This window comes from Mastigocladopsis repens PCC 10914, from assembly GCF_000315565.1.
Taxonomy (GTDB): Bacteria; Cyanobacteriota; Cyanobacteriia; order Cyanobacteriales; family Nostocaceae; genus Mastigocladopsis; species Mastigocladopsis repens.
The window spans coordinates 3,981,265-4,096,607 of the sequence record NZ_JH992901.1 but is presented as its reverse complement, the minus strand read 5'-3'; the positions used below and the strand labels follow the sequence as shown (position 1 = coordinate 4,096,607).

Annotated in this window: 97 protein-coding genes, 1 tRNA gene, 3 pseudogenes and 2 riboswitches (2 of these 103 only partly in view); of the genes and pseudogenes, 47 read left to right on the top strand and 54 right to left on the bottom strand. The window is 44.0% G+C overall.

Annotated elements, in window-relative coordinates; all coding sequences use genetic code 11:
* The 19 genes from MAS10914_RS30645 to MAS10914_RS0120195 form a co-directional block, all read right to left on the bottom strand.
* Window positions 1–1,452 carry the 5' portion of an nSTAND1 domain-containing NTPase gene (locus MAS10914_RS30645; protein WP_156818202.1) on the bottom strand. 1,068 nt of this gene lie to the left of the window's left edge, so only the first 1,452 of its 2,520 coding nucleotides appear in the window; its start codon is at window positions 1,450–1,452; its stop codon lies beyond the left edge, outside the window.
* 1,064 nt (window positions 1,453–2,516) lie between these two features.
* Complete coding sequence (locus MAS10914_RS0120280) at window positions 2,517–3,776, bottom strand: glycosyltransferase family 4 protein (RefSeq protein ID WP_017317779.1); 1,260 nt, start codon at window positions 3,774–3,776, stop codon at window positions 2,517–2,519.
* 18 nt (window positions 3,777–3,794) lie between these two features.
* Window positions 3,795–4,979: a bifunctional chorismate mutase/prephenate dehydrogenase gene (tyrA, locus tag MAS10914_RS0120275; protein WP_017317778.1), complete on the bottom strand. Its 1,185-nt coding sequence runs from the start codon at window positions 4,977–4,979 to the stop codon at window positions 3,795–3,797.
* Between the two features lie 36 nt (window positions 4,980–5,015).
* On the bottom strand, window positions 5,016–5,453 hold the full coding sequence (gene aroH / locus MAS10914_RS0120270) for a chorismate mutase (protein WP_017317777.1): 438 nt from the start codon (window positions 5,451–5,453) through the stop codon (window positions 5,016–5,018).
* A gap of 204 nt (window positions 5,454–5,657) precedes the next feature.
* The gene (locus MAS10914_RS0120265; protein ID WP_017317776.1) at window positions 5,658–7,175 is read right to left on the bottom strand and encodes a DHA2 family efflux MFS transporter permease subunit; all 1,518 of its coding nucleotides are present in this window, start codon (window positions 7,173–7,175) and stop codon (window positions 5,658–5,660) included.
* 514 nt (window positions 7,176–7,689) lie between these two features.
* On the bottom strand, window positions 7,690–8,319 hold the full coding sequence (locus MAS10914_RS0120260) for a PEP-CTERM sorting domain-containing protein (RefSeq protein ID WP_017317775.1): 630 nt from the start codon (window positions 8,317–8,319) through the stop codon (window positions 7,690–7,692).
* 15 nt (window positions 8,320–8,334) lie between these two features.
* On the bottom strand, window positions 8,335–9,015 hold the full coding sequence (locus MAS10914_RS0120255) for a PEP-CTERM sorting domain-containing protein (RefSeq protein ID WP_017317774.1): 681 nt from the start codon (window positions 9,013–9,015) through the stop codon (window positions 8,335–8,337).
* 101 nt (window positions 9,016–9,116) lie between these two features.
* Window positions 9,117–9,806 carry a hypothetical protein gene (locus tag MAS10914_RS0120250; protein ID WP_017317773.1) on the bottom strand — a complete coding sequence of 230 codons (690 nt, stop codon included), beginning with the start codon at window positions 9,804–9,806 and terminating at the stop codon, window positions 9,117–9,119.
* A gap of 482 nt (window positions 9,807–10,288) precedes the next feature.
* Complete coding sequence (locus MAS10914_RS30640) at window positions 10,289–11,800, bottom strand: NAD(P)/FAD-dependent oxidoreductase (RefSeq protein ID WP_017317771.1); 1,512 nt, start codon at window positions 11,798–11,800, stop codon at window positions 10,289–10,291.
* A 59-nt stretch (window positions 11,801–11,859) separates the two neighbouring features.
* Window positions 11,860–11,991 (bottom strand): hypothetical protein, encoded by a 132-nt coding sequence (locus MAS10914_RS36280; protein ID WP_269635069.1) that lies wholly within the window; start codon window positions 11,989–11,991, stop codon window positions 11,860–11,862.
* Between the two features lie 144 nt (window positions 11,992–12,135).
* Window positions 12,136–13,278, bottom strand: coding sequence for a 3-oxoacyl-ACP synthase III family protein (locus tag MAS10914_RS0120235; RefSeq protein ID WP_017317770.1), 1,143 nt, complete (start codon window positions 13,276–13,278; stop codon window positions 12,136–12,138).
* Window positions 13,275–15,119 carry a ScyA-related TPP-binding enzyme gene (locus tag MAS10914_RS0120230; RefSeq protein WP_017317769.1) on the bottom strand — a complete coding sequence of 615 codons (1,845 nt, stop codon included), beginning with the start codon at window positions 15,117–15,119 and terminating at the stop codon, window positions 13,275–13,277. The genes MAS10914_RS0120235 and MAS10914_RS0120230 overlap by 4 nt, the downstream gene beginning before the upstream one ends.
* Before the next feature lie 440 nt (window positions 15,120–15,559).
* Entirely contained in the window at window positions 15,560–17,080 is a 1,521-nt protein-coding gene (locus MAS10914_RS0120225; RefSeq protein WP_017317768.1) for a class I adenylate-forming enzyme family protein, read from the bottom strand.
* A gap of 51 nt (window positions 17,081–17,131) precedes the next feature.
* The gene (locus MAS10914_RS30635; protein WP_017317767.1) at window positions 17,132–18,556 is read right to left on the bottom strand and encodes a cytochrome P450; all 1,425 of its coding nucleotides are present in this window, start codon (window positions 18,554–18,556) and stop codon (window positions 17,132–17,134) included.
* Between the two features lie 10 nt (window positions 18,557–18,566).
* Window positions 18,567–19,976 (bottom strand): cytochrome P450, encoded by a 1,410-nt coding sequence (locus MAS10914_RS30630; RefSeq protein WP_017317766.1) that lies wholly within the window; start codon window positions 19,974–19,976, stop codon window positions 18,567–18,569.
* 381 nt (window positions 19,977–20,357) lie between these two features.
* Window positions 20,358–21,776 (bottom strand): cytochrome P450, encoded by a 1,419-nt coding sequence (locus MAS10914_RS30625; RefSeq protein ID WP_017317765.1) that lies wholly within the window; start codon window positions 21,774–21,776, stop codon window positions 20,358–20,360.
* A gap of 477 nt (window positions 21,777–22,253) precedes the next feature.
* Window positions 22,254–23,960, bottom strand: coding sequence for an HAL/PAL/TAL family ammonia-lyase (locus MAS10914_RS0120205; protein ID WP_017317764.1), 1,707 nt, complete (start codon window positions 23,958–23,960; stop codon window positions 22,254–22,256).
* Between the two features lie 52 nt (window positions 23,961–24,012).
* Window positions 24,013–25,107 (bottom strand): 3-deoxy-7-phosphoheptulonate synthase, encoded by a 1,095-nt coding sequence (gene aroF / locus MAS10914_RS0120200; protein WP_026082692.1) that lies wholly within the window; start codon window positions 25,105–25,107, stop codon window positions 24,013–24,015.
* A 797-nt stretch (window positions 25,108–25,904) separates the two neighbouring features.
* A complete protein-coding gene (locus tag MAS10914_RS0120195; protein WP_017317762.1) occupies window positions 25,905–26,735 on the bottom strand; it encodes a response regulator transcription factor in 831 nt (276 codons plus the stop codon).
* A 401-nt stretch (window positions 26,736–27,136) separates the two neighbouring features.
* Between MAS10914_RS0120195 and MAS10914_RS34450 the strand changes: the two genes are divergently transcribed.
* The 4 genes from MAS10914_RS34450 to MAS10914_RS30615 are packed head-to-tail and all read left to right on the top strand — an operon-like array spanning window position 27,137 to window position 28,219.
* Window positions 27,137–27,286 (top strand): hypothetical protein, encoded by a 150-nt coding sequence (locus MAS10914_RS34450; RefSeq protein WP_156818201.1) that lies wholly within the window; start codon window positions 27,137–27,139, stop codon window positions 27,284–27,286.
* Window positions 27,283–27,618: an ArsR/SmtB family transcription factor gene (locus MAS10914_RS0120190; protein WP_017317760.1), complete on the top strand. Its 336-nt coding sequence runs from the start codon at window positions 27,283–27,285 to the stop codon at window positions 27,616–27,618. The genes MAS10914_RS34450 and MAS10914_RS0120190 overlap by 4 nt, the downstream gene beginning before the upstream one ends.
* A gap of 3 nt (window positions 27,619–27,621) precedes the next feature.
* The gene (locus MAS10914_RS35755; protein WP_017317759.1) at window positions 27,622–27,960 is read left to right on the top strand and encodes an SRPBCC family protein; all 339 of its coding nucleotides are present in this window, start codon (window positions 27,622–27,624) and stop codon (window positions 27,958–27,960) included.
* Window positions 27,961–28,000: 40 nt separating this feature from the next.
* Window positions 28,001–28,219 carry a cupin domain-containing protein gene (locus MAS10914_RS30615; protein ID WP_017317758.1) on the top strand — a complete coding sequence of 73 codons (219 nt, stop codon included), beginning with the start codon at window positions 28,001–28,003 and terminating at the stop codon, window positions 28,217–28,219.
* 336 nt (window positions 28,220–28,555) lie between these two features.
* On the opposite strand, the gene MAS10914_RS30610 is transcribed toward MAS10914_RS30615, so the two are convergent.
* The 5 genes from MAS10914_RS30610 to MAS10914_RS0120155 all read right to left on the bottom strand — a co-directional run bounded on the left by MAS10914_RS30610 (window position 28,556) and on the right by MAS10914_RS0120155 (window position 36,189).
* Window positions 28,556–30,814 (bottom strand): glycoside hydrolase family 65 protein, encoded by a 2,259-nt coding sequence (locus tag MAS10914_RS30610; RefSeq protein ID WP_017317757.1) that lies wholly within the window; start codon window positions 30,812–30,814, stop codon window positions 28,556–28,558.
* A gap of 1,044 nt (window positions 30,815–31,858) precedes the next feature.
* On the bottom strand, window positions 31,859–32,011 hold the full coding sequence (locus tag MAS10914_RS34445) for a hypothetical protein (RefSeq protein WP_017317756.1): 153 nt from the start codon (window positions 32,009–32,011) through the stop codon (window positions 31,859–31,861).
* A 121-nt stretch (window positions 32,012–32,132) separates the two neighbouring features.
* A complete protein-coding gene (ilvB, locus tag MAS10914_RS0120165) occupies window positions 32,133–34,034 on the bottom strand; it encodes a biosynthetic-type acetolactate synthase large subunit (protein WP_026082690.1) in 1,902 nt (633 codons plus the stop codon).
* A 121-nt stretch (window positions 34,035–34,155) separates the two neighbouring features.
* Entirely contained in the window at window positions 34,156–35,427 is a 1,272-nt protein-coding gene (locus tag MAS10914_RS0120160) for an MFS transporter (protein ID WP_017317754.1), read from the bottom strand.
* Between the two features lie 189 nt (window positions 35,428–35,616).
* Window positions 35,617–36,189, bottom strand: a complete 573-nt coding sequence (locus MAS10914_RS0120155; RefSeq protein ID WP_017317753.1) for a hypothetical protein — start codon at window positions 36,187–36,189, stop codon at window positions 35,617–35,619.
* A 543-nt stretch (window positions 36,190–36,732) separates the two neighbouring features.
* On the opposite strand from MAS10914_RS0120155, the gene MAS10914_RS0120150 reads away from it, so the two are divergent.
* Window positions 36,733–37,854, top strand: a complete 1,122-nt coding sequence (locus MAS10914_RS0120150) for a ferrochelatase (RefSeq protein WP_017317752.1) — start codon at window positions 36,733–36,735, stop codon at window positions 37,852–37,854.
* A gap of 80 nt (window positions 37,855–37,934) precedes the next feature.
* Here MAS10914_RS0120150 and MAS10914_RS0120145 read toward each other — a convergent pair whose 3' ends face one another.
* Complete coding sequence (locus tag MAS10914_RS0120145) at window positions 37,935–38,477, bottom strand: NADPH-dependent FMN reductase (RefSeq protein WP_017317751.1); 543 nt, start codon at window positions 38,475–38,477, stop codon at window positions 37,935–37,937.
* A gap of 444 nt (window positions 38,478–38,921) precedes the next feature.
* On the opposite strand from MAS10914_RS0120145, the gene ftsH reads away from it, so the two are divergent.
* Window positions 38,922–40,820, top strand: a complete 1,899-nt coding sequence (gene ftsH, locus MAS10914_RS0120140; RefSeq protein ID WP_017317750.1) for an ATP-dependent zinc metalloprotease FtsH — start codon at window positions 38,922–38,924, stop codon at window positions 40,818–40,820.
* 86 nt (window positions 40,821–40,906) lie between these two features.
* Here the strand turns inward: ftsH and MAS10914_RS0120135 are convergent, their stop codons facing one another.
* Window positions 40,907–41,704, bottom strand: a complete 798-nt coding sequence (locus MAS10914_RS0120135) for a M23 family metallopeptidase (RefSeq protein WP_017317749.1) — start codon at window positions 41,702–41,704, stop codon at window positions 40,907–40,909.
* A 573-nt stretch (window positions 41,705–42,277) separates the two neighbouring features.
* Here MAS10914_RS0120135 and MAS10914_RS0120130 point away from each other — a divergent pair.
* Window positions 42,278–42,664 carry a hypothetical protein gene (locus tag MAS10914_RS0120130; protein ID WP_017317748.1) on the top strand — a complete coding sequence of 129 codons (387 nt, stop codon included), beginning with the start codon at window positions 42,278–42,280 and terminating at the stop codon, window positions 42,662–42,664.
* Between the two features lie 63 nt (window positions 42,665–42,727).
* Here the strand turns inward: MAS10914_RS0120130 and MAS10914_RS0120125 are convergent, their stop codons facing one another.
* Both MAS10914_RS0120125 and MAS10914_RS36275 read right to left on the bottom strand, forming a co-directional pair.
* Complete coding sequence (locus tag MAS10914_RS0120125) at window positions 42,728–44,044, bottom strand: glycosyltransferase family protein (protein ID WP_017317747.1); 1,317 nt, start codon at window positions 44,042–44,044, stop codon at window positions 42,728–42,730.
* 55 nt (window positions 44,045–44,099) lie between these two features.
* Window positions 44,100–44,222, bottom strand: coding sequence for a hypothetical protein (locus tag MAS10914_RS36275; protein WP_269635067.1), 123 nt, complete (start codon window positions 44,220–44,222; stop codon window positions 44,100–44,102).
* 294 nt (window positions 44,223–44,516) lie between these two features.
* On the opposite strand from MAS10914_RS36275, the gene MAS10914_RS0120120 reads away from it, so the two are divergent.
* From MAS10914_RS0120120 to MAS10914_RS34440, 4 genes are all read left to right on the top strand, one after another.
* Entirely contained in the window at window positions 44,517–48,503 is a 3,987-nt protein-coding gene (locus MAS10914_RS0120120) for a magnesium chelatase subunit H (protein ID WP_017317746.1), read from the top strand.
* 187 nt (window positions 48,504–48,690) lie between these two features.
* Window positions 48,691–49,266, top strand: a complete 576-nt coding sequence (locus MAS10914_RS0120115) for a Uma2 family endonuclease (protein ID WP_017317745.1) — start codon at window positions 48,691–48,693, stop codon at window positions 49,264–49,266.
* Between the two features lie 80 nt (window positions 49,267–49,346).
* On the top strand, window positions 49,347–49,565 hold the full coding sequence (locus MAS10914_RS0120110; protein ID WP_017317744.1) for a type II toxin-antitoxin system HicB family antitoxin: 219 nt from the start codon (window positions 49,347–49,349) through the stop codon (window positions 49,563–49,565).
* Window positions 49,566–49,567: 2 nt separating this feature from the next.
* Window positions 49,568–49,708, top strand: a complete 141-nt coding sequence (locus MAS10914_RS34440) for a hypothetical protein (RefSeq protein ID WP_156818200.1) — start codon at window positions 49,568–49,570, stop codon at window positions 49,706–49,708.
* A gap of 35 nt (window positions 49,709–49,743) precedes the next feature.
* Here the strand turns inward: MAS10914_RS34440 and MAS10914_RS0120105 are convergent, their stop codons facing one another.
* A complete protein-coding gene (locus tag MAS10914_RS0120105; protein WP_026082689.1) occupies window positions 49,744–49,926 on the bottom strand; it encodes a hypothetical protein in 183 nt (60 codons plus the stop codon).
* Between the two features lie 273 nt (window positions 49,927–50,199).
* Between MAS10914_RS0120105 and MAS10914_RS0120100 the strand changes: the two genes are divergently transcribed.
* The 3 genes from MAS10914_RS0120100 (at window position 50,200) to MAS10914_RS0120090 (ending at window position 52,509) form a co-directional block, all read left to right on the top strand.
* The gene (locus MAS10914_RS0120100; RefSeq protein ID WP_017317742.1) at window positions 50,200–51,090 is read left to right on the top strand and encodes an ABC transporter permease; all 891 of its coding nucleotides are present in this window, start codon (window positions 50,200–50,202) and stop codon (window positions 51,088–51,090) included.
* Window positions 51,091–51,267: 177 nt separating this feature from the next.
* Window positions 51,268–51,471 carry a hypothetical protein gene (locus MAS10914_RS0120095; protein WP_017317741.1) on the top strand — a complete coding sequence of 68 codons (204 nt, stop codon included), beginning with the start codon at window positions 51,268–51,270 and terminating at the stop codon, window positions 51,469–51,471.
* A gap of 144 nt (window positions 51,472–51,615) precedes the next feature.
* The gene (locus MAS10914_RS0120090; RefSeq protein ID WP_026082688.1) at window positions 51,616–52,509 is read left to right on the top strand and encodes an ROK family protein; all 894 of its coding nucleotides are present in this window, start codon (window positions 51,616–51,618) and stop codon (window positions 52,507–52,509) included.
* Between the two features lie 87 nt (window positions 52,510–52,596).
* Here the strand turns inward: MAS10914_RS0120090 and MAS10914_RS0120085 are convergent, their stop codons facing one another.
* Entirely contained in the window at window positions 52,597–53,031 is a 435-nt protein-coding gene (locus MAS10914_RS0120085; protein WP_017317739.1) for a hypothetical protein, read from the bottom strand.
* A gap of 159 nt (window positions 53,032–53,190) precedes the next feature.
* Window positions 53,191–54,858: a CTP synthase gene (locus tag MAS10914_RS0120080; RefSeq protein WP_017317738.1), complete on the bottom strand. Its 1,668-nt coding sequence runs from the start codon at window positions 54,856–54,858 to the stop codon at window positions 53,191–53,193.
* A gap of 189 nt (window positions 54,859–55,047) precedes the next feature.
* Between MAS10914_RS0120080 and MAS10914_RS0120075 the strand changes: the two genes are divergently transcribed.
* The 7 genes from MAS10914_RS0120075 (at window position 55,048) to MAS10914_RS0120050 (ending at window position 62,748) form a co-directional block, all read left to right on the top strand.
* Window positions 55,048–56,853: an N-acetylmuramoyl-L-alanine amidase gene (locus tag MAS10914_RS0120075; RefSeq protein WP_017317737.1), complete on the top strand. Its 1,806-nt coding sequence runs from the start codon at window positions 55,048–55,050 to the stop codon at window positions 56,851–56,853.
* Window positions 56,828–57,028: a hypothetical protein gene (locus tag MAS10914_RS34435; protein WP_156818199.1), complete on the top strand. Its 201-nt coding sequence runs from the start codon at window positions 56,828–56,830 to the stop codon at window positions 57,026–57,028. The genes MAS10914_RS0120075 and MAS10914_RS34435 overlap by 26 nt, the downstream gene beginning before the upstream one ends.
* A gap of 610 nt (window positions 57,029–57,638) precedes the next feature.
* Window positions 57,639–58,451 (top strand): WecB/TagA/CpsF family glycosyltransferase, encoded by an 813-nt coding sequence (locus MAS10914_RS0120070; RefSeq protein ID WP_017317736.1) that lies wholly within the window; start codon window positions 57,639–57,641, stop codon window positions 58,449–58,451.
* Window positions 58,452–58,562: 111 nt separating this feature from the next.
* Complete coding sequence (locus MAS10914_RS0120065; RefSeq protein ID WP_017317735.1) at window positions 58,563–58,880, top strand: Wzz/FepE/Etk N-terminal domain-containing protein; 318 nt, start codon at window positions 58,563–58,565, stop codon at window positions 58,878–58,880.
* The gene (locus MAS10914_RS0120060; RefSeq protein WP_026082687.1) at window positions 58,847–59,866 is read left to right on the top strand and encodes a glycosyltransferase family 2 protein; all 1,020 of its coding nucleotides are present in this window, start codon (window positions 58,847–58,849) and stop codon (window positions 59,864–59,866) included. Before MAS10914_RS0120065 ends, MAS10914_RS0120060 begins: the two co-directional genes overlap by 34 nt.
* 107 nt (window positions 59,867–59,973) lie before the next feature.
* The gene (locus tag MAS10914_RS0120055) at window positions 59,974–61,218 is read left to right on the top strand and encodes a glycosyltransferase family 4 protein (protein WP_017317733.1); all 1,245 of its coding nucleotides are present in this window, start codon (window positions 59,974–59,976) and stop codon (window positions 61,216–61,218) included.
* A 291-nt stretch (window positions 61,219–61,509) separates the two neighbouring features.
* Window positions 61,510–62,748: an O-antigen ligase family protein gene (locus tag MAS10914_RS0120050; protein ID WP_017317732.1), complete on the top strand. Its 1,239-nt coding sequence runs from the start codon at window positions 61,510–61,512 to the stop codon at window positions 62,746–62,748.
* Window positions 62,749–62,777: 29 nt separating this feature from the next.
* On the opposite strand, the gene MAS10914_RS0120045 is transcribed toward MAS10914_RS0120050, so the two are convergent.
* On the bottom strand, window positions 62,778–63,770 hold the full coding sequence (locus MAS10914_RS0120045; RefSeq protein ID WP_026082686.1) for a hypothetical protein: 993 nt from the start codon (window positions 63,768–63,770) through the stop codon (window positions 62,778–62,780).
* 552 nt (window positions 63,771–64,322) lie between these two features.
* On the opposite strand from MAS10914_RS0120045, the gene MAS10914_RS0120035 reads away from it, so the two are divergent.
* The 7 genes and pseudogenes from MAS10914_RS0120035 to MAS10914_RS33610 all read left to right on the top strand — a co-directional run bounded on the left by MAS10914_RS0120035 (window position 64,323) and on the right by MAS10914_RS33610 (window position 72,527).
* A complete protein-coding gene (locus MAS10914_RS0120035) occupies window positions 64,323–65,375 on the top strand; it encodes a glycosyltransferase family protein (protein WP_017317729.1) in 1,053 nt (350 codons plus the stop codon).
* Window positions 65,376–65,631: 256 nt separating this feature from the next.
* On the top strand, window positions 65,632–66,558 hold the full coding sequence (locus MAS10914_RS0120030) for a glycosyltransferase (RefSeq protein WP_017317728.1): 927 nt from the start codon (window positions 65,632–65,634) through the stop codon (window positions 66,556–66,558).
* A gap of 758 nt (window positions 66,559–67,316) precedes the next feature.
* Window positions 67,317–68,576, top strand: a complete 1,260-nt coding sequence (locus tag MAS10914_RS0120025) for a glycosyltransferase (RefSeq protein WP_017317727.1) — start codon at window positions 67,317–67,319, stop codon at window positions 68,574–68,576.
* 43 nt (window positions 68,577–68,619) lie between these two features.
* Window positions 68,620–68,943 (top strand): annotated as a pseudogene (locus tag MAS10914_RS0120020) (oligosaccharide flippase family protein); the annotation flags it as partial.
* A 48-nt stretch (window positions 68,944–68,991) separates the two neighbouring features.
* Window positions 68,992–69,912 carry an IS5/IS1182 family transposase gene (locus tag MAS10914_RS0120015; protein WP_017314084.1) on the top strand — a complete coding sequence of 307 codons (921 nt, stop codon included), beginning with the start codon at window positions 68,992–68,994 and terminating at the stop codon, window positions 69,910–69,912.
* Between the two features lie 200 nt (window positions 69,913–70,112).
* Window positions 70,113–71,135, top strand: coding sequence for an oligosaccharide flippase family protein (locus MAS10914_RS30600; protein WP_051151130.1), 1,023 nt, complete (start codon window positions 70,113–70,115; stop codon window positions 71,133–71,135).
* 489 nt (window positions 71,136–71,624) lie between these two features.
* Window positions 71,625–72,527, top strand: a complete 903-nt coding sequence (locus MAS10914_RS33610; RefSeq protein ID WP_017317726.1) for a pentapeptide repeat-containing protein — start codon at window positions 71,625–71,627, stop codon at window positions 72,525–72,527.
* 349 nt (window positions 72,528–72,876) lie between these two features.
* On the opposite strand, the gene MAS10914_RS0120000 is transcribed toward MAS10914_RS33610, so the two are convergent.
* The 4 genes from MAS10914_RS0120000 to MAS10914_RS0119985 all read right to left on the bottom strand — a co-directional run bounded on the left by MAS10914_RS0120000 (window position 72,877) and on the right by MAS10914_RS0119985 (window position 77,497).
* Window positions 72,877–73,386 (bottom strand): DUF2085 domain-containing protein, encoded by a 510-nt coding sequence (locus tag MAS10914_RS0120000; protein ID WP_017317725.1) that lies wholly within the window; start codon window positions 73,384–73,386, stop codon window positions 72,877–72,879.
* A 144-nt stretch (window positions 73,387–73,530) separates the two neighbouring features.
* On the bottom strand, window positions 73,531–75,642 hold the full coding sequence (argZ, locus tag MAS10914_RS0119995; RefSeq protein WP_017317724.1) for a bifunctional arginine dihydrolase/ornithine cyclodeaminase: 2,112 nt from the start codon (window positions 75,640–75,642) through the stop codon (window positions 73,531–73,533).
* 247 nt (window positions 75,643–75,889) lie between these two features.
* Window positions 75,890–76,276, bottom strand: a complete 387-nt coding sequence (locus MAS10914_RS0119990; RefSeq protein WP_017317723.1) for a DUF1636 domain-containing protein — start codon at window positions 76,274–76,276, stop codon at window positions 75,890–75,892.
* Window positions 76,277–76,318: 42 nt separating this feature from the next.
* A riboswitch (cobalamin riboswitch) is annotated at window positions 76,319–76,461 on the bottom strand.
* Between the two features lie 181 nt (window positions 76,462–76,642).
* Window positions 76,643–77,497: a TetR/AcrR family transcriptional regulator gene (locus MAS10914_RS0119985; RefSeq protein ID WP_017317722.1), complete on the bottom strand. Its 855-nt coding sequence runs from the start codon at window positions 77,495–77,497 to the stop codon at window positions 76,643–76,645.
* 266 nt (window positions 77,498–77,763) lie between these two features.
* Here MAS10914_RS0119985 and MAS10914_RS0119980 point away from each other — a divergent pair, with 266 nt between their 5' ends.
* The 3 genes from MAS10914_RS0119980 (at window position 77,764) to MAS10914_RS0119970 (ending at window position 81,023) form a co-directional block, all read left to right on the top strand.
* Window positions 77,764–79,068, top strand: a complete 1,305-nt coding sequence (locus MAS10914_RS0119980) for an ABC exporter membrane fusion protein (protein WP_017317721.1) — start codon at window positions 77,764–77,766, stop codon at window positions 79,066–79,068.
* Window positions 79,065–80,240: an ABC transporter permease DevC gene (devC, locus tag MAS10914_RS0119975; RefSeq protein WP_017317720.1), complete on the top strand. Its 1,176-nt coding sequence runs from the start codon at window positions 79,065–79,067 to the stop codon at window positions 80,238–80,240. The genes MAS10914_RS0119980 and devC overlap by 4 nt, the downstream gene beginning before the upstream one ends.
* 81 nt (window positions 80,241–80,321) lie before the next feature.
* Entirely contained in the window at window positions 80,322–81,023 is a 702-nt protein-coding gene (locus MAS10914_RS0119970; protein ID WP_017317719.1) for a DevA family ABC transporter ATP-binding protein, read from the top strand.
* Window positions 81,024–81,045: 22 nt separating this feature from the next.
* On the opposite strand, the gene MAS10914_RS0119965 is transcribed toward MAS10914_RS0119970, so the two are convergent.
* Both MAS10914_RS0119965 and MAS10914_RS0119960 read right to left on the bottom strand, forming a co-directional pair.
* Window positions 81,046–81,459 carry a PIN domain-containing protein gene (locus MAS10914_RS0119965; RefSeq protein ID WP_017317718.1) on the bottom strand — a complete coding sequence of 138 codons (414 nt, stop codon included), beginning with the start codon at window positions 81,457–81,459 and terminating at the stop codon, window positions 81,046–81,048.
* On the bottom strand, window positions 81,456–81,707 hold the full coding sequence (locus MAS10914_RS0119960) for a DUF6364 family protein (RefSeq protein WP_017317717.1): 252 nt from the start codon (window positions 81,705–81,707) through the stop codon (window positions 81,456–81,458). Before MAS10914_RS0119960 ends, MAS10914_RS0119965 begins: the two co-directional genes overlap by 4 nt.
* Before the next feature lie 632 nt (window positions 81,708–82,339).
* Between MAS10914_RS0119960 and MAS10914_RS0119955 the strand changes: the two genes are divergently transcribed.
* Window positions 82,340–83,263 (top strand): ribonuclease D, encoded by a 924-nt coding sequence (locus tag MAS10914_RS0119955; protein ID WP_017317716.1) that lies wholly within the window; start codon window positions 82,340–82,342, stop codon window positions 83,261–83,263.
* Entirely contained in the window at window positions 83,263–84,078 is an 816-nt protein-coding gene (locus MAS10914_RS0119950) for a tetratricopeptide repeat protein (RefSeq protein WP_017317715.1), read from the top strand. The genes MAS10914_RS0119955 and MAS10914_RS0119950 overlap by 1 nt, the downstream gene beginning before the upstream one ends.
* A gap of 128 nt (window positions 84,079–84,206) precedes the next feature.
* Here MAS10914_RS0119950 and trxB read toward each other — a convergent pair whose 3' ends face one another.
* Window positions 84,207–85,583: a thioredoxin-disulfide reductase gene (gene trxB, locus MAS10914_RS0119945; RefSeq protein ID WP_017317714.1), complete on the bottom strand. Its 1,377-nt coding sequence runs from the start codon at window positions 85,581–85,583 to the stop codon at window positions 84,207–84,209.
* Between the two features lie 257 nt (window positions 85,584–85,840).
* Here trxB and MAS10914_RS0119940 point away from each other — a divergent pair, with 257 nt between their 5' ends.
* Both MAS10914_RS0119940 and MAS10914_RS0119935 read left to right on the top strand, forming a co-directional pair.
* Complete coding sequence (locus MAS10914_RS0119940; protein ID WP_017317713.1) at window positions 85,841–86,386, top strand: type IV pilin-like G/H family protein; 546 nt, start codon at window positions 85,841–85,843, stop codon at window positions 86,384–86,386.
* Between the two features lie 110 nt (window positions 86,387–86,496).
* Entirely contained in the window at window positions 86,497–88,704 is a 2,208-nt protein-coding gene (locus MAS10914_RS0119935) for an O-linked N-acetylglucosamine transferase, SPINDLY family protein (protein WP_017317712.1), read from the top strand.
* 87 nt (window positions 88,705–88,791) lie between these two features.
* Here the strand turns inward: MAS10914_RS0119935 and MAS10914_RS0119930 are convergent, their stop codons facing one another.
* The 4 genes from MAS10914_RS0119930 to MAS10914_RS0119915 all read right to left on the bottom strand — a co-directional run bounded on the left by MAS10914_RS0119930 (window position 88,792) and on the right by MAS10914_RS0119915 (window position 93,300).
* Window positions 88,792–89,196: a type II toxin-antitoxin system VapC family toxin gene (locus MAS10914_RS0119930; protein WP_017317711.1), complete on the bottom strand. Its 405-nt coding sequence runs from the start codon at window positions 89,194–89,196 to the stop codon at window positions 88,792–88,794.
* A complete protein-coding gene (locus MAS10914_RS0119925; protein ID WP_017317710.1) occupies window positions 89,196–89,420 on the bottom strand; it encodes a DUF2281 domain-containing protein in 225 nt (74 codons plus the stop codon). Before MAS10914_RS0119925 ends, MAS10914_RS0119930 begins: the two co-directional genes overlap by 1 nt.
* A 238-nt stretch (window positions 89,421–89,658) precedes the next feature.
* Window positions 89,659–92,802: an O-linked N-acetylglucosamine transferase family protein gene (locus MAS10914_RS0119920; RefSeq protein WP_017317709.1), complete on the bottom strand. Its 3,144-nt coding sequence runs from the start codon at window positions 92,800–92,802 to the stop codon at window positions 89,659–89,661.
* 108 nt (window positions 92,803–92,910) lie between these two features.
* Window positions 92,911–93,300 (bottom strand): tetratricopeptide repeat protein, encoded by a 390-nt coding sequence (locus MAS10914_RS0119915; protein ID WP_017317708.1) that lies wholly within the window; start codon window positions 93,298–93,300, stop codon window positions 92,911–92,913.
* A 1,121-nt stretch (window positions 93,301–94,421) separates the two neighbouring features.
* On the opposite strand from MAS10914_RS0119915, the gene MAS10914_RS0119905 reads away from it, so the two are divergent.
* Entirely contained in the window at window positions 94,422–94,643 is a 222-nt protein-coding gene (locus tag MAS10914_RS0119905) for a DUF4327 family protein (RefSeq protein ID WP_033365368.1), read from the top strand.
* A gap of 63 nt (window positions 94,644–94,706) precedes the next feature.
* Here MAS10914_RS0119905 and MAS10914_RS0119900 read toward each other — a convergent pair whose 3' ends face one another.
* From MAS10914_RS0119900 to MAS10914_RS33020, 5 genes and pseudogenes are all read right to left on the bottom strand, one after another.
* Window positions 94,707–95,927, bottom strand: coding sequence for an FHA domain-containing serine/threonine-protein kinase (locus MAS10914_RS0119900; RefSeq protein WP_017317705.1), 1,221 nt, complete (start codon window positions 95,925–95,927; stop codon window positions 94,707–94,709).
* Between the two features lie 132 nt (window positions 95,928–96,059).
* Complete coding sequence (locus MAS10914_RS0119895; RefSeq protein ID WP_017317704.1) at window positions 96,060–98,102, bottom strand: serine/threonine phosphatase; 2,043 nt, start codon at window positions 98,100–98,102, stop codon at window positions 96,060–96,062.
* A 354-nt stretch (window positions 98,103–98,456) separates the two neighbouring features.
* Window positions 98,457–98,665: pseudogene (locus MAS10914_RS35750) on the bottom strand (ATP-binding protein); the annotation flags it as partial.
* Complete coding sequence (locus MAS10914_RS0119890; protein ID WP_017317703.1) at window positions 98,643–99,257, bottom strand: rRNA large subunit pseudouridine synthase E; 615 nt, start codon at window positions 99,255–99,257, stop codon at window positions 98,643–98,645. The gene MAS10914_RS0119890 and the pseudogene MAS10914_RS35750, both read right to left, overlap by 23 nt.
* 8 nt (window positions 99,258–99,265) lie before the next feature.
* Window positions 99,266–99,406: pseudogene (locus MAS10914_RS33020) on the bottom strand (ribbon-helix-helix domain-containing protein); the annotation flags it as partial.
* Window positions 99,407–99,545: 139 nt separating this feature from the next.
* Window positions 99,546–99,642, top strand: a riboswitch (TPP riboswitch).
* Window positions 99,643–99,649: 7 nt separating this feature from the next.
* Here MAS10914_RS33020 and thiC point away from each other — a divergent pair.
* On the top strand, window positions 99,650–101,029 hold the full coding sequence (gene thiC / locus MAS10914_RS0119880; RefSeq protein ID WP_017317701.1) for a phosphomethylpyrimidine synthase: 1,380 nt from the start codon (window positions 99,650–99,652) through the stop codon (window positions 101,027–101,029).
* 61 nt (window positions 101,030–101,090) lie between these two features.
* Here the strand turns inward: thiC and pyrE are convergent, their stop codons facing one another.
* Window positions 101,091–101,717 carry an orotate phosphoribosyltransferase gene (pyrE, locus tag MAS10914_RS0119875; RefSeq protein ID WP_017317700.1) on the bottom strand — a complete coding sequence of 209 codons (627 nt, stop codon included), beginning with the start codon at window positions 101,715–101,717 and terminating at the stop codon, window positions 101,091–101,093.
* Window positions 101,718–101,818: 101 nt separating this feature from the next.
* Between pyrE and MAS10914_RS0119870 the strand changes: the two genes are divergently transcribed.
* Entirely contained in the window at window positions 101,819–102,250 is a 432-nt protein-coding gene (locus MAS10914_RS0119870; protein WP_017317699.1) for a hypothetical protein, read from the top strand.
* A gap of 78 nt (window positions 102,251–102,328) precedes the next feature.
* Here the strand turns inward: MAS10914_RS0119870 and MAS10914_RS0119865 are convergent.
* Window positions 102,329–102,401 (bottom strand) — tRNA-Ile (locus MAS10914_RS0119865).
* Window positions 102,402–102,589: 188 nt separating this feature from the next.
* On the opposite strand from MAS10914_RS0119865, the gene MAS10914_RS0119860 reads away from it, so the two are divergent.
* Together MAS10914_RS0119860 and MAS10914_RS0119855 are read left to right on the top strand one after the other, a co-directional pair.
* Window positions 102,590–103,291, top strand: coding sequence for a hypothetical protein (locus tag MAS10914_RS0119860; protein WP_017317698.1), 702 nt, complete (start codon window positions 102,590–102,592; stop codon window positions 103,289–103,291).
* 196 nt (window positions 103,292–103,487) lie between these two features.
* Window positions 103,488–104,834 (top strand): hemolysin family protein, encoded by a 1,347-nt coding sequence (locus MAS10914_RS0119855; RefSeq protein ID WP_017317697.1) that lies wholly within the window; start codon window positions 103,488–103,490, stop codon window positions 104,832–104,834.
* A gap of 64 nt (window positions 104,835–104,898) precedes the next feature.
* On the opposite strand, the gene queC is transcribed toward MAS10914_RS0119855, so the two are convergent.
* On the bottom strand, window positions 104,899–105,576 hold the full coding sequence (gene queC, locus MAS10914_RS0119850) for a 7-cyano-7-deazaguanine synthase QueC (RefSeq protein WP_017317696.1): 678 nt from the start codon (window positions 105,574–105,576) through the stop codon (window positions 104,899–104,901).
* Window positions 105,577–106,031: 455 nt separating this feature from the next.
* Here queC and MAS10914_RS0119845 point away from each other — a divergent pair, with 455 nt between their 5' ends.
* From MAS10914_RS0119845 to rdgB, 7 genes are all read left to right on the top strand, one after another.
* Window positions 106,032–107,111: a Gfo/Idh/MocA family protein gene (locus MAS10914_RS0119845; protein ID WP_026082683.1), complete on the top strand. Its 1,080-nt coding sequence runs from the start codon at window positions 106,032–106,034 to the stop codon at window positions 107,109–107,111.
* Between the two features lie 223 nt (window positions 107,112–107,334).
* The gene (locus MAS10914_RS0119840; RefSeq protein ID WP_017317694.1) at window positions 107,335–107,949 is read left to right on the top strand and encodes a DedA family protein; all 615 of its coding nucleotides are present in this window, start codon (window positions 107,335–107,337) and stop codon (window positions 107,947–107,949) included.
* Window positions 107,950–108,214: 265 nt separating this feature from the next.
* Window positions 108,215–109,363, top strand: a complete 1,149-nt coding sequence (locus MAS10914_RS0119835; protein WP_017317693.1) for a ParM/StbA family protein — start codon at window positions 108,215–108,217, stop codon at window positions 109,361–109,363.
* Window positions 109,364–109,368: 5 nt separating this feature from the next.
* Window positions 109,369–109,881 (top strand): hypothetical protein, encoded by a 513-nt coding sequence (locus tag MAS10914_RS0119830; protein WP_017317692.1) that lies wholly within the window; start codon window positions 109,369–109,371, stop codon window positions 109,879–109,881.
* A gap of 378 nt (window positions 109,882–110,259) precedes the next feature.
* A complete protein-coding gene (gene pip, locus MAS10914_RS0119825) occupies window positions 110,260–111,210 on the top strand; it encodes a prolyl aminopeptidase (RefSeq protein WP_017317691.1) in 951 nt (316 codons plus the stop codon).
* 136 nt (window positions 111,211–111,346) lie between these two features.
* A complete protein-coding gene (locus MAS10914_RS0119820; RefSeq protein ID WP_017317690.1) occupies window positions 111,347–112,786 on the top strand; it encodes a phosphoglucomutase/phosphomannomutase family protein in 1,440 nt (479 codons plus the stop codon).
* A 97-nt stretch (window positions 112,787–112,883) separates the two neighbouring features.
* The gene (gene rdgB, locus MAS10914_RS0119815; protein ID WP_026082682.1) at window positions 112,884–113,462 is read left to right on the top strand and encodes an RdgB/HAM1 family non-canonical purine NTP pyrophosphatase; all 579 of its coding nucleotides are present in this window, start codon (window positions 112,884–112,886) and stop codon (window positions 113,460–113,462) included.
* Window positions 113,463–113,573: 111 nt separating this feature from the next.
* On the opposite strand, the gene MAS10914_RS0119810 is transcribed toward rdgB, so the two are convergent.
* The 3 genes from MAS10914_RS0119810 to thiD all read right to left on the bottom strand — a co-directional run.
* On the bottom strand, window positions 113,574–113,912 hold the full coding sequence (locus MAS10914_RS0119810) for a P-II family nitrogen regulator (protein ID WP_017317688.1): 339 nt from the start codon (window positions 113,910–113,912) through the stop codon (window positions 113,574–113,576).
* 421 nt (window positions 113,913–114,333) lie between these two features.
* Complete coding sequence (locus MAS10914_RS0119805; RefSeq protein WP_026082681.1) at window positions 114,334–114,978, bottom strand: hypothetical protein; 645 nt, start codon at window positions 114,976–114,978, stop codon at window positions 114,334–114,336.
* Window positions 114,979–115,250: 272 nt separating this feature from the next.
* Window positions 115,251–115,343: the final stretch of a bifunctional hydroxymethylpyrimidine kinase/phosphomethylpyrimidine kinase gene (gene thiD, locus MAS10914_RS0119800; protein ID WP_017317686.1), read on the bottom strand. Its footprint extends 738 nt past the window's final position; 93 of the gene's 831 nt are visible here — the last part of the coding sequence; its start codon lies beyond the right edge, outside the window — the gene reads right to left on this strand; it ends in the stop codon at window positions 115,251–115,253.

The window sequence follows — 115,343 nt, the reverse complement described above, 5'->3', positions numbered from 1 at the left end:
TTTCACACCCCCTATCTCTTGGTATGCTTGATGAGTGAGTGTGCGGTTTTGCTGTAATGACCAAAGTCGAGTTAGGGCAAATTCTAGCAATGGGAGATTCCCTGGTTCATTGCCAACATCATCTAAAATTCGTTGCGCCAATTGTGCTTCTAATTGGACTTCTATCTTCTGCGCTGGTTGTTCAATTGCTCGAAGTAGTTCCTCTCGATTCATTGCACTCAACAGTTGCGGTGTAAACTGCTGCAATGCATCTCGTAAAGGACGATAAGCAAGGACAAAGCCGTAGAAGTCAGCCCGTAAAGTGAAAATTAATGTTAAATTTTCCTGATGGATAGCTTGGAGCATCAAATCAGCAAAGCGTTCTTGTTCTTCCTTCTGACAAAGGGTGTAGAGTTCTTCAAATTGATCTACAAACAGCAGAAGACGTTTACCCGGGTTACGTTCCAAAATGCGAGACGTTATCTGCTCCAAAGTAACCAAACCCTGCTGTATATTTTTATCTAGTCCAGCTGCTGATCGCAATTGTTGAATTTCATCAACTCCCGGTACTAATTGACGAACTAACGCAGATGCGAGGTGATAAAATGGTTTGTCTCCAGGACGAAATGATTCAATCACCCAGTTTTCTGTCATACGCAGTTGGGGAATCAGCCCAGCATAGACTATAGAAGATTTTCCACTACCAGAAGGACCAATTACTCCTACTAAGGGCTGTTCGTTAACTGCTTCTACCAAACCGTTGACAAATGTTTCTCTTCCAAAAAAGAATGCTGCATCTTCTTCTCCAAATGCAGCTAATCCTTGATAGGGATTGGGTGGAATAATGTCTACTTCTGGTTGGCTGGGGATGAGACTAATTTGCTCTTTTTTAAAGAGAACTGGATTTTGCTGCTCTAAATATTTTATTAAGATGGAGCAACCTAATTCATAAGCAAACTCTACCTGTTCTCCTGCTGCTAGAGCATCATAAAATGCCACAGAAAATGCTATTGCTGCTTTATCCCCAACCGCTTGATTCATGCCAATCACATAATTGACGTGTTGGCTAATAGCTTTTGCTTGCACCTCACTATAGCAAGCATTGAGCAGTACACACTCCACTCCCTTTGTGGCAAATAACTTGAACATACTTGCCAATGCATGAGCGTTAACTTCGACTGGCTGCTCAGTTTCATCTTCTAAGACAATACCATTACTACCTGTACCATGCCCACTAAAGTGAACAATTTGGGGTTGGTAATCTAAGATAGCGCGGTAGAAATCACGCTGACTCACTGCCCACTTCTGTTCTAACCTAAACTGCTCTCGCTGAAATGCTCTTCGCAATCCTTCATCAATTTCCTTGACTTCTTTATCAAGCCGTAGCCGAGATGTATTTGTAGGATTGGCTGCCAAAATTAAAATAGTTTTGACGTCAGGGTTGTTACTATAAGACAGTTGCTGAGAAACCATAAAATCATAGTATTCATTTCTAGAAAAAACTAAAAAAGATGCTCAAAGATGGTACAGGAGAAACACTTCTTTATAGGTAAAACCGAAATTAACTTATGCAATAATGGGATAGAAACAGAACAAATTCTTGCAAATTGCTCATGAACTAAACCGAGTCTAAACAATCTGCAAAGCGTGCTAGGTGTACTTGAGTCAATATACTTAAACTTATTAGAGCTACTTGCGCGATTACCCAAAAGGTAATGTGCCCAGGTAATCATAACCGCAGTAAGTGCCTGCATGTACTACCTCGTCTAACAGTTTTCTATTTACTTGTTACCACACAGTCTCTGTTCTAAATTCCGCAATTAAAGTAAAAAACTTATAGCTTAAAATTATTGAGTCACGTTGTGTTACACCAAAGAGCCAAAACGTTCACTTGGTGGTTCAAAGTCTTAATTTCTGATGGTTGTGAGTCATGCCGCCAACCTTGAGTGTTTTACCAACTTAGGGTCATAAATTGGCATTTAAGTTATAACTGCTTTAATTAGTAAACATCTATTAAAAAGTCTGTTTGTAGCCTTCTTGTGTTTGGTTAAAACAGAGAAGTGAAACCTATATTAAGATCAGCTTTTTCAGCCTAAATTTCCCTTTTATGCAGAGTTCTCGGCTTAATGCCTCAAGCGATATCAATGAGTCACGAAACACTAATGTGCCATTAATGACCGAGAATTAGTCACTGTACAGATGATGTCAAATTTCTCTATGATGTAGCGACAGCTATTTTGTCATTTACTTAATAAATGACATTTAATTTGTCATTAGTAAGAATATCACCTTAAGTTTCTTAAGTTCTCAAAAGCCTTGCCATATAGAAATTTTCTCAACGAGAACAATTTGTCAGGACGACAGATATTTAGCCACTGTACACTTGACAAGGATTACAGGGCGCTTGTCACCCCCTCAGCCACTTTCGTATAAGGATGTCTGTAGAATTAGCAGACTGCCCTTTATAAACTTTTATTTAATTACAGGAAAAACGATGCAGAAATTGAGTCGAGGGTATCGGTAAGGCTACCCTCAACTCAATTGAGCAACACCTCTACCTGATTGGCTGGACAAGCACTAACCAAGTGGAACAACGCTTCATAATGATTTAAGGCTTGCTCCAAGGCATACTGCTCAACGGCATACTGCCGACCTCTGCGACTTAATGTTTCTACTTTATCCGGATGTTTATATAAATCTAAAATCGTCTTAGCTAATGCATCAGGGTCTTCTGGAGGAACTATAATTCCGCCGCCACTTTTTTGCACCGCTAAAGCTGCTGTACCGCCAACGGGTACGGATGCTACAATCACGCGACCGCTGGCAAGTAGCACTTGAATTTTTGAAGGCATATTAAAGGAAATCACATTCCGCTTTTGCACCACCAACCCCACATCTGCGGCTGCCAGCATTTCTGGCAAATGCTCGCGCTTTGCAAACGGCTGTAGCAGAACGTTAGATACCCCACACCGCAATGCATATTGCTGCAATCGCTGCAATCCAAGTGGATCTCCCAGTATGACTATGGCAATATCTGGTATGTGCTGCAACCTCTTGGCAGCTTCGATAACCGTTTCTAAACCTTGGGTCAGAGCAATGTTACCGGAATAGAGCACCACGAATTTGCCATCAAGTTGATAGGCTCTGCGGAAGATGTTGTTTTCTTTCGCCAAGGGGCGGATGAAGTTGATATCAGCCCAGTTAGGAAGAAGCTCGATTTTTCTCTTGGGAACGCCCTTACTCACCAGATTATCAACGAAACCATCGGCAATGACAGTAATTTTGGTTGCTGTGTGGTAAGCAAATTTTTCCAAGGCTGTAAAGATGCGGATGAGCCATTTGTTCTTGAGCAAACCAGTGTGAACAGCGGCTTCCGGCAAAATATCTTGGATATTCAAGACCACAGGACAGGCATACAACCATTTTAGGAGGGCTGCTGGGACGCAAACTGGCAACGACGGTACGGTTAAAAGAATGACGTCTGGTCTCGGACCGTTGAGGGCTTGCAGAAAACTAGTGATCACAAAACTCAGCTCTAACAATATCCGATCCAGTAAACTCGGTTTTGGGCGAATCCAAACATAACTGCGCTGGATCTTGACGCCGTTTTTGTATTCAGTATGGTAAAGTTTACCCTTGTATTCAGGGTAAATACAGCGCTGGGGGTAGTTGGGCATACCAGTAACGACCCGCACAGAATGACCGCGCTTGACCAGACCCTCTGCCAATTCGGTCATGAGGGGGGCAATACCAATGGGTTCTGGATGATAATTGTAAGAGTAAATGAGAATCTGCATTTGCTTTATTCAGTTGTGCTAAAGTTTGGACGGCAGTCCCTTGGGGGTGTAGGAATGTCGGTGAAGTAGGGGAGTAGGTTCAGATGAGGCTGGAGCAGACATTCGTGTCCTTGCAACACCGTGATGTTTCTGTTCGACCTCCTTGGCTGCCAAGAGTGTACTGAGGGCATCAATGACATGAGTGCTTTCTTCTATAGCCCAGTTGATTTCTCCTCCCATAGAACTGTGTGCTACTTTGAACTCATGGATTAGACTATCGCGATCGCCTTCCATGACGAGTTGCGCTAACCGACTGTAAGTGTTTGCCAGTCTGCAAATGGCTTCACGACGTTCTTGTGTCGCAAGCATAATGTCTATGACCAAGGGTGCAGATTGAGTCAACAAGCGGTTAACTAAGGCTACTTCTAAACGGAAAATTGGGCTGGAAAAATCTAAGCTACGGCGAATGTCAATCTCTTCTTCTGCCAAGAAAACACCAAGGCTAAACGTTGCAAAGTTGCGAAGTGCTTGAATGGCAACCATCATCTGGTCGTGTTCTTTCGCTCCACACTCAATCAGTTTGCCGCCCTCGTTCTCAATCAGATCCAGGAGCCATTGGAATGCCTCATCTTGACGCCCCGAACAAACCACAACGTTTTGAGACAAGAACGATTTGATGCCTGGACCAAACATCGGATGCAAACCCATGACAGGACCACTATGATGGTCAAGCATCGCTTGTAATATTGGAGCCTTAATGCTTGCGACATCAGCCAAAGCAGTTGTTGGCGCAAGGTACTTAGCAAGTTTGGCAATGACTTCTATTGTAAATTCAATAGGAACGCATATGAGAACCAAATCTGCTCCATCTAGTAGCCGCTCTGGTTGATCCCAGTCATTCCGGTCAAAAATACTCACATGATGACCTGCTGCGGATAACCGGGAATTGAAAAAGCGTCCCATCATACCACTACCGCCAATGATAGTGACTCGTCTTGGCTCGACCTGCGCCTGAGGTGAAGATGCAGTGCCAACAGCAGCAGCACAACCTGTGATCACGTTTTTCCAAATCGATTCAGGAACACCTGCTTGGGGTAGGGACAATCTAAAATTGGCAAATTGTTCCTCTAGGGTAATAGGTTCTGATTCAGCCAAAAGAGCTATTCTTTTGCCTAGCAAATCAATCAATTGTTGATCGATTTCTTGAAGTTTGTGTTGGAACATAAGACAAATTTTTGAGTGCGTCAAAAGGCTATGAGTTTACTTAACTAAGGCCAAATCAGGACGTAACTGAGCGGCGCGGCGCAAATAGGTATGGCGTAATGCATTCTGAGGCAAAGGGGTGTTGAGGTGGATGAGCACTCGAATGCAGTGATCAAGACTACCCTTAACCTGCATCTGCTGCACGTCTAGCAGAGGAACTTGCTCCCAGCCTGGACGACGACGCGCCACCGCTGCTGGAAATATCGCATCCAAGTCGGGCGTTGCGGAAAAGGTGACACTGACGATTTCAGCTGGGTCTAACAGATTGTTTGTTTCCAAGGCGTCCAATAACTCATCTACAGCAGCAGCGATTGCTTCTTTTGTATTTTGTCCGACTGTCGTTGCACCTCGCAATCCGCGCACTCGCCATTGAATTGGTGTCGCTAATATGCCAGTCTGTTGGTATGTATGTGCTGGAAAAGTGAGGTTATCCATAATTGATTTGATTTTTTCTGAAGCTAATCTTTTACTTTGGAGGCATTATCCTCAAGTCAGAAAATGACTTACAGCGCTTCTGATCTGAATGAAGTACTAATTTATCTGTGTGCATCTGTGTGCATCTGTGGTTCATTATTTCTTTGTGTACCTCACCCAATTGCAAACCGCTGTATTTCACTTTCAAAGAATTGGCGGTGTTGTTCAAGATACTCGTCTTCTAACTCTGAGAAACAGCAGAGGAAGATAACTGACAAGAAAAATCAAGGCGCTGTAGCTAAACAAATTACTGTAGGTTAGAGCGGTTGCTTGCTGCTGCAATATGTCTGATGAGGCTACAGCAGCTTTCTGTTGGGCACTCACAGTCAGATTGGACAAATGGAATGCTTGCAGGCGTTGGAGCATGATTGTCAGCCCAGCAATGCCAATACTACCTCCTAACTGATGGATGAGGTTGTACAGACCAGAAGCAGAGGCTTTTTTCTCGTTGCTAATACTGCCTAGAGTCGCTGAAGATACGGGCACAAACACTAATCCCAAACCAAGCCCTCGCCATATCTGCGGCCAAACGAGATCCCAGTAGCCCGATTGTGCAGTTAAATGGCTGAATTGCCAAGTTGCGCTACTACAAAGAGCAATTCCTATCCCCATTGGAATACGGGGATCTAGGCGATCAGCCAGCAGACCTGCTAGCGGCATCATCGCAGCCATTGCCACTGTTCCTGGCACCAGAGTCATACCCATTTGAAACGAGTCGTAACGCAGGATTTGACTCATAAACAAAGGCAAGATAAACAATATCCCAAACAGGGCAAAGCCAATCAAAGCCCCGATCAGGGTGCCTGATACAAAAGTCAGATTTCCAAATACTGATAAATCGATAATCGGAAAGCGAGTGACCAACTCCCGCCTTACCAGATACGCGATCGCCACAACCCCAACGACTAATAGGATAATGATCAGCTTAGACTCAAACCAATTCAGTCGCTGACCAATTTCCAAAGCATATTGCAAACTAGATAAACCAATAATGAGGGCAATAAGACCAGGCCAATCAAACTTACCTTGGGGTTTATTTAAGTAAGGCGGATTGACAATAAATAGAAACGCCATCACTGCAGCAATGATGCCAATTGGGACATTAATAAAGAAGATTGAGCGCCAACCGACTGTCTCTGTTAAATAGCCTCCTAAGACAGGGCCAATGGTCGGACCTAGGAGTAACACTAGACCAAAAATGCCCATAGCTTTGCCGTGTTCTTCTTTTGGAAAAGTTTCCAACAAAATAGCCTGAGCACTAGGCACAAGAGCGCCTCCACCCAATCCCTGAAGAATACGAAAGAACACAAGAACTGGGAAACTCCAAGCCAGCCCACATAACAAAGAGGAAACGGTAAAAAGAATGATCACTGCTGTATAAAACTGTTTGCGACCCCACAAGGCATTAAGATAGCCATTTAGGGGCATGACAATCACAGTGCTGATGATATAAAAAGTTATTATCGAACCAATTTCATCAATTGACGCTCCTAAACTCGTTTGAATTTGAGGAATTGCAACGTTAACAATACTGACGTCAATCATTGCAATTAAGCTGGCGAGCAGGATAGTTGCTGTGACCAGCCACTTATTAACGGGTGGTTGTACAATAGGCGCTCCATCTTGAGGAGATACAACAGAGGATTTATGTTTCCGGCGTTGAAAAAATTTGTCTCGCAGCATAAGTTCTAAGAAATACTTGCTAAAAAAAGGGTTAGTCTTCAACTCAACTTGATGAGTGTATTGTGTTAATGACTTTTAGTATGTTTGGGTTGAAAATGTGAGATGATCTATATGAATGTGGCAATTAGGTCTTCTGTTTTGTTTTTTTACACAGAAATTGCCATTTGTATAAAACACAATTATTGATAATTTCGGGAAGTAAAAAAATCTGATTAAGCACCTCTGAAGCGTTGTTTAGATAACTAGGTGCTACAGCCGCAAATCAAGCGAATATTTGGATTTGTGCGAAGTATAACTGGACTTATACAAGTGTTAATTTTTTTGATTTTATGTGCATCTCAGTGGTTTAACAATCCACTCATAGCTACAACTTAAAGTAGGCGTTTTCCTGATTTACTCGCCAAATATTTTTTTTGATAAAACTGAGATGCACTCTGAAGATCAACCAGTGTAAAAACTAAAAAATTCTATGCAATCTGAACCGGGTTCGATGTTCCCCAACTCAGCATCAGTTTTACACGGATAGTGTTTGTCGGCGCTGGCGACGACGGAGGATGAAGCAAGTACCCACGCCTACTCCTAACAATGCAGACACCGATGCTGGCTCAGGAATTTTCTCAATCCGGGTTGTCACAGTTCCTGTAAAAGCTGTTTCGCCTATACTATTAGGAAAGTCCGCATTTGGGTAGATACTGACTGTTGCCGTAGTGGGGACAGACGTCGGTAGGTCTCTTGACTCCTCGAAGGTCCCTGTTGGGTAACTAAAATAACTCAACAATGCGTACTCAGAGTCCCGTTGAGAAGCACGCACCTCCAAAAGAAAATCGTCAGTTTCTGGTGCTGTAATACCATTGCCCTGACGGACTAAAAAAACAATTGCATTAGCAGTTGTACCCTGGAAAACACCTTCATCGCCCAAGTCAATTTTGTACTCTTGAACTGCGTCATAATATACGGTAGAGGTAGGTGAGTCCTCAGTACCCTCAGTGGAGTCGTCGTAGATAAAGTACCCACTTGCTCCATCACCCTCAAAGCTGTATTTGAACAGGGCAGCTTGAGCAGGATCTGTAGCAAAAGTTCCCAATGTAAGAAATGCAACAGCGCTGGTAACAGCAGCCAGTGATAATTTGTTCAACAGAGCCATTAAAGTTATCTCTAATTAAAGATTGTTTGCAAATACAGTGACTGAGTTTTGGGAGATCGAGTGTGTTTGTCGGCGCTGGCGACGACGCAGGATAAACCAAGCCCCCACTCCCAACAATGCTACCGACGATGTTGACTCAGGAACCTTCTCAACTCGGGTTTGCACAGTTCCATCAAACAGTGACGCGCCCCTATCTGTAGCCAGCGCATTTGGTCTGACATCAACTCTTGCAGTACTTGGGACACTAGTCGGTAGCTCGGTAGACCCGCCTAATGAATCCTTTGGGTAATAAAAATCTGCCAAGAAAGTGTACTCGGACTCTGGCTCTCGGTCAGAACCTTTAATTTCTAATTCAAAAATGTCAGATTCATTTTCAGGGGGTATATTAGAATCCAAATCCGAGCGCGCAAAAAAGACATTAGCATCACCAGTGCTTCCTTGGAAAACGCCCTTCTCGCCTAAGTCAACTTTGTATTCAACAACCGCGCCAGGATAGAGGTCACTGTTTGGTGTCGAGTCATATTGCGGGTCTGGGGTGGTTTCGGTTTCATAGATAAAGTAACCATTCACTCCCTCACCCTCGAAGCTGTATTTAAACAAAGCAGCTTGAGCGGGATCTGTACCAAAGCTTCCTAATGCCAGAAATGCGGCGGCGCTAGTAACAGCAGCCATTGATAATTTGTGCAACAGAGCCATTTGATTTTATGGATACAAAAGATTGATTTTTGGACAAAAATTGGGAAAAAGTACTAATTATCCCAACGTTTTTGAGATTATCTCAGTTTAGAGCAAGCTAATCAATCCTTTAGAGCCTTTAGAGGTATGACTTGTTTACTCTGACGACAGAAGATAAATAAAGCACCCCCCATGACTAACAATGCCAACGATGATGCTGGCTCAGGAATCTTCTCTAGCCGGGTTGTCACTGTTCCGCTAAACGTGGAGTATCCTGTTGTCACAGGAAAATCCCAATATGGATAAGCTTTTAGTGTTGCTGTGCTAGGAACACTCGTTGGTAAATCACCTTCAGATGACAAGGTTCCCTCAGGGTAACTAAAGCGAACTGACAAGCCATATTGCCCACCACGAAGAGCCTTAGGTATAAACAGGATAAAGTCGTCTACATTGGTGCCCTCGTAGCCAGAACTTTCAGGGCGTGAAAGATAGACAACATTTCTTGCCTCATTAGTTTCATCTGTCTGCGAGCCTTTCTGACCCTGCTCAGTGATTTGCCCTTCGCTCCCATCAATACTTACAGAATACTCTACTACTGAAGCATAATACTCCCATGACAGTTCAGTACTGGGTTGACCTTCGGGTATGATCTTCTCGGTTGTGTCATCAAAGATAAAGTATCCACTAGCTCCCTCACCCTCAAAGCTGAACTTAAATAGGGCAGCTTGAGCAGGAGTAGCTGCAACCATTCCTACAGCAAATGCTGCAATGCTAGCACTAGCAACAAGCGAAACTTTCTGCAATAGACCCATTTAGGTTATCTCCACACAGATTATTTGTTAACAATGGTCATCAACACTGCTTGCTGATCTCTGGTTTGCTGTTTTGAATTGCGATTCAACACAGAACCAGCAGAAAAAAACACTAATCTAAACAGATCCAAAGTAAGCGGAAGGCTTGAGTGTAACAACGGCATCACGCCGAGTCAGTCAACTTAATAATACGCTAATGGAGTAAGAGTTATCACAATACTTGCAACTATTAATTATTTTGTCACCATTTTTAATTAAAAAAATCTCAAAACCTAAGTATTTGCTAGTTTTATTAAATCAAGAGACGGAACAGCAGTGAGAGCGAAGCATTATGGAAAATAAGGACTTTTAATAGTGACCTTAGACCCAACACTCCGCTCTTAACACTTCGTTCTCAGTGGAAAATAGTACGCTTTATGAGTGCAAGTCTCTAAAAAAATTCAAAAGACTTCACAAACAATCTTTTAGGCTAGTGCAGAGACTTATTTGGTCAATGCCATGTCCGCTTCTTGTTGGGCATAGTACTTCTCATCCAAGACTGTATCTAGCGTTAGTGCTGCGGCGTCATCTTCGCTGACCGAGACTAATCTCAGATTGGTTTGGGTTTTCAGACGCAAACCGTCAAAATCAGGTAAGTATCCGAACACCCCTCTCCAGAGCTGCAGGAACACTGCTTGATGCTTTGGATCTAATTCGCCGGAAAGTTTGGCTGTACCTTCCAACTCTTCGGCAACCATCAGTCGAACGCCTTCTTCAGCTTTGGTCAAGAGTTCCACCATATGCTCTGACACCAACTGACGCATTTGGGGTTCAACTTTCTGTAGATCTTCTACTTCAGCAATAAAGCGCCTTGGTCCAGCTGAGGGATCTGCATCCATGTCCATATCCTCGGGGTTGCCGGTAATATGATAGAAGGACGATACAAAGACCAACAAGGTCAAGTAGTGAAATCGCAAGGTTTTGTCATAGAAAGAATATGCCTGCTCTTGTGTGACTTCATTTCTGAGCACGCTTCCTATAGAGGCTGCAGACAACATACCGCCAAAGAATGCCAGATGTACTCCAGTGGAGAGCAGTGGATCGAGAAAACATGCGGCATCTCCTAACATGAAGTAGCCAGGACCAGCGAACTTGTCGGCAACGTAAGAGTAGTCTTGCTCAACCTTGATTGGTGATGCTAATTCCGCCGTCTTTACCAAATCGCTGACATACGGGCAGTCAGCAATCCCCGCCGCGTAAATTCCTTCCAGACTTGCTTGAGATTTTCTTTGTTTGTAAATTTCCTTGTTCAGCACCAAACCCGTGCTGAGAGTGTCGTCACTGAGGGGAATTGCCCAAATCCAACCAGATCCATCCTCTGTACGGGCGCTGACTGTGCCATTTTCAGGCCAGATTTTCGAGAAGTCTACATTCTTCCAATATCCCCAAATCGCTATGTTCTGGAATTCTTTGTGATAGCGTCGGTTTTGCAAGTATTGTGTTGACATCAGACCAGATCGACCTGATGCATCAATCAGAAAGTCGAACGCAATCTCCCCAGAACTGCCATTCATGCCTCCAGAAGACCAAGTGGCGCTGATTGGTCGCTCTCCATCAAAAGATAGCTTGCGAATCTCGATGCCATCGAAGACTTTAACTCCTTGTTCGCTGGCATGTTCCAAAAGTAGCTTGTCAAACCTACCACGACGAACCTGGAAGGTATATTTATTGAGCAGCCTTTGAAATTCGATTCCCCATTGCCGAGGTCCCCAGACAAAGTAGGCTCCCTCTTTTTGCTGGCATCCATAGGATTCTACCTTGTCGCGGATACCTAGTAGTTCAAATATTTCTAGAGCTGAGGGTAACAGAGATTCGCCGATGTGATAGCGAGGGGTTATTTCCTTCTCTACTAAAGTGACATCAAAACCTTGGCGAGCAAGGAGAGTAGCAGCAGTAGATCCACCAGGTCCTCCACCGACAACTAGTACTTGTGTGGATTTGGGTAGTGTGGACATTTTTATTTTCCTTGATTAAATGTGTTTTTGTAAAAATCTTTTCCAAATAGACCTCAGTTTTAGTTACGCTGTTTGGCAAATTTCACAGCCATTGCCGAAGTCTTGTGTGAGGATTTGTTCGTTCCCAAGCAGTCGCTTGAAAGCGAGTTTTGACTAGGTGGTAAGCGTACCACTGCCTCTGTTGTCTTCATAGACAAACTCCTTTGAAATAATATGTTTATCTTTAAAGAGATGTTTAGGAGAAAAATCTGCGGTGGAAATACACGTAACTGGTAAGAAATGCTAATTGCTAATTCTTTTAATAATTAGCAATTAGCAATTAGCTCTCAGCAGCCTTAGGGACGAACGAGAACCCTATCCTCCTGTAGGGAAAAACTGAGTGGAGGAGCAGGGGCAGGTCCGAGTGCAACATCGCCCCAACGCATCACGCTGGCACCAGCATTAGATGACGAACCCATTGTGTAAACAAGAACTAGGTCGTTTTCCCGAATTTTGCCAGCGTCTGCGGCGTGGTAGAGATTAGCAACAGGGAATGTAGGTCCAATGTTGGCATACAAGGGGTTGATGTTGATCGTGCGCTCTGGATCAATGCCTAGTGCGCGTGTACAAACCTTTGAATACCAAGCACTGGGTGTATTGAAAACAAAAAAGTCGATTTGATCCAAGCTGAGATCAGCAGCGGCGATCGCACCATGACAGCACAGACGAATGAACTTCACAGTCGTCTCGTTGAACATCTTGCTTGCGCCTTTGCCGCCCCGAATGAACATCTTGACGTTGCCTTGTTCATCGGTTGTGAATTCATTAAAGAAGGCACCACAAGTGGCAGCTGTATTGGCAATCTTGGTACCGAGAATTCCTTGGTTCGGTTTGAGTGTACCAACGACAAATGCACCTGCACCATCACCCGATAAAAACGCGAGCGTATCATTCTCGTCGGTATAGCGAGAGTAAGTCGTCGAGACAACCACCAGCACATTCCGGTATTGTCCTGTTTGCACCAACGCACAAGCACTCTGGAGCGAAACCAATACCGAAGTACATGTTGACTCTATATTCCATGCTGCACCTTGCAGTCCCAGTTTCCCGGCGAGAAAGGCTGCATTGCCTGGTGTGACTTGCTCAGGAAACAGGGAAGTCACGAGCAAAAGATCGATGTCGTCGGGGGAAAGCTTTGCTGCCTCAAGAGCATCGATAGCTGCACGATACTCCAGCGACAGTGAGGTTTCATCGGGAGCTACGACTCTGCGCTCAACTGTACCACGGAAGGGGTCTGACATATACGGCGCAACTTCTTGCGACCAGATATCGTCGTCGTTATTGGCTGAGGCGTTGTCAGGTACAAACAGCTTTGCCAAAGTTTTTTGTTCAGCCCGAGCAACCAAATCTGGGTAATTCTCTCGGTAGTAATCGTTGGTGCGGATGATGCTGGGAAAGCTAACTGAAATTGCGCGAATACCTACTGGATTTAATATCATTTTTGATCTCCTTTTGATTCTATTGCTCCTTGCTTAATCAGACTGCGAATACGGCCTCCAATGGGTGCAGCTTGAGTTGAGTCAATGCTTACATCAACAACAAATGGAACGGTTGATAACAGTGCTTTCTCTAACGCTGCTTCCAAGTCAGACTCCGTGTTAACACGGATGCCATCTGCTCCCATGGCTTTTGCCATTAAGGCAAAATCCGTATTCGGTATTTCTGTATCCACACCTTTGAACCCTTGCAACGCCATTCCTTGGGCGCACATGTTGTAGCGTCCGTCGTTGAGGACAATCCAGACTGTTGGAATCTCAAATCTCACAGCTGTGCTGATTTCGTTGTTCATCAGCATTGCCCCGTCCCCAACAATGGCGACAGCTTTGCCATATCGACCCAAACTGGCACCGACTACCCCGGTGACGGCATGACCCATAGCTCCGACGCCCGTACTGATCCGGTAACGACCTGGTTGGGTAAATCGCAGTAGATTTGTTGCCCAAGCAAAGGAGTTACCTGCTTCAGCCATGATGATTGCATCACTTCCTTCAACAATCACCCGTTGAATTGCATTCATCAGGACATCGGGTCGCACTAAACCATTTATGCGTGGAGCATTCGCATAGCCTTCGGGACGAGGCAGCATTGAGGTGGGAGACCAATTCAGGCGCTCTGGGAGGTGCTTCAACAGCATCTTCAGAAACACTTTGACTTCGGAGTGGATAGAGAACGTCTGTGCTGATGGATATGCCACTCCTGGAACCTCTGGGTCGATATCCACATGCACAAACCCATCGGCGGGAACCATTTGCGGACTCCAAAATGAAGTTGGTTCACCTAAGCGTGTTCCTAACACTAGCAGACGCTGCGGACGTTGCTCCTGCATATATGTCAGGACAGATAAATGCCCACTAAAGCCTGTAACGCCGACATACTGGGGATGATTTTCGGGGAAGATGCCCTTACCGCGCGGCGATGTCATGACCGCTACCCCTGTTTTTTCAGCCAATTCGAGAATCTCCTGTGCTGCGTGCCTCGCACCAAAGCCAACCCAGATTCCAAAGGATTCTTCTGAAAGTAACCGTACACATTCGGCGATCGCTTCCTCACTAGCAACCGGCAGGGCATGAGAAAACCCTGGCTCTGGTAATGGTGCCTTCAATGGTGTTGTTTGAACCGGGGTGGGGATACTAATATGAACCACGAAGCCCCCTGGTTGTGCTAAACCTTGGGCAAGTCTACGAGCAATTTCTGGAAGTTGATCCGCAGACTCTAGGATAGTGGCGTAATTGAACAGTGGACCTGGGGTAAAAATACCTGATAGGGGCATTGTGTGGGCGCTAGTTTCCTGACAAGCCCACCGACCACGATTCCCCGCTGGAGTTATCGCCGACACAAGAATGACCTTCGCACCTTCCCCGCGTGCAGCAAAAAGCCCGGTGATGGCGTTCGTGATGCCAGGACCTGTCGTGGTGAACACCACAACGGGGCGACCACTTGCAAAATACGTCTCGGTTGCTGCAAAGGCTGCTCCTGATTCATGCCGAAAGTGAAGCAGTTGGATGTTGCTACGGTTCAACGCCGCCCAAAATGGGCCGATGCCGCCTCCTGAGATACCAAATGCACAATGGACTCCCGCATCTTCGAGGATCTTGACTACAGCCTCTCCAACTGTCACCTGGGTTGATTCTGAATCAACAGGTTGTTCATTAGGTGATGGTGGCGAAAAAATAGAAGAGCCACCTGAAGTTTCATGTGAAATGTGATTAGGTTGAAACCCAGCTTTTCTTTCTAATTGCTGAGATGGATTAGTGGTTTTGGTGATTGATTCAGTGCTCATGATTGCAATATTCTCTGCTTCCAGCGAATTGATTATTTAAGGATTTCCTGCTCCTTTTAAGGAGATTGCCAATAATATTCTTATCAGTTTTTTATTGGCTAATTATTAGGAACAGTCTGTTTGATTGAAGTTTGTTCTTGACTATGTATTGTTCAATAATTATATTTATTCAACAATACACTTAGTCAGTGTGACGCAGCCATTTCCTCTCTTAGTTAGCATTTTATTTTTTTACTAATCTATGGCTGTTTAAACGCGTATTTATGCTTGAACAAAACTTACTTCTTACTGTTGACTAAGCTGAGAATCATCACCAATACACTTTGCATTAATCTCAGTTGTGCCTGGTGTAATACTCTTACTTTATCAATTTGATACATTTTAGTCAACTCTACTTAACCTTTTTTTAGCCTTCGTAATGACTTTATTTAAGTAAACATTCAATTTTTAACATTAGCAAAAATGGAGATTGATTGTTTTCTTAAAACTCGTTTCAGCACTTTACCTGTTGGATTTTTGGGAAGTGAATCCACAAAGTGAATAGCACGGGGAATTTTGTAGTTTGCCATTCTTTCAGAACAGAAATCCATGATTTGTTGTTCTGTCATGGCGTGACCAGCCTTAAGTACAATGTTGGCTTTCACTATCTCGCCTTTAAGCAACTCGGGAACGCCGTAAACTGCACATTCAGCAACTGCTGGATGTTGATAAATGACATTTTCAACTTCTGTTGGATACACCTTAAATCCAGAAACATTGACCATGTCTTTCAAGCGGTCAACAATGTAGAAAAAACCCTGTTCGTCTATCCGACCAATGTCGCCGGTATGGAACCAACCATTTTTAATGACTTCAGCGGTTTCAAATGGGCGATTCCAATAACCAAGCATGACGTTTGGTCCCTTGATCACTATCTCACCCAACTCCCCAGGTTGTACCTGATGGCCATCACCATCAACAATCTTCATTTCCACATTCTCAATTGGCATCCCAATTGAACCGAGCTTATATTTCAAGTCGTGGTTATAACATGCACATGGTGATGTTTCAGTTAGACCATACCCTTCATGAATCACGAGTCCATACTTATCCTGCCAATTTTGTGCGGCTTCAAAAGGCATGGGTGCAGCGGCGCTAAAGTAATAACGCACGCTCTCTAAGCTGTAGACAGAGATATCGGTATTCAGCAATTTGAGGAATACTGTTGGCACCCCAAAGAACATTGTTACCTGATGCGTGTTGATAGCGTAAAGTGCTTGATCAAGGTCAAACCGCCGTTGCAGAATGATAGTAGCACAAACATTTAGTCCAGCATTGAGAATAGCATTTTGACCAAAGCAATGAAATAGTGGTAAGTAAAGTAGTAATCGGTCGTTTGGTTGCATTCCACAACAACGGTTGTGGGAATACATATTGGAAATGACATTACCGTGGGAAAGGGTCGCTCCTTTGGGAAAACCCGTTGTTCCTGATGTGTAAACAATGCTTGCAGGAGCGTGGCGATCCATTTCAACAGCACGAGCTTGCGCGGAAGAACTTTCCATCAGTTGTGTTAAAGTTATTCCTTTGCTTGCTTCACCTTCTGCAATCAAAACGTGTTGCAGTTCAGGTAAGTCGGCAACTGCCACCTGCTCACTTTGTGACTCTGTTGTAATGATTGCTTTGGCAGCACAATCATTGAGAATGTAGCTGACTTCAGCACTTTTAAGCATGACGTTGACTGAGACGACAATAGCACCAATTTTGAGAATGCCAAGATAAGAAATAACGAATTCTGGAATGTTTGGCAAAAACAATGCTACGCGATCGCCTCTTTTGATTCCCAAGCCACGCAAACCATTAGCCACACGATTTGCTAGCCCATCAAGTTGTTTGTAGGTAAAAGTTTTCTCTTCAAATATCAGAGCGATTTTGTCAGGATATAACAGATGACCCCGTTCTATATGATGTGCGATGTTCATAACTAAAAAGACTCTCTTTGCTTAAAGGTGTTTGCCTATTTCGAGGGTTAGTTAATGAGTTAACAATGCATTTTGAGTATCTAGTTGACTGGCGTTATCAAGAGTAGCTCGTGGCTCTAATGTCATTAGAATGCCGTGGCGTGTCTGCAGAGTAAGCAGTGGATTCGGCTCGACTGGGTGTTCAGGCACCAGATTGAGGCGGAAGTGTTGGGATACCATAGCAATAACCAATTGAAGTTCAGTTAAAGCAAAGATATCGCCTAGGCACTGACGAGAGCCGCCACCGAAGGGAAAGTAGGCATAGCGTGGACGACCAACGGAATGTTCCGGCGAGAAGCGCTCAGGATCGAAGCCTTCGGGGTTGTCCCAGAAAGCCGGGAGGCGGTGTGTCACATACGGACTGAGCAAAAGCATAGAGCCAGCTGGAATATGATATCCACCAATCTCGTCATCAGCTAGATTGTTCCGAGCATAGACCCAGGCACCAGGATAAAGCCGCATTGCTTCCTGGACAACCATTTTGGTATATTTCAAGTTGGGGAGATCGTCAACAGTTGGGGTTCGCCCACCGAGTACTGTAGAAAGTTCCACCTGCAATTGACGTTCTACGACTGGATGCTTGGAAAGTAAATACCAGATCCAACTCAGCACGGCACCGGAAGTTTCAAACCCAGCGGAGAAGAGTCCTACTATCTGGTCATGCAGTTGTTGAGCGCTCAAACCTTGACCAGATTCATCTTGAGTACTCAGCAACATTGAGAGTATGTCATTAGGCGCATCATTGCCTTGTAGACGTTGCTGAATGATCCGGTTAGCAATTGAGTTGAGTGTGTTAACTGCTTGTTGAAAGGAGCGATTTTTTGGTGTGGGAAAGCTAATAGGCGGTTTGAAGACAGCCCATAAGCGATCGCTGAGGAACTTGTAGATGGTATTCCAAGCTGGAATGAGGTCAGTGGTATCACCGTTGTCAACATCAATACTCAATGTTGTCTTGAGGAGAATGTTTTGCGTCAGCAAAAGCATCTCGTCATAAATGTCAAGCGTTGTACCAGAACCAAGTTGGCTCCAACGTTCCAGCAACTTAGCAGTGATACCAGTCATATCATTGACCATCCCTCCAATTTGCTGGCGGTGAAAAGTCGGCTGCATCAAGCGACGCTGGCGTCGCCATGAGTCGCCCTCACTAATCACCAAGCCCTCGCCGATGACCAGTTTCATTTCCTGGAAGTTTTCACCTTTTGTGTAGTTCTGGGGATTTTCTTGCAGAACATACTTCACACAGTCCGGGTGAGCGATCAGGTAAAGCTGTTGCGGACCTATTGACCCTAGGTGAACAACATCACCATATTCACGCGCAGCATTGGTTAGGAACTGGAGCGGCTTTGATGCCATTTGCGGAAAGCAGCCAATAATGGGGTAGCCGCGCGGACCAGGGGGGCTTTTGCGGACGCTTGGGGAAGTACTCGGTTTAACCATTGTGCTTTCCTCACTCTACATTTTGTAATGTTAGTTCACGGCTTTTTCGTGGCTCCAATGTCATCGGGAGACCGTGGCGTGACCGCAGTGCGAGCCTCGTATCCATTTCGACCGGATGTCCGGGCACTAGCTTCAGGCGTAAGTGCTGGGACACCATGGCAATAATTAACTGCATTTCAGTTGTGACAAAGACATCGCCCAAACATTGACGTGGTCCACCGCCAAATGGTAGGTAGGATGCCCATGGTCTGCCTGCAGAGCGTTCTGGTGACCAGCGCTCAGGATCGAATTTATCAGGGTTTTCCCAAATAGATGGGAGATGGTGCGTCACAAAAGGACTGAGTACGATCATGGAGCCAGCCGGGATATGATAGCCGCAGATTTCATCGTCGGCGACATTGGTCATGCTTAAGATCCAGACGGCTGGGTAGAGTCGCATCGTTTCCTGAATAACCATTTTGGTATATTTCAGGTTCGGGATGTCTTCGTAGGTTGGGGTACGCCCGCCCAGTACCGTAGCGAGTTCCTCTTGAAGCTTGCTTTCCACATTTGGGTGCTGGGAAAGCATATACCAAACCCAGCCAAGCGAGGTAGCTGATGTATCAAACCCGGCGACAAATAATGCCACTATCTCGTCGCGCACGAGCTCATCGCTTAAGCCCTCACCAGACTCATGGCGCGCATTGATGAGCCACGAGAGTAAGTCGTCATAGTCGTTGCTGCTTTGGCGGCGTTCCCGGATAAGCCGATACACAATCGTGTTGATTGTCTCCACTGCTTGCAGAAACCGAACGTTTTTCGGCGTGGGTACGCTCAAAGGGACTTTGAAAAATGCCCAGATGCGATCAGTGTGGAAACCCAACACAGTATGCCACGCCTGAATGATCTGGGCGGTTTCGCTGCTGTTGGGATCGAGACTCAACAACGCTTTGATGACAATTTTCTGCGACAGTTCTAACATTTCGGCAGCAACATCGATCTGTGTATTTTCAATGCTGCGCCATTGCTCTAGCAATTCCTCGATGACGTTGGTCATGAGGGAGACCATAGCTGCGATCTGCTGGCGGCTATGAAAAGCAGGCTGCAACAAGCGGCGCTGGCGTCGCCAAGCGTCGCCCTCGCTGTTTATCAAGCCGTTGCCCACTAGTAGCGTGAAATCCTTGTCCTTGAAGTTGTCGCCTTTTACGTAGTTATGGAAATTATCGAGGAGGATATGCTTGACACCGTCCGGATGAGTCACTAAGTACAGCTGTTGCGGGCCTATTGGTCCGAGATGGACAACGTCGCCATACTCACGCGCCGCATTGGTTAGGAACTGGAGCGGATTCGACGCCATTTGCGGAAAACAGCCAATAATGGGGTAGCTGCGTGGACCTGAGGGAGTTTTGCGGACGTTTGGGGAGATACTCTGTTTGACCATATAATTAGGTTGAAAATATTAGGTTAAATTAATAATGTTTCTGATACCAACTTGTAATCATTAACAAAAGAACTCAGGAGTCAGAATGGCTATTGGGACGACTGGCGGATAAGTACAGGGGTTTAAATCCCCACAGAATTGATTGATTCAGAATTCTGAATTCTGAATTCTGACTCCTTCTTTAAGTCACGATATCGGCTGGGTGAGTTTGACTGTTGAGAGTTAAGGCATTTATAGTGAACTCTCAACAATCGCACAAGTGAGTTACATATTTGAACGCAACTTGGTATGAGTCAGCGGTGGAGCATTTAAATTGTATTGCCTTGGTAGCATATGAGGAGGTATCCTCTGATTTGCTCCTGTGCAATCATTAAAGGTAAATTAGACCGTTGACGCATGATCGCGTCGGGAGGCTGGAGCAAAGCTCGAGCGGCGTTCCAATGTCATTGAGAGACCATAACGTGCTTGCAGAGTGAGCAGCGGCTTCAGCTCGACTGGATGTCCGGGTACCAGTTTCAGACGGAAGTGTTGAGCCACCATCGCAACCACCAACTGAATTTCAGTCAAGGCAAAGATATCACCTAGGCATTGACGTCGTCCGCCGCCAAACGGGAAGTAGGCATAGCGTGGACGGTTGGCGGAGCGTTCTGGCGAGAAGTGTTCAGGCTCGAACTCTTCAGGATTTTCCCAGAAAGACGGGTGGCGGTGCGTTATGTATGGGCAAAGCATAAGTAAGGATCTTGACGGGATGTGATAGCCAGCGATTTCATCGTCGTCTATATTGCTGCGGCTGTTAAGCCAAGCAACTGGGTAAACCCGCATCCCTTCCTCGACAATCATCTTGGTATACTTTAGATTTGGCAAATCCTCAAATGTTGGGGTTCGCCCACCTAAAACTGTATCTAGTTCCTCGTGTAGCTTTTGTTCTACTTTTGGATGCTGAGAAAGCAAGTACCAGATCCAGCTAAGGGAGGTACCAGATGTCTCAAAACCAGCGGCGAACATTGTCACCATCTCATCACGCAGTTGCTGTTCGCTCATTGTCTCGCCGAGTTCGTCGCGTGCATTTAGCATCATTGCGAGCATATCGTCAACATCGCTGCCGCTTTGCTTCCGTTCCCGAATAATACGGTAAATGTTTGTCTCCACTGTGCGTATTGCTTGCTTGAACCGGAGGTTTTTTGGCGTGGGTAAGTTTACAGGCATTTTGATCAAAGCCCAGGTACGCTCGCTGTTGTAGACAAACACAGTATTCCATGCCTGAATAATCTCAGTGGTTTCTCTGCTACCTTCGACACCCAACAACGCTTTTATGACAATTTTCTGTGTCAAATCCAACATCTGCTCTGGTATATCAAGAGGCGTATTCTCCTCAATGCCGCGCCAGCGCTCCAGCATCTGGGCAATGATCTTGGTCATGTCAGTAATTAGCAATCCGATCCGTTCACGGTGAAAGGCGGGCTGCATCAAGCGACGTTGGCGGCGTGCAAGCTCGCCCTCGCTGTGTACCAAGCCGTTGCCAAATGTGATCGCCACCTCCTGACCTTTGAAGTTTGTGCCTTTTGTGTAGTTCTTGTTATTGTCGACGAAGATGTACTTTAGATCATCCGGGTTGGTGAGCAGGTAAAGCTGTTGAGAACCTATCGCCCCCAAGTGGACAACGTCGCCATACTGACGCGTGACCTCAATCAGAAACTGGAGCGGATTCCGCGCCATTTGTGGGAAGCAGCCAACAATGGGGAGGCCGCGTGGACCTGGGGGAGTTTTGCTGACAACTGGGGAGATGCTCTGTTTAACCATTGTGCTTTTTCTCCTAGTTAATCTAAGGAATCTCTATCACTTCAAGTTCGACAAGATGTCTTTAAGCTCTTGAACAATTAGACCGGACACTCCTGGTAATGTGTTCGTCTAAAGGTTGTTCGTTAGGACTTACACACTGTACAAATGGAACATGGTGTGTATTAAGGAGATTCAGTCGTTTCAGACTTTTGGCGGCTATCTTCAGATGAGCGACGAGCGCTCGTGCATATTGGAAAAATCAAACGTTAATGCCTGAAAATCCCTACGCCATACCTGATTCTTTCTGTCAATGCGTAAGTCCTATTCGTGATCGTTCCGTGGATTAACAACAAGCACTCTTTACTATTCCTGGTTCTTCTGGTTCTTGCCCTTTATACGGTTCTAGTTATTCTTTGGGAATATCTAGCTTCAGTAGTTTGGGCAAGCGACCAAGTAAAGCGGTTAAGAACTGATCGCCCCCAGGTGGATGAGGAATACCTATGACTTCAAGCTCGACAAAATATCGTTCACTGCTTGCACAATTTGCCCACCAGATGCAATATCAGTCGCGATCCGAGCAATATGTTCGTCAAGGGGTTGTTCGTGGTCGTTCCAGATGTATGGACGGTCAGCAGAAGGTGGTACTCCAACGACATCGCGCACAGCCAGATATAAATCTCTGGTTGCAGGCGACAGGGTAGAGCGGGCGTCATAATGGTCAGCAACCACATGAGTGCGTAAATCAACTGCTTGCACCCCAAACATCAAGGCGATCGCCACATATTGTTGAAAGATTTCTACGCTCTTACGCGCTAAATTTGCGGAAGCAAAACCTTGGCTGTTGATGTTTTGGTTGAACTGTTCAGCGTGGGTTGGAAATCTGTCGGCTATGGAATTTCCATAGAAGCCCAACAGTGGCATAATGGAGTTTCCAACTATTTGCAGACCCTTCAAGCCCATGTTGACACTACGCTCTTGGTTACCAACTAAAGATGCTGGCAGTCCGTTGTTGAATTCCGGTGCTACGAGGTAGGCTATTTGGACATCCAAGTGTTTAGCCAATAAGCCAATGTAGTAGCGTAGCTGATCCATTGCCACACCGATGTACTGTCCCAAGAAATTGCCGCCATGATAGCTAGCTTGGTTTTCAACATCAATGAGTGGGTTGTCGGTAACGGAGTTAATTTCTATTTCGATTTGGCTGGCAATCTGCTGTATTCCGTCTAAAATAGGACCCATGTACTGTGGCAGGCAGCGCAATGAATAGCGATCCTGAATTGGATGTTCACCGCGATAGTCGTGAGAACCATCTAACTCTTGGCGAACTAAGCGTGACCCTTCAAGTAAGCTGAGCATTTGGGCTGCCGCCTTTTTCTGCCCAGAATGGGGTTTGAGTTTATGGATGAATGGGTGGAATGATTGATTGGTTCCATTCAAACCTTGGATAGCTAGGGCATGAGCACCTAATGCCAGTGCTAATAAAACTCTGGTGTCGTATACACAGTTGGCAGCGATGCCTGTCATAACTGAGGTGCCATTCATCATCGCCAACCCTTCTTTTGGAAGGAGTTGCAATGGCTCTAAACCCAGCTTGTTCAAGGCTGTTGGCGCGTCTATTTCTTCGCCGTTAAAGTCAACGGTATAGCAGCGATCTAGACCAACCAGCGATCCAGTAATGTATGACAATGGCACGAGATCCCCACTTGCGCCAATAGAGCCTAATTCATACACACAAGGTGTAACACCAGCATTCAGGAATGTTTCCATCCGTTGCAGCAGTTCAAGGCGGATGCCAGATGCACCATACAAGTGGGAGTTAACACGCAAAAGCATGGCAGCGCGGACATCAGCTAAGGGTAGTCTTTGTCCCGCTCCGGCTTTGTGATACCAAATGAGGTTGTTCTGGAGCAACGCTGCATTTTCACGGGGAATGATGACGTTCGCCATGCCGCCAAAGCCACTTGTTACACCGTAAATTGGTTGACCAGATTCTACAGCATTGCGAATGTAGTCACAAGATGCCTGAATACCCTGCATAACATCATGATTATCAGTTATGCATACCTGCGTACCATGACGTGCCACACTGACGACTTCGTCTATTGTCAGGTTTTCGTTGCCAACAACTACGGTTTTGTCTGAATGACTGAGAATGGGTGATGAAAAACGAGAGGTTGTCTTCAAGACTTGGGATGCAGTATTCATTGGAGGTTTAGTTCTAGTTCGTGATAGCTAATTGCAAAGATGATTCACTTGTTCAAACAGTCGAGGAAACTCTAGAAGCCGACTTCGGCATTGCAGTGGCGTTATTGTTTTGAGTCCCACGACCAAAGAATTTACCCAAAGCAGTCAACTCAGGCATTAATTGTTCAAATGCTTCCACCGTCAGAGACTGAGGACCATCTGAAAGCGCCTTCGCCGGGTTGGGATGAACCTCAATCATTAACGAATCTGTACCAGCTGCTATAGCCGCCATTGCCATCGTTGGTACAAACTCTGATTTGCCAGTGGCATGGCTGGGATCAATCATGATGGGCAAGTGAGTCAGGGTTCGCAATACTGGAATCGCAGATATATCAAGGGTATTGCGCGTATACTGTTTGTCAAAGGTGCGAATACCCCGCTCACACAAAATCACATTGGGGTTGCCTGCTGCCAAAATGTACTCAGCTGACATCAACCAATCTTCAATCGTGGCTGCAAGTCCGCGTTTGAGGAGAACTGGCTTACCTACTGCCCCTACTTTCTTCAGGAGCGAGAAATTTTGCATATTGCGCGCACCGATTTGCACCACATCTGCGACAGATGCAACCTTATCGATGTCAGATGTATCCATGACTTCGGTGATAATCCCCAAACCTGTGGCTTCACGAGCTAAAGCTAACAGCGATAGCGCACTCTCACCGTGACCTTGAAAAGCGTAAGGTGAGGTCCGAGGCTTAAAAGCTCCTCCGCGAAGAAACTGCGCTCCGGCTGCTTTTACTGCTAGCGCTGTATCTACAATCATTTCTTCGTTTTCTACGGAACAAGGTCCAGCTACAACGACCACAGCATGATTTTGACCAAAGGTTACAGGTCCATTTGGTGTTGGTACAACGACATCACTTGGTTCACCATAACGAAATTCTAAAGAAGCCCGTTTAAAGGGCTTTTTCACCCGTAGAACTTGCTCAATAAAAGAGCTTAGATTTTGTACTTGTCTTGGGTCAATCTCTGATGTATCGCCGATTAAACCAATCACCACTTTGTGCTGACCAACACATTTTTCTGGGGTTATGTTCCAACGTTGAATTTCTTGGCAGATCCGTTCAATTTCTGCTACAGGAGTACCGGATTTCATGCTAATAATCATTGCTTTTCAATCCTTTTGAAATATTACAAGTAATTGTGTTCTTCACTCAAAAAAATTAACTTTTTTGTCCGAAATCTTGTGATTTATCGTGGTCATTTGAGCGAGTCAATGATATCTTCACTCTACTGACTGTCTATTCCAGACATAATTTGAAACTTTGTGCTTGGACTGGCATATCTATTAATTAATCAGTTGCAGTTAGCCAGTTTTATGCAAGATGTCGCTTTCTTTTTTCATATTCTCCAATTCCAGTGAATCAATAATTTTTTAAGTTGACTATCACTCAGTTTTTAGAGACATTCACGAGTTTAAATGGCTATTGAGAGCGACAACAGAGAGAACTATCAAAAGGTGCATCACACTTAAAAAGTCTAGCAAAACAATTCTAATTTGTCAATATTTTCGGTAAATTTGATTCTTTTTTATTTGTTCTAAGATATTGGATGATTAAGTACAACAAGGTTTAGTTTTTCTGTTCCAAAAACTAAAGATGCATTATATATTGATTGAGCTATTTACAAAATATCTTCAGAACTCAATAGCTACCATCAACTCCCATAATGAACTTTCTTTGGGAAGAATGGAAAGATAGGACGCCGCAAATAAACATAAGTATTCGTGGCTCATAGCTAATGGTAAAAACACATGAGCATCTCCTATTAGAAACTCTATTAATCGCGTCTGTAAGAGTATTAAAGACCGGAACTTAAAAGCAGAGTAAGCCTATCTTAAGGCTGAGATGCGAAAGGTTGCAGTTATCAATCAGTTTACTATGTTTAGTATGCGGGAACAATAGACTATCTGTTGATGGAACTAACTCTTTTGTCGCTGTTGTTTGTATAAGTTAGGTGCAACTTTCTCCAAGCTTGAGGCGTTGTCCCGTGATGCCTTCTAAATTGGCGGAAGAAATGAACTATAGATTTATAACCCACCTTAGCAGCAATATCTTCAACTCTATGATCAGTTTCCAAAAGTAAGGAACGTGCTGCTGCCATCCGACGCTCGATAATCCAGCTTTGCACAGTTTGTCCTGTTTGACGTCGCACTAAATTAGTGAGGTAACTCGGAGAATAACCAATAGCACTAGCCACGTCATTGAGGGTAAGCGATTGATGATAATTCTCTTCAATGAGGTGGAAGACCTGTCTCAACTGAGGGGCAGACGGAAAGATCAACTGAGGGTCAGCCGCTGTCTTAATGCCAGCTTCCGGTGGTTCTAGAATTTGCTGGAAGTGTGCAGAGTAAGACTTTTGGCGAGTGGCTTGTCTTTCCAAGCAGGCGGAGATCGCACTGAGTAATTCCTCTACCGTACAGGGTTTAGTCAGATAATCATCTGCTCCCAGTTCCATGCCTTTGCGGATGTCAGCCCGAGTCCCTTTAGCAGTGACAAAAATAAAGGGGATAATCGCTGTGGCTGAGTTTTGACGCAACGTGGTCAGGAGACTGTAACCATTGAGTTTTGCCATGATAATTTCGCTGATTATCAAATCGGGTAACTCTTCCTGTGCTCGCTGGATACCAATCAGACCATTTTCCGCACCTATAGTGTAGAAACCTGCAGCTTTGAGCCATTCTAGAAAAAGTTGTCGGGTTTGGACCCTATCTTCAATCACTAGAATTTTTTTCATTGTCTCCTTTGCCATTTAAACCGGGGTTTATTGGAAATGTGCAATCAACAGGTGGTTTTTATTTACTAACCGACATTACTTTTATAGATGTCCGCTCCTTGGACTTATGCAGTAGACAAAAGTTAGGTGTTCTGAGCTTGCTGGTACTCCAACATCTAGAGTTAGGTGTTCTGAGCTTGCTGGTACTCCAACATCTAGAGTTTACTCATCTCTAGCTGGTTAGTATTACGCAAAATACCGGGCTTCTGTAAGATTACTTAACATTACTTAAATTTACTTAAAATAAGGAGTTGACATTTAAGCAACTGCTTATTTATTATTCAAATAGTTAAGTATTCGCTTAAGTAGTGGGATGGCGTCAATGATAAGATTTTTGCTTTTTCAAACGATGGGGCGATGGGGTGACAATATCTATTAGCCTGGTTGACCCGCTTCAACATCGACGCCACATCGCACGGGCAGAGGGAAACTCTCATGCCGCACTGGCTGCTCCTCGCGACAACTCTTGGCACACGAGTGGCTCCACAATCCACAATCCAAAATCGCTATGAGTAGACTTGCTGCCAATGCTGATGTTTTTGCAGCGATCGCAGATCCAACACGACGGGCGATATTGGATCGGTTACGTGCTGGTGAGCAACCAGTCAAACAGTTAGCTGAACCTTTTGCGATGAGTTTGCCAGCGATTTCTCAGCATTTGCAAGTGCTTTGTGAAGCTGGTTTAGTACAGATGCGAAAAGCAGGGCGACAGCGTTTGTATAGGCTGAACCCGGAACCTTTAAAGCAGGTGTCTGAGTGGGTTGCACATTACGAACAGTTCTGGCAAGAAAAACTGGATGCCCTTGGCAACTATTTGGAGGAAAGTTCATGCTCCGAAACTTGAAAAATGATGTGCCAGCCTTCAATTGTCACCTGGACGCTAAAGCCTGTGAATGGTGGCACCCGACTGCAACTTGAACATAAAGGGTTGAGGCAAGAATTCATCAGGTCGAGTGAACCAATGCGCCTTTTCCAACCTTGGCAGAGCCAATTCATGTATGAGTCGAGATCGATAACTCAGATAGCACCAGCTACTCACAATACTTCTGTTCAGTCACTACCTGTTGGTAGGTATGAGCTATTGGATAGTATTCTTCTGTATTACTTTCTCAATGGTGGATGGGATTACAAACTCAATGAAAGGTTGTCACAAATATTGTTTGCAACGCATCAAATAACTGAATAATTGTAAACAGCCATGAATCAACCCAGTACATAAATTACAAATGGCTGCTAGCACAGTCATTCCAGTTCATTTTCATCCCTGTGACGAGTATGTCTATGTCCTTGACGGAACTATCGAAACAGGTGGACGTGTATGCACACCGGGAACATTCTGGTTTACACCTGCTAACACTAAAAATGATCCCCATAGAGCAATCACATCTGTCGAAATGTTGACGATTCGTCTTGGTAAGATGGGAGTTTTTGGGCAGTTAGGTTAATTTGCCTTTTTCACTTTAATAGAACTCTTGCAAAAGTCTATTTTTTTATACAGAACCACAGATAAACACAGATGCACAGCGATGAATTATCTGCGTTTATCTGTGTAGCCTACGGCACGGTTTACGCCTACATCTGTGGTTGATTTTTAAAGATAATTGACTTTTGCAAGAAGTCTAATATTCAATCAACTCCCACATTGACAAACATCAGTTTTAAAAATTGTAGAGACGTAGCATACTACGTCTCTACACATCTGTTGATGAAACAGCCCTACTCCTTATTAAGGGAGGTTGGGGGGATCATCTTATACCTTTTTTGCCTTCAAGCTGCCACTTCTACGAGTGCTGCATCGCTTCTAAAGTTTGCTTGACCTCGGCAAAGCTTTGTATTTTTTCTGGTTGCAGGTCGAATTCATACCACTCGTTACACCATTGCAGACGAAACTTTAAGCGCGTCCAGCCAAGGGGCAGATTTGGACAAGCAACAGGACCAAATTGAGTCATCCGAACACCCGCAAACCCAAAGATCACAGCTTGCCAAACTCCACCAGCACTAGCGGAGTGAACTCCTTCAGCTGCGTTACGCCGTACATCTTCCAAATCCACTAACGCTGACCGCATAAAGTGGGTATACGCTTCTTGTGGTTGATTCAGGTCACAAGCCAAGATAGCGTTAATGGCTGGACCGAGGGAAGAACCATAGGTGTGGTCGGTGCGTGGGTTGTAATAGTCCCAGTTGGTTTGGAGGGTTTTCCGGTCGTAAACATCACGCAGCAAGTAGAAAAGCATCAATACATCTGGCTGTTTGAGAATCTGTCTTTGACTTGTGGCTTCAATTCCTAAAAGACTCTGCATTGATTTGGTGCGGGGTTCATAATCAGCCCAGTTAATATCTTCTAGCTGGAAAAAGCCTTCAAATTGCTCCATCAAACCAGTTTCTGAGTCTTGGTTAACATAAAGATGTTTAGCAATAAACGCCCAGCGTTCAAAGCGTTCAGTTCCTAAGTTGAGTTTTAGCGCCAGTTGTGCTGCTGAGTCGGGGTAAGCCTGATGCAGCCAGTTCCACAGCATCAATGCTGAGTGTAGGTGCCATTGCGTCATGAGATTGGTGAAGGCGTTATTGTCTACGCGATCGTGATTTTCATCAGGTCCAATGACATCACGGATATCGTAACAATTGCGCTCTGGGTTCCACTCAACTCGACTTTCCCAGAAAACCGCTGTATCTAGGATCATTTCTGCACCATAATCGCGCATCCATTCATCATCACCCGTGTGCCGCCAGTAGTTCCAAGCAGCATAAGCAACATCTGTACTGATATGCACTTCAATGTCGCCACACCAGATGCGAATTAACTCACCGTTTCGACCTGGAACCCACCGGGGAGTCACTTCATCACCAGTGGTGGCACTTTCCCAAGCATACATTGCTCCGGCGTATCCTGCTTCTTTGGCTTTTCGTCGCGCTCCAGCTAAAGTGTGGTAGCGGTAGGTCAGTAGGTTACGTGCTAACGCGGGTTGAGTTAAGGTCAGGAAGGGAAGGATAAAAATTTCTGTATCCCAGAAGATGTGTCCGCTATAGGCAAAACCAGAGAGGGTTTTTGGAGGGATGCTGACTCGGTCGTCCTGACGTGGTGCAACAGCCAGCAATTGGAAAAGGTTGTAACGGACGCTCAACTGTGCTTTGCGATCGCCTTCAATAACTATGTCACTGTTTTGCCACACCTGCTCCCATGCAGCGATGTGAGCAGCGAGCAGGGTGGGGTAGCTTGGTTCATCAGCCAGCCTATTTAAGGCTGCTGCCATCGGGGTTTCTGTTTGGCGCGAAGTAAACAGGGTGATAATCTTTTCAACACTCACCGTTTGTCCTGGTGAGCATTGAAAGGTTTTTGTTAAGCATGGAAAAACAGAAGTTTCTTGTTCGCTGACCGATACCGCATCTTCACCCTCGGCTACCAGTTTAGCTGCCAGACCAAGTTGCATTCCAGAATGGAGCGTTTGAGTGTGTAGCCAGATAAGATTTCCTGCACTTCCTTGGTTGAGGGTTTTCCAGTGTTTGACACCTTGGGTATTCTGGTCAGGGTTAAACTCAATTTCGATTGAGATGTCACCCTCAAAGTCTTGGGATGTGATTTGACAACGGATAGCCAAAACGTGTTGATCGGCTAGACTGGCGAAACGCTCAAAGTGGAAATCCAAAGTATGACCTTGCGGAGATCGCCACCTTACCTCCCGGTTTAAAAGACCCAAGCGCATATCGAGGCGACGCTCATAGAAAAGGATTTCGCCAGCGTCAAGACGGAAGCGTTCTTCTCCCACTTTTACAACTAAGGACAGCCAGCTGGGGCAGTTGACAAGTTCTGTGCTGGCGATCGCAACATCATCATAAATTCCGTGAATGATTGTTGCTTGGGAATCACTGGGGTATCCTTCCTCGAAGGTTCCTCGTGTTCCCAAGTAGCCGTTGCCAAGGGTGAAGACGGTTTCTTTGTGATGCAGCTGGCTGGGATTGAACTCTGTTTCAATCACATTCCAGCCATTGGAGTCAATAAGTTGCTGATTGTTTTGGGAAGTCTGAGTTGAGAGGTAGAGCATTACTTAATAAAACCTATATTTTTGTAGTTGTTTTGGGCAGGAGGGAATAGGATTTTTAGGGGTTGGATTCAGTTATTTACTACAAACAGTTCGATGCCACTTACATAAAACAAGGGAATTCCATGCAACATTGTGGCTTTTCAGGTCGGGTAAGCCGCCCACACGACTATCCTCCCCTTCCACCTGTGTTTGGACTCATATACATCCTCAACAGGGAAGAACGATGCGTTCTTGAATAGAAAGGTTCCCATTTTCATCGCTCGTTTGATATATCTTATTTAGTTTTTAAGTTAAAAATTGTAAATAGTAAAGATACAAACCAATAAAGTTTAGAAATGTCTTAATAAGTTGTTCTAGAAAATTTGATGGAGAGTTAGCTGATGTCAGAGCGCTTTAAGAGCGTTGTATTTGTTTGAGTATGTAAGTTTATAGTTATTATGCTCTGTGCGAGAAAAATTCTTCTCATAGTTTTTATACAACTTATTATTTTTAATCTTTAATTTAGAATTCCACATTATTTGTATCTTTTTGCGTTGAGACCGTCACTATTCATTTGTCCTTTGTTTGACAAAGGACAACCTTACAACAATTTTCGGGTAAATAGACCACACTGTAAGGGCGAACGGCTGTATGCCCGAAGGGCACGCTGCGCACATGAAGGAGCCTGCGCTTTGCGCTTACGCCCCTACCAAAGATTGTGGTTCAAATATATGAAAAACGCTGTAATTAAGGATATTGACAATTTCAATGCGTTATGTCTTAGAAAAAATTAACCTAAATTTAAATCCCTGTCCAAACGTAGTATGCACTTTCATTGCAATAGAACTCTTGCAAAAGTATATTTTTTTATATGAAACCACAGATAAACACAGATTCACACCGATATTTATCTGTGTTTATCTGTACGGCAGTTTGCAAAGGAGGAAACCCTCCTTGCAACTTCTCTGTGCAACGCACGCAAGAGTCCATCTGTGGTTTTATTTTCAAGGTTATTCACTTTTGCAAGAAGTCTAATGTAGTCTATCTGACCGGGTGACAAAGAAGCTACAAAGCAGACTGGATAAGAGACATAGCACGTAGACCCTTCTGAAAATAGGGTAGTTTACCAGGCTTTAAACGCATCAACTCATGAGCCTCATCAGCCCAAAACTCCATCCCACCCACCCCGATAGTTACTTGCTTGCTGAATGTCATCATAGGTATCACCCCCCTGGGTATAAATAATTACTCTTGGTAGAGAAATCTACCATTCCCTCAATAATCATGTAGGGTGAGCAATGCCCACCCTACATGATTATTCCTTAACCGCGATATCGCTCTACAACTTAGTCCCGCACTCAGGGCAGAAGTTGTTATTATGTGAGTTTTTCGCACCGCAGTTGCTGCAAAAAACTGGCTCTGGTGAGGCTTTCTGTGGCTGGCGTGGCAAGCCAATCATCTGGGCATTACTCTTTCCAGGAGCGACCATTGGGTAACAGTTTTCGTCTTTGGTCACGTAGGCATTGACGATAACTGGACCATGATGTGCTAGCATTTCGGCGATCGCATCTTTCAATTCCTCCCGGCTTTTGATCACCATGCCCTTGATGCCATACGCCTTTGCCAAATGTTCGATGTCTGGCATTCCTACTTCCATATTCGAGCAGGAGTAACGCTCGCCGTAGAAGGCTTCTTGCCACTGGCGCACCATTCCCTGCCAGCCGTTATTGATAATCACAGTCTTGACATTTATGCCATACTGTGCTGCTGTTCCTAGTTCCTGTAAATTCATCTGGAAACTGGCGTCACCGCTAATACAGATGACTTGTTCATCGGGAAACGCTACCTTAGCGCCGATGGCTGCTGGCAAGCCAAAACCCATCGTTCCCAAACCACCACTGGAAATCCAACGCCGGGGACCATTCTTGAGGAATTGTGCCGACCACATTTGATGTTGACCTACATCTGTGGTGTAGTAGGCGTCGGGTGCTTGGCGTGCGATTTCTACAATCACCTCTTGCGGCGACATACTATCAGCATGGTGCGGCACCTCCAGAGGATACTCTTCCTTCCAGCGGTTGATCAGGTTCAGCCACTCTTGTGTTTGGTTGTGTGTATCCTTTGTACCTGCTTGCTGAACGCGACGCAACAAGTCAAGCAACACTTTCCGCACATCGCCGACGATGGGTACATCAGGAACGCGGTTTTTGCCAACTTCCGCCGGGTCGATGTCGATGTGAATCACTTTAGCGCGGGTGGCGAATTCATCCAACTTGCTTGTCACACGATCATCAAATCTTGCACCAACACAAATCAGCAAGTCACAATCTGTGACAGCAAAGTTAGCGTAGGCGGTGCCGTGCATTCCCAACATTCCCAAAGACAGGGGATGATGTTCATCAAAGGCACCGATACCCATGAATGTTGTGCTGACGGGGATATTGAAAATTTCTGCAAGTTGTTTAATTTCCTCGTGTGCGCTTGAAGCGATCGCACCACCACCAACATACAATAGCGGACGGCGACTTTCTCGAATCAACTGTATCGCTGCGTTAATCTGGCGTGGATTTCCCTTTATCGTAGGACGATATCCTGGTAACTTCACTTTTCCCTTTTCCACAGGCACATAGTCAAATTCTTCCAACGCCACATCCTTGGGAACATCAATCAAAACTGGTCCCGGACGTCCAGTGCTGGCGATGTGGAAGGCTTCGGCAACAATGCGTGCCATATCTCTGGGATCGCGCACGACATAGGAATGCTTGACTATTGGTAGCGTAATGCCGTAAATATCAGTTTCCTGAAACGCATCTGTACCAATCACTGCCCGTGATACCTGTCCTGTGACAATGACCATCGGGATTGAGTCCATATAAGCGGTGGCAATGCCCGTTACCAAATTAGTCGCCCCAGGACCAGAAGTTCCAAAGCACACACCTACCTTCCCCGTAGCACGGGCGTAGCCATCGGCGGCGTGTGCTGCACCTTGTTCGTGTCGCACCAAGATGTGCTTAATGCCACCATCAGTTGCTTCTACTTTGTACAGGTCGTCGTAAATCGGCAGAATTGCACCACCAGGATAACCAAAAATATACTCAACGCCGTGGCGCTTGAGACTATCAAGCAGGGCGAAACCACCAGAGGCACGTTTGGGCGTCACAACTGGCGAGATTGAGATATGGTCGATGCTTTGATTTTCGGTTTGTGGGAGACTAATTTGGGAAGGCGAACGCACAGTCAAACCTCACGCAACAGCTAAGTTAATGCAGAAATTTTGTAGTTAAAACTTCATTTTAGTTTAAAAGCTTAATCAAAGAGTGACAGAATTTCCTGCATAAAAAGGAAGAATAGTCAGAAATTCTTCATTTTAAAATAACATCTTGCAAGACTCGACGAGTATTTTGCCAAGCCCAAACGCCTACTGATACCACTACAACACTCATTCCCACTAGTACAATTCGCAAGCCTAAAGCATCAGTGACCGGACCTGTGATTGCGAGTGGTACTGAAAGGGCTATATTGACCGCATGATTTTGAAACCCAAACACCTTACCATGCATTGTGGGTGGTGTTTGCTGTTGAATGAGAGTTTGCATCGGTACGCCAATGAAAGCAGCGCCTATACCCAATAATGCACAAAGTGCAAAAGCCAATAACAAGTTATGGGTAAAACTGAACACTCCTAAAACCAGCCCCATGATCAAAAATCCAATCAGCGGTAAGGGCTTCTGGTGAAGCTTATCACCCCAATGACCCAAAATTCCTGCTCCCAATACCATCCCTACCCCAGCTGCTGCTAAGAAAAAGCCAAATTGTTTTTCCTTTAAACCAAACTCTGCTGCTAATCTAATTGTCAAGACCATTAACGCAGCAAACACACAGTACAAAGTTGTTAGTTGCAGCAAGGCATTCAACACCAGACGATTTTTCTTGAGATAGCGCAAGCCCTCTTTAAAGTCAGCCCAAGGGTTGATTATGTCCCGGCGATCGCCAGCAGAAGATTTGTCTTTTTTAAAGTTAATCGGCTGTATAGCAGCTCCTGACACCAGGTATAATACACAGACTACCAATTCTTGACCATAGTCTGGTCCCAACCAGTGTTTAGCCAAACTCAATATCGGCTCACCGATTGCAAAGCCAACAATTAAAGCTCCCATCATTGTGCTGCTATACAGCGCATTAGCTGCCATAAAATTTTCTTTTCTCACCAAAACAGGGATGGCAGCCTGCTCTGCCGGAGCAAAAAACTGTGCCAGCGTAGAAATTGCAAAAGTGAGTATCAATAAAATCAGAAAATCTCTCGGCAAAAACGCAATCAAGAGCGCCAACAGTGCCTGCAACACATTAGAGCCAACTAAGGTAAGTTTTTTAGGGAAACGGTCAACAAAGACACCACCTGCAGAACCAAACAAAATTGCCGGCAACGTAAATGCTACCATCAAAGCTGAGTACATTGTGTTCTGTGCTAACCCTGGAAGGGGTGGGTAGTTCTCCAAAAGAGCAACCATCAAAACAAAAAAGACTTTATCTCCTAACTGGGACAACAACTGCCCAATCCACAGCAGCATGAAATCACGGTTTTTGAGAACGGCAATAAACCCTTTATTAACAGCAGCAGGTTCAGTTGGAAACATCAGAATCTATAGGATAGCGACTAGGGAAGAGGGAGTGGAGGAGTGGAGGAGTAGGAGAGTAAGGGAGGCGACTGCCTTGCAGTGAAGGGAGTAGGAGGAGTCGTGACTCCCTTATCCCCCTCATCTTCCTCATCGTCCTCTTAATCACACCTAATCTCTCACTCCTAATTGGCAAATCTGTTTTCCGGACTAATTATCTTCATAACGCTTCAAAAGCAAGTGCAAAAACTCAGCCGCGCTTAGGCGCTCTTTGGGCGGTGATTCCCCAAAAATAGAGTCTACCCAGTAACCCTCTACTGTTTGGGGCGATCGCCACATTTCTAAATGGTTAACAGGTGGATCTGCATAAAAGTTATTTTGCCCACTTCCGAGCAGAGAAGAACTCCAGTGGGTGAAATAATCATGACTCATTCTATGGATAGGAAAATTCCCCCAAAGGGGCACTCCCCATCCATCTATAGCAATAAAAGCTTTAACCTGACCTCCAAATTCTTGCCATTTGTGAGCAGCGAGTATTGCCCCGACGACACCAGCACTAAAGCTAATGAATACAACTGGAGATTCTATCCTATTGTGCAAGTGATTGTGTAAAAACTGCAATATGTGAAACGCTGATAAAGCTAAACCACCCTCACCCCGATAAATCAGTAAATTTGCTGAGTTTTGACTTTTTGCGCTATCTACAACTTGCTCTAGCCATCCCGATACAAAGCATTGAGTTAAAAAGGTCTCGTGGATACCAGGGCAAATAATTATACTCATCGGTCTTTTGGTTAGCAGCTTTTTCTAAGAGAGATTGCAGTGTCAATGTCACAAATATAACATTTTAAGACAACACTTCTCAGGATATATAACGTTGATTTAAGCCGTCACAGGGTTTTAGATCACTGGTTATTTTTCCTAACTGATGACAAATGACTTAATGACTCGTTAATACCACATATTAATAACTCAACGTGGCAAATGCAGTCTATCAAGCGTGGCACAATTTGCGAAATCACCAGACATCACCTAAAGGATGAAATGTGAGGTATTTTATCTTTCATCCTTTAGACTTGATTCTGTCACCTCTTAAAAGTCATTTTTTTTGTATATACCCTAAGTAATAAATAGAGTATGTCATTAGAGGTATTGCTAATATTTGGTTTTTTATCCTATCCCCTAGGATAGGATAGAATTTTACGAGTATGGAAAACAACAAAGCAAGAACAGCACTGAACCATGAGTACCGAGTATTAACTAGAAATGACTCAGGACTCATTGCTTAGAACTTAGAACATTTGAAGTCGGATTGAGGAATTTATTGTGGTTGCCACACCAGAAAAACTACAGCAAACGCACGACCAATTGCCAGTCTCAGGTCAACACCGAGTAGCAGTATTACTCATGGGCTACGGCGAAGTCGAAAGTTATGAAGATTTCGCCAACTATAACGAACAAGCTTTAAATCTGCTGACAGCAAAATTTGCACCCGTACCTACCTGGGTTTATCCTCCCCTAGCGCGGCTTTTGGCATTATTTGACCGTCATGAGTGGGGACATCAGCACCATGATTTTATTTCCCCACACAATGCCATCTTTGAAAAACAACGGGCTGGTATTGAAAACAACTTACAAGCCAAGTGGGGTGAAGGTGTTAAAGTTTTTAAAGCTTTCAACTTCTGCGCTCCTTTCCTACCCAACCAAGTCTTGGCAGAAATCAAAAACCAAGGCTTTGACAAAATACTTATCTATCCACTGCTAGTTGTCGATTCGATCTTCACTAGTGGTATTGCCATTGAGCAAGTCAACAATGCTTTAGCTGAGTTGACAGATGGTGATGAACACTGGGTCAAAGGAGTGCGCTATATCCCGTCCTTCTACAACGAACCAGCTTACATCGATTTGATAGCGCGTCTTGTGGAAGAGAAAATTACCGCTGACTTAGCCAGTGCTTACCTACCTTCTCAAATTGGCATTGTGCTGATGAACCACGGTTGTCCTCACAAAGCTAAAGGATTTACCTCTGGAATTACGGAAAGTCAAATACTCTACGACTTAGTACGTGAGGAATTAATCAACCGCTATCCGCTCATTTCCATTGGCTGGCTCAACCACGATACACCCTTAATTGAATGGACGCTGCCAAATGTTGAACAAGCGGCAAAAAACCTCATTCAATTAGGTGCCAAAGCGGTTATATTTATGCCGATTGGCTTTGCTACAGAAAATCATGAAACTCTACTAGATGTACACCACATCATTCATGCTTTACACAAAAAACATCCTGGTGTCAACTACGTGCAGATGCCTTGCGTTAACGACCATTCTGAGTTCTTAGCAATGGCAGCAGAATGGGCAAATGCTCATCTTGGGGAGTTATTGGCACAAGCAACGACGGTTAACCCCCAGTTAGCTGTAGCGCATCATCATCACCATCATCACTAAATGTGTAGAGACGTGCCATGCCGTCACGTCTCTATACGTATGGAATTCTCACAAATCGCCCTTAACTGAACGGTATTGCCCTATAAATTTCTCAACTTGCGCGTATTGTCAACCAAACTCTGAGCAAATTCGTCGAAGCGTTGAGAGAGTTTTTCATCTAACAACTTACCCTCAGGACTAAAGACTTTCCAGGCTTGTCCAATTCCAATTTGTTCTGGAATCACCCAAGCATGTACCCAACGCATAATCAGTCGTAGGTCATTGAGGGCGTTGCTATTAGGCTGTCCCCCCAACACGCTAATCAGTCCTACGACTTTATCAGACAACTGGTCAAAACTCATTAAATCGAGGGCATTTTTCAAGACCCCACTCACGCCGCCATGATACTCTGGTGTCGCTAAAATTAACCCATCGGCGCTACTAACGGCATCACGCATCCGCTGAACATCCGGGTAATCTGGATACTCTTTTTCCCCATTGCAAAATGGTAACTGCATTTGCCGCAAATCTAAAATTTCAATATCTGCACCCAGAGCTTCCACCCTTTGCGATGCTAGGCTCAAAGCTATTTGAGTGTAGGATTCAGTTCTTAAACTACCTGCAATGCCAACAATTCTCACCATAATCTAGTTAAAGTCCTCTCATCATAACTATCTTCAATAAAAAGTTTCACAGCCAAAAGATAAATATTTTCAATACGGAATCATTACGGCTATGTATATAGCATAGCTATTTGTGACAAAATATCCCAAATTCCAGTAGGCAGAGAATTTTATGCTGGAGGAGTCAGCAAGATAGCACAGATAAAATGCACAAGTCGTATCCAAAAAAGCTTTCTACCAAAGAATGCGACTTGCGAGGAATTCTTAAATATCCAGTTATGCGCTAAACAGAAAGTAATTGTAATCAGGAGACGTTTTGCAGAGCATGACGAGGAAAAACATGGGAATGGTTTTTTTTGGAAGTTACACTAGAAAATTAGAAACCCCTTCTTTCTACTCTTGGTAGACGAAAAGGCATAAAAAGGATTGCTCAGCGGTAGGAGCAGCAGACAAAGGGTAATTATTATGAAAAATTTTGAGAAAAAGACGATGAAACAGCGACCTGCAAAGGGTACAGCTTTGACTGGAGCGCTAGCAGCTGGTTTAATCATGTTGCCAGGAATGTTAGGGGGTACTCCCGCGCTGGCTCAAAAAGCCGAACGTGATTCCCTATCCTATGGTGAATTAATTAGGAAAACTGAGAAGGGGGAAGTCACAAGAGTAGAGCTTGACGAAACCGAGCAAGTCGCAAGGGTTTATCTAAAAGAGAAAAAACAAGATTCACCCCTCGAGGTGACGCTTTTAGAACAAAACACTGAGTTAATTAACAAACTCAAAGAAAACAAAGTAGATTTTGACGAAGTTTCCTCTGCCAATAGCAGAGCAGCTATAGGGCTTTTGATTAATCTGATGTGGATTTTGCCACTGGTTGCTTTGATGTTATTGTTCCTACGCCGCTCTACTAATGCCTCTAGCCAAGCAATGAACTTCGGGAAAACCAGAGCTCGTTTCCAGATGGAGGCAAAAACCGGAGTCAAATTTGAGGATGTCGCCGGTATTGAAGAAGCCAAGGAAGAACTGCAAGAAGTTGTGACCTTCCTCAAACAACCAGAAAAATTCACCGCTGTGGGCGCACGCATTCCCAAAGGAGTGCTCTTAGTCGGACCTCCGGGAACAGGGAAAACACTCTTAGCAAAAGCGATCGCAGGCGAAGCAGGCGTACCGTTCTTCAGCATTTCCGGTTCGGAGTTTGTGGAAATGTTCGTGGGTGTGGGTGCATCCCGGGTACGCGACTTATTTAAAAAAGCCAAAGAAAATGCTCCCTGCCTCATATTTATCGATGAAATCGACGCCGTAGGACGGCAGCGGGGTGCAGGTATCGGTGGTGGAAATGATGAGCGGGAACAAACCCTCAACCAACTGCTTACCGAAATGGATGGTTTTGAGGGGAACACTGGCATTATTATTATTGCTGCCACCAACCGCCCGGATGTGCTAGATGCCGCGTTGCTAAGACCAGGACGGTTTGACCGACAAGTAATTGTTGATGCACCAGACCGCAAAGGTCGTTTGGAAATTTTAAAAGTTCACTCCCGTAACAAGAAAATTGACCCATCTGTTTCCTTGGAAGTTGTCGCCCGCCGTACACCAGGTTTTACAGGGGCAGACTTAGCGAACCTCCTCAACGAAGCAGCAATCCTAACAGCACGTAGACGCAAAGAGGCAATTACGCAGTTAGAGATTGACGATGCTATTGACAGATTGACAATTGGGCTGACCCTCAACCCGCTGTTGGATAGCAAGAAAAAGCGGTTGATTGCCTATCATGAGGTAGGACACGCTCTGTTGTCTACACTCCTGAAATATGCTGATCCTTTAAATAAGGTGACAATTATTCCCCGTTCTGGTGGAGTAGGAGGTTTTTCTCAACAGATTCTCAATGAGGAAATGATTGACAGCGGGCTTTATACTAAGGCTTGGCTGCAAGACAATATCACTATGACCTTAGGAGGCAAGGCAGCAGAAGTAGAGGTTTTTGGAGAAGCTGAGGTAACAGGTGGAGCCAGCAACGACCTGAAAGTTGTGACAAATCTCGCTCGTAAGATGATAACAATGTACGGTATGTCTGACTTAGGGTTAGTGGCTCTGGAAACTCAGAATAGTGATGTGTTTCTGGGACGAGATTGGGTGAATCGCTCTGAGTATTCGGAACAGATGGCGACAAAAATTGACCAAAAAGTGCGAGCAATGGCAAGTGCCTGCTACACAGAAGCTCGTCGCCTCATCCGTGAAAACAGAGCTTTAGTAGACCGTCTTGTCGATTTGCTAGTCGAACAGGAGACAATAGAGGGCGAGCAATTTCGTAAAATTGTCTCTGAATATACCCCACTCCCAGAGAAGCAACAGTTAGTCGTGTCTACTTAGGAAGGTAGTTAATAGTTGGTTGTTAGTTGTTAGTTGTTTACTACTACCCACTACCAACTACCCACTAACAACTAACACTTCCTCATTTAATATCCCGAATCGCCTATATCTTTTGATTCATCAATGATAACTTGTGACTGTTGAGTAGTCCACCGTTGTGATGCACTCCTGGCGATTTGCTGCTGGGAGAACATTTCCCGGAGAACGATTGCTGGATCTACATATTGTTTGGCATACTTCAGTCCCCAATGAAGGTGAGGACCTGTGGTTCGTCCGGTCATCCCTACCCGACCAATTCTCATTCCAGCGCTTAGTTGCTGACCTTCCCAAATTTGAATTCCACCAGCCCTGTCTATAAAATAACGGCGACCATATGCGGTTTCAACGTGTCCTTCCATATGACAGTAGGTGTGTTCCCATTCGCCAGACTGAATAACTATATACGTACCACAGGCGTCCTTGTCGCTCACCTTTGTAACCGTCCCTGTCCACCAATTGCGAATGTAACTCCCTTGTGGGGCGGCGATATCTAACCCACTGTGGAATTCCACATTTGAACCGCCAGTCGCGGAATGACGGTAGCCAAATGCGGATGTGTAGGACTGAAAATTTTCTACGGGAAAAGAAGCTGCTAACCAATTGTTAGCTATTGCTATTTGCTTAGATTTCAATTCTACAGATGCTTTGGGCTGAGGCATCTGAAAATGTTTTACAGGAATTGAGGATGCTAAACGATTATTGACCGTTGCTCTGGGCTGAGAGTTAAATTCTACAGCTTCAACCGTTTTTGACTTGGATAATAGAGTGATAAAACTGACAACACTCAATCCTAATATAGACAGGCTGACTACAGAAAGTGCTACTGTTTGTCGCCACTTACTCATTTTATAGTCCTCTAATCGTTATATTTATCCTTCAATTGATGTTAGAACCCAAACGAAGCAGAGGGGTGAATTTTGAAGAATTAACATTGGCTTTTGTTTGCATTTATCCTCTCCCCCACGAGAAAAAGCTTGTTGTTTTTTGCTGTTCCATCGCAATATGATTACTTGAAAACATTTCTATGTCAAGTCATTTTAAGGAAATAGTTTAGTCTTGTCTGAAGTATCAAAATCAATTCTTTTTTTAGTGAAAATAAAATATATAAAATTTCTAATCTAACAAGCATTGTTCTAGAGATTGAAGCAGTTATAGTTAAGCAATAATTATTAGCTCATATTGAGTGTTTAACTGACTAGTAAGTAGCTTATTTTTATGAAAAGTGTTACTAATGACATTTTATTTTAGGTATATACAGAGGAATGGATATGTAAATTTATGCACAACGCATTATTATAACAATGAACAGAGTTGCTAATAAGTAAAAATGCTGTTAAGTTTATGCTTAAGATTGCTCAAGAAGTTAATTTAGCTTTTATTAAAGCTAAAACAGACAGTTCACAAGATTCCCACAAGCCATGCTGACAGAAATGTTGCCTTTGGGCTTTGAGTTAAACACAATCGCGATCGCCGGAGCCAGTTTGTGGTCTTTGGCGCTATATTTAGGTTTTTCCCCAGTCAGTGAATGGGTGATGCAGCAACTAAACCGCTGGTTTAACTTTGCTGAGCGATCGCTCTACACGAGTCAGTCAGAATTTGAAAAAACAAAGAAAGCGAGAGAATCACAAAATGCTTTTTACGCCTCGCTTTTCAGCATCGTTCCCTTTCTAGTCATTGGCGCTTTATTGAATTGGGGAGTGGAAATCAGTTTAGGTCGTAGCTGGGCAATTAGCATGGGGATACTTGCCTGTATAGGTTCCGGGGTTTATGAACTGGGAAGGCGGGATGGGCAGTCTTCTGATTAGTCATTAGGACACGGGGATACATCAGATGCAGTGATGTTATTAACAAATCTTTTCGCGTCTCTATTACTTTGCCAATTCTTCCTCCACCAAAGTTGCTAACTTTTGGGCTGCACCAGATTCACCTCGAATACTCTGCAGCTTGGCTCGTATTTCTGCTAACTTTTCTGGATGAGCCAGATAATCTAAAATCATTTCTCCTACTTCTTGAGGCTGAAGTTTTCCTACCAGTTCTGGTACGATCATTTCTTGCGCCCAAATATTAGGCCATGCTAGTAAACCCAATCGTCTCAGGACTAGCCAGTTAATCATTTTGGCAAACCCAGAACCGACTATTGGTAAATTTGCCAACAAACCAGGCAAACCATCCCAAGATCTCATAGCATCTAGCTGTTGCGTTGGTAGTAAAACAATCATCGGCACAGCTAAAGCACCGAGTTCAGCAGTGTTTGCCCCCACCGTCGTTAAGCAGAGGCAGCACTGGGACAATAAGTCGTATGCTGGGGTTTGAGTCGAGAGTTCCACACATAAACCTGTTGCTGTCTTGAGAATCGCACGCTCTGAATCAATGGCGATTGGGACAATCAAAGAAGCAGCCTTAAAACCAAAGGTTTGAACAAAAGAGTTTTTTTGCGGATTGGCAAAACTCGCTAAAGTTTGTAAATCCAAAGTTGGGGCTACAGGAATCACAAACTTGGTCTGTGGTCTCCTGGCGTGAACGTATTCTGCAATTGCCAACGTCAAGGGCACCCCTTGCATCAATTTTGCTGCCTTGGAACCAGGTAAGATTCCAATAAGTTCAGTAGGAAGTGTCAAGTTGGAACTGGGGGAAGATGTGGAAGTATTTTCTCCCCCCACTCCCCTTACTTCCCCCACTCCCCGACTCCCCCCCTCCTCCTGTCGGGCTTCTTGCATCAAATCTCCCACAACGGTAAACTTGTGGGCAAATTTTTTGGGGACACGCGCAGCAACTTCGGGTTTCATGACTCCAAAGCGGTCAACTAGGCTATGCCAGCGTGCTTCCCATTCTGCGTAGACAACGGTGCTATACCCTAGCCGTTTGCCAATGACAACGGGGAAAATTTGATCCCCACCGAGGAAAACAACGACACCGCATTTGCGCCAGTCCCAATTGTCAAATGTCTTTCCCCACAGCAAAAACTGCCAAAAATACTCTGCTGTCTGCACTCGGTCTACCTCGGGGAAAGACCGAGCTATATCTGCTTCTGTGCCGCTAGAATTGGGGCAAGGTGACAAAACCACAGAAATTCTCATGCTATTTCGGTCATAACCCAGCTTTTGCCGCAATGCCTTCACCACTGGACGTACCCAAGTCGTCACTTCCCCAGGACCATTTGAAAGAATCAGAATATCAGCAGCCATTGGTTATTCGTCATTGGTCATTAGTCATTCAATCCTTCTCGGATAAGCCCACAGGCTAAAACCTGAGGCTACAGGGACGCTTACCTGCTCCCAGCAGGCTTGCTGGTTTGTGTGTCCGTAAACTCCCCACCATGCGCGGGTGACGGCTACGGTTAACCGAGAAGTATTGATGAGTCATTAGTCCTTTGTCATGGGTTATTGGTTCCCTTTCTATTTGGAGAATAGAGCAGTTCAGCGGTGCTTATTAAGATTTTTTTACAAAAAAGTAAGTAAATACTTTGAAAATTGTCAATATTTATTACAAAATATTTCATTTTTTATATCATTTTGTGTCAGATAGGCGACAAAATCCCCACTGAGCAAGCGTTTTCTGATAAAAAACTCTTATTGCCTAAGAGAGGAAGTCTGAGAGGCTACTTTTGCCGAAGAGGACTTCTCAAACGAGAACACGCATCAAAGGAGCCGAGGAAGCATGTTCACCCACGTCAAGTCCACCATTAGACATATTGCCCCTGACAACCTGCAGGGGCGCCATTTAATTAAGGTGGTCTATGTCGTGTTAGAGTCCCAGTACCAGAGTGCATTGTCACAAGCGGTTCGGGCGATTAACGAAAACCATCCTAATTTGGCGATTGAAATTAGTGGCTACTTGATTGAAGAACTCCGAGACCAAGAGAACTATGAGGAGTTTAAAAAGGATATCGCAAGTGCCAATATCTTTATTGCCTCGTTGATTTTTATAGAAGACTTAGCCCAAAAGTTAGTAGCAGCAGTAGCACCACACCGCGATCGCTTGGATGTTGCCGTTGTGTTCCCCTCAATGCCCGAAGTCATGCGCCTAAACAAAATGGGCACTTTCTCTTTGGCACAATTGGGGCAATCTAAGAGTGCCATAGCACAGTTCATGCGAAAGCGCAAGGAAAAATCCGGCGCAGGCTTCCAAGATGGGATGCTAAAGCTGCTGCGGACACTGCCGCAAGTGCTCAAGTACCTGCCAATGGACAAAGCACAGGACGCCCGAAATTTTATGCTCAGTTTTCAGTATTGGCTGGGGGGTTCTTCAGAGAACCTGGAAAACTTCTTGCTGATGCTAGCTGATAAGTACGTCTTAAAAGGTGTAGAGACGCGCCATGGCGCGTCTCTACAATACCAGGCACCAGTTGTCTATCCAGATATGGGGGTCTGGCATCCTCTTGCCCCCACAATGTTTGAGGATGTCAGAGAATACCTCAATTGGCACAACAGTCGTAAGGATATCCCCAATGATTTGAAAGACCCGCTAGCGCCTTGTGTTGGGTTGGTATTGCAACGCACGCACCTTGTGACGGGTGATGATGCCCACTATGTGGCAATGGTGCAAGAACTAGAATCTATGGGCGCACGGGTTATTGCAGTGTTTGCCGGGGGTTTGGACTTCTCCAAACCAGTGGAAGCATACTTCTACGAACCAACAACTAAAACATCACTGGTGGATGCAGTGGTATCCTTAACAGGCTTTGCCCTGGTAGGTGGACCAGCACGCCAAGACCATCCTAAGGCAATTGACGCGCTCAAGCGGTTGAACCGTCCTTACATGGTAGCGTTGCCCCTCGTCTTCCAAACAACCGAAGAATGGCAGGATAGCGATTTGGGGTTACACCCAATTCAAGTCGCATTGCAAATTGCGATTCCGGAATTGGATGGGGCGATTGAACCGATCATTTTATCAGGACGAGATGGAACAACAGGGAAAGCGATCGCCCTGCAAGACCGCATTGAAGCAGTGGCACAACGCGCCCTCAAATGGGCTAACTTGCGTCGCAAGCCGAAGCTGCAAAAGAAAGTTGCCATCACCGTTTTCAGCTTTCCACCGGATAAAGGTAATGTCGGAACCGCTGCATACCTGGATGTGTTCGGCTCAATTTACGAGGTGATGAAAGCACTCCAGAACAACGGGTATGAAGTGCAAGACTTGCCTGAGTCTGCTAAAGAGTTGATGGAACAAGTCATCCATGATGCCCAGGCGCAGTACAGCAGCCCTGAACTCAACATTGCCTACCGGATGTCGGTTCCTGAGTATGAAGCACTCACACCTTACTCGAACAGGTTACAAGAGAACTGGGGACCGCCCCCTGGACATCTCAACAGCGATGGGCAAAACTTGCTGATTTACGGTAAGCACTTCGGTAACGTCTTCATTGGTGTTCAGCCCACCTTTGGTTACGAAGGCGATCCCATGCGGCTTTTATTCTCGCGTTCTGCAAGTCCTCACCACGGTTTCGCAGCGTACTACACCTACTTAGAACAGCTTTGGCAAGCCGACGCCGTGCTACACTTCGGGACTCACGGTTCCTTGGAATTTATGCCAGGGAAGCAGATGGGGATGTCTGGAGAATGTTATCCAGATAACTTAATTGGCACAATTCCCAATCTCTACTACTACGCCGCAAATAACCCAAGTGAAGCGACAATTGCCAAGCGTCGTAGCTATGCGGAGACAATTTCCTATCTCACTCCTCCAGCAGAAAATGCTGGGTTGTACAAAGGTTTGAAGGAACTGGGCGAGTTGATTGGTTCTTACCAAACCTTGAAAGAGAGCGGACGCGGTATTTTGATTGTCAACACCATCATGGATAAGTGCCGCATGGTGAACCTGGATAAGGACATCGCCTTGCCAGAGCAAGATGCCAAAGATATGACCGCCCAAGAGCGCGACAATATTGTTGGCTTGGTATACCGCAAGTTGATGGAGATTGAATCGCGACTGTTGCCATGTGGATTGCACGTTATTGGGAAACCACCGACCGCTGAAGAGGCGAGCGCAACTCTGGTCAACATTTCTAACTTAGACCGTCCAGAGGAAGAAATTCAAAGTCTCCCCCGCATTATCGCTAGCAGCTTTGGGCGCAACATCGACGAGATATACCAAAACAGCGATAAAGGCCTTTTAGAAGATGTCCAACTGCTGCAAGACATCACAATGGCAACTCGCGCCGCAGTTTCCGCCCTTGTCAAAGAGCAAACCGATGCCCAAGGGAGAGTTTCCCTCGTTTCCAAGCTCAACTTCTTTAACATGGGCAAAAAAGAACCTTGGGTAGAAGCACTGCACAAAGCAGGTTATACCAAGGTAGATGTTGCAGCACTGAAACCGCTATTTGAGTATTTGGAATTCTGCTTGCAGCAAGTTTGTGCCGACAATGAACTGGGAGCATTACTCCAAGGCTTAGAAGGCGAGTACATCCTTCCTGGACCTGGTGGCGACCCCATCCGCAACCCGGATGTTTTGCCTACAGGTAAAAATATCCACGCACTTGACCCCCAATCCATCCCGACAACTGCTGCGGTGCAGTCAGCAAAAATCGTTGTAGACAGACTGCTGACGCGTCATAAGGCAGAAAACGGCGACAAGTATCCCGAAACTATCGCTTGTGTGTTATGGGGAACCGATAACATCAAAACCTACGGGGAATCCCTGGCACAAATTATGTGGATGGTGGGAGTGCGTCCGGTTCCCGATGCTCTTGGACGGGTGAACAAGTTAGAATTGATACCTCTAGAAGAGTTGGGACGCCCCCGCATTGATGTAGTTGTCAACTGTTCTGGTGTCTTCCGCGACTTGTTCATTAACCAAATGAACCTGCTGGATCAAGGGGTGAAAATGGCGGCGGAAGCCGATGAACCACCATCAATGAACTATGTTCGCAAACACGCCCTCGAACAAGCAGAGGAAATGGGGATCAACCTGCGTCAAGCAGCGACTCGCGTCTTCTCCAATGCTTCTGGTTCCTACTCGTCAAATATCAACTTGGCGGTAGAAAACAGCACTTGGGAAAGCGAAGCCGAGTTACAGGAAATGTACCTCAAACGCAAATCCTTCGCCTTCAGTGCCGATAACCCCGGTACGATGGAAGAAGAGCGGCAGATTTTTGAAACAACTCTAAAGACGGCTGAGGCTACTTTCCAAAATCTTGACTCTTCCGAGATTAGCTTGACCGACGTTTCCCACTACTTCGACTCTGATCCCACCAAGGTTGTGGCAAGTTTACGGGGTGATGGCAAAACACCAGCATCATACATCGCCGACACCACCACAGCTAACGCTCAAGTCCGCAGCTTATCAGAAACCGTGCGTTTGGATGCTCGTACCAAAATGTTAAATCCCAAGTGGTACGAGGGAATGCTGTCTCACGGTTACGAAGGCGTGCGGGAACTCTCCAAGCGATTGGTAAATACAATGGGTTGGAGTGCAACCGCTGGTGCTGTTGATAACTGGATTTATGAAGATGCTAACGAAACCTTCATCAAAGATGAAGCGATGCGTCAGCGGTTGTTGAACCTCAACCCCCATTCTTTCCGCAAGATGGTTTCTACTTTGTTGGAAGTGAATGGTCGCGGTTATTGGGAGACTAGTGAGAGCAATTTGGAATTGCTACGCGAGTTGTACCAGGAGGTTGAAGATAGGATTGAGGGAATAGAATAGTTCTTGTAGGGCACTTTGACCGATGATCCGCCCGGAAATAAATTTCCGGGCTAATAGCTTAAGTCCTATCAAGTGGACTGAAATACTTTTGTAGTCATCTATTTAGATGACTTTAGCTATCAGCCAGGGGTTTTAACCCTTGGCGTAATTGGTTTGATTGCCTAAATCCTTAATTCAAAATCCCCCTATGGCTGCCCTAACAGTTAATCTCAATCCAGTCATTGAACTGACAGATGAGCAATTTTTCCAGCTATGTCAGGCAAACCGTGATTTGAGGTTTGAACGCACTGCAACCGGAGAATTAATTATCATGCCACCCACAGGGGGAGAAACAAGTAACCGTAATGGTAGGCTAAATCAGCAGTTATTTAATTGGGCGGACGCAGATGGAACTGGTATCGCCTTTGATTCCTCTGGTGGTTTTAAGCTTCCCAATGGTGCGGATCGTTCCCCTGACGCTTCTTGGGTAAAACTGGAACGCTGGAATGCACTAACTCAAGAACAACAAACAAGATTTCTACCGCTTTGTCCTGATTTTGTGATTGAGTTACTTTCGCCAAGTGATACTTTGAAAGTTGCTCAGGAGAAGATGAGAGAATACAGAGATAATGGCGCTCGTTTGGGTTGGTTAATTAATAGAAAGTCTCGGCAAGTAGAAATTTATCAAATTGGGCAAGAAGTTGACGTGTTGGAATCTCCTGTTAGTTTGTCAGGGGAAGATGTTTTACCTGGGTTTGTGTTGAATTTAGAGGCGATTTGGTAGGTAGGAATTTTCAAAGCAGATGATAACTGCAATGACTACAAAAATCATATGTTGTTATCATTGTCTGCTAGGAGTTCAAGATGATATTTCGCTATGAAATTATTCTGCATTGGAGCGAAGAAGACCAAGCATTTATTGCCGAAGTTCCAGAATTACCTGGTTGTGCTGCTGATGGAGAAACTTATCAAGAAGCACTGCAAAATGTAAAAATTATTATGCGGGAATGGATTGAGACTGCTAAGGATCTAGGACGTTCAATTCCTGAACCAAAACAGCGTTTAATGTCACCTAATATATGAAGATGAAAAGGCTGAAGTGCGATTGCTCAGAGCATTGTGCTGCAAGCGGTGTTCGTCCCCATCTCCCCAAAGTGCGATCATCCCTGATGTTGTTTATCCTATTTGGTGCGATCGCCCAAAAGGCGATCACATTTACCAAATAAAAATACTTAAGCTCTTAAATGAGAAGTCTATTAACTCATTCCTTGATCTGTGCCGGATCAAAGACGACTTCATGTTTGCTATTGGGCTTTTGCTGACGCAATAACTTAACGTATCCTTCTGCATCAACCATACTCCGGTGGCGGCTGACGACTACTTTTTGTGAAGACGACAGTAAATGGACAACTGTCCAGGATTTGAGGCGCTCTTGATAAGCCATAATGAAATTATCTCCTTTGAGAATTGGAGGCAGAGTCAGCGCTGTCACTTTCCACGGTTAGGCGCTGGCTTCTGACTACTTTAAATGATATTCCTGCAATGTTAAATATTTTTACAAATATTTATTAGGATTTTTAGTTATTTATACTGCAACTGGTCAGCATTATATTACGTTATCAGCTTTATGTCTTTGTGGCATTGCATGAAATTATCTGCTATGTAAAATGGTCATCTGTAGTCACAACCGAAAACTCCTCACTCCTCTGGGTAGTTTATGACCATTACAAAAAGTCCCCAGCTAAAATTATTACGGTTTGCCAAAAGCTCCACCCTTTCCCAACAACTGATGTTGATTGGGTTAGCAATGACCCTGTTTTTCATTTTCCTGGCTTTTTGCGCTCCTTTATTTCAGGCTTTGGGTTGGGTGCAAAACCCCGTAGATTCCTTAAGTAACCCCATTCAAGACCCACCCTCACTCCAACATTGGTTTGGCACCAGTCGCGAAGGCTATGATGTATTTTCGCGCACGCTATTTGGTGCTCAAGTCGCCTTGCAAGTGGTTTTATTGGCGACAGCGCTGAGTATGTTTGTTGGTGTGCCTTTGGGCATGCTGAGTGGCTACGTAGGGGGTAGATTAGATAAAGCCCTGCTGTTTATCATGGATAGTATCTACACCTTACCAGGGTTGCTGCTTTCGATAACGCTGGCATTTATGGTGGGACGTGGAATATTAAACGCGGCTCTTGCCATCAGCATTGCCTACATTCCGCAATATTACCGTGTTGTCCGCAATCACACTGTGAGTGTTAAAACCGAAGTGTTCATCGAAGCAGCACAAGCAATGGGTGCTAACACTTGGCAGATTCTTTCTCGATACCTGTTTTTCAATGTCATTCAAAGCGTACCCGTACTTTTTACCCTCAACGCCGCCGATGCGATTTTGATTCTAGGTGGTTTGGGCTTTTTGGGGTTAGGACTTCCAATAGAAACCCCAGAATGGGGACGCGATTTACAACAAGCCTTGCAAGCACTACCCGTTGGTGTTTGGTGGACTGCCCTTTTCCCAGGATTAGCTATGACAATAATGGTTGTGGGGCTGTCGCTACTCGGCGAGGGGTTAAACGATTTTATCAATCCCCGTTTACGGAAAGACATCCGGAAATAGTCAAGAGTTATTTGTTATTAGATAGTGGTTAATGGATAGTGGTTGGTAGTTAATGGTTCTTGGTTCATAGAACAACCAACAACTACCAACTAACAACTAACAACTACCAACCAGCAAAGCATACCTGATTTCGTTTGCTACTCTAATAGCTGTTGTACTTCTCAGTGAGAAATTTGTGTGAAAGATAACATTTCTTTAATTGCTGCCGCTGCTGGTGGCTTCATGCTTTCTGTCGCCTTGACTGGTATCTTAAGAGGTTCCCCAGTAGCTTCTTTGCAGGATCAGCCCAGTTTTCATCCCGTGGCTGTCGCTGCTTTACGACCTGCTCCAAATGACTCTGAAAATGTAGAATTTTTTGGTAGCGAAACTGGTAATCAATGAAGTAACAGATTTGGCGACCCATAGCCTATGGCATAACAGATGTAACGGATAAGCGATCTGTATGAGTCGAAGACAAATGATCCGTTACATCTGGTGAACCTATCTGTTGTGATTTTGCGTCTGCTTTTTGTGAGGGGTTTGAAAGTGGTGAATTCTCAAGTCATTGGCATTGACTTAGGTGGAACAGCAATTAAGCTGGGGCGTTTTGCCACAGATGGCACTTGTTTACAGTCGTTAACTGTGGCGACACCGCAACCAGCAACACCAGAGGCGGTTGTGGCTCAAATGGTGGATGCGATCGCCCAAGTTGACCCAGAGCAAAATTCCATTGCCATTGGTGTTGGCACTCCCGGACCTGCGGATGCACAAGGACGCATTGCCAAAGTCGCCATTAACCTAGCGGGATGGCACGACGTCCCCTTAGCCGACGCTTTGGAAGCAAAAACAAGCAAACCTACGATTATTGCTAACGATGCCAATTGTGCAGGGTTAGGAGAAGCTTGGCTGGGAGCAGGTCGCCGCTTTCAAAATCTCATTCTGCTAACTTTGGGAACTGGAGTGGGTGGCGCAATTATCCTAGATGGCAAATTGTTTGTTGGTCATCTAGGCGCAGCGGGTGAACTGGGATTAATTACTCTCAACCCAGATGGTCCAAGGTGTAATAGTGGCAATCAAGGCTCTTTGGAGCAGTATCTGTCAGTCACGGCAATTCGTCGCCGCACGGGAAAAGAACCAGCAGAACTAGGCGCTTTGGCAAAAGCCGGAGATGCTCAAGCATTGACTTTTTGGCAAGAATATGGTAATGAATTGGGCATTGGATTGACAAGTTTGATTTATGTGCTAACGCCAGAAGCAGTTGTCATTGGTGGCGGTGTAAGCGCGAGTGCCGAGTTTTTTATCCCATCTGCCAAAGCAGAAATTGAGCAAAGAGTACTGCCTACTTCACGTTTTGGTTTACAAATATTACCAGCAGAATTGGGTAACTTTGCGGGGATAGCAGGCGCCGCAAAGTTAGCTTTTTCAAAAGCCGGGGGTTAGGCGTATGGTTTAAATGAACGTGATTCTGAATTACATTAAGTCCTTAACGTCTTAAAGCGCATTGGTCAATTCATAGTTTGTTAACTCCTAATTCTTGACTTCTAACATATACCCGGTTGTCTTCTGAACGTATTCCAAAACTTTTTGATAAGACTCTGGATTACTGACGGGATTGATAATGATAGGAATAGTGCTATCTGGCAACCAAAATGTTATCCTGCCGTTGTTTGGTTCATGACGAAAGGAACTAATACTATCGAGGTTAATTATATATTCGTTCCTTTCGTAAAGAATTTTCACCCAATAGGATTTCTCAAGTCCCAACCCCATGATTTGTTCTAGATAATCCAAAATCTTTTGATAGTCTTCTAAGTTACTTTGAGGATTAATTACTATCGGGATTGCACAATCTGGTAGCCAAAAAGTAACCCTGCCGTTTCGTTCATGACAAAAAGCTGTAACACGCTCAAAATTGATTAGATATTCATTTCTCTCATAGTGAATTTTCACCCAGTACGCCACAATATCCCCTCAATTCCCAAGTTTCACAGGAGCAATTTTGAGCGATACACCCTGAAATGATTTTGGAGTGTTAGTGCTGAGTAGTTGGTTGTTATTATGTGAAAATTTTTCTATTAACAACTAACAACTAACAACTAACAACCAACTACTCAGAAATTTTTAAGACACCTGTGCAGGTGTTTGTGTGTGAGAGGAGGGGTTAGAATGGGCGATTGGGCTTTGTTCAGCGCCGCTTGCAGCAATCGCAGCTTGGATAAAACCCTTAAATAAAGGATGGGGTGTGCTGGGACTTGATTGAAATTCTGGATGAAATTGGCAAGAAATAAAGAAGGGGTGATTGGGAAATTCAATCATTTCCACTAGGCGTCCATCAGGAGAAGTGCCACTAATGACATAACCAGAGTCTACAAATAGATTGCGGTAGGCGTTGTTGAACTCATAGCGATGTCGATGGCGTTCGTAAATCACTTCTTCTTGATAGAGTTTGAAAGCCAAAGAATTGGGAAGCAGGCGACAAGGATATAAACCTAAACGCATTGTACCGCCCAAATCAATGATATCCTGCTGTTCTGGTAACAGGTTAATGACTGGATTTGCGGTATGGGGGTCAAATTCCGCGCTATTAGCGTCTGTTAATCCGGCTATGTCCCTTGCCCATTCAATAACTGAACATTGCATTCCCAGGCACAAACCTAAGAATGGGATTTCGCAATTGCGAGCGTATTTAATTGCAGCAATTTTACCATCTACTCCCCGGACACCAAAACCTCCTGGAACGACAATACCATCCACACCTTCAAGATAGGTTTCGACTCCTTCGGTTTCCAATTTTTCTGAGTTCACCCAACGCAGGTGAAGTTCGCTACTCATAGCAATGGCTGCATGGCGTAGTGCTTCAACGACTGAAAGATAGGCATCACTCAGCCGCACGTATTTCCCTACAATTGCAATTTCTACCCGATGCTTAGGACTGTACAATTTTTCTACCAACGTTTGCCACTGTACCAAATCAGGTTGACGTTGTTCCATGTTCAGCAACTCTAGTGTTTGCTGTGCCAGTCCTTCGCGTTCCAAAATCAGCGGGACTTCATAGATACTCTTGGCGTCTTGCGCTGGAATAACGCATTCTGCGGGGACATCACAAAATTCCGATAATTTTTGTTTGATTCCTGCTGCTAATGGGCGATCGCACCGACAAATGAGAATATCCGGTTGAATTCCAATGGATCTGAGTTCTTTGACTGAGTGCTGGGTTGGCTTGGTTTTCATCTCGCCTGCTGAGGCAATCCACGGTACCAGCGTTACGTGCATATACAATACATTTTGCCGCCCCACATCCTTACGAAATTGGCGAATTGCTTCCAAAAACGGCAGTGATTCAATATCTCCTACTGTACCGCCTATTTCCGTAATCACTACGTCTGGAGTGGTATCTTTAGCTACTCTAGTAATCCGCTCTTTAATTTCGTTTGTAATATGAGGAATCACCTGTACCGTGCCGCCATTATAATCACCACGCCGCTCTTTATTAATGACAGCTTGGTAAATTGATCCAGTCGTCACGCTGTTCAACCGCGACATGGAAGTATCAGTAAAACGTTCGTAATGTCCCAAGTCCAAATCTGTCTCAGCACCGTCTTGGGTCACGAATACCTCGCCATGCTGAAAGGGACTCATTGTGCCTGGATCGACATTAATATAGGGGTCGAGTTTGAGAATTGACACCGAATATTCTCTGGACTTGAGCAATCGCCCCAGACTTGCTGCTACAATTCCCTTACCGATACTAGAAACGACACCACCAGTAACAAATACAAACTTAGTCATAGTATTTTTAATCTCTTGCAACAATCAATAGGTTACAGGGAATAGGGAACAGGTGACACGCAATAGGTTATGGGTTAAGTGTAAGAAATTACGAGTTACAGGCTAGTTGAATTTCCCCTGTACCCTATCCCCTATTCCCTTGTACTCTGTTCCCTGTTTTCCTTTTGAAAATTATTCTTCTATTTTGACGTGAGACCACTTTTAGGATTAATATTATTAGGCTTTATAGTCACCCCCCCCGTAGCTTTGGCTCAAGAGCAATCCCTCAAGGTTGTTTATCCTCCATCAAACCATCAGACAACAGCAAAGAAAATCTTCTTTATTGGCACAGCAGCATCAAGCGGACAGGTTCTGATCAATGGTAAGCCAGTAGTCCGCAGCAAGGCTGGTCATTTTGCCCCAAGTTTCCCCTTGCATCTGGGAGAAAATCTCTTTACTGTCCGCTACCAAAATCAAGAAATCCAAATTAAGGTGACAAGAGCTTCCACCCAGCCGGAAGTTCCAAAAGGGTTAGCCTTTGCCAAAGATTCTCTCACACCAGCAGCGGACATTGCCAAACTTCCTGGGGAACTGATTTGTTTTAGCGCGATCACAGCACCCAATGCGACTGTTTCTGTGAAGCTGGGAAATCAGACTGTTTCCCTTTTGCCCCAACCACAACAGGCGCAACTCCCAGCCAATTCTGCCGCCTTAACAGCGCAAAATCAACCCTCTGCCCAGTCTAGCGCAGGCAAGTACGAGGGTTGTATGACAGTGGAAACATCGGGAGATTTGGGACAACCCCAGTTTCAACTCACGCTAGATGACAAAACGATGACTCAAGCAGGTTCTGGCAAAATTCAAATCCTGTCACCTGCACAGTTGGAAGTTGTAGAGGTGACAGCAGATTCTGGCGTTGCTCGCACTGGTCCTAGTACAGATTATTCTAGACTCACGCCTCTACCTAAAGGTACACGCGCAGCAGTCACAGGACGCCAAGGTGAGTGGTTGCGTTTGGACTATGGCGCTTGGATGAATAGTAAGGAAACACGCATTTTACCAGGAGCAATCCCTCCACGTACCATTATCCGCAGTGTTGGATCTCGTAAACTCCCTGGTGTAACCGAGATGGTTTTTCCGTTGCAAGTTCCCATTCCTGTAAGTGTGCAGCAAGGCGATAGTACTTTTACTCTCACTCTTCATAACACCACTGCCCAAACAGACATTATTCGCTTAGATGATAACCCTCTGATTTCTCGCCTGGATTGGCAACAATTACCTCCCACTGTCGGAGGAGGACAGGGAGGAGTACAATACACCTTCAACCTTAAAAAGGCTCAACAGTGGGGGTATAAGCTGAGATACGACGGAACTAGTCTGGTTCTGGCTTTACGTCACTCTCCCTTCATCTCTTCTGCAAGCGGGCGGGAAACAAGGGGGTTGTTCAAAAGACAAAAGTCATTATCTGGTATCAAGATTTTACTCGACCCAGGACATGGCGGTAAAGAATCTGGTGCATCGGGACCAACAGGCTATCTGGAAAAAGATGTCAATCTCGTGGTATCCAAGTTAGTGCGCGATGAGTTGGTGAAGCGAGGAGCGACGGTGGTCATGACACGGGAGAATGATACAGAAGTGTCGCTGGCTGATCGCATGGCAAAAATTGATAAAGAAGAACCAGCGATCGCCATTTCCATACATTACAATTCCCTACCCGATGAAGGTGATGCTGAAAATACCAAAGGAATGGCAGCTTTTTGGTATCATCCCCAAGCTCACAGCTTTGCAATCTTTATGCAGAATTATATAGTTAGCAAGTTAGGAAGACCATCCTACGGTGTATTTTGGGATAACTTAGCACTAACACGTCCCGCGAGTGCGCCATCAGTATTGCTGGAGTTGGGTTTTATGAGCAACCCGAATGAGTTTGAGTGGGTGACAAATTCTCATGAACAGAAGAAGTTGGCAAGAGTCATAGCCGACGGAATTGTTGAGTGGTTCCGTAGCGATCGGTGATTTAGGTGATGGCAGAGTTAATATCCTCTGGCGCAACTATGGCACTGGTGAAAATAGTCTGTGCCAGATGAACGGTGTCACCTTGGAACAGGCTATCTTACTCGGCTCCGTTGGGGATCTCAATTGGGAAATCAGCTTTCTGTCTTACTTTCCGGTAGGAACACAGGTTGGATAGGTCTGAAAGGCAACACATCACGAGAAGTATAGTTCTCGTCAAGTGTCTTTTTCAACTCTCAATAAAATCTCAACTAACCCGGGGTTTAGGTCTCGGGTTATGTGTTTTCAATATGGTTCAGATGTATGCATAAGGTGCGGCGATTTGTCAAAGGGGAAGCCCAGATTAAAGAGGGCTATTTCGTGCTACTGTGCATTGTCGCACCTAAAAAATAGCGCTTTTAAAAACAGAGTTTTGTCAGTTTATCAGGGTTTTTAACTAAAACTTTACATTCTCTTTAATAAGAATTCCTTATTTCTACATATTTACTTCACAGTAACTCTTTGAAATCACGGAGAAGAAAGTTATATTAAATTCTATCAAAAAAAAACTACTTATAACTTTTAATAACTCAGTTTCGTAAAACATTGAATGATTTTCAGGAGGATACGTTTCTGATTTAAAACCTTTTGTTACCTTACTACTGAATCAGCAATAATTTGCACCTGTGTTCTGCACTACCAAGTACAATGTTGCAGAATGAAAGTACAGAATTGGTTAATAAAGTTATGCAATTTTATCGCGATGCATCTACTAAACTCAGGAAAAACTGTCTCGTTTTGATAGTGGTATGAGACAGATTAATTTACTAAATGTGACCATTAATAACATCACAATGGTCGAGTTGTTAGAAAAGCTACGCGGGGGCGGTATTGTATTTACCCCTAACGTAGATCACCTGATGAAATTACAGAGAAATCAAGAGTTTTATTCTGTTTACCAAGAGGCAGACTACAGAGTTTGCGATAGCAAAGTCTTGATGTATGTGTCTAGTTTTTTGGGGACACCCATAGAGGAGAAAATTTCCGGTTCGGATTTGTTTCCGGCTTTTTACACTTATTACCAACATGATAAAAACATCAAAATCTTTTTGCTAGGGGCTGAAGCAGGAGTAGTGAAGAAAGTTCAGCGCAAGATTAATTCAAAGGTTGGTCGGAATATGATCGTTGCAGCCCACTCACCCTCCTTTGGCTTTGAAAAGAACGAGGAGGAGTGTCAAAAAATTGTTGAGAGCATTAACTCTTCAGGGGCTACAGTTTTAGCAATTGGTGTCGGTGCTCCTAAGCAGGAAATGTGGATTTCTAAATATAGAAAGCAATTAAATAATGTCAAGATATTTTTGGCTATTGGAGCAACGCTTAACTTTGAGGCAGGGAATATCAAGCGCTCTCCAAAATGGATGAGTGAAGTTGGTCTTGAGTGGCTCTACAGGCTTTTGAGAGAACCTAAGCGACTCTGGAAGAGGTATCTGTTGGATGCCGCCCCGTTCTTTTGGTTAATTTTCAAACAACGCTTTCAGCTTTACAAGAATCCTTGGTCAACAGTTAAGCAACATGGGGCTAGTAACCCCCAATTTTTTCTGAAGAGTATTAGGAAAATGTAGGAATAATTCTCAGTTACTGTAACGATGTCATAGGTCATTAAATCAAGGTATTCATATCCCATTTTCATGGGAGGCTCCAACTACGGATTCATCTACGACTAAGTAACTTGTATGGAGACTAAAGGCAATTCCGAAGAGATAGATGTCCAAAAATACTGGCTAGTTCTCAAACGTCGGTGGCTGGTGGCATCAGGAGTATTTGCAGGGTGTGCAGGGTTAGCCGCGCTAAGTTTGTTCGTAGAACGACCTGCCTACGAGGCAAGTGGAAAGCTTCTTTTCCAATTAAATAAAACCTCATCTCTTACGGGAGTTGGAGAACAAATAGGGCATCTTGAATCGATAAAGCGTGAAGCTAATCCTCTAGACACACAAGCTTTACTTGTAAAGTATCTGTCATTATTCCGGTTTACAAAGTTGAGAAGTATATAGCGGCTACGATACAATCAGTTCTGGCTCAAACTTATACAAATTTTGAACTTCTGCTAATTGATGATGGTTCGCCTGATAAAAGTATAGAAATTTGTCAGCAATTTACAGACCCCAGAATTAGAATTATTCGTCAGGAGAATCGGGGAGTTGCTGCTGCTCGGAACACTGGTATCCGCCATGCTCAAGGAGAATATTTGGCTTTTTTAGATGCAGATGACTTATGGTTGCCAGAAAAGCTAGCAAAACACGTTGAGCATCTAGATAACTCCCCATCAGTAGGAGTTAGCTTTTGTCGCTCTGCTTTTATTGATCAGGAGGGTAAGCCCCTAGGTATATATCAGATTAGTAAGCTCAAAGGAATTTCTCTGCTGGATTTACTTTGTCGCACTCCAATTGGCAACGGCTCAGTACCAGTGATTCGGCAAGAGGTTTTTGAAGATATTAAATTCCAAGACAATCTTTATGGTGTTGTAGAAAACTTTTATTTTGATGATGATAGACAATTGCACCCTTCAGAAGATGTTGAATGTTGGTTACGCATTGCCATTAAAACCAAATGGAAAATTGAGGGTGTTTCTGAACCTTTGACTCTTTATCGCGTAAATTCGCAGGGATATTCAGCCCAACTGGTTAAAAAGTTAAATTCATGGGAAAGGATGCTAGAAAAAGCCTGTTCCTACTCTCCAACGGTGATGGCTCAGTCGGAAAACATAGCTATGGCTTACCAATTGCGACATTTAGCCAGAAGGGCGGTAACTTTGCGCTCAGGTTCAACATCTGTGCAACTCATGCACCAAGCGTTATCTATTCACTGGCGTATCCTGCTGGAGGAACCACGTCGTACACTTATGACCTTAGCTGCTACGTATTTGCTCTGGCTCCTACCACAGTCGCTTTACCGCCAAATTGAGGCTCTGGCTTTAAAAGTCACAGGAGCTAATCAAAAACGCCGCATTCTTCAACAAGAATCCGTGCTTCAATCCTGAAGGTCTTGTGTGAGTCATTCAAAATTAAACCTCTTGCATGCAGTCAATGTTTATCAAAAAAAACCACAGATTACACTTTAAAAGAGTTAAAACAAAGACATAACAACATGGCTAAACCCCTTCGGATTCTTTATGCGGTTGGTCCAGAAGATGTTATTGAAGCTTACAATTATTGGATTAATAGCCAGGATGCTCCTTCACAAGTATCAGTTCCTTTCTCAAGTCAGTTCTATGAAGTCTGCACAACCCTAAATGCAAAGGGCTACGTAATCGCACAGTCTAACAAAAAGGAATGTGTGCATGATGAGCGATTTATCGTTGAGCGTCGCCCAGTTCCATTACCTAAAGCATCAGGAATTTTGTATCACTTAAGACAAGTTTGGTGTGGATTACAGTTACTTGCCTGTGCGATTCGCTTTGGAGCCAATGTTGTCGTCGCAGATAGCGGCACAACATATTGGTTTGTTTTGTCTTTATTTTCCTGGATAGGGATGAAAGTTATTCCATCGCTGCATTGTCTCCTGTGGTGCAAGTACCTGCCTCCACGTTTAGTAGATCAACTAAATTTGACACTCAGCCGTAATTTGTTTGCTTCTGATTCTCAGGCGATATTAGTGGCATCGCAGGACGTAGCTGAACAGATTTCCCAACTAACTGGAGGTAAACATCAACCAATTTTTGAATTCTTTTCTAGCTATCGGCGAGCAGATTTCGCCAACATAGTTGAACCATCGCAAGAGCGATTGCCCTTCCGGGTTTTATTTGCAGGTCGCCTTGAGCAAAACAAGGGCGTGTTCGACTTATTAGAGATTGCCAAGCGTTTTGCCACTGAGGGTAGGCAAGATATCATTTTCGACATCTGTGGTGAAGGCTCGGCACTAGAATCTTTGCGTCTAGCTGCAAAGCAAGTTGGCGTTGATAACTCCTTTATCTGTCATGGCTACTGCACTAAGCCGCAAATGCGCGAAATGTACAGTCGATCGCACGTTGTCATCGTACCGACTAGGACAGAGTTTATCGAGGGATTCAATCGGGTTGTGTGTGAAAGTATTTTGTCAGGTCGTCCGGTTGTGACCTCAGCAGTCTGTCCAGCTTTGTCTTATGTTCAAGACGCTGTAGTCGAGGTTCCTCCCAATGATGTCAAGGCTTACGGTGATGCGTTGCTTGAGCTATATAGCGATCGCCAGCTTTATGAACAAAAGAGACAGGCTTGCCTGATAGCGCAAGAGCAGTTTTACGACACTACGAAGAGTTGGGGAGCTACCCTTAAATCTATCCTACTTACAATTCAGGCAGAACAAGAGATGAAGAAGTCCTTAATCGCGTCAGGAATTAAAATACCCAGTTTATAACCAGTCTATACTAATACCAATTCAAAAAATCTTTGCAACACATCCACGTGTAGAGACGTGCCATGGCACGTCTCTACAAAATCTATTTGTCACATTATTTTTTCAAAATGGTATAAAAGCGGTTAAAATCGACTACAATCCCGAGTTTTTCAGTCCGTTAAAATGGACTTAAGCTATTCGCCCGGAAATTGATTTCCGGGTGTCTCTTGCTATAATCACATTAAATTAAATAATATTGCGTTTTTATAACGGTTCTCGAATGAATGAAGTCGAATCAAGCAATCTAAATTTATGAAAAAAAAATATCTGGAAATTGCTGAGAAAGGCTTCGTTATTATAGGGTTAACATTCTTTACAGGAGCCTTTGACATAGGCTTAACCTTATCCACAGGTCCGTTACTTCCAGGCATCATCAGAACAGCAATCAGATATTTGATTTGGCTAACTTCGCTACTGTTAATTTGCCTCAATTGGAAAGATGCCTTACGCACAGTTAATCGAGATAAGATACTCTGGATATTAACACTAATAATCTTGCTATCGTTTATTTGGTCAGAGGATACACAATTTACTCTTAAAAATAGCCGTGAGGTTTGGCAAATGACCTCGTTTGGCTTATATTTTGCGACACGATTTAGCTTGAAACAGCAAGTACAATTCATTGCTTGGACATTTGGTATAGGAGCTTTGCTGAGTATTGTTCTCGCCCTAGGATTACCTTCTTATGCCATACATCAAGACGATCATCCAGGAGCATGGAGAGGAATCTACGACTATAAGAATACCTTTGGCAGCATGATGATTATCAGCTCATTAGCATTTTTTTTGCTGCCCACCGACAACCCACGACAGCGCCTTTATAAGTGGGCAGGTGTTGGTATATCGTTGGCAATGATCCTACTTTCTACTTCCAAAACTTCGCTTGTTCTCTATTTCCTTCTTGTCTTAATTTTAGTTTTCTATAGTAAATTTCGTTGGCGGGGAAAGATAACTGTAATTTTTTTAGACCTTGGAGTTCTTATCTTAGGATGTGTGGGGACATTAGTTATCGGTAACTGGGTCGCTCTCATAACTGGCTTGGGAAAAGATCCCACTTTAACTGGACGAACGATAATGTGGAGTGTTATTCTACATAGGCTTCAGGAGAGACCCTGGTTAGGTTTTGGTCGTGGCGCATTTTGGGTACCAGGAAGTAAGTATGCCATAGAAGTAGGTAGGTCTGTTGGAAATGGTTTCATCGCACCTCATGCTCACAATGGCTTCATTGATTTCGCACTTGATGTTGGCTATATAGGGTTATTACTTTTTCTACTTAGTTATCTCATAGCCTTTTTTAGGGCACTAAAACGGGCTTACGCCACTAAACATTCAGAAGACCTTTGGCCTTTGGCATTTCTGATTTTCCTGGCAATGAATAACATGACGGAAAGTTACTTGCTGCGTCTAGCAAATATATATTGGGTTTTGTATGTGACAACAGCCTTCTCGGTATTTAGAAGAAAGCAACCTAGCCAGTTGAAAACAAGCTAAGACGGTGAAATGCACAAAATAAATTTTGATTAAATCACTCTACAAGCTTTCATATAAGCCAACTCTTTGCGTGACCTTGAGAAGTCAATTATTTTTTTGATAGCACGCGACGGAAGAGGAGCTTGATTTTTCATAGGACCGATAGAAGTCAGCCAATCAGCTACAGGTGGATGGGTTTTACCAAGAGATTCTACGAATGTTTCCCAGAACGAAGGCCACATAGAATCATGGTAGTGAATTATTTTGGCTGCCCTAAGTTGTTCTTCATTATACCAATCTTTGTGCGTCTTACTGCCCATAGCATAGTTGTGAGAGTAGGGCAACGCTCGCCAAGGAATTCCCATCTTGACCATAGTTAAGCCTAGAGCAACTTGGTCATTGAAAAAAAATCCGGCTTTGTGGGAAGCGATATAGGAATCGCATAATTGAATGCATGTTTGCAAATAATGGTCAGCAAAATTCGTTGAACGGCGATAAACAAATACGCCACTGTTCCAATACAGACGGATAGGCACTCCTTCCTGCTCTGTTTTAATCCACGGGAGGTCTTCAATATCAATGCCTACACAGGAGCAAATCTCCTGCCAATAAGGTTCATAAGGGTCTTGTGGTCCTGTAGTGCCGATATTTTTATCTGAGGCGCAGGCGACAAAACTTTCCCCTTTATTTAGGGTGAGTTGGTCTGGTTCGTTCACAATAAGTAGATCGCTGTCTAGCCAGCCAATACATTCAGTTGTAGCAAGCTTTTCTACAGCAAGCAAGGCGGAAGGCTTATTCAAAAATTTGTTCCAAGAATACTTGCTTTTGTTTTGAAAAGAAAGATATTGTATTTGGAATTTATCAAAAATCTGGTGTGTCTTCTTAGCAAGAGGAGGTCCAAAGCAAGGAGTCACTGCAAATACGGGTGCATTCTTCAACTTTCCTCCCCACCGACGCAGGCTTTCTATCATACGCGCTGTTTGCGTCTCCAGCCATCCTGACTCAACGCAGCATACGAAAGTAATCTGAGAATTTTCAACCATCACGCACCCCTATAGATGTAGGTTCCTTAAGTAGGCACCATTACCAGAAAACATTTGGTTCCAATTCGTAATCTGCTTAACTAGCTGTGATCTGTCGCATCAAAGTTAAAAGTTAAAATACAAAACCATTGGTTCTACTCTTACTGGTTTCCCAAAATTTAGGGCCAACAATGTGCCTGGAGTATTGTTGACATAACAAATACACCGTCAATGTTTTCTTGAATTACTCCAAATTTTACCTGGTGTAGTGATTATTATTAAATTTTATTTTTGATGATATTTGAAGTCATTTCAAAGTCTTGATAAAGAGAATATGAAGAAGACAGATGGTTCTACAGATTATCCCTGTCATATCAGCTAAAAGGAGTTGCAACCAGCTACTTCCTAACTAGAAAATTGAAAGGTTGAGATAGTCTTAGGTGTAGTGGTAAATTGAGGTTTGAAGCAATCTACTTTCTGTGGAACAAGACTTTTGCTGGTGCAATTTCATAGGTAAAGGAACTCTTCAATTCTTCAATATAGTCAACTAGAAACCATTCTCCGACTCGAATCATGATCGTTTGCATCTACGAGGATCGTCCCAAGTACCTTATCGGGGTTAAGCTCACCGTGTTGAGTCTGGCGCGTCATTGTCCAGACCTTCCCGTCATCATCAGTTGTCCCCAACCAAGTGCCTCCTTTCGCCGTTGGACTGAACTTCAACCCAATACAAAGCTTTTTGCCGAGGACGATCTAGCCGAGGTTGGTTGGAACGTGAAGCCGACAATTCTGCTGCGCCGTCTCAGCGAAGGTCATCCCGAGGTCGTTTGGATTGACTCAGACATTATCGTTAATCGGGATTTTCGCGATCGCTTGCAGCACTTTGGCAAGGATACATTGGTTGTCACCCAGGAGGATTACTGGGGACAGTATCAAGGAGGAACTCACCGCACCGTTGCTTGGGGACTTAAACCAGGTCGAACTTTTTCCACCACGGTCAATACGGGTATTGTCCGGGTGACTCCTCGGCACGTAGAACTCCTCAAGACTTGGCAGACGATGCTTAATGACCCTACTTACATTCAAGTACAGCGCCAGCCATACTACCAACGCCCGTTGCATATGCTCGGTGATCAAGAGGTGCTAACTGCCCTTCTAGGTTCTGTAGAATTTTCGCAAGTGCCCGTAGAGATGCTCAAGCGCGGAATTGATATCGCGCAATGTTACGGACCTGCCGGCTACACCCCCAGCGAACGACTACAGAGGCTCCTGAAAGGTCAAGGTCTGCCTGCATTAATCCACTCAATGGGTCGCAAGCCCTGGGAGATGGCTCCTTCTGCGGCGGCAATTTGGAGTTCTCACGAGCCGCTGAAAAAGCGCCTGCGCGCATATTACGATCGCATCCACCTAGAACTCTCACCGTATACATCAATCGCCCGCCAATACCGACAGCTAATCGGGGAAGACGCACGTTGGATGGATGTTCAAACCACCCCCGCACGGCTTTTCGCAACGCTATCAGCAGGTCATCCCACTTTGCAGGGCTTCCCCCTGGCGTTGTTTGATGCTGCGGTTCGTCACGCTCGCCGTCGGATTGGTATTGCTCGCTACCGCCTAAATGGGTAGGTTCGCCTAAAGCATGAAACTCACTTAATAGACTTTTTGAAAAAGTATGATTAATGGATATTTAGAACCACAGATGCACACAGATAATTTATCTGTGTTCATCTGTGTCCATCTGTGGTTTCATTTTCAGAAATTTGACTTTTACAAGAGGTTTAATGAGTTCAATTTTTCGCTAATATACTCACCAACAACAGCTTCCGAACATTTTGTCTCCCACCAATTCAAAGATTGTTTGTGTATTTCTTGAAGGAGTTGCTTGTTTTGGAGCAGTTTTTCCAGTATAGCTTCCAAATCCCGCCAATCTTTTATCTCAATAGCTCGCTCCCTCGGTCTCCATGTCGTGGAGCTTGATTTATCTATTCCGTTTACTGCGGCTCGTGCGAGAAATGCAGGGTTTGAATATCTATTACAAGTACAACCAAATATCGAATTTGTCCAGTTTGTAGATGGAGACTGTCGGGTTGTAGAGGGATGGTTGGAACATGCAGTGCGTGAATTGATTTCCCAGCCTGACGTTGTCGTGGTGTGTGGTCGGCGGCGGGAAGAATTAAGAGCAAACTCCATTTACAATCGCCTGTGTGACATTGAGTGGGACACTCCCGTTGGTGAAGCTAAAGCCTGTGGTGGTGACGCCATGATGCGAGTAAGCGCACTCAAACAGGTTGGAGGGTTCAATCCTACCTTGATTGCCGGTGAAGAACCAGAATTGTGTGTGCGATTGCGTCAAGAGGGTGGGAAGATTTTACGTATAAATGCTGAGATGACATGGCACGATGCTCAAATCACCCGTTTTGGTCAGTGGTGGAAGCGATCGCTGCGAGCAGGTCATGCTTATGCTGAGGGGTCTTGGTTACACGGTCGCAGTCCTGAACGACATTGGGTCAAAGAAAGCCGAAGTATTTGGTTTTGGGGTTTGCTTTTGCCACTACTAGCAGTTGCGACTGCATGGTTAACTTCGTGTCTGAGCATACTGTTCATGTTAGTGGCTTATGCCTTCTTGGGCTACAAGGTATATAAAAATACTTTGCAACGAGGATTTCAGTCAGGGGATGCAATTCTCTACTCCTTGTCTTGTGCGTTAGGTAAATTCCCGCAAGTGCAGGGTCAGATCCAGTTTCACATCTCCCGGTTGCTCAAACGGCAGCGTACCTTAGTTGAATACAAGAGTGCTACCTCCTATTGAGCAAACTTTTAACAACAAAGAACTCAGAACTCAGGAGTCAGAACTCAGAATAGAGTTCTGTACGACTGGGTGGCGAGGCGCGTGGGTTTAAGTCCCCCACCAAATCAAAGATTTGGTGGTCTTCAATTAGTAGCGGGTCTGTAAGCGCAAGCGCACGCTCCACGAACGCGGAGCGTCACCGCAGGCGTTATCCCCAACGGGCATTGCATTCTGAGTTCTGAGTTCTGTATTCTTCTTCAACTCATACCCTGTTATTTTCGCTTCCTTAAGGATTTCAGTGTTTTATCAGTGACTCAGGATTCTTAACTCAATATTTACAGTAACTTAAAAAAGTATCAGCACATCTAAAGATAAATTTCACACAAATAAATTGATTTTCCTTTGAAAAAATATTACTGTTACATCTTGAGTTGGCAAAAACGAGTATAAATACTTGCTGATACACTCAATAGCTCTTTGCAATTGGAATTCCTTTTTATGAAGAGTCAAAAACTAGGGGGATAGGGGAATAGGGGGGTCGCGGGTGTAGGGGACATAATTAGTGGGGGCTTGTACCCACCACTAATTATTGACCACCAAATCATAGATTTTGGTGGAGGCTTGTACCCTTATTGCTTCCGGCGCAAGGTGTACAGAAATATCGTTTTTTCTTCCCCCCTACACCCTTACACCCTGTACCCCTACACCCTTAATTTTGGTCAATTTTGTCAGGCGTCTTATTGACTGTGAGACTTTTTGCAGCGCCATCTGAGGTCAAGATGAAAATTGCCTATTTAGTCAATAAATACCCAAAGGTGAGCCACACCTTTATTCGGCGTGAAATTGCTGCAATTGAGGCTTGCGGTCTACCAGTAGCACGCTTTTCGATCCGCTCGTGCGAATCTGAAGAATTGGTTGACCCAGAGGACAAACTGGAATTCCAGAAGACTCAAGTCGTGTTGGGTGTAGGTATTTTGGGCTTGCTATTTAACCTATTAGCCGTTGCTATAACAAGACCAATTCCCTGGCTGAGGGGTCTATGGTTGGCGCTCAAAGTTGGTTGGGCTTCAGAGCGGGGAGTTCTTTACCATATCATTTACTTAGCTGAAGCTTGCGTGCTGCTGCATTGGTTTCGTAACTCAGGGGTCACTCACCTCCATGCTCACTTCGGAACCAACCCAACCACAGTGGCGATGTTGTGTCATGCGATCGGCGGACCACCCTACAGCTTTACGGTTCATGGTCCATATGAGTTTGATGAACCTGAAAGTTTAGCCCTGACTCAGAAGATAAATCGAGCTGCATTTGTTGTCACTGTTAGCTCCTTTAGTAGAAGCCAGCTTTATCGGTGGTGTAACCACCAGCAGTGGAAAAAGATTCATGTGATTCGTTGTGGTTTAGACAATCATTTTTTCAACCGCAACACAACAGCGATATCATCCGAGCCAAACTTTGTCTGCGTTGGTCGCCTTTGTGAAGAAAAAGGACAACTGCTGCTGATCCAAGCAGTTAGCCAGCTAGCGGCTCTTGGTTTGCAGTGCAATTTGACTCTGGTAGGTGACGGTTCTTTGAGACCAGAAATAGAAAGTTTAATCAAAGACTACGGTCTTGAGAAGCAGGTAAAGATGACTGGTTGGGCTAGTAGTGCTGAGGTTCAAAAATATATTATGAATTCTCGTGCTCTGATTTTGCCTAGCTTTGCAGAGGGGCTACCTGTAGTCATCATGGAAGCATTAGCATTGGAGCGTCCAGTCATTACCACCTATGTTGCAGGAATTCCTGAACTGGTAAAGCCAGGTATCAACGGGTGGCTCGTACCATCAGGTTCGGTGGAAGCTTTGACAGAAGTGATGCGTGAGGTTTTGCAACTCCCAACAGAAAATCTCGAGCAAATGGGTAAAGCTGGGGCTGCATCCGTGAAAGCACAGCACAATCTTGCACAAGAAGCAAGCAAGTTAGCGAATTTGTTCCGATATAGCCAACACAACTCTCAGGATCTGCATTGTCACTACCAACTACAGGTGAGCTTGCGGAACTAACCAAGACTTCAGTCAACTAGCTTACCCACTCTTGATAAAATTTATGACATCTGTAAAAAAGCTTGCCATACGTGGTGCAATCTGGACAATTTTAGGTTACGGAACTAGCCAGATCCTTCGCTTTGGCAGTAACCTGATCCTGACTCGCCTGCTAGTACCAGAGTATTTTGGTCTGATGGCTGTGGTCAATACCCTTAGAAGTGGCCTAGATTTATTCTCAGACCTCGGTATTCCTCAAAGTATTGTCAACAATAAACGGGGGGAAGATCCTGTTTTTCTGAATACCGCCTGGACACTACAAGCAATTCGTGGCTTGATACTGTGGTTGTTTTTCCTACTGATTACCTTACCAGCAGCAAAGTTCTACAATAGACATCTCCGGAAAATAAATAATTCCTGGTAAAATCATATACAAATGTATTTTTACCAAACTATTGTGGGTTCTCTATTTGAGCATATTCAACATCATCCTCTAGATGCACAGCGTTTAATTGGTCTCAAGTATGAGCAATTAGAGCAACTTTTAGAACAAGCGAGAGAGGTGCATAACCAAAAACAAGTATCATCTGAGTCTAAAAAGGTAAGAATTATTGCGGGTGGAGGAGGTCGCAGACCTAAACTGTCGTTGGAAGAGCAAATAATTTTAACTTTGACATATCTCAGACATTTAACAACATTTCAATTGCTGGGCATCCAATTTGGGGTAAGTGAGACAACTGCAAACGATACATTCAATTATTGGTTTCCAATTCTAGGAGAATTATTACCACCAAGCCTACTTGAGCAGGTAAAAAAAAACTCAAGTGACTACCAAGTTGTTCAAGAAATTTTAACCGAGTTTGAGCTAATAGTAGATAGCTATGAACAGCCAAGAGAGCGACCTGGGGAATATGAAGAGCAAAAAGAATATTACTCTGGCAAAAAGAAAAACCATACTATGAAAAATCAAATTATCGTTTTACCTGAGGGGAAAGATATTATTGATGTAGTAGCAGGAAAACCAGGAACAAAAAGTGACATCAATTTATTTCGAGAACATCAAAAAGGATTTGACCCCAATCAGAGGTTTCATGGTGACAAAGCATACGCAGGAGAAGAATCAATCAAGACCCCAACGAAAAAGCCAAAAAAACAAGAATTAACTCCGGAACAAAAAGAACGAAATAAAGAATTGGCCAAGGAACGAATATTTGTTGAACATTTAATTCGTGTCGTGAAAATATTCCGAGTAGCCCAAGAACGGTTTCGGTTAAATCCTAATAAATATGAACAAATAATTATGACTATTTGTGGACTTGTAAGACTCCGACTTGGAACCTTAGTTTTCTCATCATAAAAGAGCGGAATAATTCTCAAGTACAATTCCTGTACATAGCCACTTATTTTTGCCCTCTTCTTAATAAGAAACATCTCAAACCCTTATTGTTACGTGTTGTCTAGCTCACTTTTGGAATTGGCGATTGCGCGAAGCGCAGTGCCCCTTGGGCAATCGCACGCTAAAAGTCACTTCGGCAAACAATTTGAGTATTTTCGGAGATGTCTAATGACCAGCGCCTCCTCTGGTTAATTCCCATCGTAGGACTGTCCTCAATTTTCGATGGATTCAGTTCCAGTACCATACATACTCTCCAGCGCCGGATAGACTTAGGTAAGTTAATCCGGTTTGACCTGCTCATACAGGTTTTGACTCTGTCTACTTTAATTCTTTGGTCTTGGTGGAGACCGAGTATCTGGACGTTAGCGTTTGGAGTCGTAGCAGGTGCAGTATACAGAATGGTAGGTACCCATTGGTTAATACCAGGATATTCCAATCGCTTCGCTTGGGATCGGGATGCAGTTAAAGAGATTCTATTCTTTGGTAGATGGATGTTTCTAGCAACCGCAGTCACGTTTTTAAACGAGCAAGCCGATCGCCTCATTCTTGGTAAGCTACTGTCTTTTAAAGTTTTAGGAGTCTACACAGTCGCTTTTACCCTAGCAAGTATACCCCGAGAAATCGTTAAACAACTGAGCCATCGAGTCATTTTTCCCGCAATTGCCAGCCTAGTTGACCAGTCACGCTCAACTCTACGGGCCAAGATTCTCCGCCAACGTCGGCTGATACTGATGGGGTTTGCGATGTTATTTGCTGTTCTCGTGACTGTTGGCGATCAAATCATAGCAGTACTTTATGACCAAAGGTATGCCGAGGCAACCTGGATGATGCCGATTTTGTGCTGCGGTTTTTGGTTTTCCGTGTTATTTCACACGACCAACCCTGCTCTTTTAGCGATTGGTAAGCCTTTATACACAGCCCAAAGCAATCTAGCTGGATTTGTAGTCATGGGTTTAGGAATACCTCTGGCATTTTCCGCTTTCGGCACCCTGGGAGCAATAATCTTGATTGCACTCAGCGATATGCCTTTGTACATAGTCAGCCTTTATGGGCTTTGGCGTGAAAAACTCTCCTTGATAGTGCAGGATATTCAGAGCACAGCCTTTTTTATCGGCGTACTCGCACTATTTCTCATCATCAGGCATTCCCTAGGTTTTGGACTACCTATTCAAGCCATCCTTTAGCTATTTACTTAATCCCCTACATTTGGGTCAATACCCATTGCCCCTAACCCCGATGCTTACAGCGCTTCTCATCTGAATGAAGTACTAATTTATCTGTGTCCATCTGTTTTATCTGTGTCCATCTGTGTGCATCTGTGGTTCATTATTTCTTTGTGTACCTCACCTAATTGCAAACCGCTGTAAGAGTCTTGCACCATAAGCTAGGAACGAGAAAAGTATGACTACGCAGATATGTATGTAATTGTCAAGGAGATTGGCTCCATTCTGCGTAGATTTATTGAGCATAAAGTAAAAAATTCCTTAAGATATAAAAATTTATCCTGATTTTCTCGTAAGGCTGCGAATAATCCCTCAGCATACTGCATAACAAACACTTAGACGTCATTTTACAGATTAGCGAGGCTCCTTACCGCTGGTTGAGAAATTGAGCGTATGCCTCGTCGCTAACTCTATGACAGGTAAAATCACCACTCAATTGAGAATAAAACCATGAGCCAAAACCCCACAACCCCAAACAGAAAGAAGTTTAACTTTACTAAATGGGGCTTTATTTTAGCTATTGTTGGTACTGTCGCTACTGTGGCAACAGTACCAGAAATTAGGGGTTTGATCGCACCGAAATCAGAAACTGGCGTAGTGCAAAAGCAAGAGGTTGAACTCATTACACAAACAGAACAAGGGGAAACTTTACCGGGGGTAAAAGTTCGAGTCATTTCTCATGGTGCGCCTGAAGTGAAATCGACTGATGATAATGGTTATGCTAAAGTTCAAATTCCTAGTAAAGGTGATGTTGTTGTCAATTTAAGTAAAGCAGGTTACCCGACTCAAAACTTCACAATTAACTTAGAAAACGAACAAAGTACAACCAGAGTTATAAACTTAAGCAAATCAGGTGAACCAGACGTTAAATCAGGTGCGTCTGCGGCTCCAACTTCATCTATTTCAAACCAGCCTCAAACTACTGCTGCACCTTCAGTTGCTGCAAATAAAACTAATAATTCATATAGTGTTGATGACGCAAATAAGAATCTGGAAACTTTAAACAGAACTAAGAAATGCTCAAATTGTTATCTGGTTGGTGTTACTTTAGGTTATAAAAACCTAGAACGCGCTGACTTGGAAGGCGCTAATTTGAGGGGTGCTCGTGCTGGCTGTAATCTTAATCTCAAAGGTGCCAATCTCCGTGGTGCCGACCTGCGTGGTTTTAGCGTCGGTTGCGGTTTATACTTACAGGGCGCTGACTTGCGTGGTGCTAATCTTAAGGGTGCTTACTTGGGTACGGCTAAGCTGCGCGGTGCTGACTTGACTGGCGTTGACTTATCTAATGTCAACTTAGCAGGAGCAGATCTGGCAGGAGCTATTATGCCAAATGAAACTCAATCTCCTCAGTAAAATTATCATAATTTAGTTTGTAGGGTGTATTGACTTGGTGTAATATCAAATCCCTATATATACCCATAATTTCGTCAGACTGAAGTCTGCGGCTACACAAACTAAGCTCCGAAGTTCCCTACGGCGCGAAACCCGCCTGCAGGACTTCTCTCTGCCTTCGCAGGCTAATTATTTTATAGTCAATTCACTGGATATTAGACTTCTTGCAAAAGTGAGTAATCTTGAAAATTAAACCACAGATGGACACTGATAAACACAGATAAATATCGGTGTGCATCGGTGTCTATCTGTGATTTTATATAAAAAATATACTTTTGCAAGAGTTCTATTATAGAATTCCCCAAATTCCTCAGGATTTGATGCGTCCCCACCCATGTAATATTGGCATAGTAAACAAACCCCATGCCAAACCAGTCATCAACCCAAAGACTGTGACAACGTAATTATTAAAACTCCACCAACCCAAAACCTGCGCCGCCAATTCCAAGGGATAAGCCATCATTAACACACTCGCTAGCGCCGCACCATTCCAACCATACTGGCTTAACCAGTAAAATCCCTTACCACCTGTCACCCCATACAACAAACGCGTTATCAGCAACCCTGCCACAGTACCATAGCAACGCATACACACAGCCATAATATACGGTGACGCCAACGCTACCCCCATATCTGGCTGCGGACACACATGACGACCCATAAAATAAATAATATTCGCAATTAAGGGTAACAACGGCAACCCAGACGCAGCAAGAAAAGGAGCAGCAAGCGGTCCTACAACCATCCCTGTTAATAAGAAGTCTGCGATTGCACTCACCCAACGAATTTTTCGCCGTCTTCTGAAAATTACTCCTTCCATCATCTCTCCCTTTCTTAGTACAGGATGGTCGTTCGTAGTCAGCACGAAGAGTGCTAAAGCACTTACTACAAATTAAAACACCACGAATTCATGCAAAGCTGTAAGGTGGGTGAACATTGCCCACCGTACTTTCTGCGTAGTTTCCTAAACTACCTTACTAATATAAGGACTCGTCAACTTCTGCAATTGCTGCATCAACAGACTGAGGAACAACCCCACATCTGTCACCACACCAACTGATTCTATCGAACCTCTGTCGCTCAATTTCGTCACCACAGCTGGATTGATATCCACACACACCATTTTCACCCCCGCAGGAGTCATATTCCCCACGCCAATCGAGTGCAGCATCGATGACAGCATTAAGATCATGTCTGCACCTTTGAGCAGTCGAGCGTATTCAGTTTGTGCTTTAATCAAATCCATCTCTGTATCGGGCATAGGACCATCATCCCGAATCGAACCTGCAAGACAGAACGGGACTCCATTGCGGACGCATTCATACATTACGCCACTCTTAATCACCCCAGCTTCAACAGCTTTGGCAATGCTACCATGACGACGCATAGTGTTAATCACCTTCAGGTGATGGCGGTGTCCGCCGCGTACAGCGACACCCCGCTTCATATCCACACCAAGGGATGTACCCATCATCGCTTGCTCAATGTCGTGGACGGCGATCGCATTTCCACCCAGCAACGCCTGCACATATCCTTCTCGAATCAGTTGCGCTAGATGTTCGCCGCCTCCGGTGTGAATCACCACTGGTCCTGCCGTGACAACAACTTTACCACCTGCATCGCGGATTTTACGTAATTCCCAAGCCACTTGCTCGACGACCAGTTCCACTCGCCGCTCGCTGGAAACTCCCGCCGACATAAAGCTGAATTCTTGTGCATTGCGCTGTTCCCGCGATTCGGTTTTGCGGACGGTGCGGATACCCTGGACATCCACAACGACCTGCTCGCCTACTTCTAAATCGCGTAGTAGTTTACACTTTGCTACCATCCCTGTGGGAGTTTGAGTAATGGCAATAGCACCATCCATCCGCTGATTTTGCACCTTCACCCACGAACCACCAAGACGCACTTCAGTAGGATAAATCGTGCTAACGTAGAAATCATCGGGAGCGACCCCTGATTGAGTGACGGGTTCGAGTTTGGCATCGCGCTCATCTTGGGGCAAGTCCACTGCGCCCAAATCAATCAGATGTGATACGATACTTTCCATCACCTCATGAGAAGGCGCGGATACCTTTACCTCTGCTTGTGAGGTACTTTGTCGCTGCTCTCCCAAGTGGAAATTCAGCACTTGGAAACTACCGCCATTGTCGGTAATCAAATCTAAAGCGCGATTAATCAAGCCAGAGTCAAGCAAGTGTCCTTCTATACGTAATACCCTGCTCTCCACCGACACATTGGCATGGACTTCTTCCCGTACTGGTTCCGTCACTCGCAAGGTTAAGCATTTAGCCGCGCCACCAGCTTTGAGAAATTCGGTCAGCTGCGTTTCAATCACTTGGAACCCAGCATCTGCAAGGCGTGCTTTCAGTGCATCCGTTGCCTTATTCATCACAACGATATGATCCACATTCACCGCATTGCAGGCGAAGTTGACCGCGTCGGCTTCAGCAATGGGTATCCGCTTTTCTTGTGGTACCCGCATTTCAATTAAGCGGTTGGAGTAGGAATCAAACGCGGGTGGATAGTACAGCAAATAACCATCTTTTAGGGGACAAAAGCAGGTATCTAGATGGTAAAAGCGCTCGTCTATCAGGCGCAACGATAGCACCTCAATATCCAGCCATTTTGCCAGGTAGGGGTGAGAATCTAATTCTGTCCGGAAACCGTATCCAGCCCAAAGCCAGCGTCCTTCCCGATCTAGCAGTGCGTCCCCTGCACCTTCAAAGGGCAAATCTTTGGGTAATTCGTGAACAGTATACCCATTTTCCTCAAACCACTGCTTAAAGTAAGGCTCCTCCCCTTGACGCTCTTTGTGTAAAAAGCGACTGAGAACCACGGTCTTGCCCAGCAATAAGCCAGCATTTGCCGTAAACACCATGTCCGGCAAACCTTTCTGCGGTGCTACTAAGTCAACAATCGCGTGTTCTTTGAGGATATGATGCAGTTGTTCCCACTGTTCTACGGCGCGATCGCGCGATGACTTATGAATATTCCCTTCCATCCAGGGATTAATCACATAATCTACATCGTAGTGGTCGGGGGCGCACATCAAAAAGCTAATCCGGGAATTCATAAATTATCACAATTGGGTTAGATGCAATCAGCCTTTATTGAATACAGATTTTTGTTTAATCAATTCTGTATAGCTTGTTACTAGGATTTTGCCTTTCTCTAAAAGGCGGCACAAAGGCTATGCTCTATTCTATCCCGGAGGCAGTAAGAGAAGATGGGGAGTAGGCTGAAACAACCAACGTTTGCGCTCTAGCCGCTATATATCACGTTAGTGCAAGCTTCAGCATTGATAACCCAATGACGATTAACTATTCTCCTAACATTGGCACAGATAAAGGAGGAATTTTTGCCAAAATTCCTTTTTTGAGTGGTTCTGGTCTTTCTGCCCAGGGTAACAAGCCTTGAGGGTAAGTGTAATATTTACTGGCACACTCTAACACCGCAGCAATTTCTGCAATAGACAAATCAGACGACAAATCACCAAAAAGATAAGTATATTTACCAACAGAAGCGAAACCGATAACACAAGAGCGATCGCATGCACTCATGCATTCTACAGGCTGAATCGCAAATTCTTCATGCAATTTCCAGTCTTGCTGCTGTTGTTGCAATCCCTTTAATAACTTTTCTCCACCACTTTCACCAACCCGCTTTCCGTCTTTCCACACACTTGAGCAAGTGGTACAAACAAACATTGTATGTTGCACTTTCACCTAATACCTCGTAGATGAGCTAAAGCAGAAGTTAACTAGTCGGCGGGCATTCTGACTCACAAGGAAATCCTTGCTCACAGCTGCGGGACAGCGCCGGATTTACACCGATCTTTCCCCGTTACCTCTAGTGGCTGACCCCCACCAGAACCGTTTATCTGTTCATAATATACCAATTGTACTAGCGCGAATGTTTAACGCTCAATCATTTTCACTTTGCTCTTTCTTGCCATGTATATACATAATTTGACCTATGAATTTGGTATCACTGTCCTAAATAACCACACAGACTTGAATCAGCCATGTATATACACAACAATGTAGCCAATTCCTACCTCTCAATCTCATTCCTCAATGTAGTTCACCATCACGAGCAATGATTTCGATAACCTCACTGCGGGTGAGTTGATTTTTATCTGCTATTACAGCCAGTTTTTGCCAAGTTGTGTCTGTGAGTCTAATAGAACGTAAACGTTTAGGCTCAGAGCGATAGTCTCGCTCAAATTTTCCTGAATCCTTACGGTTACGCCTGGAAGATTTCTGCCTTGTCCCTGAATACTGATCTGTGGCTAAATGCTTTGGAGTCTGATTAATAGTCAATAAGTCAATCAAGTTGTCAATAAGGCGATCGCGCTCCATTGGTAGAATTTCCTTGCCATGCAGGACTTCCTGAACCAGGATGAAATGTAGTAATGTCCCAACAAAGACGCGTGCAGCGACTTCTGGATCTGGTAAGTTGAGTTCAACACGAGACGCGAGGAATTGGCACAGATCCTCCAAAAATGATTTTTCAAGATTACGAACAAAGGCTCTGGCTAATTCCGGAAAGCGTCCAGACTCGCCAATTATCAAGCGAATTAATCCTAGCACCTGTTGGTCACCTATAGTGTTATCTAGCATGCTGAATGCTAAATGGCGCAGGATCGTAGACGCTTCACCTTGCATTAATTGAGCTTTTTGAGGGTTAAACGATGCATAATATTTTTCTAGTATCAATTGCTGCATGAGGGCAGTAAACAGTCCTTCCTTGTCTTGAAAATGGCTGTACACCGTTGTTTTAGACACACCAGCTGCTGCTGTCACCCGATCCATTGTTGTAGCAGCAAAGCCATGTGCTAGAAACTCTTGTATTGCACCTGCCAGAATGGCATCAACTTTTTCTTCTGACAACTTACGATCTAAATTATTAGTTTCTGGCTTTCTCATTTCTCTATCTCTACTTTTAGCAGGTTATGGCTGTTTTCAACCCTTGTGCAATAAAGGAGGCAGTGGGTTGTGGAGCGTAAGCTCCAGGAGGGTAGCAACAGCTGTGTCCCCTGTAGGGATACAACAATCTTCCTGAATACGAGGGGGGCAACTGAGCACTGCTTTGAAAATTTTTATTGACATAATTGTACTGTACAGTATAGTTGAAAGAAGGTAAACTAAACTGTATAGTTTATCTATGTCCCCATAGAATCAGGAGGCACCTTATGGTGCGTGATGCAACAGCTAGTGGTTCTGCATTCTTCAAACATAGCCGTCGCCCACTGATGATACTGGCAATTGCTACAACCTTTGTTGTTAGCGGGGTGACAGCCTACAGGTTTCGGCAGTTCCAGTCACAGCAGTCTGTAACCCAAACGTCCCAAGTTAGTATACCTAAAGTCACAAAGGTCGGTGCCTTGGGAAGGCTAGAGCCACACGGAGAGGTCATCAAAGTTTCAGCTCCTACATCTAGTCAAGAGAATCGAGTTGAGCAATTGTTAGTGAAGGAAGGGGACAAAGTAAAAGCAGGGCAGGTAATTGCCATTCTTGACAGCAAAGACCGCCTTCAAGCTGCTGTACTCAAGGCACAGGAACAAGTGAGAGTGAAGCAGGTAAACCTTGCTCAGGTTCAAGCAGGTGCAAAACGCGGTGAAATTGAAGCGCAAAAGGCTCAGGTTGACCGATTGAAGGCGCAGTGGGAGGGAGAGAAGACAGCGCAAGAGGAAACGATCGCCCGGCTGAAAGCGCAGTGGGAAGGCGACAGGATAGCACAACAGGCAACTTTTGGAAAACTAGAGGCAGAACGCAACAATGCTCAAGCCGAATATGAGCGCTATCAGCAGCTACATTCTGAAGGTGCAATTTCTAAGTCTTCATTTGACAGTAAGCGCCTCAGTTTAGACACTGCAACCCAGCAGTTGAGAGAAGCTCAAGCAGTCCTCACCCGGATTGATGGCACGAGTAGCAGACAACTCAGCGAAGCCAAAGCAGTCCTCACCCGCATTAACATCACTGGTCGCAAACAACTCAATGAAGCCCAAGCCACACTCCAGAAAATAGCCGAGGTGCGTCCACTAGATGTGGAAGCGGCAAAAGCAGAAGTCAATGATGCCATAGCAGAAGTGAATCAGGCTAAGAAAAATTTGGCACAGGCTTACGTGCGATCGCCCCAAGCCGGTCAAGTCTTGGATATACACACACGCGCTGGTGAAGTAGTGTCAGATGATGGCATCGCTGAGATTGGACAAACCGACCAAATGTATGCTGTTGCAGAAGTTTACCAAAGTGATGTCAGCAAAGTCCGTCCGGGACAGCAGGTGCGGGTCATCAGCGATTCGCTACCTAGTGAATTGCAAGGAAAAGTAGATCGCATCGGCTTACAGGTGCGTCGCCAGAGTGTAGTCAATACTGACCCTAGTAGCAATATTGACGCCAGAGTGGTTGAAGTCCATGTACGACTAGATGATGCCTCTAGCCAAAAAGCTGCTCAATTTACTAATTTGCAAGTCAAGGCGGTGATTGCACTGTGATTGGATTCATACAACAGTTACAGCGGCGAACACCGCTGGGATGGCTGCAACTAAGCCATGAAAAAAGTCGTTTGCTTGTGGCATTGGCAGGCATTGCCTTTGCTGATGTTTTGATGTTCATGCAGCTTGGCTTTCAGAATGCACTGTATGACAGTAATACTCGCCTCAACCGAGTTTTACAGACAGACATTGTTTTAGTCAGTCCCAAAGCTCGTAATATGCAAAATCTGTCTACATTTTCTCGGCGACGACTGTATCAAGCATCCGGCATATCAGGAGTGAAGTCGGCAGAAGGAATGTATGTCAGTATCATCGCCTGGAAAAATCCCCAAACTCGTCGCGAAACATCAATTCAAGTTATTGGGATCAATCCTGACCAACCAACTTTCCAGTTACCGGAAGTAAACCAACAGTTGGATAAGATTAAGCTGCCGGATACCTTCTTATTCGACCAAGGTTCTAAAGGAGATTACAAAGAAGCAATTGCCCAAATTGAACAAGGTAAAACCGTTACCACCGAAGTTGAAAACCACACCATCACTCTCAATGGCTTATTCAAATTAGGGACTTCCTTCGGGGCTGATGGCAACCTGATTACCAGCGATCAAAATTTTTTACGGCTTTTTCCCAAACAAGAAGCAGCCAATATCAATCTGGGTTTGGTTTATCTTGAACCAGGCTATGACCCAAAGCAGGTAGCAGCAGCATTGAGAAGCTACTTACCTGAGGATGTTAAAGTCCTAACCCATGAGGAATTTATCCAGTTTGAGCAAAACTACTGGCAGACAGAAAGCCCTATCGGCTTTATCTTCGGTTTGGGTGTGTCGATGGGGTTCATCGTCGGCATCATCATCGTCTATCAAGTCCTTTCCACCGATGTGAATGCTCACCTGAAGGAATACGCCACCTTCAAAGCCATGGGCTATAACAATCTCTACCTGCTAGGAGTCATTTTTGAAGAGACTCTTATCTTAGCATTTCTGGGCTTTATTCCAGGAACGATAGTTCCTTTGGGACTTTACCATCTGACAAGAAATGCGACAAATTTGCCCATCTACATGACCTTAACACGAGCCTTGGTGGTGCTCATGCTAACCATCACTATGTGTGTGATTTCTGGAGCGATCGCCACCCGCAAACTCCAAGCTGCTGACCCTGCTGATATGTTCTAAGAGACTAGTTACTAGTTAGTAGTTAGTAATATTTTTAACAACTAACAATTACCCATCCACAATCTAAAATCCAAAATTGTTATGGAGCCTGTCATCTCTATCGAGAATCTTGACCACTACTTCGGTCACAATCAACTCAAGAAGCAAGTTTTGTTTGACATCAACTTGGAAATCAACGCTGGTGAAATTATCATTATGACAGGTCCGTCTGGTTCCGGCAAAACGACGCTGCTCACGTTGGTGGGTGGATTACGTTCTGCCCAGGAAGGTCGTTTGCGTGTTTTGGGACAAGAACTGTGCGGTGCTAGTGCAGCAGAACTAACACTGGCGCGACGCAATAACGGTTATATTTTCCAAGCACACAACCTGCATGGTAGCTTAACGGCATTACAAAACGTCAAGATGGGCTTGGAACTACACAAACATATGACCTTAGAACAGATGGAAACCCGCTCTATTGCCATGCTAGAGCAAGTAGGATTAGAGCAACGCCGCAATTACTATCCCGATAACCTGTCGGGTGGACAAAAACAAAGGGTGGCGATCGCTCGTGCTTTGGTTGCAGAACCCAAAATTGTGCTTGCTGATGAACCCACAGCAGCACTCGATAAAAAATCTGGTCGCGATGTGGTAGAACTCATGCAACGTCTTGCCAAAGAAAATGGTTGCACAATATTGTTAGTTACTCATGACAACCGGATTCTCGATATTGCCGACCGCATTATCTATATGGAAGATGGTCGTTTAGCAAAAAATCCTAATGCTGTTGCTATGGTGGAGTAACAGATAAAACTGCTGGTGCAACTTAAATTAGAGTTGCCAGGAAAACCTCTGGTAGCATAGCAGAGATAGTTCCCATACGAAAATCCTTGATGTTGCGGGTAACGATCGCCTCTATCCCTTCGGCTCTAGCAGTTGCATGAGTCACCGCATCCTTAAAATCAGGAAATGAACTCGCAAGTGCTTCCCGAATCACAGCATCTGTGACTGCGGCTACGTGCATCTTAGACATCAATGTGTTTAAAGCTTCTCGACTCTTATCTGTGCCCAAATGTCGCCGCAAAAGATAGAACAGATTAGTCATTGCGTGACCAGCAAGGTACCCTTCTACTTTAAGATGAGCAACTGTATCAAGTGCTAGTGCCGAGGCTGCAAAGAAGGGCTGGCGTTGCAGCAACACGTCCAGAACCACATCAGTGTCAAACAGCACCAGTTTCACCGATATTTATCCTCAAGGTAGTCTAGGTACTGCTGGCGCAATTTATCTTCAGGAATGTCTTCTTCTATTTTGAGGATTCCCACTAGGCTCTGAGTCCAGTGACTCAGTTCTAACGGTTGGTCTGGATCTGGGAGTTGCTCAAAAAAAGTGGCTATTGCCTCAGAAAGAGAGATTTCATGAATTTTTGCCCATTTCTTAGCTTTTTTGACCAGTGAATCGTCTAAGCGCAAAGTCAGCTTCGTTTGCATAATGCATATCAATGACGTATACTTTTTCCGATTATATACGTCAAAACAAGTAAAAAGGCAAAAGAAAGAATATCCAGTTTTCTCTTTTAACTTTTAACTTGGAGCGTAAGCGCAAAGCGCAGGCTTCTTCATGTGCGTAGCGTGTCTGTAAGCCCTTTGGGCCTCAGCACGCCTGTTGCTAAGGTAGATTTGCCGCCGCCAGAGGTGCCAGCTAGTAATATACTGGAGCCATAAGCTTTCATATGTACTTCAGATCCATCTTGGCGCGTACCCAACAAGATATTGTGCCGTTCCAGTTGGGCATCTATTTCCGATAAATCTGAAGCAAGTAGTTGATCAATAAGTTCAACAACGCCAGCACTGCGACTGCCAATCGTAGTCAGTGGCTAAGACAAAGTAGCGCATGGGCAGTAAGAAGCAGGATTATTTATTCAAAAGACGTACATTTATAAAATGACTTGAGCTAGCGGTTTAGGTTATCCAGCTTTGAATATAAAACTCAATCATCCTGCAACACAATTAAAATTGACACCTTCACTTAGATATAACGACAGAAAGATAACTAAGAAAATGGTAATTTGGGAAACTGTATCTTAAATTACCCTGCCCCATTTTTCAGGAAAAATTAGCCCATGCCATACTTGACCTCAGCAAGCGAAATCCGTTCTCTTGTTGCTGAATATACCAAACTTAGCATTTTGTGGATTGATACAGAAATAGCTGAATATAAAAGTCGTAATCCCAGACTATCGCTGATTCAGGTATTGGATGATCCAAAAGATTTGAGTGGCGAGCGCACCTTTGTTTTAGATGTCCTCGACCTGCCTGATGTTGCCTTTGAGTTTATTGACAAAATTATGGTCAATTCCAATATTGAAAAAGTTTTTCATAATGCTAGCTTTGATGTGAGATTTTTAGGTGGCAAGAAAGCAAAAAATATTACTTGCACTTTAGAAATGGCAAAAAAAATTCCCTCCTATGCCTTGCCATTACCCAACTATCAACTAAAAACTCTAGCTACGGAACTTTGTCATTTTAAGAATATAGATAAACAAGAACAAAGCAGCGACTGGGGAAAGCGACCATTAACAGAAGAACAAATAGAGTATGCTTACCTAGACTGCATTTATCTTGCTCAAGTGCATCTACGTTTGATAGAATTAAACAAAGAAATTAACCCAGAACCGGAGACGGAAAACTTAACATCACTGAATGCAAGATATGCACAGATCGAGCAACAGTGGAAACTGTTAGATTCAGAATTCGCACATTTACAAGAGCGAATAAAAAAAGCTATGCTGGCTCAGAATTTATCAGAAAGCTCATATTTCAAGTTAAATTCTTACGAGCGAACAACGGTGAAAGTGCTGTTTACACAACTCGCAAGGCTAGCACACACTCAAAACATCGATTTAGATTTTCCCATCACACTAACTCAGAAACTGCAAAAAGATTTAGGAGAAAACCTTGAACAACTGTCTGTAGATATTGAGAAAACCACTGCTTGGCGGCTGACTCCCAAAAATCAAGAAAGTGACCAAAACAGTGATGAATAATGAGAAAGATGAAGGTTGTCTGCATAGCTGCGCTTACCACATTTGTTGCCGTTGCAACCGTTTCTTGTAGTAAAAACGACGATGTATTGGTAACAGAAATAGGCGTCCGTCCAGCAGGACGTCCAGCAGCACGACCATCTCAAGCTAGGGACTTTTACATTCAGGGTCAATATAAGCAGATTAAAGGAGACTCACAAGGCGCGATCTCTTCTTATTCTAAAGCGATTAGCATCAATCCCAACTATGGGGCTGCTTACAATAGCCGGGGACTTACCCAGTTTGATATGGGGAACCAACAGGAGGCAATTTCGGATTACAACCAAGCAATTAGCCTCAATTCCAACGATGCTCAAGCTTATAATAACCGAGGGAATGCCCGCGCCGCCCAGGGAGACAGAAACGGGGCGATAGAAGATTACAGCCAAGCCATTCGCCTCAATCCCAAGTACGCCGAAGCGTACAATAATCGGGGAAATGCTTTTGCGGCTAATGGAGATAGAAACAGCGCAATAGACGATTACAGCCAAGCGATTAATCTCAATCCTAACTTTGCTGTGGCGTACAATAATCGTGGAAACGCCCGCGCCGCCCAAGGAGATAGAGAAGGGGCGATCGCAGACTACAACCAAGCCATTCTCCTTGCTCCCAACTTTGCAGCAGCATACAATAACCGAGGAAATGCTTATGCTGCGTTAGGAGATAAACAGAAAGCTATGGAAGATTTCCAGCGATCGGCACAAATCTTTGAGAAACAGAATAATAAACAACTCTATCAACAAGTCATGAACAATATGCAAGAAATTGAACAAAAATAGTTCGTAGTAAGCACTTTAGTGCTAAAGCACTTACTACAAATTCAAACGTCACGAATTCATGCAAAGCTGTACTTAACTCTGGGTTAGAGAATTTATTCCCAGGCAATTGGACACGTGAATTCAACGACTTACAAATTGCTTTCAATCAATTGGCGATACTCGCTCTTTTGCTTGACGCCTTTGAGTTCCTTCACAAGATCCTTATCCTTGAAGAACTGAACTGTGGGTGTTCCTACGACACCAGCATTTTCGGCAATGTCTCGGTCTTTGTCGATGTCAATCTCGACAAAGTGAATTTTACCGTCAAATTCATCCACGACTTTGTTTAATATCGGCTTGAGGGTATGGCAAGGACCACAGCCAGGAGAGACGTATTTGACGATAATTAGGCGATCGCTCTCGTGGAACAGCTTCCGCAAAGCATAACCCCCCTGATGCCGAGTTGTCTCTAAATCAAATTCAGCGGCTTTTTGTTCCTCGGTTTTGGTTTCGGCTGGCTGATGTTCTAATTCATTATCTGGAGTTTCCGGTTTTTGATGGAATTCCTGAATCAAGCCAGTGAAAGACAACCAGCGTTCTGCTAACATCGCCGCCGCACAGCCACTCCCCGCAGCAGTAATTGCCTGACGGTACTCATGGTCTTGTACGTCGCCAGCGGCAAAAACACCTTCTACGCTTGTTTCTGGAGAACCAGGCTTGGTGACAATGTAGCCTACCTCATCCAGTTCTAGTTGTCCCTTAAATAAAGATGTATTGGGAGTGTGACCAATGGCGTAGAATAATCCCTTAACGTGCAGTTTGCTCTCTTCGCCGGTTTTAGTGTTGCGGATTTTTACCCCTTCCATGTGCTTTTCGTTACCAAAGATGTCCACTGGTTCTGAGTTCCAGTGAACATTAATTTTAGGGTTACTCAAAACCCGGTCTTGCATGGCTTTAGAAGCCCGCATCTTCTCGGAACGCACCAGCAAATTTACTTGAGAGCCGTACTTGGTCAGGTAAATCGCTTCTTCCGCCGCCGAGTCGCCGCCACCCACCACAGCTAATTCCGCCCCGTGAAAAATAGGCGTAGCACCATCACAGATAGCACAAGCGGAAATCCCCCGGCTCCAGAATTGATGTTCGTTGGGTAAACCCAAACGCTTTGCTGTCGCACCCGTAGCGATAATGACACTGTGGGTTTTAAATTCCCGTTCCTCTGAGCGGACAGTGAAAGGACGCTGACTCAAATCAACTTCAATAACATCTTCTGTATATAACTCAGCCCCCCAGCGCTCCGCTTGCGCCTTCATCTGATCCATCAGTTCGGGTCCGGTAATTCCTTGGGGAAACCCAGGAAAGTTCTCGACTTCAGTCGTTGTCATGAGCTGACCACCAGGCAAACCCCCGGCTTGGAAACCCTCAAAGACAACGGGTTTGAGGTTAGCCCGTCCGGCGTAGATGGCAGCTGTATACCCTGCTGGACCAGAACCTATAATCACTACGTTTTCTACTGTCGGGTTGGTCATGACTATTTATATAAACTCGTAACGACTACGACTTAGTATAACAAATTATTTTAGAGATGGGCAAGGGCGAGAACACTGCCCATAACCCAGGACAGGCAAGATACCCATCCTACAAGAAATTATGATTTTGTCCTCTCCCATTTTCCTTTGTTCATGATTGGGGAGAAAAATTTTTCACCAAAATGATATGAAACCAAATTGAAGTGGGTAAGTTACTTTTAGAACTCAATCAATCCCCCACCTCAAGGAAAACACGTATGAAGACCGAATTGAAAGCAAAATTTCTCCAACACATTCTTAACAAAAAGAAGAACGACGAAGGTTTCACCCTCATTGAACTACTAGTAGTCATTATTATTATTGGTATTCTTTCTGCTATTGCTTTGCCTTCCTTCCTCAACCAAGCAAACAAAGGTAAGCAGTCGGAAGCTAAACAATATGTTGGTTCCATGAACCGCGCTCAACAAGCATATTACTTGGAAAATGCTGAGTTTTCGACTGGCATAAATCAGTTAGGGCTTGGTATCAATACCGCAACCGAAAACTACAAGTATGAAGTTAAGGGGAACGCTTCTCAGGTTGCTAATAATGGTTTATCTTCAAAAACTGCCCTTAAATCTTATGTTGGTGTTGTGATTTTATCTTCGCAACAACAAACGAGTGAAGCAACTACTTTAGCTTCTTTATGTGAGTCTAATGCCGTTGGTGCAGTAACAACAGCTCTTGATCCAGCTGTTAGTGGCACCGCACCACAACTGCAACCCAGTTGTCCAGCTACTTTCTCAGTACTTAAATCTAAGTAAAATCATTTAGCTATATCAATGTTTAAATGAACACTAAAAGTGGGTAGTACAAACTATCCACTTTGCTTTTTTTCATAATTTACAACATACTGCCTTAAAATTTTTTGACTATGACTTCTGTGAAACTCCATACTAATTTCACCTCCTTAGAGCAACAAGCCCAGCAATATTTCGTCAAAGGCAACTACAGCCAAGCGGCTAGTTGCTATGAGCAAGCTATTGAAGCAGAACCAGAAGTAAAATTTCACTACTGGAACTTAGGATTAATGTTGCTATTGCAGGGGCAAGAAGCAGAAGCGCAGGTGACTTGGATGTTGGGCATGGCAGAAGGCGAAGCACAACAAATTGAGCAGTGGACAGTTGAATTGATAGAGGTTTTGCAAACAGAAGCGCAGCGAAGGGAGACGCTTGCAGACTATACAGTTGCCTGGGCAATTCGTCAACATATGCGGGAAATTTCTCCTACAGATCTGAACAATCTGCTGCATCTAATTGATCTAGCTATAAAGCTAGAAACGTTTACAGGTGAAGAATTAACTTCTCTTGGAGTGATTGAGTTAATTCAGTCAGAACAAATTATAGATATTCAGCTATTGTTACAGATATTGGAGAGTATTCTAAATTACGCCCCTTTACATCCTTCTGTTCTGGAGTTTGCAGAAGCTTGTCTAGCCCATGTTCGCGAGCCTAAATCTTTCATTAATATTTTAGTTCCAGCTACCGTTAAAATTGCCCACTCGATGCTGCAACCGAAATTTGCCGCATTACTCATTGAGCTATGTTTACGTCTTGAGCCTGAAAATATAGAAATTTTGCGTCATTTGGCTGCTTTTTATTTAAAAGCAAATGATTATTCTAAGGGGATAGAGATAGCTAAGTTATGTTATTCACTATCAAATACATTAATCGATAAAGTCTTTGCAAAACATCTGCTGCTGCGAGGATTCATGGATGCTCCTGCTTATTGGGAAGAAGCTGGTGAAGTTTTCCAACAGCAGGAAAACCTTCTGATGTTACTCTTAGAAGAAAAACCTACAGACCTACAAGCATATAATGTTTTGTATCTGTTTAATTCAAACTATTTTGCCCCCTATTTACGAGATGAACCACAAAAAAATAAATATCTTCAGAATCAAGTAGCTCAACTTTGTCAGCTAAATGTGCAGCATTATGCGAAAGAAAAGGTACAGAAATACCAACAGCGAACTTTAGAAGGGCGAACCAACAAGCTAAAAATTGGATATTTATCCCATTGCTTATCTAAGCATTCAGTAGGCTGGCTATCACGATGGCTTATTCAGCATCATAACCGCGAACAGTTTGAACTGTATGGCTATTTTATTAACTACAAACCCATAAACGATCCACTCCAAGCATGGTATGTCCAGCATTTTACTCATATCTATAAAGGTGGGATTTATAGTGAGGATATTGCTGAAAAAATTTACCAGGATGAAATTGATATTTTGATTGACCTTGATAGCATCACGCTAGATGTTGCTTGTGAAATCATGGCACTAAAACCAGCACCAGTTCAAGTAACCTGGTTGGGTTGGGATGCTTCCGGAATACCAGCAGTTGATTACTTTATTGCTGACCCTTATGTTTTGCCAGACTCTGCTCAAGAGTACTATACAGAAAAAATCTGGAGGTTGCCCCAAACCTATATAGCCGTAGATGGTTTTGAGGTGGGTGTGCCAACTCTACGACGCGACTCTCTAGATATTCCTGGTGATGCCGTAGTCTATCTTAGCGCTCAAAGAGGATTTAAGCGTCACCCCGATACGGCACGATTGCAAATGAAAATTCTCAAAGAGATTCCCAATAGCTATTTCTTGATTAAAGGGATAGCAGATACAGAAGCTGTTCAGAGATTTTTTATGCAGTTGGCAGAAGAAGAGGGAGTGGGAGGCGATCGCCTGCGATTCTTGCCATTAGATCAGTCTGAAGCTGTCCACAGAGCAAATTTAGCTATTGCTGATGTTGTCTTAGATACATATCCCTATAACGGAGCTACGACAACGCTAGAAACGCTTTGGATGTGCATTCCTTTGGTGACAAGAGTCGGCGAACAATTTGCCGCTCGTAATAGTTATACCATGATGATGAATGCTGGTATATCTGAAGGCATTGCTTGGACAGATGAAGAGTATGTAGAGTGGGGTGTGCGTTTGGGTAAAGATGAGGCTTTGCGGCAGAAAATTGCTTGCAAGCTGAAAGCGTCGCGGCAAACTGCTCCGTTGTGGAATGGCAAGCAATTTACCCGTGAGATGGAGAAAGCTTACGAGCAAATGTGGCAAAGGTATATGGAAGGATAATAAGTTTGAAAAGCCTTCAGACGAGAAGTTTATGGTTATACAAACAAAGTCTACCGCCGCAGGCTTTGTTCTTATTTCAATCACCTATTACCAAATAGTTTCGATTTCTTCTAAGGACAGGATTTTTCTATCGCGTGTAACTAATGGCAAGTTTAGGTAAAGCGCTGTTGCTGCAATAATGCGATCTGGCATATCTGGTACAGTATCGCGGGGAATTTGGCGAATGGCTTCGGCTACTAAACGATTAAGCGGTACGGTAACAATGACTGTATCTATAGCATCGCAAGCATTCAGCAGACGTTGGAGTACGAGTTCTGGTAATCTACCTCTCTCAACTAGATAACAAATTTCAACAATTGAGATAGCCGATAAATAAATTGATTGTCCTGTATTTGTGGCTTGTTCAAGAGCTAATAAAGCATTTTCGGATAATCTCTCTGGCTCCACTATGTACCAAATTACTGTGTGTGTATCTGCTACTACAGCAGTCATTAAACATTCCCTCTAGGAAAGTTGCCCCACATCTCGCGCCGTGCTTTTGCGATGTCTTCTTCTGTGATGTGAACACTTAAATCGGCACATAGTCCCTTGATGCTCCGAGGAGCAACCTTTGGTAGGCGTTTGGCTTTGAGGAATTCTACAAAGTCCAGTACTTCCTGTTGTTTTTCTAAAGGTAAAGCTCGCAAATTCTCAATAATGGCTTCTTCGATACTCATAATGCTTTCTTTAATCATCGTATGTCTTGAAATATTTATGATATCACTGGCAACACAGGCAAGCACCAAACCTTGGCGAATAGAATATGCGCTTGGCGCACGCTACGCGTTAGCGTTAGCTCCTCTGTAGGAGGCACGCAGCTATATAGGCGAAGTCCGCCTACGTGGACTAACGAAAAATTAAGGTTTTCAAACCCGCCTGCGCGGGTTTAGTTTGTGTACAATATGAACTGCGATTTCAATCGCCAGGTACAAGATGTGACGTAGATGTTAAAAAGCTATCCAAATTGTAAGATGGTAAGTTTTCTGCTTTGACTTGTGTAACTGCTTGTGTATTTTCCTGTTCTAAAATAATTCTTGCTTTAATGCGAGGTAGCAAAGCTTTCCACTCTATATCTGTCAACTTACTAACCAAAGAAATTTCTAATTTCTCGGTCACATCCATATCTTCATTCATTAGGATATTCATCATCACAGCGGATAGCAAAAGGTCTGCATCTTCACTAGAAAAGTTACTTATGTTAATAAGTAAAGTAGTATTTTGACTATCAGGATGAGTAGCAAGAGTTTTGAAAACTCGTTCTAAGTCAAAACTTATTGACTCTTCTGATTGACTCCAGTCAGGGAAAATAATCAGGTTAACATCCCCTAAGCGCAAATTTTGGCTTAGAGTCTCTACAAGATAATTGCTCAAAAGTTCTTGGAATAAACTTCCTATCTTAGCTGAGTAAGAGCGACTATCCAGAAAACAAGGGTTTCCTTGCATTTTTTCCTTGATTTGGGCGCTCTTTTGTTGGCGTAGTTTAGGATCGATACCGAGTGCGATCGCTAACTGTATGTAAGATTCTTCACTATTCGCCACCAAACCAGGAACATCCAATGCCTGCAATATTGCTGCTCCCATTGCAGAACGAAAGTAAGTTCCCTGTCTAGCAATAACTGGCAGATTCACCTGTAGTGGTTCTATCAGCGACGTTGTTCCTGCAAATGGATAAGAATCTAGATAGACATCGGCAATTTTGAAGTATTCCTTAACATCCTCTCGATCCGGAACTGGTTGAGGATCTAAGACCATTAAGCGTTCAGCTTCTACCTCATGCCTTGAAAACATAAAATGGAGATGATTTACAAAAGCTTTTTTAGGGTAAGCGTTTGACCAATTCGGACCAAATGGCAGCAGTACTAGAACTGAATTAGCTACTCCAGCAATGATTTTTGCCCATGTATCAATTAGCTCAGGAATAATTTTGAAGTAGTTAGCACCAGAGATAAAAACGACAGCATCGTCGGAAGCTCCTAAACTTTGTCGCTCAAGTTTGATAGTTTCCTTTCCTTCTTCAGTACCATAACTAAAGCAATGGGCAGTTCCTTCCAGTTTTACCAACTTTTCTCGATAGTGCTCTTCTGCCGTTGCTGATGGATCAGTTAGCGTACCAGAAATGTAATAATCAATGTGCCGCATTCCAGTTGTCACAACCGAACCGCCACTAGTAACTTGTATCCTAGCTAACCGATGCATTGATAAGAGGCAGATTTGGTTGGTTACAGCTGTTACATTAGTAGCAATGAATAATATATCCAGATCATCAGCACGAATTGTAGTTACCTGTGCTGCTAAATCTTGTGGCAGCTGCTTAAAAGAGTTTGCACAACTTTGGCAATATTGCTCCAGCGGATGACCACTTTTCTGGAGAGAGTACAAGATTACTTCAAAATCTCTGCTTATATACTCATAAACAGGAAGGTAAGCAAATGTTTCTGCTGCTGGCATGAAATGTGCTGCAAGAATACCAAGCCGAATTTTTTTTCTATTTATAGGTCTATCATCAAATTTAAAATCAATTGTGTAACCATTTAGTTTCAACACATATTCTAGAATTTCTGCACGTTTGACATATATATCTTTAAGATTCTCCTCATTAAAATACAGCGGAATGAAATTTGCAATTAGACTCAACTCATTGGCCACTCTCTGCCATACATCCAAGTCAGGATTACTAAAAATGGAAGTATGTAGGTAATCTACAAAGCGCTGCGTATAGCGGTAGTAATTATCAGCTTCTCCCACCTTTTGGAATAAGCGGGGAGACTCAAGCATATATTTTAGATAGTTGTTAAGGAACCACTGAGGAATATATTCAATGTTGTAATCCAAAGGTAGCTGAACAGCATGCTGATAAAGCATTAATGCTAACAAATACTTAAAGACCTTTGGTTGGTCAAATCCTTTAGAGATGTTTACGGACAAGTCTGCTACGAATTTCTGTTCAATATCTGTTAAAGGTTCATCTTTAATAGAACTATTAATTAGCATTTTAAATGCCTTTCCTGTTTCTCCTAGATATACATTTTCAAGTTGATTTTCTGGGAAAAAAAGCAATTTATCAGCAATTTTTTTCCGAGCTTGCCTAAAGTTAAAAATTGTTTCGTTATTATTCGGATATTGTTGGTACTGTTCTATGTAAGCCAAGAGTTTAGCAGCCAGTTCTTGAATCTCATTATCTACATAAATTTCAGTTGTAAATTGCTTTGAAAATTCCGAAAAAATAGCTTGATCATCTAAATTAAACGATATTGGAGATAAGTTAGTCGAAATGTACAAAGCTCGCTTTCTATGGATGTACTCATTAAAATTTTTGTTGACAATTCCACTAACAATATTATCTTTGAGTTTTAAATCTTTAAAATTCCGATATTGTTTGTATTTAATCTCTTCTACACCATCACTAGCACGCCAAGTTACACCATCTATTTTTGCGGCTCTACCAGCAGGTAAATGAATACCGATTTTTTCATCTTCCATATAGGCATTGAGTAGTCCTGCCAGTTTAACTCTTAAACTGTAATCAACATCTTCAAATCCATAAAGACCATATTCCTCGCACCAGTACCCTAAAATATCTTGTGTACGTTTAGGAATTAAAAAGCAGGCACCTCCAATATTTCCTTCTTCTTTAATTCTAATTCGGTGATTTCCAACAACTTGTAATGGGTAGCTAATTGGTTCAAAATTATAGCCAATTACTCCTACCTCTGGTACTGCATCGATAACTGATACTAGTGTGAAAAGCCAATTATTTTTTTGAATAACAATGTCATTGTCATACTTCAGGTAGTAAAGTGCATTCGGCTCTTGTAACCAAGCTAAATTTGAAGCTTTAGCAACACCAATATTTCGCTCAAGCAAGACAATATTTTTTATTATTTCTGTTTGAATAAGTTTTTTAAGATACTCTTGAGTTCCGTCCTGGCTGCCATTATCTACAACAGTAATAACATGAGGAAAACTTGTGTATTTTACAATAGATGCAATTGCCTGCTTAGTAAACTCTAAACGATTAAATGTAACTATACCTATATTTACGTAACGATTAATCATCATTTATATACTTCCATTGATATAAATTATTACTAAGAAATTTACTCAGATAACCCTAATTAGACTTCTGCTGATTGTTTTTCTGTGATCGCCCTTACCGTAGCCCTTACCCTATCGCTTACCCACTTGTTTCTTCAGCTGCTCTAACAGAGTTTTGTAGTCTTGGCGTTCAGGCTGTAACTTCACCAGCTTCTCTAGAAGTGGAACAGCACCTTGAGTATCCTTTAACTGTATCCGTACATTAACTAACCCCTCCAGTGCCACTTGGTTCTCTGGTTCACGCTGTAAAACCATCTCGAAACCCCGCGCCTGTTGCTGTAATGAAATATCAGCAGACGCAGTGACTGGTTGAGGATTTTGAATAGCCTGTTGCAGTGTCGGAACGACTGCCAACATCCCAGAACCAAGAAATGACACAATCGACACTATGGTTAAAATTCTCTTTCGCCGCTCAATTTTATTACGGTAGGCAATAACATATTCTTCTCTAGAACTATCCATGTTTCAATGGTTACTGTGGTCAATACTTAGCTAACAGCGACCCTCCCGTTACGAGGATACCCACCGCCTCCACAGAAACTATCATTTCGACTAGGAATTGTTCACATCAGGTTTAAAAGCCAAATGTTGCCGTAATTTTCACTATAAATCTGTAATTGTGATTTATTTTTTATAAAAATAAAAATTTTAAATAAAATCACCTTAAATTATGCCATCCGTCATGGACTAGCTAAAGCAAGTAGACAGCATAAAACTTAGTATTTTAGTGTCAATTTTGCTACAGATGAAGTTATGCGATTTGATAAAAAATTGGCTACATACAATTCTTTTTGCCTTCCCTCTTAAGGAGTGTTTTTGGAAGCATCCCCTGAAGGCAAATTGCCAGTACTTCGTGCCCCTGAGTTCTAAGGGGACACGCTGCGCTAACGCTAACAGACTAGAAGTCTGGGGCTACAAAAACAAAGCTCCATAAGTCCTGCGGACTCACCCGTTCGCCGTCAGGCGTGGCGTCAGCCATAGGGACTTGGTTTGTCTAGCCGCGAACGCGAGAGCCCATATTCCATTCGCCATATATTTCTTCCAAAGTGGGATGCTCCTGTGTTTTTTCTCAGGATTTTTGTCCACAACTAAATCATTAAATTTTTATAAAACTTTTCCTATCCTCTATCTAAGACTAGATGTTTGCGATATTCTATATGACATTATAAATAGGGTGTAAAATTCTAGCTAAGTGCAAAGTTCACCTTTTCACAATAATCTTCAAAAAATCTTTAGTCATAATAAGTTTGTTAAAACTTGCATACATTATGGTGATGGTGAAAAAAACCAATAACATTTTGCATATATCTCCAAAACGTGTTATTTGTGCAAAAGACAGGGCGACTGTTGTTTTAGAGCAGACCACAACAAGTACTGGTAGGGGGCAAAATTTAACTCGTTTGGTGGGGATTACCGTACACAAGCGAATTTAATAGTCACTCAGTTGAGTAAGCTATGATATACTTTAGAAGTTAAGACTTGCTTTACCAAAGTAAAAAGCTCTACGCATCGGCAAAAATTTCAAAACGGAAAGCAGTTTTGATTAAGTATTTACCAAACCAAATCTGAATTTAATCGAGGTTATGAGTAAGCAGCAAGTAATTCACCCGATGGTGAAGTTGCAGCGTAATGTCCGTTCACTCGTAGATTCTAGTATTATCAAGCCCACAGATAGCATTTGGAAAATCGCTTTGCTTTTCGGCAATGAATGGCAATACTGGAAAAAAGAACTGCTAGACTTTGGGTTTAGTATGCAAGATCCAGTCAGCGAATTGCTAGCTGTTGAAGCTTGGGATGAAGAATAGGGAGTAGGGCACAGGTTAAAGGTTACAGTTTTTTTATATACCTTGTACTTTGTCCCGTATTCCCTATACTTTACATACAGCCAAAGCCGCCGCTAATTCCTTAGCCGTTTGATAGCGATCGCGTGGCAGAGGTTCTGTGACGCGGTCAATGACTTCTCGTAATTGGGGAGTTATGGTGGGAACCTTTCCCACTTCAAACCGAAAATTTCTCCCTCTCTGGCGATAGAACTTAAAAGGGCTTTCGCCAGTTAATAAAAAAATCAGTGTCGGTCCAATGGCATATAAATCGGATTGAGTTAGGGGTTGTCCTCGTTCTTGTTCGGGGGCACAATAACCCTCTGCGCCAATACGGGTTCCAGGCGCAGTGCCAATCTCCTTCACTGCCCCAAAATCCAGCACCACTATGCGATTATGAGAATTTCGCACTATCAAGTTAGCGGGTTTAATATCGCGGTGGATAAGGGGTGGGTCTTGGCTATGAAGATAGCCCAAAATATCGCACGTTTGAATCATCCAATTAATTCCTTGACTTGGCGTGACTGGTCCTTTTAAATAAATTAGTTTTTCTAAATCCTGTCCGTGAACTAATTCCATTGCCAAATATTTCTTCCCACCTTCGACAAAGAAGTCGTAATACTTGGGAACTCCCGGATGGCTTAGGCATTTAAGAGTATTTGCTTCTCTTTCAAATAATTCTTGTGCCTTGGCGATTTTTGCCATATCAGCATTCATCTGCTTCAACACCAGCAGTTGCGGGTGTCCAGCAATTTTTCCTTGCCAATCCCAAGCGAGATAGGTGGTGCCCATACCCCCCTGTCCCAGAATTCGCAATACCTGATACTGACGAATTGTCTGTATCACCGACAGGGGTTGACCGCAGTAGATGCAAAACAAATTGTTAGGTGAGTTCCCTTCATGGGTGCAACTGTAGGGTGACGCTGAAGAAGGAGAAGACTGTCTAATGGTTTCCTGGTCGATTTGGAATTTCAACAATGGACCTCCTTGTGCCAGTTGCAGCAGGGAGTTATCTAGCAACAAACCCTGAGTCACCAAGACGCCGTTGAGAAAAGTGCCATTTGTGCCTTGACTAATCACCTGCCAAGAACCGCCATTTTTATCAAAACCGATTTGTCTAAGCTCTAAATGCTGTCGTGAAACCAAACTATCATTTAAGACAACGTCATTATCTGCTGAACGACCAATCCGAATAACAGACTCGTCCTCAAAGTGCCACTCCTTGAGAGGTGTTTTTTTTTGCGGTTCTAACAGGGTCAGCGTGACCATAGACAATTTTTGATTGGGGAGTAGTGGATAGATGGGGAAGTTGAGGGAGTTAAGGCAGTGTAGCCATTGTTCATTTACTTTTTCATCCTCCTCATCCTCCTCATCCTCCTTAATAAATCCCTAATCCAAAATTCATTGCTGTTGTTCTAAATTCGGACGCATTTTTGCCCGAATAACGACAGCAGTAATATTGTCATGACCATTGTAATGGTTTGCCAAATCAATTAAGCCTCGAACCCCACTTTCCAAACTAGCGCTAGCACTAAGCAGAGGCGCTAAGTAAGTCTGCCAATGAATTGTTAGCAAATCATTATCTGACAAACCATCCGAAGCAAGAACAAAAAGGGTATCTTCATTTATCTCAAAAAACTGTACATCGGGAATGATCAAGTGTTCATCCCGAGGACCAAGGGCTTGAGTAAGTTGGTAAGCATCAGGACGGGAGTATGCAAGACTTGGTTGCACTCCTCGGGAAATTTCCCGTTGACCAACTTCATGGTCTACCGTGATTTGTTCTAGTCCTCTTTTGCGAGTTAAGCGGTACAGACGACTATCTCCCACATGAGCTACCGCTACCTGAGTGTCTTGGATTAAAACCATAACTAGGGTAGTACCCATGCGCCCAATGCCAGAACGGGCATCTTGTTGATTGAGATCGAAAATTGCTTGGTTAGCTTGGCGCACCGCAGAGCGGATAACATCTTCTGTTGGCAGTTGGTTAGAAGCCCAGTGAGTTTGAAAATACTGCCGCAAAGAGTTAACAGCTAAAGCACTAGCCACCTCGCCGCCAGCGTGTCCGCCCATTCCATCGCACAGAACATATAGACCACGTGCTTGCAAAGCACGGTTGTTGGGCAATTCTAGCTTGTAAATTTTTGTTTCAATCCCAAAGTAGTCTTCGTTATGGTCACGTTGACGTCCTACATCGGTCAGTCCTGCATTTTCCAGGCTCACTAACTGCATAGGCAGAACAACCGTGGGCATATCATCGCTTTTCAATTCAGTCTCATCCTCGTCCTCATCTAATTGCAAGATATTGGGCACAGCGGTACTCTTCGACATTGCTGGGGTGATGGGAATATTTGTGGGATTGCCTTGGAATTCAGAGGCTATAGCTTCCAAGTATGATTGCAACTGCACTATCGTCTGTATCTTTCCTAGTTCCAACTCTCCCATTAGATGCAATATAGAACCAAATTGAGTGCGTTGGGACTGTCTAAAAAGTGCTTGCCAAACCCTCCCTAGAGCTTGGACTGTGAAGGGCTGCGCTTCCGTACGAGGTGGCGTTGCATCTGCATCTTCTGACAAGTGATCCGTTGGTGGGTTATCCAGTAATTCTACATACAATCTCTGTAGTGCTAATGACTGGTCTTCATCCAGTCGCAGATTCGACAACTCCAACAGACTTTGACGACAGTTCACTGTTTCCAGCACTGCCCAGAGTTGAGTCATTTGGTAAAAGAAGTGTACAATTTGTAACGAACTTGTGGTGTCTTCTCGCCAAAAATCGAGTAATTCCTGCCAATTTGAGCGGTCTTCAATAAGTACCACCTGTATTTCATCCTGCTGCCATGTATCGTGAATTTGCGGTATTCCCAAATGGCACCAGGATTGCAAGGCAATATAAGGTTTAGCGAGACTGGGAATTTTAGTAGCCCCCACTGATGGCGTTGCTAGCCCCTTTTGCTGATTTTCCAGCATAACCGCAAGGGGCGAGACTTGGTATGGTTGGCAGTCTAGAACCTTAATGTACACCTCAGTGTTAGCAGAGATTTCTCCTAAGGCTGGTAGCGGTTCTAGCAGTTGATAACGTTTTTGTGGGTCTAAGTAGGAGCCTACTGGGAGAGGTGAAGCTTTGGGAGATGAGGGAGTGGAGGGAGTGGAGGGAGATGAAGCAGTTATTTCTTCCCCTACTTCCCCTACTTCCCCTACTTCCAATGCCTCCCCTACTTCCCCTACTTCCAGAGCTTCCCCAGCCGCAAAAGTCCCTTCCTTAGTAATAATTGCCCACAAAACCGTTCCGCATTCTGCGCCACAGTTATCACATTGTTGTGCATTCAAATCCACATCAGTACCGCACTCTGGACAGACCTTTTGGGTCAGAGACGCGCCACAGTTTTGACAGAATTTGTTGGTATTGGGGTTTTCAAATTGACACTGAGGGCAAATCAGCATTGTGGAAGTTCCTTAATTCCCTTGGAAAGGTGCTTCTAGCCACTACAATCCAAAAGTGCCACATTTATTAGCACCTGCCGACAGTAGACCTACAAAATATTGTGGTTCCTCTGGCGAATTTGGGTGGCAGTCTTAATTTTTACGCATATTAACTATAGATTTCAGAGATTGGCAAGCTATATCCTCACAATAAATTGCCATTAAAACTAGCTAAGGTGGCATATTCCAACACATATCTTTAGGTTTGAGAAACTCAAGGACTGTGGAGATGAGGGAGACCAGGGAGATTGGGAAGTAGCAAAAGTAACATTTATCTCATCCTCCTGACCCTCCTCATCTTTCCCATCTTTCCCATCAACCCTCATGCACCAGAGGGAGTTGAAGAGTAAAGTAGGTCTTATTTGACCCACTTTCAACTTCAATTGTTCCTCCTATATATTTTGTCAGTTTTTGTACCAGTGTGAGCCCTCATCCTGTACCGCCCTTCTCCAAGGGTCATTACTGGGAATGCGGTAAAATTTTTCAAAAATACGTGGTAGTTCAGCTTCGCCTTTGGGAATTTCGTGAGTTCCCTGCAAAAGCTAAATTGAGTAACAATTGGAGTTCATTAGAGGTCAAATCACGCCATTGACCTAGTTGCAGACTATCTAAATATAGATGAGCTATACTCACCCTGACTAGCCGCAAAGTCGGAAATCCCACAGCCGCCGTCATTCGACGTACCTGACGATTTTTGCCCTCTGTCAAAGTCATTTCCAACCACGCTGTCGGCACATTTTTACGGAATCTAATTGGCGGATCTCGTTCCGGTAAAGCTGGTTCGGCTGATAATAACCGCACCTTTGCTGGTCGAGTGCAGTAATCTTGAATCATCACACCTTCTTGTAGCTGGGTCAAAGCCGCAGTATCAGGAATTCGTTCTACCTGCACCCAGTAAGTCCGTTCATGTCCAAAGCGAGGAGCACAGAGGCGATGTTGCAATTGCCCGTGGTTCGTCAACAGCAGTAACCCCTCACTGTCCCAGTCCAAACGACCCACAGGATACACATCGGGAACTTCGATATAGTCTTTTAGGGTGCTGTGAGTGGGAGTGTCTTTTGTAAACTGGCTCAGGACACCGTAGGGTTTGTAAAACAAAATGTATCGATAAGTCATTTAGTCATTTGAACAGCCAGTTCATAGCGCAATGCACGAGCAACAAACTCATTGCGACTTTTAGCTTTTCCTTCCCTGACAGCGCGGTCGGTTGCTTCCAATAACTCAGCTGGTATGGTCAATGTTGTGCGAACAGTTTGATTTTCCATACAGCTATTAATAGTACGATGAATCATCTTATGTCTATATATTATGACATCAATTTCTAGTTACCCAACCCCACCACTACACTTACCTCAAAATTTGTCAACTCCTTGCTTCTAGCCATAAGCAAAATGGTAGAATCAATTTTCATGCTAGGGGTGCCTGTATGGGCAGGCTGAGATTACACCCTTAACACCTGAGTCTGGGTAATACCAGCGGAGGGAAGCTGTTTATCGAGGAAAGCAAATATGCGGACAGAATGGGTCGCCAAGCGGCGTGGGCAGAGCAATGTTACTCAAATGCACTATGCCCGTCAGGGTGTCATCACAGAAGAAATGCATTACGTCGCCCAACGGGAAAAACTTCCCGTTGAGTTAGTTAGAGACGAAGTGGCGCGGGGACGGATGATTATCCCTGCTAACGTGAACCACACGAACTTGGAGCCAATGTGTATTGGTATCGCCTCCAAGTGTAAGGTCAATGCTAATATCGGCGCGAGTCCCAACTCTTCCCACCTTGAGGAAGAGGTTGCAAAGCTGGAACTGGCGGTGAAGTATGGCGCTGATACCGTGATGGACTTGTCCACTGGTGGCGGTAACTTGGATGAAATTCGTAGTGCCATTATCAAAGCTTCACCCGTTCCCATTGGTACTGTGCCAGTGTACCAAGCTTTAGAAAGCGTCCACGGCAACATTGAAAAGCTAACACCGGATGACTTTCTTCATGTCATTGAAAAACACGCCCAGCAGGGAGTAAGCTATCAAACCATCCACGCTGGAATTTTGATCGAGCATTTGCCTTTGGTGAGAAGCCGCATCACTGGCATTGTGTCTCGTGGTGGAGGCATTTTGGCAAGGTGGATGCTACACCATCATAAGCAAAACCCGCTTTATACCCACTTGCGCGACATCATCGAAATTTTCAAGAAATACGATGTTTCCTTTAGTTTCGGTGATTCCCTGCGTCCTGGTTGTACCCATGATGCTTCTGATGAGGCACAATTAGCTGAACTGAAAACTCTCGGACAATTAACCCGCAAAGCTTGGGAGCATGACGTACAGGTCATGGTAGAAGGTCCTGGACACGTCCCGATGGATCAAATTGAGTTCAACGTCAAAAAGCAGATGGAAGAGTGTTCTGAAGCACCTTTCTACGTGCTGGGACCATTGGTGACGGACATCGCCCCTGGTTACGACCACATCACTTCCGCAATTGGGGCAGCAATGGCTGGCTGGTACGGTACCGCTATGCTGTGTTACGTAACACCAAAAGAACACTTGGGCTTACCCAATGCTGAAGATGTACGTAACGGTTTGATTGCCTACAAGATAGCAGCTCACGCAGCAGATATTGCTAGGCACCGCCCAGGCGCAAGAGACAGAGACGATGAACTATCTAGCGCCCGTTACAACTTCGACTGGAACCGTCAGTTTGAATTATCACTCGACCCCGAAAGAGCGAGGGAATATCACGACGAAACTCTCCCAGCGGACATTTACAAAACTGCTGAGTTTTGTTCGATGTGTGGTCCCAAGTTCTGCCCAATGCAAACCAAAGTTGATGCTGATGCGCTGACAGAACTGGAGAAGTTCTTAGCAAAGGATAAGGAAGCGGTAACCCACAGTTAGGAATTGAGTAATGGGTTAGTAGTAAGCGCTTAAGCGCTTACTACAAGCCAATTTCTATTACTTATTTCCCAGTTCCTATTTGTCGATATCGCTGTTGAATCTCCTCAATTTGAAACAGCGCCTCAAACTGCAACCCGGCTTGTTGGTAAAACTCTGCTCCCCCTTGCTGGCGGTCTACTAGTGCAATAACTTGATTGATGGTATAATTTGCTGCTCTTAACCTTTCAACTGCTTTCATGGCAGATTGTCCGGTTGTGACCACATCTTCCAAAACCACCACTTTTGCACCTTCCGGCAAACTGGGACCTTCAATATATGCCTTCGTTCCGTGTCCCTTGGCTTCTTTGCGAATAATCAGTGCTGGTATCGGTCGGTTTTCATAGGCAGAAACCACACTTACGGCGCTCACAATCGGATCTGCTCCTAATGTTAAACCGGCCACTGCTTGGGTTTCTAATGGCAGCAGTGATAGGAGAATACGACCAATTGCCAACGCACCTTGAGGATGGAGTGTTACCTGCTTGCCGTTGATATAGTAAGAACTACGCTGTCCGGAAGAGAGGACAAAATCACCTTCTTGATATGCCAGTTGACAAAATAAATCTAGTAAGTGTTGGCGCAGGGTTACTAAATCAGTAGTCGCTGTCCAGACACTAGAATGAGTAAGGGTTTCGGCTTGATACGTCATCACAACTGGTAAAAATTTATGCTAAACCAAAGGTTGAACTCTTACAAGTTCTGAAATCCAGGATAAGTGAAGATTCGCCCAGATATTAAGGAGCAATGAATATGAGTATAAAATTTAAAACCACAGGTGGTTTATTGGTATTGCTAGCTATTATGAGTTTTCCGGCTGTTGCAGCAGCCCAAACCGAAACACCCAATTATGAAACACCGAGTGAGGTGTTTGAACGCGCTTTTTTTAAAAACGCCCCCAATTTCTATGGTAGCCAGACCTTTAAAAGTCAAATTAACGATATATTTGGACCTGGTTCTATTTTCCGCAACTCATTTCCGGAAAATCAAATTGCGCGAGATGCTGAGTTAGTTAACACTGTGTATCGCGATGTTCTCAATCAGCAGGTTGGGAACGATCCTTACATTCGTACTCCAGATTTGCCAAATCCTTACGGCGCATCACTGCTGATGTCTCCTCGGATGAATGCCGATAAACTCAAAGTTGGAACAGAGTTTCGATTTGAAACAGCACTACCTAGGTGAAAGAAACGAAGAATGAAGAAAAAACAAGATAAAATCGGATTTATTCTTCTTCCTTCTCTTTTTTGTCTTCATAATTAATCCAGGGTGCAGGAGTTGAACCTGCCTAACGCGAATTATGAGTTCGCTGCCTCAACCGCTCGGCCAACCCTGGTCGAGACTCAATTGTAACGCAAGTCTACAGAATTTGACAATCTAATAGTACCATACCAGATTTTTCTACTACATCGTTCGACGACGCGATAGTGCAGACTAATATTGATTAAGTTCCCCTAGGCATTGAAGTAAACAGCTTCGATACTTTTGAATAGACCAGCATTCTTGTGCAATAGCGTGTCGGCAATGAAACTAAATTCTACTGTACTTCTGACTCTGATTTTGTTAATCCTGATGTTGGGAGCTGGCTCTGTAAGTGCGTTTTGGGGATTTACTTTGGGAAGTGCAGCACTCAAAGGTGTTACAGCACCAGATGCTCGTCCCACACCCAAATTCGCCAGCAGTAAATCAGCTAAAGAGCAACATACAGGGATCGCTCTACTTAGGGAGGATGAAATTCTGAAAATTGTCAAGGCACGAATTGAGGGCAAAACGAAGGCGGCTAAATCCTCCAAGCAAGACGACGAGGACGAGGAAACAAATAGCACCAAACGCCAGCAAGAGGAAAAACCCTTGCAAGTGGCTGAAGAAAAGCCCCAAGAAGGATTTCCAATTAACACTGAAAGCGAGGGTGTCAGCCTTTCCGTGCAATCTGCGCGCTTTTCTGGTGGTGCTTTGCTCCTAAAAGTAAAAATGCAAAACAAAGGCAAAGATTCTGTACGCTTCCTGTATAGTTTTTTGGATGTCTCTGATAACAAAGGACGAACCCTAAGTGCTAGCACAGATGGCTTACCATCAGAATTGCCTGCAAATGGACCGACCTATTCTGGCACGGTGAGCATTCCTACGGCTTTACTTGATGATGTCAAGCGTATTTCACTTGCCCTGACAGATTATCCCGATCAAAAACTACGGCTAGAAGTGTCAAATATTCCTGTAGAAAGGTAAGTGCTAGTGCTTAGTAGGTAGTCGTTAGTAACACATCCCTTCGGGTAGATCCTCTGGACACGCTACGCACCGAGAGTGGCTGTCCGCAGGGCTTACGCCAGTTTGCACACTCCGGGGAACCTCCAAGAGCGCACTGGCTTACCAACAACTAATAACTAACAAAAATGGGGGCATCAGTTTTACACGAGCTTTGGCAGTGAGTGGTTTTCCTAGCTTAAGTTGGACAGACGTGGGGCTGCGATTGTTGTCAGTGCTCCTGCTGATTGCTATCAATGCCTTTTTTGTGACAGCAGAGTTTTCTATGGTGACAGTGCGGCGATCGCGCATCCATCAACTGGTGGAGGCTGGGGACATTCAGGCGATCGCTGTTGAAGTGCTGCAACACAGTATTGATCGATTATTATCAACAACTCAATTAGGCATTACTCTTTCTAGTTTGGCATTAGGATGGATTGGAGAAAGTACGATAGTTGTGCTCGTGAAATCAGGGCTACTATCTTTACCTTTACCTAGAGGGATGAGTACTGTCATAGCTCATTCCCTATCAATCCCCATAGCCTTTTTTTTCATAGCCTATTTACAAATCGTTTTAGGAGAACTTTGTCCTAAATCACTCGCTATGCTTTATTCAGAAGAGCTGGCAAGATTTTTAGGACCATCGATCAAAGCAACTGTCAGATTTTTCAACCCTTTTATTTGGGTTCTCAATCAATCAACTCGCTGGCTATTGCGACTTTTTGGCATCGAATACACAGGTCAAAGCTGGAGACCACCTGTTACACCAGAAGAATTACAACTCATTATTTCCACAGAACGCGAATCCATTGGGTTGCAGGCGGAAGAGCGAGAACTGCTAAAAAACGTTTTTGAGTTTGGAGACGAGACAGTACAAGCAGTCATGGTTCCCCGTACCAGCATTATAGCGTTGGCAAAAAACACCACCTTCCAGACTTTTGTCCAGGAAATAGTAGCCACAGGTCACTCTTGCTACCCTGTCATTGGAGACTCTCTAGACGATATTCGTGGTATTGTTTACTTCAAAGATTTGGCAAAACCATTGGCTATGGGGAAACTCACGTTAGAAACACAAATCCAGCCTTGGATGCGCCCCGCAAGGTTTGTGCCAGAACATACCCCCTTAAATGAACTCTTGCTAATGATGCAGCAAGAGCAACCAACTATGGTGATGGTGGTAGATGAATTTGGTGGTACTGTGGGACTGGTCACAATCCAAGATGTCACCGCTCAAATCATTGGCGATCCAGGCGAACCCGACAGTACCAACGATTTGCTCATTAAAATTTTAAACGAGCAGACATTTCTAGTGCAGGCTCAGATTATCCTGGAAGACCTCAATGAGATTTTGCATCTCAATTTGCCCTTAAACAAAGAATACCAAACTTTAGGGGGCTTCTTACTTTACCAATTGCAGAAAGTTCCCACCCTTAACGAAATTTTACGCTATGAAAATCTAGAATTCACTGTTGTGTCAGTCACTGGACCACGCCTGCATCAAATTCAGATACGACGGTTGGAGGAGTAGAAAGTGGAGGGAGAGAAAGATATTAATTTATCTCCTCCTACTTCCTCTACTTCCCCTACTTCCCCTACTTGGCATAAGCCAGTGGATCTTTCAATCCTAGTTCGGCAAAAGCGGCAAGACGCAAGCGACAAGAATCACAAACACCGCAAGAAATATCGCCTCCTGCATAGCAGGACCATGTTAGCTCCCAAGGAACTCCCAGTTTATTGCCAAGTTGGATAATTTCAGTTTTTTTCAGATAAATCAGGGGTGTAACAATGGAAATGGGTTGTTCTTCACGTCCCTGTTTTGTTCCTAAACGAAACACTTCCTGCATTGCCTGGATATAATCCGGGCGACAATCAGGATACCCAGAGTAATCTAAGGCGTTAACGCCTATGTAAATACGTTCGGCGGCTATGGTTTCGGCATAGGCAAGGGCAAAGCTTAAAAAGATGGTATTGCGAGCAGGGACATAGGTGACAGGGATACTTTGAGACATTTCCTCTAGGGGGCGCTTTTGGGGTAAATCAATAGCATCATCCGTAAGTGCCGAACCGCCCCACTGCCTCAAATCAAACTTTACCACTTGATGGTCTACCACCTCAACTTTCTGAGCGATCGCCAACGCTGAGTGTAACTCTCGTCGATGTCGCTGTTGGTAGTCAAAGGAAATGGCATAGCACTTACAACCATCGGCTAGCGCTTGGTATAGAACTGTGGAAGAATCTAACCCACCAGACAGTAGAATGACAGCTTTCATACAAAGTATTTTTATTTAAACAGAATCATTTGGATGAACAGGTTATGGGGAATAGGGAGCAGGTGACAGATGACAGGTGATAGTTTTTTTCCTATCCTCTATCTCCTGTTGTGTGTAACCTGTTCCCTTTTTTTCCCATACCCTATACCTCAGTGTAGATTTTGCTTCCGGTAATGATTTTTTTTATGCAACAAAAAGAACAACAGTAACGTCTTAGTTATTTGTTAAAGCTAATACAAAGAATTTTCATAGTTTTTGTTAAGTGTAAAAAAGCATTAATTTGAACAAAGCGCATAAAAGCCACCCAGACGGCGGGAACTCATAATAAACTTTGAAATTCTTCATAAATAGAACCTCTATGTTACCATCTGGATGGTTTTAGACGCATGGTCATTGGTAATTAAGTATCAAAGCCAACGACCGTAGCGTCTCTTAATTTGGTGGTTGAGGAGAGAATACGAGTGAAAAATAGAAGTATGTCAGCAGGAGAACAAAATGGTCAAGCACAGCGCAACTATCCACGACCGATCCGCATAGGCGTGATCGGAGTGGGTAATATGGGACAGCACCACGTCCGCGTACTGAGTTCCATGAAAGACGTTGAACTGGTCGGTGTGGCAGATATTAATATCGAACGAGGGTTGGAAACCGCCAGTAAACACAAGGTACGCTTTTTTGAAGATTATTGCGACTTGCTGCCTCATGTAGAGGCAGTTTGCGTTGCTGTCCCTACCCGCCTGCATTATGCCGTTGGAATCAACTGTCTTTTAGCGGGAATTCATGTTCTGATTGAAAAGCCAATCGCAGCAAGTATATCTGAAGCCGAATCGCTAGTAAATGCTGCTGCCGAGACTGGATGTATTTTACAAGTGGGTCATATAGAGCGCTTTAGTCCAGCATTTCAAGAATTGAGCAAGGTGTTGAAAACTGAAGAAGTGTTGGCCCTAGAGGCACATCGCATGAGTCCATATTCAAGTCGGGCAAACGATGTCTCAGTTGTCTTGGATTTAATGATCCATGACATTGACCTACTTTTGGAATTAGCCGCAGCACCAGTCGTGAAGTTAACGGCTAGTGGTAATCGCACTTTGGACTCTGGTTATTTAGATTATGTGACTGCGACTTTGGGATTTGCCAATGGTATTGTCGCTACTGTGACTGCCAGTAAAGTGACTCACTGCAAAATCCGCCGCATTGTTGCCCATTGTAAAGACTCGTTTACTGAGGCAGATTTTCTAAGAGATGAAATTTTGATTCACCGACATACCAACGATTACCGACAAGCTTTGTACAGGCAGGATGGTGTGATTGAAAGAGTTTACACAAGCAACACCGACAAACTAGGTGCAGAATTGGAGCATTTTGTTAACTGCGTACGCGGTGGAAATCAACCTTCGGTCGGTGGTGAACAAGCGCTCAAAGCCCTAAGATTGGCAAGCTTAATCGAGCAAATGGCTCTAGAAGACCGTGTTTGGAACCCATTGGATTGGCAATCTGAACCAACAAGAGTGCAATCATTGACACCCATAGTGTAAGGGGATGGGGTACAGGGGACTAAAAACAGAAAAGAAATAGGGGATAAGAGAATAAAAGCTCTTTGTCACCTCTGACCTGTAACCTGTTCCCTATTCCCTGTTCCCTTTATAAAGTGTATTTTTTAACAAAAGTAGCCAAAAACTATCGGATAATGCTTATTTAATACAGCAATGACTGTAACTTAGCAACGAAACTTATGCAGTCAATTTAGGAATTAATTTGATGCTTGAATGGATAACCAATACTATTAACTCCTTAGGCTACTGGGGAATAGCTCTGCTGATGTTTCTAGAAAACCTATTTCCCCCCATTCCTTCAGAACTGATAATGCCCTTGGCAGGATATACATCAAATCTACCAGGGGCTAAACTCAATGTCATAGGTGTATTTTTTGCAGGACTGTTGGGTTCGGTAGCAGGCGCACTCATCTGGTACTATCCTGGTAAATTATTCGGTGAAAGGCGCTTGCACACTTGGGCTGACAAATACGGTAAGTGGTTAACTATATCTAGCAAAGATATTACTAAGGCAAAGCGCTGGTTTGACCAGCAAGGTAGCAAAGCAGTTTTTATTGGTCGCCTTGTACCGGGAGTCCGCACATTGATTTCCGTTCCCGCAGGCATGAGCAATATGCACTTGCTGCCATTTTTAATTTACTCGACTTTGGGTAGCGCTGTATGGGTTGGTTTGCTAACATACTCAGGATATGCGTTGGGTAGTCAGTATGAACTAGTGGAAAAGTACCTAGATCCTGTATCTAAAATTGTGCTGGCAGTTCTGATCCTGGCATTTGTTGTCTGGGTAATCAAGCGTAAGCAAAAAAACAGGAGAAGATAAAATATCCTTGTCTCCAACGAACGCAGAAAAACAAGCATTTTTTGCCTAAAAACAAGCGTTACCAGCCCTCTGGCTCTCGCACCCGCTTTACCATGAGATGGTAAAGAGCGAGACTTATGCCGTATTGCTATTGCTTAACGACTACTCAGTAATTCTTGGCATATTTCTGGCTACATATTGACGCAACAAGGGTTTTCTGATACACCCATTTTTGTAAGATGGGCATGATAACTTGTTAAAGCTAAGTTAAGTACTAGGAGCTTTCATGACAGACCAACCTTCCGCCGCTACCCCGATGAACGCCGCTGCTATCCCAATGAATAGAGTTTCGGCATCTACTCCAATAAATGCTGCTCCCAATCAGCCAGTTGGTAACAGTTCGGGGAAAAAGATTCTCAGTGTTGACTTAGGTAGAACTTCTACAAAAACTTGTATTAGCCGCGAGCCTAATAATGTGGCGTTCGTCTCCGCCAACGTGAAGGAAATGTCGATGGAACAGGTGCGTGGGGGTGTTTTTGAAGCCCGCGCAACCGACCCATTGATGGATCTGTGGCTGGAGTATCAAGGCAGTGGATATGCCGTTGGTCAGCTCGCAGCAGATTTTGGGGCTAATTTAGGTGTAGGTCAATCTAAGGTCGAAGACGCACTGGTAAAGGTCTTGGCTTGCGCTGGCTACTTTAAGCTCAAAGATGATATCTCAGTGATCCTCGGTCTGCCTTACCTTTCCCAAGAGCAATTTGAAAAGGAAAAAGCACAGATCATCAGCCAACTGAATGGTCCTCATGTCATGAACTTTCGCGGTGAACCCGTATCGCTAAACATTACCAAGGTTTGGGTCATGCCTGAAGGCTACGGCAGCTTGTTATGGTGTGAGGCTCAACCAAAAAAGGGGGCAGCAATGCCCGATTTTACCAAAGTATCTGTGGCAATTGTTGATATTGGACATCAAACCACGGATTGTTTGATGATTGATAACTTCCGCTTCGCCCGAGGTGCTTCTAAGAGTGAAGATTTCGGTATGAGCAAGTTTTATGAATTGGTTGCTGCCGAAATTGAGGGAGCAGATAGCCAGTCTCTGTCTCTAATTGCCGCAGTAAACCGAATCAAGGGCGATCGCTTTTACCGTCCCAGAGGTGCTAGCAAGCCTACCAATCTGGATGATTTTCTCCCCAATCTCATAGAAATGTTTTCCCGCGAAATCTGTAACCGTGTGCTAGCATGGCTACCAGAGCGCGTTACCGATGTGGTTCTGACCGGAGGAGGTGGAGAATTCTTCTGGGAAGATGTTCAACGCTTGCTTAAAGAAGCAAAAATTAACGCCCATTTAGCTTCACCCTCTCGGCAAGCAAATGCTTTGGGACAATACATTTATGGAGAGGCACAGTTATCGTCCGCTCGCTCTTCTAGGGCTTAAAACTGATGTTCCAATGGTCAAAAAAAGTAGTTAAATCGGTTACGTTCAACCCAGGGGTAGCTGACGAAAGCTTGTTAGCTCTTGTCGAAAGTCAATTGGAGAAAGATCCTGAAAAGACTTTCAGTGACCTGTGTAAAGAAGCTTTATGGCAATCTTTGTGCGTACCGGAATCTGTACGACCTACCCCGAAACCACCAGCAGCAACAGCAACACCGGGGGTGGAACAACAAATCGCTGAACTACGACGTCAGATAGCTGACCTTGAGGAACGTTTTTTTGCCAAGGAATCTCATCGGTTGGATCAGATGGAAAACCATCTGCTCCAACTGAGTCAACAAGTGGCACAGCTGGCTATGATTGTCAACCATGGATCAAGCAGTTCCCCTCCAACCCCCCAACCTGCACCAGTTCTAGAAGTCATCAATAATACTTCCACTCCTGCGAATGCTGCGGCTACTCCTCCTCAAGAGGTTGACCCAGTCATCAGCCGCATTAGTCAATTTCTGGATGATTTCTAGGGATGTTTCAGGGTGTAAAAGTGGTTCGCTGCTGTCAAACCTCCTTAATGGGAATGCCTGTTAAGGAGGTTTAATGTTTGTGTATTTTAATTGTGCAATAGCAAAAAGTTAACGTCTGCGGAAACTTATATACTTCTGTTTCCTAGACTTTACATAGAAACTCAGATGAAACTAGAGTCTCGCTCAATTTCCCCAAGGCAAACCCTTTATGAGGGCATGGCCAGGCTTGAGCGTGAGTGCGATTGCGCGTTCGCGCAATCGCCTAAAGGCTTATCGCCCTTCTGTTCAGCATAAGTCGTACGAGTTACTATCAAAAACAAACCCATCTTAATGTAATTTGATATACAATTTTCCAAGAAAGGTGCTAAAATAAAGAAAATGCAAGAACTTTACCCACCCATAGAACCTTACAAAGAAGGCAATTTAAAGGTTTCTGACCTCCATACGATTCATTTTGAAGAATCAGGCAACCCAAAGGGCAAGCCGATTGTTTTGCTACATGGAGGACCTGGTGGTGGATGTCCGCCCTTTTATCGACAATATTTCAATCCAGAAAAATGGCGTCTTGTGATGTTTGACCAACGCGGTTGTGGTAAAAGTAGACCTCATGCAGAACTGCGGGAAAACACCACTTGGGATTTGGTCAATGACATTGAAAAGCTGCGATCGCATTTAGGTATAGAAAAGTGGGTGGTATTTGGGGGCAGTTGGGGTAGTACTCTATCATTAGCCTACAGTCAAACCCATCCCTCCCGATGCAGGGGATTGATTCTACGTGGCATATTCATGTTGAGACAAAAAGAATTGCGCTGGTTCTACCAAGAGGGGGCTAGCTATATTTTTCCTGACGCTTGGGAAGAATATTTAAAACCAATTCCAACAGATGAACATGAGGATTTGCTGACAGCTTATTACAAACGTTTGACTAGTCCAGATTCACAAACTAGGTTAGAAGCAGCGCGTGCTTGGTCAATTTGGGAAGCTCGTACAAGTCGATTGTTCCCAGACACACAACTTATGCAAAAGTTTGGTGAAACTGAATTTGCAGAAGCATTTGCACGCATTGAGTGTCATTATTTTAATAATAAGGGATTTTTTGAACGAGAAAATCAATTACTTTCAAATGTTGACCGCATCCGCCACATTCCTGCTGTGATTATTCAGGGACGTTATGATGTAGTTTGTCCGATGATATCAGCATGGGAATTACATCGTGCTTGGGAGCAAGCAGAATTTGTTGTTATCCCTGATGCTGGACATTCGATGAGTGAACCAGGAATTCGCACTGCCTTAATTGAGGCAACAGATAAGTTTGCAGACTTAGAATGAGTAGGCAAAGATATTCGCTTCCTCATATGTAACTTATAGCCACCTATTACTGCTATAGTCTTTATACAAGATGTCTCTTCTACCGGGTGCCCAGTGTGAATGCTAGAATCCTCAGTTAGGAAGTTGGGATACCTCGATGCCAGTTACAGCTAATACAATCAAATTTGGTACGGACGGCTGGCGGGGCGTAATTGGCGATGAGTTCACCTTTGAGCGTGTAGCCATAGTTGCGCCACTTGCCGCAAAAGTGTTACTTGATACATACGGACAAGAAGTAGGCAACCGTAAAATAATTGTGGGACACGACCGACGCTTTATGGCAGAAGAGTTTGCCAGTAAAGTCGCCGATGTTGTCTCCGCTGCTGGATTTGATGTGCTGCTGACGGATAATTATGCCCCAACCCCAGCTTTTAGTTGGGCTGCGAAGCAACAAAATGCCTTGGGCGCACTAGTGATAACCGCTAGTCATAATCCAGGTAAATATTTGGGATTAAAAGTTAAAGGCGCTTTTGGTGGTTCCGTACCGCCAGAAGTCACCAAACAAATAGAAGAACTGTTAACTGCTGAATCTGCGCCACCTGAATCAACGCCAAACAACATACAGAAGTTTAACCCCTGGCGCAGTTATTGTGAAGCACTAGAAGGTAAAGTCAATATAGCGAAAATTCGCAATGCCCTAGCCGCAGGCAAACTCACGGTATTTGCTGATGTTATGCATGGCGCTGCTGCTGGTGGACTGGCGATGCTACTTGGCAATGAAGTCAAGGAAATCAATAGCAACCGCGACCCCTTATTTGGTGGCGGCGCACCCGAACCACTGCCTAAATACCTCTCACAGTTATTTGAGGTGATAGGTCATCATCGAGAAACCAATCCAGGAGGTTTGGCGGTGGGATTGGTTTTTGACGGGGACAGCGATCGCATTGCCGCTGTTGATGGAGAAGGTAACTTCCTCAGTTCACAAATCTTAATACCTATATTAATCGACCACTTGACCCTAAGGCGCGGCTTTCAGGGTGAAGTGGTAAAAACCGTGAGTGGTTCTGACTTAATGCCTCGCGTAGCAGCACTGCACAACCTGTCAGTGTTTGAGACACCTGTTGGTTACAAGTACATTGCTGACAGAATGTTAGAACAAAAGGTGTTGCTGGGCGGCGAAGAGTCAGGAGGAATTGGCTACGGAAGTCACATTCCTGAACGCGATGCACTTCTGTCGGCATTGTATGTACTAGAAGCGATTGTGGAATCTGGGCTGGATTTAGGTGACTATTATCGCCACTTGCAAGAACAAACAGGTTTCACTTCCGCATACGATCGCATCGATTTGCCCCTCTCCAGTATGGAAGTGCGATCGCGTCTTTTGCAACAACTGCAAACCCAACCTTTAACAGAAATAGCTGGAAAAGCAGTCATTGATTGCCAAACAATTGACGGCTATAAGTTCCGCCTAGCCGACAACAGTTGGTTAATGATTCGTTTCAGCGGTACCGAACCCGTTTTACGCCTGTACTGCGAAGCCCCGACACTCCAGCAGGTACATCAAACTCTAGCTTGGGCGAAAGATTGGGCAGAATAGTCAAGAGTTCAAAGTTCAAAATCCATAGTTCAAGTATTGACTTTTGACTTTTGACTTTTGACTTTTGACTCTTGACTTTTGACTCTTGATTAACTAAATGAGTAAATTACTTGTCGTAGCTACAGGAAATCCGGGTAAGTTGCGGGAAATGCAAGCTTACCTGGCTGACTCTGGTTGGGAATTAACCCTCAAGCCCGAAGAATTGGAAATAGAAGAAACCGGAGACACCTTTGCCGCCAATGCCTGCTTGAAAGCATCCAAAGTCGCACAAGCGACGGGAAACTGGGCAATTGCTGATGATTCTGGCTTGCAGGTAGATGCCCTTGATGGCGCACCAGGAGTGTATTCTGCACGTTATGGCAAAACCGATGGCGATCGCATCGCTAGGGTGTTGAGGGAATTGGGCGACACACCAAAACGGCAAGCGCAATTTGTTTGTGCAGTAGCGATCGCTCGTCCAGATGGTACAATTGCTTTAGAATCAGAAGGGGTTTGTCGCGGCGAAATTCTTCCTGCACCGCGTGGTGATGGTGGTTTTGGCTACGATCCAATTTTTTACGTCCCAGAAAAGCAATTGACCTTTGCTGAGATGACACCAGATTTGAAGCGTTCTGTTAGTCATCGGGGCAAGGCTTTTGCTGCTTTACTTCAAAAGTTAAAAAATGGTAGTTGGTAGTTGATAGTTGATAGTTGATAGTTGATAGTTGGTAGTTGGTAGTTGATAGTTGATAGTTGTAGTTCACTACTACCCACTAACTACTATCCACTACCCACTATCCACTAACTTCTAAACAGCTTCTGTATTCTTTTCACCAGTACGAATTCGCACAACTTGTTCAACTGGCGAGATGAAAATTTTACCATCACCAATTTCACCAGTACGAGCAGCAGCGATAATTTTATCAACTACCATATCAACCTGACTATCTTCAACAACAATTTCCACTTTCAGTTTTTGCAAAAACTCAACAGTGTACTCAGAACCGCGATAGCGTTCAGTTTGACCCTTCTGCCTTCCAAAACCCCGGACTTCAGAAACAGTCATGCCAACTATACCAGCATTGACGAGGGCAATCTTCACCTCATCAAGCTTAAAAGGGCGAATAATAGCTTCTACTTTTTTCATGTTTTGTCTCCTGACTTCTACGTTTATCTATCAAAGCAGATTCACTATCTAACGCTTTAACTAAGCTGTTACGCATCAATAGTGCATATTTACTCGTCTAGGTCGTCAACAAACAAGACTTAAAAATTAAGACTAACTCTTAATTCTGGACTACCTTAACGAAAAAAATGCAATTAAAAACGCTTATCAGCTTAACAGCGCAACCTCAAATAAATATCTACTCAAATTACCACATGACTTAACGGTAGATGCCTTGCTTATCAAATAAAAGTAAAATCAGTAAGCATTGTCTACCTTAATCATCTTTTAAGTTATGATCTGAGGTTTCTACGCTCAATTTATCATTTTTTTGTAGCCTTAATTAGCAGAAGATAAAGATAAATTGTGGTGTCTGATAGGTAGACTTGAAGAATGATTTGACTTAACGATTCTGGTGTTCAAATAAGGGGCGTACAACCAAATATCCAGCACCAAAACCTAAAACAATAATTAACAAGATAGCTATTATTAACCACCAGCCCCTAATTTGCGAAGGTTCTGATTGGCTGTCAGGATAATAGCTAACTTCCTGTTCTTCTATGAACACTGGGTCTGGAATAGAACTTGGAATTTCCATTTCTGGAAGAAAGACAGGTGTTGACGTAGACACCTGGGTGGCTTCTCTTAGACCCCCAGCGGAGGGCTTCCCTCTGGGTATATTAGGTCTTGCATAAGAGGTACGCGGATGGGAAACTTGCTCTTTAGGAGACGTTTCGGTGACAGGTCGTTTGGTTTCAGTTCTATAATCACCTGAAGATTGGGAAGTCTGGTGAAAACTCACCTTTGCTTGTGAATCAACCAACTTTTGCAAGCGCAAAACAGACTCAATAGCTTTAGCAATTTCTTGCCGCAGTAAATGATTCTCTTGCACTAGTTGTTGATTTTGACCGTTGAGAGCATCTAACTTTGTTTGGACAGCTTGCAACTCTGCTGCCAATTCTCCATACACAGAGAGCGGCACAGAGGGAGAATAAGCTTGTGTATGAGGTGGTGTACTGTTGTGAACAGAACCTGAGGTTGTTCGCATTGGTGGATTGGCATCATTGAACGTAATTAAACGAAGCGGATTTGCTATCAAAGACAGTTAGCCGCTGAAACTATGCCCCAGAATAATGGAAAATTGTCCATAGGGCAAAGATTATTAATTTACAATTTAGGGTAAAAAGATACAAGTAAATCAAAAGGAAAATATATATTCCTAGGGTATGAGGTTGACTAGGGGTGTAGGTAGAAAAGGAGTTTAGGATATTCTGCAACTTCTGTAACTCCTCAATGACTCTGTTATACCCTTGCACATGGCTACGCCGTTACTTTAATTAATAGTGGAAAGAAGTGTCCCACTGGACCTTGCCCTTTACCAATATCTAGGGAGTGGGAGAGTGCAGAAGTGAC

Excerpts from the sequence above, each read along its gene's own strand:
- MAS10914_RS0119980 (WP_017317721.1), top strand. The coding sequence starts at position 77,764 with ATGGTGCGTGATGCAACAGCTAGTGGTTCTGCATTCTTCAAACATAGC.
- MAS10914_RS0120160 (WP_017317754.1), bottom strand. The coding sequence starts at position 35,427 with ATGTTTCCAACTGAACCTGCTGCTGTTAATAAAGGGTTTATTGCCGTT.
- MAS10914_RS36280 (WP_269635069.1), bottom strand. The coding sequence starts at position 11,991 with ATGAAGACAACAGAGGCAGTGGTACGCTTACCACCTAGTCAAAACTCG.
- MAS10914_RS0120155 (WP_017317753.1), bottom strand. The coding sequence starts at position 36,189 with ATGAGTATAATTATTTGCCCTGGTATCCACGAGACCTTTTTAACTCAA.
- MAS10914_RS0120145 (WP_017317751.1), bottom strand. The coding sequence starts at position 38,477 with ATGGTGAGAATTGTTGGCATTGCAGGTAGTTTAAGAACTGAATCCTAC.
- MAS10914_RS0120255 (WP_017317774.1), bottom strand. The coding sequence starts at position 9,015 with ATGGCTCTGTTGCACAAATTATCAATGGCTGCTGTTACTAGCGCCGCC.
- MAS10914_RS0120055 (WP_017317733.1), top strand. The coding sequence starts at position 59,974 with ATGGCTAAACCCCTTCGGATTCTTTATGCGGTTGGTCCAGAAGATGTT.
- MAS10914_RS33610 (WP_017317726.1), top strand. The coding sequence starts at position 71,625 with ATGAGCCAAAACCCCACAACCCCAAACAGAAAGAAGTTTAACTTTACT.
- aroF (WP_026082692.1), bottom strand. The coding sequence starts at position 25,107 with ATGATTATTAGCATGAAATCCGGTACTCCTGTAGCAGAAATTGAACGG.
- MAS10914_RS0120080 (WP_017317738.1), bottom strand. The coding sequence starts at position 54,858 with ATGACTAAGTTTGTATTTGTTACTGGTGGTGTCGTTTCTAGTATCGGT.
- MAS10914_RS0120070 (WP_017317736.1), top strand. The coding sequence starts at position 57,639 with ATGAGACAGATTAATTTACTAAATGTGACCATTAATAACATCACAATG.
- MAS10914_RS0120135 (WP_017317749.1), bottom strand. The coding sequence starts at position 41,704 with ATGAGTAAGTGGCGACAAACAGTAGCACTTTCTGTAGTCAGCCTGTCT.
- MAS10914_RS36275 (WP_269635067.1), bottom strand. The coding sequence starts at position 44,222 with ATGACTCATCAATACTTCTCGGTTAACCGTAGCCGTCACCCGCGCATG.
- rdgB (WP_026082682.1), top strand. The coding sequence starts at position 112,884 with ATGAGTAAATTACTTGTCGTAGCTACAGGAAATCCGGGTAAGTTGCGG.
- trxB (WP_017317714.1), bottom strand. The coding sequence starts at position 85,583 with ATGACCAACCCGACAGTAGAAAACGTAGTGATTATAGGTTCTGGTCCA.
- MAS10914_RS0120025 (WP_017317727.1), top strand. The coding sequence starts at position 67,317 with ATGAAAATTGCCTATTTAGTCAATAAATACCCAAAGGTGAGCCACACC.
- MAS10914_RS34440 (WP_156818200.1), top strand. The coding sequence starts at position 49,568 with ATGAAAAGGCTGAAGTGCGATTGCTCAGAGCATTGTGCTGCAAGCGGT.
- MAS10914_RS0119840 (WP_017317694.1), top strand. The coding sequence starts at position 107,335 with ATGCTTGAATGGATAACCAATACTATTAACTCCTTAGGCTACTGGGGA.
- MAS10914_RS0119970 (WP_017317719.1), top strand. The coding sequence starts at position 80,322 with ATGGAGCCTGTCATCTCTATCGAGAATCTTGACCACTACTTCGGTCAC.
- MAS10914_RS0119835 (WP_017317693.1), top strand. The coding sequence starts at position 108,215 with ATGACAGACCAACCTTCCGCCGCTACCCCGATGAACGCCGCTGCTATC.
- MAS10914_RS0120000 (WP_017317725.1), bottom strand. The coding sequence starts at position 73,386 with ATGGAAGGAGTAATTTTCAGAAGACGGCGAAAAATTCGTTGGGTGAGT.
- MAS10914_RS0120235 (WP_017317770.1), bottom strand. The coding sequence starts at position 13,278 with ATGATATTAAATCCAGTAGGTATTCGCGCAATTTCAGTTAGCTTTCCC.
- MAS10914_RS0120250 (WP_017317773.1), bottom strand. The coding sequence starts at position 9,806 with ATGGGTCTATTGCAGAAAGTTTCGCTTGTTGCTAGTGCTAGCATTGCA.
- MAS10914_RS0119805 (WP_026082681.1), bottom strand. The coding sequence starts at position 114,978 with ATGCGAACAACCTCAGGTTCTGTTCACAACAGTACACCACCTCATACA.
- MAS10914_RS0120130 (WP_017317748.1), top strand. The coding sequence starts at position 42,278 with ATGCTGACAGAAATGTTGCCTTTGGGCTTTGAGTTAAACACAATCGCG.
- MAS10914_RS0120110 (WP_017317744.1), top strand. The coding sequence starts at position 49,347 with ATGATATTTCGCTATGAAATTATTCTGCATTGGAGCGAAGAAGACCAA.
- MAS10914_RS35755 (WP_017317759.1), top strand. The coding sequence starts at position 27,622 with ATGATGTGCCAGCCTTCAATTGTCACCTGGACGCTAAAGCCTGTGAAT.
- MAS10914_RS0119955 (WP_017317716.1), top strand. The coding sequence starts at position 82,340 with ATGCCATACTTGACCTCAGCAAGCGAAATCCGTTCTCTTGTTGCTGAA.
- MAS10914_RS30625 (WP_017317765.1), bottom strand. The coding sequence starts at position 21,776 with ATGGTTAAACAGAGCATCTCCCCAGTTGTCAGCAAAACTCCCCCAGGT.
- MAS10914_RS0120205 (WP_017317764.1), bottom strand. The coding sequence starts at position 23,960 with ATGAATACTGCATCCCAAGTCTTGAAGACAACCTCTCGTTTTTCATCA.
- MAS10914_RS0119820 (WP_017317690.1), top strand. The coding sequence starts at position 111,347 with ATGCCAGTTACAGCTAATACAATCAAATTTGGTACGGACGGCTGGCGG.
- MAS10914_RS0120195 (WP_017317762.1), bottom strand. The coding sequence starts at position 26,735 with ATGAAAAAAATTCTAGTGATTGAAGATAGGGTCCAAACCCGACAACTT.
- argZ (WP_017317724.1), bottom strand. The coding sequence starts at position 75,642 with ATGAATTCCCGGATTAGCTTTTTGATGTGCGCCCCCGACCACTACGAT.
- MAS10914_RS0120260 (WP_017317775.1), bottom strand. The coding sequence starts at position 8,319 with ATGGCTCTGTTGAACAAATTATCACTGGCTGCTGTTACCAGCGCTGTT.
- MAS10914_RS0120015 (WP_017314084.1), top strand. The coding sequence starts at position 68,992 with ATGTATTTTTACCAAACTATTGTGGGTTCTCTATTTGAGCATATTCAA.
- MAS10914_RS0120120 (WP_017317746.1), top strand. The coding sequence starts at position 44,517 with ATGTTCACCCACGTCAAGTCCACCATTAGACATATTGCCCCTGACAAC.
- MAS10914_RS0120115 (WP_017317745.1), top strand. The coding sequence starts at position 48,691 with ATGGCTGCCCTAACAGTTAATCTCAATCCAGTCATTGAACTGACAGAT.
- MAS10914_RS0120105 (WP_026082689.1), bottom strand. The coding sequence starts at position 49,926 with ATGGCTTATCAAGAGCGCCTCAAATCCTGGACAGTTGTCCATTTACTG.
- MAS10914_RS0119905 (WP_033365368.1), top strand. The coding sequence starts at position 94,422 with ATGAGTAAGCAGCAAGTAATTCACCCGATGGTGAAGTTGCAGCGTAAT.
- MAS10914_RS0119990 (WP_017317723.1), bottom strand. The coding sequence starts at position 76,276 with ATGTTTGTTTGTACCACTTGCTCAAGTGTGTGGAAAGACGGAAAGCGG.
- ftsH (WP_017317750.1), top strand. The coding sequence starts at position 38,922 with ATGAAAAATTTTGAGAAAAAGACGATGAAACAGCGACCTGCAAAGGGT.
- pip (WP_017317691.1), top strand. The coding sequence starts at position 110,260 with ATGCAAGAACTTTACCCACCCATAGAACCTTACAAAGAAGGCAATTTA.
- MAS10914_RS30600 (WP_051151130.1), top strand. The coding sequence starts at position 70,113 with ATGTCTAATGACCAGCGCCTCCTCTGGTTAATTCCCATCGTAGGACTG.
- MAS10914_RS30635 (WP_017317767.1), bottom strand. The coding sequence starts at position 18,556 with ATGGTTAAACCGAGTACTTCCCCAAGCGTCCGCAAAAGCCCCCCTGGT.
- MAS10914_RS0120035 (WP_017317729.1), top strand. The coding sequence starts at position 64,323 with ATGATCGTTTGCATCTACGAGGATCGTCCCAAGTACCTTATCGGGGTT.
- MAS10914_RS0120100 (WP_017317742.1), top strand. The coding sequence starts at position 50,200 with ATGACCATTACAAAAAGTCCCCAGCTAAAATTATTACGGTTTGCCAAA.
- MAS10914_RS0119950 (WP_017317715.1), top strand. The coding sequence starts at position 83,263 with ATGAGAAAGATGAAGGTTGTCTGCATAGCTGCGCTTACCACATTTGTT.
- MAS10914_RS0119895 (WP_017317704.1), bottom strand. The coding sequence starts at position 98,102 with ATGCTGATTTGCCCTCAGTGTCAATTTGAAAACCCCAATACCAACAAA.
- MAS10914_RS30610 (WP_017317757.1), bottom strand. The coding sequence starts at position 30,814 with ATGCTCTACCTCTCAACTCAGACTTCCCAAAACAATCAGCAACTTATT.
- MAS10914_RS0119985 (WP_017317722.1), bottom strand. The coding sequence starts at position 77,497 with ATGAGAAAGCCAGAAACTAATAATTTAGATCGTAAGTTGTCAGAAGAA.
- MAS10914_RS34445 (WP_017317756.1), bottom strand. The coding sequence starts at position 32,011 with ATGATGACATTCAGCAAGCAAGTAACTATCGGGGTGGGTGGGATGGAG.
- thiC (WP_017317701.1), top strand. The coding sequence starts at position 99,650 with ATGCGGACAGAATGGGTCGCCAAGCGGCGTGGGCAGAGCAATGTTACT.
- tyrA (WP_017317778.1), bottom strand. The coding sequence starts at position 4,979 with ATGTTCCAACACAAACTTCAAGAAATCGATCAACAATTGATTGATTTG.
- MAS10914_RS0119900 (WP_017317705.1), bottom strand. The coding sequence starts at position 95,927 with ATGGTCACGCTGACCCTGTTAGAACCGCAAAAAAAAACACCTCTCAAG.
- MAS10914_RS0119930 (WP_017317711.1), bottom strand. The coding sequence starts at position 89,196 with ATGACTGCTGTAGTAGCAGATACACACACAGTAATTTGGTACATAGTG.
- MAS10914_RS0119890 (WP_017317703.1), bottom strand. The coding sequence starts at position 99,257 with ATGACTTATCGATACATTTTGTTTTACAAACCCTACGGTGTCCTGAGC.
- MAS10914_RS0119925 (WP_017317710.1), bottom strand. The coding sequence starts at position 89,420 with ATGAGTATCGAAGAAGCCATTATTGAGAATTTGCGAGCTTTACCTTTA.
- aroH (WP_017317777.1), bottom strand. The coding sequence starts at position 5,453 with ATGGATAACCTCACTTTTCCAGCACATACATACCAACAGACTGGCATA.
- MAS10914_RS0119860 (WP_017317698.1), top strand. The coding sequence starts at position 102,590 with ATGAAACTAAATTCTACTGTACTTCTGACTCTGATTTTGTTAATCCTG.
- MAS10914_RS0120045 (WP_026082686.1), bottom strand. The coding sequence starts at position 63,770 with ATGGTTGAAAATTCTCAGATTACTTTCGTATGCTGCGTTGAGTCAGGA.
- MAS10914_RS0119960 (WP_017317717.1), bottom strand. The coding sequence starts at position 81,707 with ATGCAAACGAAGCTGACTTTGCGCTTAGACGATTCACTGGTCAAAAAA.
- MAS10914_RS0119940 (WP_017317713.1), top strand. The coding sequence starts at position 85,841 with ATGAAGACCGAATTGAAAGCAAAATTTCTCCAACACATTCTTAACAAA.
- MAS10914_RS0120190 (WP_017317760.1), top strand. The coding sequence starts at position 27,283 with ATGAGTAGACTTGCTGCCAATGCTGATGTTTTTGCAGCGATCGCAGAT.
- MAS10914_RS30615 (WP_017317758.1), top strand. The coding sequence starts at position 28,001 with ATGGCTGCTAGCACAGTCATTCCAGTTCATTTTCATCCCTGTGACGAG.
- pyrE (WP_017317700.1), bottom strand. The coding sequence starts at position 101,717 with ATGACGTATCAAGCCGAAACCCTTACTCATTCTAGTGTCTGGACAGCG.
- MAS10914_RS0120280 (WP_017317779.1), bottom strand. The coding sequence starts at position 3,776 with ATGCAGATTCTCATTTACTCTTACAATTATCATCCAGAACCCATTGGT.
- MAS10914_RS0119935 (WP_017317712.1), top strand. The coding sequence starts at position 86,497 with ATGACTTCTGTGAAACTCCATACTAATTTCACCTCCTTAGAGCAACAA.
- MAS10914_RS0119915 (WP_017317708.1), bottom strand. The coding sequence starts at position 93,300 with ATGGATAGTTCTAGAGAAGAATATGTTATTGCCTACCGTAATAAAATT.
- MAS10914_RS0120065 (WP_017317735.1), top strand. The coding sequence starts at position 58,563 with ATGGAGACTAAAGGCAATTCCGAAGAGATAGATGTCCAAAAATACTGG.
- MAS10914_RS30640 (WP_017317771.1), bottom strand. The coding sequence starts at position 11,800 with ATGTCCACACTACCCAAATCCACACAAGTACTAGTTGTCGGTGGAGGA.
- MAS10914_RS0119810 (WP_017317688.1), bottom strand. The coding sequence starts at position 113,912 with ATGAAAAAAGTAGAAGCTATTATTCGCCCTTTTAAGCTTGATGAGGTG.
- MAS10914_RS0120125 (WP_017317747.1), bottom strand. The coding sequence starts at position 44,044 with ATGGCTGCTGATATTCTGATTCTTTCAAATGGTCCTGGGGAAGTGACG.
- MAS10914_RS0120225 (WP_017317768.1), bottom strand. The coding sequence starts at position 17,080 with ATGAACATCGCACATCATATAGAACGGGGTCATCTGTTATATCCTGAC.
- MAS10914_RS30630 (WP_017317766.1), bottom strand. The coding sequence starts at position 19,976 with ATGGTCAAACAGAGTATCTCCCCAAACGTCCGCAAAACTCCCTCAGGT.
- MAS10914_RS0119830 (WP_017317692.1), top strand. The coding sequence starts at position 109,369 with ATGTTCCAATGGTCAAAAAAAGTAGTTAAATCGGTTACGTTCAACCCA.
- MAS10914_RS0120265 (WP_017317776.1), bottom strand. The coding sequence starts at position 7,175 with ATGCTGCGAGACAAATTTTTTCAACGCCGGAAACATAAATCCTCTGTT.
- queC (WP_017317696.1), bottom strand. The coding sequence starts at position 105,576 with ATGAAAGCTGTCATTCTACTGTCTGGTGGGTTAGATTCTTCCACAGTT.
- MAS10914_RS0120230 (WP_017317769.1), bottom strand. The coding sequence starts at position 15,119 with ATGAGCACTGAATCAATCACCAAAACCACTAATCCATCTCAGCAATTA.
- MAS10914_RS0119920 (WP_017317709.1), bottom strand. The coding sequence starts at position 92,802 with ATGATGATTAATCGTTACGTAAATATAGGTATAGTTACATTTAATCGT.
- MAS10914_RS0120050 (WP_017317732.1), top strand. The coding sequence starts at position 61,510 with ATGAAAAAAAAATATCTGGAAATTGCTGAGAAAGGCTTCGTTATTATA.
- MAS10914_RS0119870 (WP_017317699.1), top strand. The coding sequence starts at position 101,819 with ATGAGTATAAAATTTAAAACCACAGGTGGTTTATTGGTATTGCTAGCT.